The organism is Duganella sp. Leaf126 (assembly GCF_001423125.1).
Taxonomy (GTDB): Bacteria; Pseudomonadota; Gammaproteobacteria; order Burkholderiales; family Burkholderiaceae_D; genus Rugamonas.
In genome coordinates this window covers 1-93,774 of the sequence record NZ_LMNW01000006.1, presented here as the reverse complement: position 1 = coordinate 93,774, position 93,774 = coordinate 1, and the positions used below count along the sequence as shown (strand labels likewise).

Here is a 93,774-nt window from a genome sequence, read left to right as displayed (position 1 = left end):
CCTGCCAGCAGCCCTCTGAGATTACGCCGCTTCCCAGCGGTGTGACGCCATCATCGATCAAAACGCCCCTGCGCTCAATACGGCGCTGAGCGGGCGCTTACTTCGCAACTGAGTCATAGCAAGCGTTGAACGATGCACCAAATATCCTGCGCCACCGCGTTCAGCGTTTGATTCGCGTTGATAACATGGCAGCGCTTTGTATCCTCGCGTGCCACCGTGAGTAGCCCTTCGCGAATTGCGGCAAAATCTCGCATTGCCTCCGCTGGGTCGAGAACGCCATCGCGGCGCAGTTCCCTCCGGCCGAATGCAACATCGAGCGGAAGGTCGAGGATAATCGTCAAATCAGGAAGCGTCGTACCCACGACGATCTCGCGAGTCGACCGGAATAGCTGGTAGAGATCGTCGTCGGAAACCGCGACCTGAAACGCGTAAGTTGAGTCGATGAAGCGATCAGAGATAACCCATTTTCCATTCGTTAATGCCGGCCTGATAACACTTCGCACATGATCAAATCGAGCCGCGCTTACCAACAAGAGCTGCTCCGCAGGAGCGAGTTGTCGATCTGGACAAGTCAATATCGCTCGCACCTCCGCACCCAAATGGCCTCCATCAGGTTCCTTTGTCTGCAATACATCCTCTCCTAAACTTTTTAGGCGTTCGACAAGCATTCTCACCTGATTTGTCTTCCCACTACCGTCAATACCCTCGATACTTATAAATGGCACGTTTATCCTTCTTTCTAAAATTCAAAAAAACGATGGTATCTTAATTAATGAAGCGTTCAAATATAGTTGCATTCATATCCGCTGGCATGTTATCACCTAAGAAGCGCGACCATATACTTGCTCGAAGGCAACTTTATCTTAATTACGGCGCATTGTCGCTTGCAACAATCCTAGATTCAATGGGGACCGAAACCTTACTGATCCATGGGGAGCATAGGGAACCCTCAGATGTACTTGCCATACTGCTCGAGAAAGGCGTATTCCCATCTCGGCTGCCGGTGATGCTGTCGATCCCTAGCTTCTATGCCCTCCCGTGGGCACAGACCTTTTGCCGTCTAGCGCGAAGTGTGGATCCAAATGCCAAGATCATTGTCGGCGGACGGTGGGTAGTTGGCCCAGATCCTGACTGGTTGCGTGCCAAACTGCCCGAGGCGAACTTGCTTGTACCAGGGTTGGCGGAACCCGTGATAGCAAGTCTGCTCACGAGCACGCCGGTCTTGCGTCGCCTGCCTGCGCCGACGCCAGATGATGTCCTGAATCATCCCTTGGTATCTGGCTTCAAACGTTACCAGCCAAGCATTGAGGCATCAAGAGGGTGTGGCATGGGATGCGCCTTTTGCGAGGAGCGGGATATTCGGCTAGAGAAGCTGCGTACACCAGAGCAGATTGCCAGTACGCTTGCGGCAGTTGTTAGTCAGTATGGTGATAGCGAGATCCGCCCCTATTTCCAGTCATCAATGTTCGCCCCTAATGAGAAATGGGGCACCGGCTTGGCAAATGCGGTTCGAGATGCCGGCCTGAATGTTTCATGGCGAACAGAAAGCCGAGTTGATGCGCTCACGCCTCAAACGATTGCTTGTCTCGCTGAGGCAGGCATGAAAGTGCTCGATCTTGGCCTCGAAACGGCATCGCCGACGCAGATTCTAAGTATGCGCAAATCGAACGATCCGGAGCGCTATCTAAAACGCGCCTCTAGTCTGCTTCAAGCATGCAACGTTCATGGTATCGCCGCTAAGGTCAATGTCTTGCTGTATGCAGGGGAAACGACCAAGACGCTTGACGAAACGCGTTCGTTTCTCGACGAGCATATGGATTCGATCTCAGGAGTTTCGGTGGGCCCAGTCGTTGCCTACGGTCCACCGAAAACTGCGGACATTCTTTTGGATGAATGGTCGAGGAGCGGTGCTGTGCCTGTTGACCCAAGTAGTTCGAACGACAGTGGCATATCTATGATCCACCTTAGCCACGACTTCGACGCAAAGTCGGCTGAAGCGGCAAGCTTAGAGCTGTCTCGGCGTTATATGGACGCAGATGCTTATTTCAACCTGAAGAGCTTCTCCTATTATCCGCGCGATTACACGCGCGCGGACTTTGATCGCGACGTTGCGGCAAGCGATACATCTCAGCTGCCGTTTCGCGATTCCTCGCAGATTCCGTCGTAGCGGGAGGATGATTGCCGCGCACTTCGTTCACCACGGAACCCTCGAAGGTTGCTGGGCATGTGAAACAGTCGGGGCGAGCGCAATGAACAGGATGGCCAGAATGGCGATCCTGTTCATTGAAATCAGGTGAGAGTCGGTCCGCCAACATCATGCCAGAACCTCGATCTTGAGTAAGTGTGACAGGGGGACTTTTGGAAGGGCGTCACGGACGTCCATGCCCCTCTCAGTTCTCGTCGTGGCCAAAAGGCTCAGGCCGCGGGCTGGTGCTCAGCCGGGACATCGAGACGACTGGCTTCGCAGGGTTGATTGGCGGTGGCGTAGTGCTGGCGCTTGTTGTGCAGGTTCCATAACTGCGTGAGCGTCACGGTTTCCCGCTGTGAACGCACTGGATTGATTTCGCCGGCGTAGACGGTGCACACATTCCACATATTCGGCGGCGCCACCACCAGCAGATCATAAGGCTCGTAGTCGGAGCTGAAAAGCTCTGCCATGCCGATGCTGTTCGCAATGGCAGCATCGATGGCGGCACGCAGGCGGGTCAGCGCGACGACATCACCGGCGATCATCGCGGGGCTGCCGTCCCGGCATGGCCCGATCAGGTGCAGGATGGGCGTGTCCATGGTCATTCTCCTTGAGGTGGTGCAGGGCTGGCCTGCGTGGACGGCGGCTTGCCGTTCGGCTTTCTCGAAGTCTTTTTTTGTGGCTTGGGCAGGGGAGGCGTTGACTGGGCCACTCGGGCACGCAGTTCGCCAGCTTCCTGTCGTAGTTGCCCAAGCTGTTCGGCCGTTCTTTTCTGTTCGGCCAGATGGCCTTCAGCGGCAGCAACTTGCGCGCGCAACTGTTCCTGCAATTGTTGGCCGATGCGCTCCTGCGCTGCTTGTGTGGCGACCAGCAGCTTGCGCAGCTCGAGGATTTCTTCCTGGGCTTGGCGCAGTACCCGCTCGCTGCCGATATGGGCCGTTTCGGCTTCGATGGTCCGCTGCTCTAGTGCAGAGCATGCGGTGGTCCGTTCGTCGCTTTCCTTGCGGAGCGTCGCCAGGGCAGCTTGCGCCTCCTTCAGTTCCCGTGACTGGGCATCGAACGCCGTTGAGAGCTGGCGGCGGAACTCTTCCAGTTCGCCGCGTTCTTCCTCCCACGCCGCTTTGGTGCTGGCCAGGTGCGTGTTGGCTGTCTTCTTCGCTTCGCGCCAGATGTTGAGTATCAGTTGGTTGCCGACATGGCGCAGGCTTTCCGGCATCAGTTCTTCGGCAGGGCCAGGCTGGGCTTGCAGCTGTTGGCGCCAGGTTCGCATCACCAGCGATGCATGGTTCATGTTGGCGCGGGCGCGGCGCCGCACGGCGTCGACGCTGGGCACTGCATTGTGTCCGCCTTCGTTGAAAAGCTGGTCGGCCGCGTCACTGATGCGCCGAATGATCTCGGGGTCGATGTCGTCGTGGGGAAGCATGATGTGCTCCGGCTGGTGCTGTTGATTGAGCATAGGCGTTCGGGAGGCGGACGGTTTGATCTGGGGCAGAAGAATAAGCCTTAGCCGGTATTGCTTCTTCTTATCAACCGATTTTCATCTTCTTATTCTTACCCTTCTTACTTATGTTGGCGGACTGTGGTGGTCTCGGGGTATTTGCGGTTGCGATTCTCTATCTGACTGGCGCTGGTTCAGCGTTACGGGCGCGCTGCACCGAGCGATCAAGGGCGGGATGGTGACGGGGGCATAGGAGCGCAGCGTGCTGGCCATTGCAATCGCGGCGACTGACGTCGTCACTTTGGAGCGTTGCAGGTTTGGGCTGAATGACGCAGGGCGGACCGTGTCGGCATGAACCTTGGCGGATGACGGTTTGCGATGTGGTGCAGGGAGATGATTTCAGCAGGTGAGCGATGACGGCACCTAACTGGGGATCATCGTCGATGCTGCTGCGCTTGCTGGCGGTATGAGGGAAAGTCTAAGAAGGTAGGACCATGGGTCAGCTGTTGTGGTGCCGCTTTATGGCCAGTGGCTGCCATGTAGAGCATGACAGCCTCTGTTTCGCATCACTCCCGCGCCAAGTCCTTAAATTCCGGAATGACGATGCGGGACTCGCCGAAGACTTCAACTTCTTTGCCTCGCGGTACCGGTTTCCCGGTCAGCACAACATGCAGTTTCCCGTTAACGGGTTCAAATTCGCCAGGCTTTGGCTGGCGTTTGGCCAGTACCTTCGCACGGTGGAGCGCGGTGGCAATGGCATAGCTGGCTTTTTCGTTCAGTGGTATTTTCTTCGCGGCAGTCATGGTGCATTCTCCTGCAAGGCGTTGTACAAATAGTTTAGCAGAATCGTCCAACTGCGGCTGCCCGCTTTTAGATCGAAAGACATGGCGCGTGCGCTGCCGTGCGCCTCCCACCATCCCGGCGCAGCCTGGCGTACATCCTGGATCGTGGCAGCGTGGTGCAGCGCCGGTTCAGGGAAGCGGTCCAGCTCGACCGGTAACACTTCTGCGTCGAAGCCAAACTTGGGCCACACGGCATAGCCGACCAGCGTCTCTTCGTCATCGTGCGTGAGCGGCCCTCGCCCGGCGCCGAACAGGCTGATGACCTGGAAGCCCAGGCGATACGCGGCGATCGCCATGAGGCCGAAAGCGACGGTGATCAGCCGGCGTGGCGCGTGCGCGCCCAGCATAATGAATTGCACGTACAGCGCATCGAGCCAGATGGCGGGGCCATCCTCGCTGGAATACACGATGACGCTGTTCTCTTCATCCTCGACAAGAAAAACGCTGCTGTAGCGGATGTCGATCCCGCCTGGTGCGCCGTGGCGCTCGCTTACCCGGTTGGCAGAGACGAGCGAACCGTCCGGAATCATGAACAGATGGCCGATGGACTTCGTATCGAGTCGGAGGGAGCGCCCGGCTCCGCTCTCGATCACCAGCTCCGTCAGAGGTTGACCGTGGTCATCATACAGAATGCCCTGGAAATAATTGCGGGCAATGGGATGCGCAAGCAAAAGCGCTTCAAGCCTGGCGAGATTCTGCTTATCGAATGTGGAGTGGAATAACATAACCCATCGTACGCGCGCGCGCACGCGAGGCCTTGAGGCAGATCAGAGGATCGTGCAGTAGCGACGGGTTATGCACGAATCCTGGTTCGACAACTGAAACGCATCGTCGCACAGGCCCAACCAGTAAAAATTTGTGCCGTGCCTCTCGTTCGCCTTATTCGGCGAGGGCGCCTGCCAAATCACGTTGGCTGCGCTACCTGGACGGGCATTCATGCGACCTTCATGATCCGCTCACACTCCACTGCGCCATCGGCCAGGACCACGAAATTCAAGTCGGACCGCACGAATTGTTCTGGTGTCACGCCAACGTAAATCGAGTCGTGCAGCCACGCTGACATGGCGACGTTGGTCGCCTGCAGATTCTGGCGCTCGCGCGGCTGGCGTGTTGTATCGTTTTCAATAATTCCTGGGCGAAGAAGGGCACGGCGCCGGCTGCCCAGACGCGCCCCCGGCGCCGGGTGTTCTCCTCGCGATCCTCGGCAACGAGCATCAGCCGCAGCGCGTCCACGTGCAGCTCTGCCAGCAACGTTTTCTGCGAATTCTCGTCCAACCTGTAAATGCGTATCAACATGGTGTCCTCGCCGGTTCTCTTGGCCTCTGTACCTGTAGGAAGGCCGTACCGCCGTGCAGCTGTTTGCGTTGTCGTGACGGAAGCAGGGTGGCCCTGCGGTGCGCCCAAACTTGCTCAGCCAAGTCTGTTTTTACTGTCAGCAAAGGGGGCGTCACCGCTGCGCGCCCTCATGCTCGACTGCGTGGTGATGTCACCGGAACCTGCTTCATTCCGTCATGCGCCTGGGGTAACTCTCCGACCGTCGCCGACCGTTGGCGATATCATCCCATCGCGCTTATTCGTCGTGTTTGAGCGTCAGCAGATCCTGTTGGGCTGCCTGTCGATGGGGTAGCGTACCGACAGTGGAAAGGTGGCAGGACGACTGCGGTGTCTGTTCGCCGATCGCATCGGCAGCATGCCGCAGCGGGGGCTTGATCTCCGCCATTCCGTTCAAGTACTCGACCTGGAACGCAAGGCCCGGGGCAATGGCCGGGGCCGAAACCCCGGTCTCTCGTGAACCGAGCCCCGGCAAGCCGGGTCTCGGCCCTGCGGGCTCGGCCCGGCGGCCGGGTCGCGTTGCCGCACTGCCCAGGCGTTGCTGGCCCGCATGCAAACCACCTGAAGTGAAGGACCGTCGCTTTCAACCGTCGCGCCAGCCGAACGGCACGGCTGTCACGCCGGTTGAGCCGCCGCTGGCGCTATGAAGCCGGCCGCGACAGGTCCAGGGGCCGGGAGCTTTCAAGGGCGGCGCCAGCCCAACACCACGGCTGTCACAGCCCTTGAGCCGCCGCTGGCGCTATGAAGCCGGCCGCTCCCTGGCCAACCCCCACGATGGGCAGCACGGGCCGCAGGCACCCCGTTCCTCAATCCCCAAGCAAGCGCCCCCCAAGGCAAGTGAGGGGGGCTTGCTTGGGGATAAACGACGGAACGGGGCAGATTCAGCGGCCCCTTGCCTCGCTGCCTGAACCCCACCCATCCCCACCCTGCCCGTGAGGGCAGGGCATCCCCCACCCTCCGCCCGCCCCAGGGCGGGAACGAGAGAGTTCGAGCAAGAGGATCAGCTTTACCTCTTAACTCCTAACAACTTTCTGAAAGGGACAATCATGGAAACCATCAACGCCCACCTGAAACAACCGCGCGGCCGCGCCGCAGTCACCGCCACGCTGGTGACGAGTGACCTCGAACGCATGGAATGCCTGCCGCGCATCGCTGGCATGCGCTGCGTGCTGCTCGAGTCCACCATCTTCGACACGCTGGCGCGGATCTGCGACAGCTACGAAGGCGGCTACTGGCACTTCTACAACCTGTCGAACGGCGGCTTTTACATGGCCCCCGATTCCGATGCAGCTTTCCCGCTGTCGTGCGAAAACTATTTTGAGCACACGGTGTGCGCCGATACGGCCGGCATCATCGCCAGCGCCAGTGCTTACAGCCACCTGTCGTTCCTCAGCAATGGCAAGCGCTTCGCCACCGCCTACCACCAGTTGTCCGAGTTCATTTTTCAGCACCGTGATGCCGGCCTGATCCGCGCTGCGCTCGATTAGTACCCGGGCGTCGGGAAGCGGTCCACCCCGACGCCGACGCTGGACCGGACCGGCCCCGGCCGCGATGCGCGGCCGCTTATTCCCTCTGTTCTCAGGAGCTATCATGCACGCACTTATTGACACCCTTGACACCCTTGACACCCTTGACACCCGCGACGCCATCATCATTCCCGGCGGCGCGCACCTGCCGCCCCCAATCGACGCGCTGGCGCAGCTGACCGCGCACGCGACGATCACCAACGCCACCTGTACGCAACTGGTGCGCAGCCGCTACAACGTCCGCACCAAGCAGACCGATGTCACGGAGCTTGCCACCCTGATTCGGACGCACGGACTGCTGCAAAACCTTGTCGGCTATCGCCAGATGGTGGATGGGATCGCCACCAGCATCATCGAAGTCGTGGCAGGCGGCCGCCGTCTGGCCGCTATCGGCCACCTGATCGAGAGGGGCGATCTGCCGCACGATTTTGCCATCCCGCTGTTGATCGTCACCGAGGACGAGGCGATCGAACTGAGTCTTGCGGAGAACCTTGGCCGCGCCGACATGCACCCCGCCGATCTCTACGTGGCGATGCAGGCGATGATCGACCACGGCCGCGCCATCGAGGACGTAGCGCTGCGTTTCGAGCTGGAAGTGACGACCGTCAAGCGCTACCTGAAACTGGCGAACGTTGCGCCGCGCCTGATCGGCCTGTACCGCGATGGCGTGCTCAACTTCGAGCACATGATGGCGCTGGCGCTGGTCGATGACCACGCGGCGCAGCAACAGGCGTGGGACAGTCTGCCAGCACACAGCCGCCATCCGTACGATCTGCGCCGCCTGCTCACCGCCCAGAAGATCAATACCCAGACCGACCGGGTGGCGCGCTTCGTCGGCGTGCGCAGCTTCGAGGCGGCAGGCGGTACCGTGGAGCGTGACCTGTTCAGCCGAGACAATACCGGCTACATCAGCGATGCGGTTCTGCTCGACAAGCTGGCGCTCGACAAACTGGCCAAGCAAGCAAAACAGTTACGCAAGGACGGCGTGGCATGGGTGGAGCTCGTGCCGCGCGCCGATCACGCCGACCTCTCAGCTTTTGGGCGCGTGCGTAGTACCACCGGGGAACTGAGCGAGGCTGACCGGCAAGCAGCAGACGCTTTGCAAGCGCAGATCGCCGCGCTGGACGAGCGCATCGACGACGCCTGCGACGGCGACAACGAGGCGCTGGCCGAGACGCTGGACGCCGAACGCGATGCCTTGTGCGCGAAGCGCGATGCCGTCCTTGCACGCCGCACCAGCGTGCCACACCCGGACGACGCCGCGCTGGCCGGTGCCGTGCTTTATCTCGACCACGACGGCAAGCCGGTGGTGCTGCGCGACGTGATTCGGCCTGCTGATGTCGCCCGCCGTGCCAGCGCCGCCAAGGGCGCAGCGGCGATGCCAGCGGAGAGCAAGCGCGTCAGGCGCGATCACTCCGACCGTCTCACCCTGGAGCTGACGTCGCAGCGTACCTTGGGGCTGCAAGCGGAAATGATGGACCAGCCCGACACCGCGCTAGCATACCTGACCTACACGCTGATGCGCTCGGTGCTGCTGCCGCACCACGGCGTCGGTACCGCCTCGCTGTCCAAGATCAGCCTGGGCATGGCGACCCTCGCCGACAATAGCACGGACAGTGCCGCTGGCGTCGCCTTGGCACAGCGCCGCGAACAACTGCTGGCGCGCCTGTCCGATGCTGCACAGAACGGGCAGAACGGGCAGGGCGGCTGGCTGGCATGGTTGCAGGCGCAGCCCCAGCCGGTGGTGCTGGAACTGCTGGCATTTTGTGTCGCCGCATCGCTCGACGCCACGCTTGAACGCGAGAAAGACTCGCCTGACTTCGTGGCGCTGGGCAAGGCGCTGAAGCTGGACATGACCAAGTGGTGGCGCGCCACTGCTGCCAGCTACTTCGACCACGTGCCGCGTGAATGCACGGTCAAGGTGGTGACCGAAGCGGTGTCCGCCACGGCGGCGGTACCGCTGGAAAAGCTGCCGAAAAAAGCGGCGGCCGAGGCGGCTGAACGGGCGGTTGCCGATGCGGGCTGGCTACCGGCAATGCTGCGCACCGCGTAAGACGTCATACGCAGCAACGGCCCCGGTAGCGAGTCTGCCGGGGCCTTCAACAGGGAAGGCGGGAAGCAACCATGTCGCCATCGATCAACCGGGTGACCTTGCAGGGGACGGTGGCGCTGCCGCCGCGCTGGTCGCGCCTGCCCGGTGGTGCGATGGTGTGCCACGTGGTGCTGTCAACCGAGGAAAGCGCCTACGACTGGAACTCCGGGCGTCTTGAGCCTGTGACCGTCCGGCACCGCGTGGTGATCGGCGGTGCGTCAGCGTTGAGACTGCTGGACACGCTGACGCCGGGCGCGGTGCTGCGCGTGCACGGTTGCCTGGAATATCGCCACTGGACTGGCCGTGACGGCGTCAATCGCACCGCGACGGCGGTCGTTGCCACGGCGGTGCGATTGCGGCAGGCACCGGTGCCCGCGCAGCCCGTTTCAGGCGCAGCGCCACCGACGCTCGATGACCCGGCAATTGCGGCGTGGCTGGCCGACTATGACGCGGCAACGGCACGCGCCGCGATCACGCCACCGCGCAAGGCGTTTGGCAGGAGCGGCGCAGGCCGACGTGTGGCGAACCTGGTGCAACCGCGCTAACGGACTGCCCGCTAAATCCTTCGTAATCGCTCATATCTGCGCATGACTACCTGGCGCGAGGCACATTGCCGATCAGCGCTCAGGTCCGCGCTGCTGGACCGCTTGTTGTGTGCGGGCAGGGGCGGCGTGATCGTAGGCCACGGTCAGCACGGTGGGCATCGCCAGCAGGCCACCGGGGATCGCGGCCAGCATGCCGAGGTCATGGACCACGTGCAGCGCCGCACCGACTTGCTGCAACAGGTGAAATTCTGTCGCGGCGACGACCGCGCCGGTATAAGTGCCGCTGGCGGTGGCCAGCTGCCATAGCGGCTGTACCGGGCTGTGGGTAACAATGGCGTCGTAGGCGCGGCGTATCGACCGCAATGAGGCAATGCGCGCCAGTCGTGGTATGAGCATGTGGCGTACGATCCAGCCGGGGCGGGTGTCCAGCACGCTGATGCGGCCATGCTCGACGCGTGCGGCCATGCGCGCTGTGGCGGTGCTGTTGTCGATGCACAGCACGCGCTGGGCCAGGTCGGCGGCGATCGCCAGCCGGCGTTGCGTTGCTTCAACTTGCGTTTTCGCAAGGCGGCGCGCGCGGCTGCGCCGCGCGGCCAAAGCGTCGCCTTCAACGCCGACCCACACGAGCTCGACACTGTAGCCGCGTTCGCCCGCCTGCTGCATCCAGTGCAGCACGGTGGGGCTGTCGCAGCGAGACTCCACCGCCACGCTGTGGCGCAGCGCCAGCGCGTCGCAGACTGCCAGCGATGCATGCTGCCGTTGCGCTGGCGTGTCCTGCACCAGGTGCGCCGGGAAGCCGGTTTCATCGCGCAGCTGGTCCAGCAGCGTGGACTTGCCCACGCCAGGCAGGCCGGCGATGACTGCAAAGACCGGCATGCTGCGCTTGTCATCGCTCATGTTCGTTCTCCCGGTAGTCGTTTTTCTCGCCTACGCGTTCGCAGTGGCCGTCCGGGTACAGCAGCACCAGCACGCCGTCTTCCCACAGCGCGTAAGGGCCGCCTGCGGCCATTGCGCGGGCAGCGGCTGCCACGGTGGCCGTCGCCACGCGGGCGAACACCTTGGGGCGTTCCAGCAAGTCGATCACGGAATTCATGGCTTGTCGGCAGCAGGTGGTGTGGCGGGGGCTTTCGGTTGCACCCCGAAGGCAGCGCGCGCTGCTTTCGGCAGCTTCGGCCAGGCATCGTCGAGCAGCATGCCGTTGTGGATCAGCCGCGCCTGTTCGTCGCTATAGCGTGGGGTCTCTTGGTGATGCATCAGCACACTCACCAGCAAACCTGCTGCCAGGCCGGCAACGGCGGCTAGCGTCATCTTCCAGCGGTAGTTGCTCGGGACCGCGCGCTGGGCCTCGCGGCGGACCTGGTCGAGCGTTTCGGCAGCCATGCGGGCGAAGCGTCCCTGCATCGTCGCCAGTTCGGCGTCCCCGGCTGCCTTGGCGCCGTTGGCGATCTGCTGGAAAGCAGCGGCCACCGACTTGTCCAGGTTGGCCGCCTGCGCGCGTTCCTCCTTGACGGCATCGGCCAGCATGGCGATGGCCTGGGCCACCGTCTGCTCGAACGCCGTGGTGATGTCGGCGCCAGCCTTGCGCATCAGCTCGGACTGGAACAGCGCCGCCAGCAAGATCGGATCGTTGTCGGTGATGGTCTGGCCAGTGAGGCGATAGACTTCGGCGCAGACGGCGGCAATCGCTTCGTCCTGGGCGCTCAGACGAAGCTTGCCCTGGGTCGGCTCCTGCCTTGCGGACGGCGGGGAGTGCTGCGTCTTCATGTCAGAACCCGATGGCGTCGAGCTGGTTGAACAGTGCTTCGCGTACCATTTTGAGGCGCTGGCGCGACATAATGCCGAACTGCGCCGACTCGAGCGCCTGGTCGAACGTCAGCTTGTTCTTGCACATCATTTCCATGTCGTGCCCAAAGGTGTCCGCGTTCCCCTTTTCGATGGTGACCACGCCGTGGATGCGGTGTTTGAATTCGGTATACAGCGACGACTGCTGGAAGCTTTTGCCGTCACGTTCGATGGCGCCGAAGAATTCGTTGAGCCACACGACCACCGGCGCCGGCTGTTCCTCGAGCATCACCGCCAGGCCTTGCAGCGTATCGGCAAAGGCCTGGCCGCCGGTCACCACCGAATGGATATAAACGCGCTTGCCAGCGTGTTCCAGCAATTCGATCACGCGGTTTTCCACCATGTAGGCCATCAACGGCACGAAGGTGGAGGCGCCATTGTCGATGACGCACACCTGGTCGTTGACCAGCACGGCTTCGATCAGGCTGTCGAAGGCCCTGGCGTTGATGTGGTTGCGTGCGTCGAGGATGTCCACTCGCGTGGTGGCGAACGCTGCATACTGCGACAGCGTGTCGTTGACGGGATCGGTATCGAACGGCCGCACCTGGCCTGCCTTGTGCTGAAAATACTGGGCCAGGATGGCGGCGATCAGCGACTTGCCCACGCCACCCTTACCTTGAAGAATAAGATGCACCTGATGCTGGTTCATGACGTCTCCTTCACCATTTCGGTTTGTCCTTGTTTCGACTCTGCTGCCAGCTGAACTTGGGCAGCGTGCTGCCTTGCGCCTGCGATGCTGCCTCGTCTGTTGTGAAGGCATCGCTGCCCGGCGTTTCCTGCTGCACCGCCGTCGCAGAATCAGGCATGCCGGCGGGTGCGAGGTTTGGCTGCCTTGCGGGCGGCGCGCCTTGCAGCAGGTGGCGCCGTTTGTTGCGGTGGATGTAGCGGTACACCTCGATTTTGCTGACCTGTACCGCATGCATGCGTAGAAACTCCGCAATTTTTTCGTACGATGCCCGCGCCCGGTAGAGTGCGAAAATCTCGGCCTCCCAGCGGTTCAGCTTGCCGTATTTTCCTTCGTGCTGTTCGACAAATTGTTTGACGTCCACGACCAGGCTCCGCGCAAAATCAGGCACGCATTTCAACGTGACAAGCTGCTGCTCGTCGCGTCAAAAAATAGCAGACAGGGCAGCCAGTGTAACGGACCAGTGCGTGTCGGCGGGGGCGTGGATGGGCCATGTTTGATCCCGCTCCAAGCACCGTCGGATGGCGCCGCCCATGCTTTCAAAACAAGCTCAGCACCGTGCTTGTTGACGGAGAAAAATGCGTCGTGGTGTAGCCGGTTTAAAGCGTTGCCGTGGTCCATGTCTGGCTCGGTTTGGGGGCGGTGTAGCTCGTCCGTAGCTCATTCGTAGCTCATTTGTAGCTCATTCGTAGCCTGTTCGTAGCTCATTCGTAGCTCATTCGTAGCTCATTTGCCAGCAGCATCAGCCAGCGGCTGTTTCCCGGGGGCTAAAAATCCCGCTGATGGGCTCGTTCCGGCAAGGGGAAAGCGGCGAACTGAGCCTCACGGGGAGGCCCCGTGGCCCCCGGCGAAGGGTCACACATCACGCAACCTCCGGTTGCTGCTGCAAGCCGCGCTGCGCCTGGCTTGCAGCGTATTCGTGTCGCTGCGCTCTGTATGACGTGCTTCGGTGCGAGCATCCGCAAACCGTTGATTCGAAAGGAGAATCACATGAAAAAAGACCCGAAAATGCTCACCCTTAGACTGGACCCGGATCTGCGGCACTGGATCACCGCCCAAAAGGGCTTGCGCAACAAGACCGAAACCTATATCGCGACCGAACTGATGATCCAGGGACTGCGAGCGCAGACAGTAGATGAGCTGGTCGACAGCATCCGTGCTGCGGCCGGTGCCGGCATGCAGCGCGAGATATTGCGCCAGACGCTGGCGATGCGCTACATCGTGGAGGCGCAGGCGCGCGGCGTGATCCGTCATCCGGAAACGTTGGGCACCGACGCGCAAGCCTGGGCCAGCCGCGAACTCGAAGCGATGTTTCCGACAGGAGAACATCATGACCATTAGCCGCAACGACAAGCGCCACCAGTTCACTCGCGGTGCGGAGGTCATGCGTCACGAATACGGGCTGTATTTCAGCGCGCTGTTTTTCAGCTTCATGATCGCCTTGCTGACGGCAGTGGGTACCGGCTTGCTGGTCGCGAACGCGGCGCTAAGCGAGGACGAGGGGAAAATCATCATTGCGCGCACGGTGGCGCAATTCAGCGTGCGGGCCAACAAGCCGCGCGACGAAGTCAAGCTGGTGCTGAGCCGCGCAGGCACTCCCAAGACCTACGTCTTGCCCGCGCAAACGCTGCTCGAACTCACCAGCCCCGAGTGGACAAAAATTCAGTGGAAACTCAAGCTCAGTGCCTGGGGCGCGCTGGCGACCGGCATCGCGTTGTTCTTTCTGACCAACTGGGCGTGGCGGCAGTTCGGCAAAAAGGTTTCCAGGGACGAGGTCGTGCGCGGGGCGGTGTTCGCAGATGCCGACGACATCAGGAAAGAGCTCGAAGCATCTGGCAGGGCCAGCCGGATTCATATCGCCGGCGTGCCGCTGGAAGCCGGCACCGAGGTGCTGAACATCGGTGTATCTGGCGCCGTCGGTTCGGGCAAGACGGTCAGCATCTCGGCGGTACTGGCCGACATCCGGCGCACCGGCAAGCGGGCCATCGTGTTCGACTCGACCGGCGAATTCATCCGCCATTTCTATCGCCCGGGCCTGGACACGATCCTCAATCCTTTCGACCAGCGCAGCCCGCCCTGGACTGCATGGAACGAGGCGCGCAAGCCCTACGACTACGCCAACATCGCCGAGTCCTTCATCCCGGTCATGAACCGGCGCGAGCCGTTCTGGGAAGAGGGCGGCCAGGCGGTGCTGGAAGATCTGCTGTCACGCCTGGCCAAGACCAACCAGGCCACCAACCGGCGGCTGGTCGAAGTGATCAACGTCTTGAGCCTCAAGGAGATCCAGGTGATCGTCAAGCGGCTGCCGGCGGCCGTGTACATGGACCCGGAAGCGGCAAAGACCGCGCTTGGCATCCGCATGAACGTGGTGCGGGCGGCCAAGGCCATGCGCTACCTGGCCGATGGCGACGCTGCTGCCCAGTTCTCGATCCGCCACTGGATCAGCCAGGAGCAGGGTGACTGTTGGCTGTTCCTCTCGACCAAGGAAGAGATGCTGTCGACGATGCGCCCACTGCTCACCGCCTGGTTCGATATCGCGATGCGCTCGATCATGTCGCTGCCGGCAAGCCGTTCCCGGCTGATCTTTTCAGTGCTCGACGAACTGGCCTCGCTCAACCGCATCAGCACTTTGAAGGAGGTGGCAACGCGCGGGCGCAAGTACGGTATCTCCCTGTTGCTCGGTTACCAGAACATCGCGCAGGTGCGCGACATCTACGGCGAGAACGATGCGCAGACCATCATCTCGATGCTGCAGTCGCGCCTCACGCTCACCGTGCCCGACTTCCAGACCGCCAAGTACGTGAGCGAGAACCTGGCCAACCAGGAGTTGATGGAAAAGGACGAGAACATCAGCTTTGGCATCGACTCCACCCGCGATGGCGTCACCATCGCCACCCGGCGCGAACTGCGCGACCTGGTGCTGGCGTCCGAGATCCAGGGCTTGCCGACCATGGAAGGCTACCTGCGGCTGGCCGGCCGCAACGAGGTCATGAAAGTGAAGATCGACTATGTTGAACGCCCGGCGATCGCCGAGGCGTTCATCGAAAGGGAAGTGGATAGCTATGCTCTCGATGAGTAATATCACCAGCGTGGCCAGTGCCGCGGCGTACTACGCGGAAGACAATTATTATAGCCAGGAGGAGAACCGCGAAATGTCGGCGTGGGCCGGCAAGGGCGCCGAGGCGCTGGGCCTTGCCGGTCCCGTCGATCCCGAAGACTTCGCCAGGATACTGGCCGGCGAGATCGGCGAGTTTGGCCTGGGGCGTGTTGTCGGCAAGGACGCCGACGGCGAAGTGCTGCGCGACCACCGGCCTGGATTCGATGTGACGCTGTCGGCGCCCAAGTCGGTGTCGCTGCTGGCGGAGGTGGCCGGCAACCAGGAGGTCAGGGACGCGCACGAAGCGGCCGTCACCAAGGTGCTGGAATACATGGAAAGCAGGCTGGCGCAGGCGCGCACGACCGAGGCCGGCGAGACCACGACCGTGCCGACCAATAATCTGATTGTTGGCAAGTTTTACCACACCACCAGCCGCGACCTCGATCCCCAGACGCACACCCACCTGGTCGTCGCCAATGCCACCCAGCTGGACGATGGCCGGTGGCGCTCGATCGCCAACGAGCTCATTTACAAGCACCAGAAGCTGCTGGGCGCGATCTACGACAGCGAGCTGGCCGCCAACCTGCGCGGACTGGGCTACCGGCTCGAATCGACCCAGGAAGGCCGCTGGGAGATCGCTGGCATCACGCGAGACCAGATCGATCACTTCAGCCAGCGCAGCCAGGCCATCGCGGAGCGGCTGGAGAAGTTCGGCTTGACGCGTGACACCGCGACCGCTGCCCAGCGCGAGGATGCGGCGCTGCGCACACGCGACCCCAAGCGCGAAGTCGATCACCAAGCGCTAGCGGAGGACTGGAAGGAGCGGGCGCAGGCCACCGGTGTTGATTTTAAACGCATTGAAACCGAGCGCGAGCAAGGCGGCGCCCCGCCCATCAGCGACGCCCAACGCAGCGACAAGGCGCACGATGCCATGAGATTCGCGATTGCCCATTTGACGGAACGCGAGAGCGTAGTGCCCTGGGAGGACGTGATCAAGACTGCCCTCGAACATGCGGTCAAGGATGCACCCTGGGCCGGGGTGCGCCTCGATGATGTCGAAAAGTCCCTGGCGGGCAGATTGGCCAGCAAGCAAGCGCTATCGACGATTGAAGGCCATATCAGCACACCTGAAGCGCTGGAGCGGGAGCGGGGCATGCTGGCGATGCTGGAGGCCGGGCGAGGCGCCGTCAAACCGATTGCGCAAGCCGAACGGGTGGCGGCAGGCATCGAGCATTTCGAGCAGGCCCGTTCGCAGGCGCTCGGAAACACATTCCAGCTGACGTTTGGGCAGGTCGAGGCGGCCCAAGTGGCGCTGACGTCGGACGATCGCTTCCTCGGCTTGCAGGGGTATGCGGGCGTCGGCAAGACGACCATGCTGGAACTGGTGCGGGTCGTGGCAGAAGATGCTGGTTACAAGGTACGTGGCATGGCGCCAAGCGCAATGGCGGCACTGACGTTGCAGAACGAGTCCGGCATCGAAAGCGTCACGACCGCGCGCTTCTTGATCGACGAAGGGGCACGGGCGGTCGAGCAAGCCAAGCCTGTCAAGCTTAACGTCTTCGGCGCCATGGACCTGGAGGGCACGCAGTGGCGCAAACTTTCCCTCATGTTGCAGGCCAAGGCGCGCACCGGTTACGGCAGCGGAGAGCTGTGGATCATGGATGAAGCATCGCTGTCGGGCCAGCGCGAGATGACTCAACTGATGGAAATGGCAAACAAAGCAGGCGCGCGCCTGATCCTGGTGGGAGACCGGTTGCAGCTTAACGCAGTGGAAGCGGGCAAACCCTTCGAGTTGTTGCAGAAAGCTGGCATCGCCGGCGCGGTCATGTCGGACATCAATCGCCAGCAGGTTGATGATCTTAAACATGCGGTAACGGCTGCGGTGAACCGCGACAACCTCAAGGCGTTCGAACTTTTGAGCGAACGCATTGTCGAAATCGATAACAAGGGCGAACTGCTGCGGCGCGTGGCCCATGACATCCTCGAGAAGCACCCCGAGGACCGCGAGAAGGCGCTGATCATCGTGCCGCTCAATATCGATCGCCACAAGATCAACGCGATGGTACGCGAGGGGCTGCAGGACCGTGGAGAGATCGCTGCGGACGCGGCCGAGCGGACGGTGCTGGTGCCGGCCGGCTACACGGATGCCCAGAAAGGCTCCACGCCGTATTACGAACCGGCGATGCAGGTGCGCTTCGGGCGTGCCTACCGCAGCCTTGGGGTCGCTGGTGGCGAATACGGAACGGTGACGCGGATCGACGTGCCGGGTCATGTGGTGCACCTCAACATGGAAGACGGACGGCAGGTGGCGTGGAGTCCTGAAAAGCACGCGAAGGTCGAGGCGTACAAGGTAGAGAGCCGGCAACTGGCGGTCGGCGACGAATTGCGGTTCACCCGCAACCACAAGGAGCTTGGCCTGAACAACGGCACGCCCATGAAGGTTGCTGCGATATCGGAAGGCGGGATGGTCGTGGAGACGGCGAAGGGGGCGATGACGCTGAGCGCCACGCAAATGTCGCATGGACACTGGGATTACGCGTACGCGATGACGGTGTACGCATCGCAGGGCAGGACGACCAACGACGCGAATTTTATGATCACTGCGGATAGTGGTGCTGCGATGGGCGAACGTTCGTTCTACGTGGGAATCACCCGGCCGAAACTGGACATGACGATTTACACGAACGACCGGGGCAAGGCTGAAGAACTCATTTTGCAGGCGCAGAACAAAACCAGTGCGGTTGAAGCCTTCAGCGTAAAAGATCTTCTTGGCGGAGCCAGGCCGGATGAAGATGGTAAAGGAACGGGCGGAAGGGGGCAGGCCGGTGGCGATCGCAGCGCGGGTGCGGAACTGTGAGCCCAAGGTTCCTGCGTAGCTCTGAGGAAAAAGGTATATCGCGAATTGGGTCCTCGGTCGAGGCCGGCTGGCTGAAACCGGATCGGTTAGAGATGGATCAAATATTGCCTCCGCCCGACGTGCTACTTTTTTTTGTGGCCCGGGAGTGTGCATTGTGTACTTTGCGCCCCCACATTTGGTCGCCGGTGGCAACGGTAATTCGTTGCCACTCTTTGCTGTGAACAGTCCGTTGGACAGCTTGTCCAGGGCCACTCAACGTAGGAAGGCGAGGTGAGTATGAGGTGCTTAGTCCGGTGGGTTGCGCTAGTCTTGTTGGCCTGCCTGGGTAGTACGGCGGTCCGTGCTGAGACGGCTGATAGTCCGGTTGCTGATGGACGCGAGCGCGTCTGCGCCATGGGAATGGCTGTTCAAAATGAACAGGGTTTCGCGGCGGCGCTTGCCCAGTGCAAGCGCGGCGATATTCTCGACATAGGCTGGGCGAAGAGCGCAGTCGCGATGCAGGTTTGTGATTTCGGAAAATCCATTGTTTATCATCCCGCGACTGGTGCGGTCATCGCTTGCGTGTACACAGGTTACAGGCGCTCTGTGATAAAAAAGCCTGAGGGGGCGCCATGAACAACAAAATGACAAGGGGACAGGCTGAGGCTGCTGCCGCTGCTTTACTTGCTGCCGAGCCGCGTTTTCAGGACGCTTGGCTCGGCCGGACGGCAGCGTTGATAAAACATCGTCGACTCTACGTTTTGATTGCGAATTCTGTGGCAATCCCCAGGGTGGTCGAGCCTGTTGATTTTCTTAATCCAGGGCATGCGTATTGGGATGGTCCCCGGAATACATCTTTCGACTGATTAATTTCTGAAAAAATTTTACTTTGCTATGGTCGGTAGTTGATCGCCGATGTGGCCTTGACCATGGTTAGCATAAAGGAAACTGGATATTTTCCCAATGCCGGGCGTGGCAGTCATGACTTGAGCCTCCGCTCACTGGCCTCTGCCTGCTGCTGATCGACGAGGCTCAGAAAATGGACCCGAAGTTAGTAATTTTTACGGTCCGCTGCTAACATCTCGTTCATGACAACCTACAAATGGCAATTCGCCCCTCGCTTCCGCCGCAACGCCTTCGGTTGGAAATCAGACACTCCTATCCAGCGCATCAAGGAGGCTCTCGCTGAAATCAAGGCAATCACAAAAAAAGATCCCGTGCTGGCAGCCGATGGGGCCGTACTGTTCCTGGAAAAGCTGGCGCCAGCCATTGAGCAGGTCGACAGTTCTTCCGGCGGTATCGGTAGCGCCGTCAACCGCGCCATCGAGACGCTCGTGCCCATCATATCCAAGGCAGACGTGGCGCGCGCAGTTCGAGAGAAGTGGCTGGACCGGTTGTTCGAGGCGCTCCAAGAAGATGACATGCCGTACCTCGAGTACCTCGGCGACTTCTGGGGCGAATTGTGCGCGACACCGGAGATTGCAGCAAAATGGGCTGACTATCTGTCGCCGACATTGACGACAATGTGGGACCATTGCGCGCGGACTGGTGAATACGGCTATTCCAAAGGGACGATTCCGTGCCTGAGCGCGCTATATGCTGCTGGCCGTCACGACGAGCTGCTTTCATTAGTAGCGAAGTCGGAATATCGACACAAGTCCTGGCACTACAGGGTGTGGGGCGCGAAGGCCCTGGCGGCCCAAGGTAAGCGCGCCGAAGCTATTCGGTACGCTGAAGAATCAAAGGGATTGAACGTTCCCCTGGCCTCGATTGCGCAGTTCTGTGAGGGCGTTCTTCTGGCTTCGGGATTCGCCGACGAGGCATATACACGCTACGCCCTTGAAGCTACGTACGCGACGACTAATGTGGCGACATTCAAGGCCATCGTCAAGAAATACCCAGACAAGCCCAAGGAGACTATTTTGCGCGATCTGGTTGCGCGTCAGCCAGGCCAAGAAGGAAAGTGGTTTGCTGCAGCTAAGGATGCGGGCCTCTTCGACTTGGCCATAGAGCTGGCGAACCGCAGCCCAGCGGACCCCAAAACACTTATACGCGCGGCGAGGGATTTTGCCGACGAACGCCCGACTTTCGCTGTCGCGGCCGGAATGACCGGACTGCACTATCTGGCCGCCGGATATGGTTATGACATTACGAGTGTTGATGTGCAGGACGGATACGCCGCGGTCATGAAAGCGGCAATGGCGGCGGACATTCCGGAGGCCAAGATGAAGACGGCCCTGCGCTCATTGATTGAAATGAACAAGGTCAACGGGGATTTTGTTGGCCGCGTGCTGGCGCACAACTTGATGGAATAGGTGCCGCTAGAAACGGCCCATTCGCCATGCCCCTCCGATGATGCTCAAGATGCCTGAGCACCAATGTGCAACGACTCCAAACTCCATATATGAATTGATGAAGAGGAACTAATGCAGGAAATTGCGATAAACGGCATTCCATTGCACATGTAATGTTCCCAGTTGTAGTGCACTCGGGGGGGGCAGTTTTCGGTCGGCGCCGACACAGACGGAACTGGACACCTAGATACAGCAAAATTTGATGAGAATTCGTTTAAATTTCCCATGAGCAATGCTCTATCCTACTGGGCATCCGCCGAGTTCGAGTTGTCGTATCTTGAGACACGTTTTGATGTCGAAGTTTTGCAATTGCAAATTTGATACTTTAATGCGCTAAATTGAGGTACCGGACTCCCGCAGGCGGCCTGAAGTAGGCGATAACCACAGGTGGTATTGTGTGAGTTTTCCTAGCGGAAAAATTTGCTATAGTTATCAGCTATTGGTTACAAATGCTACACCGCGCATGCGCACACCCGTCGTTGGTGGGCCAGGAACTCTAAAAGTCGATTGAGACGGCATGAATTATTCTGAAAAAATAGCAGCGGACAAAACCTCTCTTGGGTTTGAGTTTCAAGACTTAGTCTACATCGAAAGACTGATCGAGCTTAGGCCGGGACAAACATTAGGGCTGGAGCTGCACGACGACATCCACGTGGAAACTGCCGCAGACGATGGGTCAATAGAAGATCTTCTACTCATTCAGGTCAAGCACTCAGTTCACCCGGGCAACATCACAGATCGGGACATTGATTTGTGGAAGACCATCCATAATTGGCTTAAGCTCGTACCGGGGCTACCGTCTTCCAGTAAGCTGACCTTCCAGCTTTACACCAACAAGAGTCTCAACAATCAAGCCTTAGTTAGCCTACTAAAAGCCCCACGTCAGAACGTCCAACCTATCGTCGATCACATAAGAAAAACGGATCAGGAAATCTCCGCAGCTGAGGCTATAAAGAAACCTAATGAGTCCCCGAATCCGATTGCAAAATATGTGAAATCAGTTTCTCAGGCAAGTGATGAGCAGCTCAAATACCTATTTGACCGATTTGAGTTTCACTCTGATAGCTCTTCCATTATCTCTAGAATATCTTCATCCCTGCGACAACTTGCGATCCCGCAATCGCAGTTGGATGATACGAGAAAGCACGTGATCGGCGCATTCAAAGAGTCGAAGTTCTCAAAAATAATCAAAGGAGAAAAAGTCGTCATCACTTTTGACGATTTTCGTACAAAAATGGGTTTTGAAAGAATCGTCATATCGGCACGGTCCGAACCCGCCGACTTTGATCGATTCGTGGACATCTATTATAGCTATCAGCGCCCCGATTCAATATCTTTTAGCAACAGCAAATTCCACGATCAGCTCAAAGATATTGGTGTAAGTGATGATGAAATTGTTGACCGCGGAGTTGAAATGATGCTAGCAGAAGAATTTATGGAATCACTCCGGGAGCTTGGTTCGTTCAGTGCGAGCGATAATTTGAGATTAGAAAATAAGGCGGTTTCCGATTGGCAACGAGTGCACAGCAAATCGCATAGAAGTACAAAAGTAGAGGATACGACAGCACATAAGAAAGCATCTATTGACTGTTACGACGAAACAATGGGATCTTCCTTAAAAGCTGGCGATGTAGAACTTCCGAGAATTTTGAGTTGTGGTAAATACACTAAACTCTCTAATCTTCCTCGCATCGGCTGGCGTAAGAACTGGCAAAATACATTTAAAAAATGAATCGTTTATATCAAAATGAATTGATCGGCACGATTGCTATCCAAAGCGCACTTGATAACTCAATAGGAAATAGCCTTTCATTGGCCAAAGTTATGCTGGTACTGCCCTTACTTTTCGATAAGGCAGTACGATCTGTTTTAAAGAGGAAAAACAGCGTCGTGCTAGGGAGTAAAGATCTCTTGATTTCCAATCCAGTAGCATTTGTCACGATACGTGCACGTTACGAGGATCTGACAATCACTTCGTTAAACGCAATAATTCTTGCGCAAGAGATGGGCCTCGTGACGCTTGTGGGAAACTGCTTGGTTCTCAAAAAGAAGATATTCTTCCCTAATAACCTAGAAATTGGAAAAAATGCATTAGATATCTTGGCGTCAGGTCCCAAGGTGGGTCTGATACTTAGCGAAGATGCTGCAGATCTCTATCAAACATTCAGGATTGAGTTGTGAGTAAAATTCAAATTTCAAATATTATCCTTTGGCAAAAAAATGGAGTAACACGGACTCTTGATTTTTTGCACAATCGCGTGAATGTCGTTACAGGAGATTCTGGAAAGGGAAAGTCATCAATTCTTTATATTATCGACTATTGCTTATTGGCAAGTGAGACTACCGGAATTTCTAAGACGAATATAGATTCCAAGGTGGACTGGTATGGGATTAAAATTTCAGTCGATGGGAAAGAGCTTGTGATAGCACGCCCTTCAGAGATTAATGGCGCGACGGACCGCGCTTACTTCAACGAGAACGGTATTATCCCGTCTTCTCCGGAGTTAAACGTTCGAATCGATAATCTCAAAAAGGTTCTTAGCGCCGCGTTTGGAATCGATACCGAATTGAAGGTTCCATATGGCGGAAAATATATACAGACGGGATCAAAAGTTTCCTTTAGGAATTTCCTAGCTTACTGCTACCAAGATCAAAATACCATCGTTGCGCCTGATTATCTCTATATCCGCCCAACTGATGGGCGATATCAGGAAGCCATCGAACGAACGTTCCGTATGGCCGTGGGAGCAGAGAATGTAGACACTGCGCTTTCACGGAATCGCCTCACCGAACTAGAACGAAAAAAAGCTCTCGAGGCAAGAAAAATTGAATCATACGTAAAATCTACGAATGCTTTCGCGGAGGAGGTAGAAGCGCTGTCAAACGAGGCGTATTCCCTTGGGGTCATCGAACGTATTCCTGAAACGTATCAAGATAAGATTGCAGTGCTTCGCGAACTAGTTAACGCACCGGCAATTCCGAACGCTTACCAACGGGAGGTTGAGCGTATCGAGAAACAAATCTTCAGTCTTGCAGCTAAAAATCGTCAACTGATGGCGTTTATAGACAACAAGGCGATTTATACTGGTGCACTAAAAGAAACCGAAGACTCGCTCAAACCTGTTAACGCATTTAACTCTCAGGCCGAAGATTTATTTCCTTCGCCGTTAGCCAACACGGTGATTGCGCGCTTGCACCGCGAGCTCTCTGATATAAAAGCTGCGCTTCGTAATCGCAATAGTTTCCCTTTCCTAGATGAAGTCAAAGATGTCCATGCGCAAAATGAAAAGAAAATTCAAGAATTACGAGAGGAACTGTCTATAGTTAACATAAAGCAGCCTATTCGAGATAATCCCAATGATTATCACCGTTATCTGGGGCGCGTAGAGGCGAAGCTCGAAATTTACCGTCACGATGATGGGGCGCAAGCTCAACCAGTTCAAGATGACCTGGACGAATCAATTGCTGATCTGCAACGTATCGTCGGTCAAAATGAAGAAAAAAGCGATTTAGCAAAACAAGAGTTGAATCGTTTGATCAATAAGCGTCTCGTCAAACTCCCTCTCAAAGGCTACAATAATTTTTCAGCATTCTTAAGCGAAAGAGAGAAACTGATACATCTACATTCCCCTGATTTTGCAACGGTAGAAAAGATGCGAGATGTTGGAAGCGCGTCAAATTATCTATACCTCCACGTTTCCTATTTTCTGGCAATACACGAGATAGCCAAGACAAGGCTAATTCCGTGGGTTCCGTCCTTTTTGGTGCTCGATCAAGTCAGCACTCCATACTTCTCGACCGATGGCAAGCCCAACGACGATATTAGAAGCTTGGATAAGGTTTTGACAGAATTAAACCAGTTCGTTATCGACATGGAAAAACATGGCGGGTTCCAGATCATCTTGCTGGAGCACATCGGCCAGGAGCACTGGACATCATTGAAGCTAGACCGGTTCCACCTCGTCGACCAGGAGCTCCGCGAAGGCTATGGCCTCATCCTTGATTGAGACTTCGGCGATTTATCGTACCTGCGAAAGCACGACATTAGGCTATAGATCAACAAATATCATGAGGGGTGCCGATTCTCACGTAGCTATTGTGCCAACTGAATGGCTGCTCTTGGGAAGAAGTGCTTGCCTCCTCTGGAAAGTGTTACCGCAGTCCAGGCTAACCGCTGCTATGGAATTTTATTCAGTCCAGACCTAGACTAAAAATAAATTCAAATTTTGGTATGGAAATTATTGATGGCTTGTCCAAGTCCGGAGTCTGTGTTGAAGCATGGAGTAAGGCCGCCACAAGATATTAACCACAGTGCTATAGATATCTTTATCTGTAAATAAAAGTCGGAACAAAGTAAAGGCTATTATTTTTCTGGCGCTATGAACGCTGACCTAAAAGATTGGGAAGGCGCTAAGAGACTTTGTCGAATTCTGATGTCGAAGATGGTTTCACCCTGTGTCTTGAAGCTCGTAAATTGCCATGCATCTGTGAAGCATTAGAAACCAGAATGACAATCAGCGAATTAGCTCGGAGTTAAGTTATAAACTGAAATGACTGTTATTGCTTGATGCTTTGGATAACGAGAAATATAAATTTAGGACTTTGATGAGTAATTTAGAAGATGTTTTTGGGGTAAGTGGTAAGCAGGTTGGAAGTTATGTCGAGCGTGAGGAGGTAGATGATCACTTCATCGATGCACTTCGTACGGATAAGCAAATTATTGTGTATGGTGCATCTAAGCAAGGTAAGACAGCTCTAGTGAAGAAGTATATTAATTACGAAGAAAATATCGTAATCAGTTTGTCGCCGCGTAGCACTCTGAAAGATATTTATCAATCTATCTTAAGGAAGTCTGGTGTTTCCCTTAAGATATCGTATACAGAAGGCACAGGGGACGTCTCCAAAGTAAAGAGCAAGGCGTCGATCCAAGGTGCAGTTGCTTTGATCATGAAAGCTAAGGTTGAAATCGGGCTTGATAAAGAATCGAACTCGAAGACTGATGAGAAGTACGACGAGATCCAGTTCAATCTAGAATTGCCCGATGATGTTGCCGACATAGTCAATCGATTGGGGCAAAAAAAGGTTATAATTCTTGAAAATTTTCACTACCTGCCTGAAGACCTGCAGCGCGCTTTCTCTTTTGATCTTCGTACATTCCAAGATCTAAAGGTTAGATTTGTAATTCTTGGAATTTGGAAGGAAGCAAACCGGCTGGCACAATTTAACGGTGAACTACAGGATCGAATTGTTGAAGTTCCGGTTGAGCCATGGCTTGATTCTGACTTTAGGCGTATTATCAACAATGGATCTTCATTGTTAAACATTATGTTCACAGAGCAAGTTATTAATGAATGTATCGTAAATTCCTTTGAAAGCGTTGGCGTATTCCAAGAGCTATTGAAATCGACCTGCCAAGAGTGTGACGTTCTTAAGAAATCATCTCATCAGGTAATTATTGATAATATGGGCGCTGTCAAGACTGCAATCTTGAAGAAAACTGCAGAGTATTCGGGGCGGCACCTCAGGAGTCTGGAGGCAATTGCTTCTGGTAATGGAGCTGTTATTCAAAAAGACTGCCCCCTGCCATACTTCCTTCAATATTACATTGTGATGTACATCCTTGATATTGGACTGGAAGGCTTCAACGGCGGAGTCAGTCGTGAGTCGCTCCTTCATGCAATTAAAGAAAAGCATCACCGCAAAGACGATCTTAAAGGCGCGCAGCTTACGGCTGTCCTCAAGGGGCTTACAGAACTCCAGTCAGGCAAAGGCATTAGCCCTCCGGTCATCGCTTACGATTCGAATTCGCGCCAACTAAAGGTAGTAGATTCGACGTTTTACTTCTTCTTAAAGAACGCTCACCTGCAAGAAATCAAAGACGAAATCGTATGCCCTATGGACGTAGCTGAAAAATAATCCATCGTATTGTTATAGTGCACATGGCGCATTGTGCGCAGCGTGGAAGAAGTTCTTTCTTCCTGTATGACGTATTGTCGTACTCGGGGCTGCGTGCTGCCGGTGAGTGTCAAGGTAATTGTCGCATACGTCCTGTTTTAGATGTGTCGATTCTGTCCTTTCCTCAACAGGTTATGCGGCGCGGCGTTGGTCAAGCCTGGACGGCGGATTAAGCCAAACCTCATCAGCCACCTGCCGTCCGCGTGGTAGTCGTTTCCAACGCAACGGATGGCGCTCGCGCGCCTGCGCATAGCCCTCCCGCCGCTGCCGCAGAACGGCGTCCGCAACGCCGCTGTGGCGCTGTTCTGGCGTCACGAACGCTTCGGCAGCGAACCATTCTGACTTCTCTCGATGGCAGTGCGAACACTCCAACGTCGCGCTGCCAAAACTGAGCAAAATGGCGCGATCACCGACCATCGATCTACGTGAAAATCGGACCATCAAGTCGCGTGATCACACTCATCACGTCGGCCGTACCCTCCAAGGCTGCGCCGGTCTGGCCAACCCAGGCCAGCAGCATTGCCGGCGACACCGGCAAACGACAGGTAGGCTTTTCGCGATACCTTATTTCATGTACGAAAATAATTTGCCAACCAAGTTTCAGGGTTCTGTCTTTTTTTTATCCGACTTGGGGAAAAGATTTCGATGGATTTTATCTTGATGTTCCGCAGCACTTCCGATCGAAGGGGCGCTGCTCGGCCCCTTCAGTCCCGGTATCTGAGCATCACGCCGAAGCTCCGCAGCAGCCCTGTTTCTCCCTTCGGTCACCGCCGGCTCGATATCTTTTTGCTGATGGTTGAACTCCTCAAGGCTTCGATCAACGGCAGCATTCACCTTTTCCTCAACCTCATTTTCTATCGTCTCTTGTTTGTATCCTTGTGCGCCTGCCGCCCCTTGGTTCCTGCGATGCGCGCCAGCCGTGCCATCAGTGACCTTGCCCTGGTGGCGCTGATGTTCAGCCTCCAGCGACTTCCCGGACAGGGTAGGGGAGCGTTGCTGCACGTCCTCAAGTTTGGTTGATACCTGCGATGGCGTTGGCATCGCATCAAAGCTGGTTTCCGCCAGATAAGTCGCGGCCAGACGCGCCGCACGGTCTGGATCGGTCTGGTAGAGCATGTTGAAGGCGTCGAGTTTTCCGTCCTGGTGCAACCGGTCTGCCAGGTAGCCGGTGTAGTCCATTGACGAATGCAGCCATTGTTCCTGTACCGTGCTTGCTTGATGAGAAAGACTGAACGCTTGCGAATGCGCCGCCTCGGCATTGCGAGTGTGTTGGGTGGCCTTGGTCAGCGCTGCTTCCTCACCCTGTACCGATTCCGTGCGGTTCTGCTTACCCCATTGGTACGCTTCGGACGTGCGGAACTCCGACGAGAGTGCCTGGTCGGTGGAGATATTTTTGCTGTGGAGCTGATCTTTTGCGTAGCTGACAGCAGCTTCGAAGTTCTTGTTTTTTACTGCGTCGTCCATCTTCTGAGAACTGACACTCGTCTCGGCACTGGTCGATCCCTTAACCGAGAACGGTAAAATTGTTGGAGAACCTATTGATGCCTCCACCGAAACCTTGCCGCCAGTGGCGAGCGTGCCAATGAGGCGCTGTCCGACTGAACTGTTCGCCGAAAGGCCAAGCCTTTCATTAACGTTTTCAGCGATCTGCTGGAGCTCAGATATTGCCTGACCGCTGCGGGTGCCGTGGGAGGCGTCGTTGGTGTTACTCGCGCCATGCTGGTCCGTGTATGCCTTGACGATGCCCATGCGCTCCACCAGGGCGGCGGTGCGCATCTGCGAAGCTGCTGTGGTTTCGCGCAGTGCCGTCTCTTCGCGCTGGCTTGCTTCGCTGTTCAAGGCGTTGCCGATTTTCTGGCCAAAGTTCGCACTCAACCCGAGCGTGCTCTGGTTCCCCTGGAAGCGGAAGGTACCATCGCTGCCGAAAATAGATGTACCGGCAGCCGAGCTCACGCGGCTGAAGCCTGACGCCATCGTCGGCGCCGTGTCGTAATGGTTGGCGTTGACGTTGTTGCGAGCGACCGTATCGAGAGAGACGTTGCCCTGGCTGATATTGCCGGCGGCAACGCTAGCTGCGGCACCGTCGACCGCCGCCTTCGACGGGCTCATGATGGCGCTGAACAAGGCGGACCCGCCAACATCGCCGCTCTTGACCAGGGCGTACGCGATCGCCGGGAGGCAGAGCGTCAGATAGCCGGCGATCGCGGAATCGGACAGGCCGCGTTGGCTCATCTGGCCTATGTTGACCAGGTTGACCGCAGCACTGGCTGTCGTCGATTCAGCGATGCCGACAAGCGTGACGCGGGATGCGCTGGTCATGGCGAAATTCAGGATGGCATACAGCGGTGGAATCAGCTGGACCCAAACCAAGGACATCACGTAGGCCTTGAATAATTTTCCCGCGTGCTCGCCAGCGACGATCAGCAGCAGTATTACGATGGGAAAGACCGCGTAGCAAATCAGTTCGATGACATTGCGGATCGCCGGCGCCGCGCGCTCGGCAACCCTGGCCATCGTCAGGTAGTTGGTGTTGGCGGTTACTTCGGCTTGTGCCTGGGCAGCGCCGATTATGGCGGCGCTTGGCGCGTCCAGATTCTGTGCTGAAATCAGCTGCGAATCGCGCACGGCGTTCAGTGTCATGTTCTGGCGCAGCATGTCGGTCGATGACTTGGCGATGTTCGTCAGGCGCGTGTAGGCGCTGGTAATTTGCGAACTCAGTGCGGCGCCGGCCGCAACATTGTCGATAATGTCCGAATTGAGCGCGCGGCCGCGCGCCTGCATGGTCTGCGTGATTTCGTTGCCCCAGCGGGTGTTCAGGTCATTGTAGGCGGCGGCGCAAACCATGCTTCCGGTCGGCGACGTCGATATCCTCGTGCTATGGGTGTTGGAGGTTTCGGACATCGCGGCCCAGGCATCGTCCGCCCGCGTGAAGAGGTCTTGCGGTATGCGGCCGTTGATGATGTCGTAATAGGTACAGCTGTTGATGAAGGTGACCAGGTCATCGCGGAACGACGCATTGATCGGCACCGTCTGCAAGGAATCGACCAATATCGTGTTGCCAAACATGATGCCGTGTTTCTGAAATTGCAGGTCGTCGGGCAGTGCGAAGACAGCCTCGAACGTGCGCGTGAGCGTATCGCCGACGTGCGAGGTGACGGATGCGAAGAACGCCAGCCCGATCGGCACGTTCGAGCGCACAGTGGGCGGTGCGCTGCCGGTGCGGTCGATCAGCACCACGTCGGCTTTGGGTACAAGCAGCAGCGAGTGTATCAGCACCACCAGCATGAGCCAGCGGAAGAATTCGACCGGGTCTTGCGTCTTGCCGGTTGCCAGGCCCGCAACAAAGACCAGGAAGGCGAGCATGGATACCGACCGGAAGACGTCGAGGTAATCACCGCTGGCAGTGATGGCGGCAACGCCATCCATCAGCGTGGCCAACTGGTCGACGTTAAAATAGGCGTAGACTTCAAAACTTGCCATGGCATGCCTCGCTATCTTGCACCGGTTGCAAAGCGCAGATTGCCTGCCAGGCTGGCCGGCAGATTTGCCATCAGGTTGCGTTCCATGTAGATCACTTCTTCCGCGATCTTGTTGACCGATTCAACTTTTGAATAGGCCAGGCGCACCTCTTCGCGCGCGTCTCCGCGCAGCCGGTCCACGTTGGCGGACATGGTTTTCATGTCATCGATGGCGAGGGCAGGCGCACCGGCCGAGGCTTGCGAATAGGCTTGCTTGATCTGGTGGGTAGCCTGCACGATGTACTGGTACGCATATTCCGCAGCAATCAGGTCGGCGTACTTGCCTATCCAGATTACATCGAGGCCGACATTGGGTAGCGACGTCGATACGGCCAGCGCCTTGTACACCGGCAGGCCGGTGATGTTGATGAAGGAAATCTCGTCCGGGGTCAGGGCGACGTTGGCTTTGAACTTCTCGGCAATCGCGATCAGCTTGCTTTCAACCTTTTGCGCAAACGGCGAGACCACAAGCTCGTCATCCGACAATACCAGGCATCCTTCCGGCGTCGTGCTGTCGACGCAGCCGTAGATGGGCAGCTTTCCATTTTCATTGCCGCGTATGAATTGATGAATCGTGATTGCTTTCGGTTCCTTGTAGAGTGGGGCTACGTCTGCCGACTCTGTGGGCGAGATGATGGTTGTACCAGACAGCGCCATCAGGATCTTACGGTCATCATTGTCCAGGCCCGAAAGGCGGGATAGTGCTCGCCAGGCTATGTTGCCGGGTTGAACCTGGACTCTGGTGGCTGGATCGGAAACTGCCGAGATTGCTTCGTTGACCTTGCCATTATCGCCTTGCACCTCCGCACGTGCTTCGCTGTGGTCGGAGAAAAGCCCCGTAATTGGCGCCGTCACCTTGGCGAAGTACTGAGCCGAACGCTGCCAGTCGCCGCTCGCGCCACGCGCCAGTGCTTCGCCGGCTTCGCAGGAATTGATGTTGGTACCGTTGAGATCCTGCGCGGTTTGCTGGAGCTCGGTGAGGGTCTTGTTGATTTGTGGGCTGATCGAATCGAGCGCCAGCTTGAAGGCGTAGGAGACTGCGCTCGAGCCGATATTCTTCATCATGCTGACCAGTTGCGCTTTTGAGATGAACGAGAATGAACCCGCATACAGGTCGATACCGCCGCATCCCATTTTCAGGCTGGGTAGTTGGGCTGCCACGGGGTTGTAGTTGCGCTGCGGTACACGCATGAAGAGATTCCCGCCGGTGACCATGTTCATGCCCTGGGCGCGATAGGCACCAGGGCCGGTGACATTTCCAAAGGCTCCCATGTCGTCGAACAGTTGCTGCATGCCGTTGTCGCCAGCGCTTGCTGCCTGGGTGAGCAGTGCTGCCGCCACGGCGCAGGCGGCAATTTTTTTCCTAATCATGATCAGTACTCCTGGCCTGGTTGAGTTGAGGTGAGCACATAGATACGTTCGGCCAGCTCCTGCAGCGACAGCACGCCATATCCGATCGGCTGGATGCTGCCAGTGCGCTTGTCAGCCAAGAACACGGCCGGCACGGTGGTCACACGCAGGTTTTCGGCAGAGCCGTTGTCGAGTCTGGCGTTGGGAAACTCGGGCAGCGTGCCGCCGTCGAGCGATACCGGGAAGATCTCCATGCCGGAGCTGCGCTGGTACATGCGCAGGATGGGGGCCAACTGGTGGCAGTAAGGGCAGTTGCTTCTGAAGTAGAAGAACAGGCCGTGGGTTTGCGCCAGTTGTGCGGAGACGGCAGCGCGTTTGCTATCGCGCTCCACGTCATACGTGTTGATCGCCATGGCGTTGGTGGGCCGGCTGCGCAGGCTGTAATCGAGTTCTGGCGTGGTCCAGACCGTACGGCGGAACACGTCGGAAAAGCGGCTGGCCCGGTCCATCGCATACTGTTGCAGGAACAGGTATTCCTTTACCGCTGCCGGGCTTTGCTGTTCCACGGCGATGTCCAGCAGGCGCTCGATCTCCTTGCCAAGCTGCTTGTTGGTCATGTGCTCGTAACGCTTGGTGGGTGCCGCTTTCGGATCGTCCTGCGGTTCCTCTTTCGCTGGTTTCGGCGGCGCATACCAGAGGAAGCCGCGGTCAGGATCAGTCCAGGTCGAGCCGCGCCAGTAGGCCGCGGGTTCATGGTCCGCGCTGGCGACGCCGGCGGCGATCAGCAGCATTGTCATCATGAGTAGCTTCATTTGCGTCTCCGTGCGGTGTTGGCAGGCGGATGGCCGTCGGCGCAGACGCTCATCTGCGTCGACCAGGTGTAGGGCGCTGGCTGCGTGGTACCGGGTGGCAGCGCATCGTACTGGGTAAAGTCCAGTTGCAGCCGGGCGCAATTGGCTTGGTCGAACAGGTAGATTCGCTGCACGGACAGGTGCAGCGTGCCGGTGGCGTTGAGACGGCGCCGCGATTCTTCGGCAAGCGGTCCGCCGATGGTGGCCTTTGCGTGGCCATCGGCGATCGCTTGCCGCACCACGTGGGGCGCTTCCTGCTGCGGCTCATCCCCGGCGCCGGCAGCAGCCGACACGGCCGCCAGCAGTGCTATCAATCGGCGCTTCATCGCATCCTCCTTTTTACTTTTGCTGTTACTTTTTCTTCTTTATTTGCCGAAGTAGGAATCAACCTTCTCAGCAGCACGGGCGCTGATATCGTCTTCGTTAGGCGCCGTGGGAACGACGTCGGCATAAAATTCGCTGAAATCGACGGTGGACAGGTCCATGGCCTGGAACTGTGCGATGGTGATCCCCTGGCACGACGGCGCTTCCGGCGTGCCCCAACCGAGGCCTGGCTGCTGTGTCCTTGCCCCCTCGTTGATCAGCCTGGATATTTTGCTGTTGAAGCAGCAGTAGGTCTCTTTGCGCTGCACGCAGATGCGGGCCAGGCCCAGGCTGATTTTTCTGGAGCAGTAATCGCCCACGTGGTGGCACAGGCGGTTGTTGCGCTTCAGGGCCACCATCACGTCTTCGCGGTCGCAGGCCAGCATCTGCTGCACCACCATGACCGAGATGGTGAGCGCCAGTGCCACGGGGTCAAAGCCCAGTACCAGCGTGGACTTCATTGTTCCCCCAGCGAGGATGTCGAACGCATAGGCGCTGCCGCCGGCAATGGCCAGGTTGGTCAGGCCGCTGGCGGGCTTTGTGGCGCCTTTGCAGCAGTTTTTCAGCGCGCTTTTCGCGCAGCGGCTGTCGTGGCCCTTGAATACCTGGAACGTTGCTTCATGGACGTACACGCCGGCCTCGCGCGCCACCTCCATCCCGGCGACAGCTTTGGCGAAGTCAGGATCGGGCACGGCGCCGGTGTCGAAGCAGTGGCCCTCGATGCAAAACTGCTGGGAACCGCAATCAACGCCGGTGCTGCTGCTTGCTGGCTGCGTCTTGCACGCATATTCGCGCTGCTCGCTAATGCATTGGAATGCGCCGCCCACTGTCACGCCTTCCGCGCAGACCGAGCGCGTCAAGTCGCAGCCTTTGGCGGCGATGGCGCCGCACGTGTTGGACACGCCTTCTTCGATGCAGGCGTACTGGATCGTGTTGCGCCAGCATGGTCGGGTCACTTCCATGCCATCGATGTCCACCGTGGCCGGCCCCGACGAGCAGGTCTGGCTCACGATGCCGCATTGCCTGGCTGCGGCGGCGTCGAACGACAGCAACAGGGCGGCGAGGATCAGTAAGCGTCGCATCGTGGTTCCTCATTGGGTAACGGCCTGGCCGTTGCTCAGGGCCGTACACGCGCTGTCATCCCAGCGGTCCTCGAAGACCGGGACGCTGGCCTTGGCGATAAAGCGCCCGGCTGGCGTAAAGCAGTTGTCGGCTGCGTGCGGCGCATCCGCGCACGCCTGCACCGGCGGGCGCGGTGGATCTGATCTCGCTGGCGTCGGCGGCGCCGTGCAGGCGGAGGCATCAAACCCATGCCGCACCTCGTTGCCTGCGCAATCGCGGTGCCAGATGGTGACTTCGACCCCGACGCCATGGCCGAAGTCGGCGCATGAGCCGTTCTCGGTACGGTAGGTGCTCGTGATGGGCAGCGCCATGCGGTCTCCGCGCACCTGGCCTGGCGCGCAGCGGCCGTAGCGAAGTTCGGCGCCGGCCTGATTGGTGTAGGGCTGCCAGCTGTACGTGACCGACAACGTCGCGCTGCATTGCGTTTCGGTCACGACGCGGTCGATGTCGCAGCGTTCCGTTTCGATGCGCTCTGGCGTAATGTTTGTTTTTTCAGTGCAGGCAGTGTAGTTCCCGCTCAGCCCCGACATACCTGCGGTATGGGCTTGCGGCGCGTTGCGCACCTGGTTGCCATGAACGATCAGCGGGTCGTTCTGCTTGTCGATGGTGTAGGACGGGCGTTCGCCGGGATTACGTACGACGTAGTTGACGGTATCGCACTCGGCGTTCTTGTAGCCGTCGCTCCCCGGCACGTAGGCGGCGCACGCGGTCACCTTGTCGCGGCCAGGTGCAGCAAGGTCGGTGCCGTACAGGCCCGTCAGGTCGCTGGTCGTGGCGCTATCCTGGCCGGGCACCTGCGTCAGCGCGTTCGGCTCGATGCTGTTCTTGATGCCGGCATTGGCGGGTTTATAGGCCTTGCCCTCGGCGAAGGCCTGCTCCTGCGTGCTCTGTGCCTGTGCAGGGTGTAACCCGGCGCACAGGGCCAACGCCAGTAGTGGGCTTGCGCGATTCATGGCGTGCCTCGCACCTGTTTGAGCCTTTGCTCCGCCAGCCTGGCGAAGCGCGGATTGGCTTGCCTGGCAAGATGCTCGAGCGCGTAGTCGAGCGTCACATCGCCGGACACGCGCACAAAAGTCCCTTGGGCGTCGCAGTCTTTGCCGCAGGTCTGGCCTCGCGCTGTCGGCGTGGCCAGCACGAAGGTCGGTACCTGGTCGACGTTAAAGCGGCGAAACAGCGTCGGATCGATCTGGAACTGGGCGCCCGGGTGTTGACGGATCACCGCGGCCGTCATCTCTGCCGTTTTTGTCAGCGATCCGTCCACCACGCCGCGCAGCACCAGCGTCGCGCCCGCTTTGCCTGCCTGCGCCGCCAGCCTGTCGAGGGAGGCTGGCGGCATCGACAGCGAGACCAGCACAAACAGCGCAGCTTGCGGTTGCTGTGCGGCACCGTAGCGCTTGGCGATGTCGCTGGGGTCTGGCGCCGGCAGCGGGGCAGGGAGTGGGCCCACAGCGCCCACGTCGGGTACGGCCTGGCGAAGCTGGCGCGATTGCCGGTCAGCCTTCTCGATGGTGCTTGCCGAGCGCGCGGCCTGCTTGATTGCCTCACGCGCGATGACGTCGTCGTTTGGCAGCTGCTGCGCCATGACCGTCGTCGCGGCGGCAGTTATCAGCACCATCCCGAGGGCGCAGCCGGTTCGTTTTATGGATCGCATGGTGCTCACTCCTTCCAATACAGGCCGCAGTCCAGACTGCTATTTGACCCAACCGTAGATGCGCTCGCAGCAGTTGCGCTTGCGGTACATCATGTAGGCAAAATCCTCGCCCTTGATCGGGTACTCCTTGCCGGCGCTCCACAGGTGCGTGGTGCGACCCAGTGGCTGGCAGCAGCGGCCATCGATGCCCTTGCCTTGGGAGCCCGGGTACAGCATCGAATACTTGTAGATGCGCTTGTCCAGCACCGGCGCCGGGTACATGCCGCACCAGCCCGGGATGCCGTTGCCGGCAAAGGCGAGAAATTCCCGGTGCAGCTTCATCGCGTAGCGTTGCAGGATCAGGGAAGACGCCTGCACGCCGCCGACGTGCGACTGCACGTGGCCATTGAGCGGATACATTGAGCCCTGGCAACCGCCGCACCATTGCAGCGCCGCGAGTGGAAAGCCCACCGTGGCGGCGATACAGTCGGCGGCGCACGCCGCTTGCGCCGCCGGGTTGGCGAACAGGAACACGTCGGGATTGAGTATCACCGCCAGCTCGTCGTCGTTCCAGGCGGGATCGAGTTCGGTCACATAGGCCAGATCGAAGCCGCCCTGTTCCAGGCAACTGGTCTCGGACAACACCTCGAGCCAGTACAGGACCGGGTTGACGTACCAGTGCGCCTGGTAAATCGAGGTGTTCGACGCGCGCCGGCTATAGTTACCTTGAGAGACGGCCGGCATGGGCGCGGAAAAGCTGTCGCCCATCGTGGCGCCGCCCAGCGACGTGAAGCACCAAGGCGTGCGCGTGACATCGACCTGGCGCGCGGGTTCCCAGAAGCCGATGCTGATGCCGATCTTGCCGAACGGCGGCGGACCACACGCACATATCGGGGAACCGACGTTTTCAATATCTTCCTGTCCCATTTGCAGGATGGGCGCGCTGCCGATGGTGATCGGGAAAACACACGACCAGCAGATATCGGTGATCGGGTTCATGAATTTGCCGCTGCAGGCGGCGCTGGCTGGTTGCCACGCCATGCACCACCACAGTACGATGGCCGTGAGCACAAATTTAGAGAGCGATTTCATCGATTCTCAACCTTTTTCCATCCTGTACCACGATGGCCGGCACATGCCGTATGCCCAGCTTGCGGATCAGGGCGCTTTGTTGATCGAAATAGACTGGCGTCTGCCATTGCTTCATCAGCTCGAAGTAGCTGCCGCCAACCAGGATCGGCTTGGCCAGGCCAGCGCGCCCGTCCAGGTAGCGCTTGGCGAACGCCACCTGGTTTTTGTCGCGCGCGTCAAAAAACACCAGCGGGCGGCTCAATCCCACGCGCTCGAGCGGGTTGATGGTGGTGCCGGCCAAAACGAGTATCCGGCCGCTGTCATCGGTGACGTTTTCCTCGACCACGAAGGTCGGGTCGTAATACACGGTGCGCGACTTGCTTGCCCTTGTGACGGAGCGCAGCGGTTCCGGGTTGTGCAGCTTGTGGCTGATTTTTTCGGCTTGCTGCTGCTGGTGGCGCAGCGCTTCGCCGCTGGCCACCTTGGCGGCCACGCGCTGCTCGATCCACGCCAGCATGTCCGGCTCGCGCACCGGATAGGTCGGGCCGATCTTGCCGTAGTCCGTGGCTCTTGCAGGCGCCAGGGCGGCGACGGCCACGATCAGCATCAGCGCTGAGCGGAAAGAATTAAAAGATTGCATATGCAGTCCCCACGATGCGTGACGTTGCAATGAGCCCGGTGACCCGGTAGCGGCTATCGAGGCTGTCCGGATGGCTGGCGGCGGCGTAGACATACCCCGCCGGAATCACGCCCGGCGCGATCGGCGCCAAAGGCACGCCGCGCCGGCTGACAGGCTTGGCGTAGCCGGCGAGTTTGCCGTCGATGTACACCGAGCGCTGCGTGACCGTCACGCACTGGCCGGGCAGGCCGGCCACCCGCTTGACGAACAGCCAGTCGCGCCGGTAGAACTGGTCGCGCTGCCACTCGAACGCCACGTACTGGCCCACGCGCGTTGGCTGCGTGCCCAGCACCACCAGGTACATCGATTCGGGCAGGCTGTTCGACATGTTCAGCGCCAGGCGGTAATGGCAGAAGGCCCAGCCAAACATTGCGGATGCCAGGCCGTATAGCCACCAGCGGCGCCGCGCATGGCGCGCCAGCACCAGCAAGGTAAAACGGATTCGGGGATACGCCGGGATCGTCATGTTCCTCTCCTCAGTCGCTGTTGGCTGGCATGTCGAAAAACGATGGACCGTTCACGGCCTCGCGCAGCTCGAACCAGTAACCGAAATCGTCGTCGTGGGCAGTACCGGTGGCGTCGCCTTGCTGGAGCCGTGCCAGCACGATCTCCAGCAACTCGATCAAGTCCGTTTTGCTGCTATGCCGGGTACCCTGAACCTTGACGGTGATCTGCTGCAGCGGGTAGGCATGGCCCACCCCGTCGTCGTGTGCCATGGCATCCTCACTTCCTGCCCAGCCGGACCATGAGCGCCGGCGTCAGGTCTTCCAGTTCGCCAGCGACGACCGCTTCGCGCATCAGCAGCACGCAATCGCATTCGGCGCTCAGGGCGCGTACCTCGCGGTCCAGCTGTTGGCCAAAGTCGCGGGTCCGTGCCAGCGCACTGGTTCTCGCAGCCGGGTCGGCGCCCTTGTCGGCCAGCAGAGCCACCGTGTGCTGCTGGTTGGCGCGCACCACAGCAGCCAGGTCGACCACGGCGAACTTGCCGGGGCCCGAGCGTTCGTGCAAGGGCGGCGACAGGGCCAGCGCCAATGCGACCAGCGCTGCTGCTGTGGCGCACACGCTGGCGGCGATCCACGGATTGATTGGCACCACCTCACGTGACGCATTCATGACGCGCTCCCGCCGCGCTGCGCGCGTTCCTGCAGCACCGCGTTGATGGCCTCTGTCACGCCCAGGCCCGCGTCGCGATGTCGCTGGATATCTTTCCAGTCGGTGGGGTCGGTGCTGTAGGCCAGCAAGGTGAAAGGATCGACGATCAGGCGGCCGATGCCGGTGCCCATCGGGCAGCTGATGTAGATTTCCGAGTACAGGCCCTGTTCGGTCTTCAGCGACATCACGACGCGCTTGGTGGCCTCGTCGAGTTTGAGCTTGCCGCCGCGGTCGAGCTGCTCGATCGATTCCTTTTTTTGCTTGAGCAGGAACAGCCAGTCCGAGTTTTCCAGCGCGGCCTGCGATGCCGGATTCTTGTAGTAGTCCATCACCGACTGGGTCAGGGTGCCGAAGGCGCCGCCGTACTTGCGGGCGCGCCGGTAGCCCACTTCGATGAACTTGCCGGAGTTGGCGCCGTCCATCAGGTCCCAGGCTTCGTCGATGATGCAGATTTTTTTGCGGTCGCGCCGTTCGTGGTACATCGCCTGCGTGATCCGAAACATCATGATGAACAGGATCACGCTTTGCAGGTCCTTCTTGGAGTTGAGCTCTTCGAGTTCCAGCACCACCAGCTGCTTGCTGAAGTCGACATTGCTCTTGCCGGTAAAGTAGCGGCCATACATGCCTTCGCGCGTGTACGGGAACAGCTGGTCGCCGAGCCTGCGCGCATCGCGGTCCTTGCTGCTTTTGAGTGCCTGGGCGATGTCGCTCACCTCCATCGCATTGCCCTTGAGGCCCCACTGGTCGATGATGGCGATTTCGATCAGCGAGCGGTCGTGGTCTGTGAGCGTGCCGGAAGGCGACGCCATTTGCGCCACCAGCGGCTTGATCATCTCCATGTCTTCGATGATGTCGACGATGTTATCGAACGGGTTGACGCAGATGGTCAATTCGGCCTGCTTGGCGAATTCGATAAATTCGCCGTTGTAGCGGCGGCAGATTTTTTCGTAGCTGCGGCCCACGTCGATGATGAATACCTTGGCGCCCACACCGAGGTACGACGTCGCCATCTCGTTGCCGAACATCGACTTGCCTGAGCCGGAGGACGCGGCGCAGGCAAGATTGGAGTTCCCGCCCCGGTTGTCGAACAGGTCGATCGACATCAACTGGCCGCGGCGCCCGATCAGGTTGAACACCGGTGTGCTGGTGCCTTTCCACTCGGCGATCAAAGGCGCCAGGTTGATCGCGTTCATGCTGGTCTTGCGGCAGCTCAGTCCCTTGCGCTTGTAGAATTTCTGCATGGTGGGCGTGTACCCGAGCGGCAGCGAGGTCAGGATGCCTGGCACCTGCATGTACTGCATCGCCACCAGGTTGAAGCCGCGTGCGCGCCAGATCGAACGCGCGGCCGTTTCCGCCGCCTCGATCTCGCCCGGCGGCGCCATCAGCAGTACCTGGTGGTACATGTCCACTTCGCCCATGCCGGCCGCATAGGAACGGTTCACGGTGTCCCAGTCGCGCTTCTTGTCCTGGAACTCCGGCAGAAAGCGCGCCATGGGTGAACTGGCATTGGTGGTGGCGCGCGCACCCTTGATCTGGGCGACATTCTTGTGGTCGGCCTGTTCCAGTACCTGGATGCCCATCGTGATAACGAACGGGCAAGGGTAGCCGAGCTGGCCCAGGTAATAGTCGCCGATCAGGTTGCCCATGGCCCAGAGCGGAAAGTCCTTCGGGTAGCCGGTCACGCTGTACAGGCGGCTGTGCACTTCGCTGGCCTCGCCCGGCAGGCCGTAGCGCAGCGATTTGCCGTCGTCGGTCGGCACGCAGACCGTGTCCTGGTCGACGATCTGGTGGCGTATCAGGCGCCCCGGATCGTAGGACTTCTTGTAGTGGGCCGAGCGGGTCAGCAGCTTGTTCGGGTTGGTCAGCTCATAGCACCAGTTGATCAGGTCATTCGGCGTCCAGTTCCAGCAATCGAAGCTGGCCGCCTTCAGGGTGGCATGGACGCCGTCGCGCATGCGCACCAGTTCTTCGATCACCGTGACGTCGCGCGGGTCGCAGTGGCGCGCGATCGACAGCACCAGCCGGAAATCGCGTACCAGCATCGGGATGTGCGGAATCAGGCGCCGGGCGGTGCCGCGCATGTAGTAGTCGATGCGGTGGCGCGCCATGGCACGGAAGATGTCCGCGCTGCGCCGTTCCCCTTCATCGGGCGGTGCCGATTCGCCATTGTCGCGCAGCAGCGCGTACAGCTTCATGCGGTCAATGATGCGCGATCCGCCGTACAGGCTGACCTGCATGAAGGTGCCGCCTGGCGCCGAGGCGATGATGGGCGCGAGCACGTTGATCATCTCTTCGGTGGCGCCGGTCTGCGGTGTCAGTTCGATCACCATGCCAAGCGCTTCGCTGCGTCCTTTCGGATCGCGCTCTCCGGTGTCGAGCACGAACAGGCCGTCCACCTCGTCGTAGGCGCAGTGCGGTAGGAGGGCGCGAAAGCTCTCCGTATTGGTAATCTCGCGCATGGCGCGTAGCGGTGACGGCTGATACGGCTCTTGCTCTCCCCTGGACAGTACGTCCACCATGGGCGCGAGCAGGCTTTTTATTCCTGTGTGCAGCTTCATGTCAGTCTCCCGGATCGCCTGGAACAACGGCTGCGTCGCGCGCTGATTGCTGCGCACTGGCGTCGTCGCGCACGTTGGCCAGCTGGCCGGCTGCCGTTCCCCTTGCTGTGCCGCTTACTGGAGAGCCTGCACCGATTGCTGGCGTGCGCGCAGCGCCCAGCGGCTGCAGGCGCCGCATGGTTCTCTGCACGGTGGCGGCGCGGCTATGCTCCACCTGCCACTGCCCGGGGTCGATCATCACGTAGAGGTAGGACTGGTCGTGCAGGGTATCGTCCTCGTCGCGCCACGGCGCGATCCAGACACGCAGCATGCGCGGCTGGCTGCGGATCGGCATGCCGGCGGCGAGGACGGGCAATGCCGAGGTGCCCGGGCGCACGGGTGCACCATCCGTCGCAGCGGCCGGCTCCGGCGCCTTCGCAGCAGCGCGCGCCGAAGACTGCAGGGCCGGCAGATTGTTCTGCTGGGCGTTGGCATAAACGCCGCTGACCGATGTGCACGAAACACCGTCGGGCGCCTTACACGCGAACTTCTCGTTTCCGGTCAGGCCTGTCATGGACAGGCATCCCGGTAGCAGCGCGATTGCCAGCAATGGCCAGATGAGGTTTGAATTCATGGCAGTCTCCGTTTCATGGGCGCGCCAGGCGCGCTTCAAGTTCGGCAGCGGACATGGCACCGGCGGCGCTGCCGCCGTTGGCAAACAGGATGTACGGCGTGCCGCTGATGCCTGACCGCTCTGCCAGGGCCACGTTGCGGGCGATGGGCGTGCTGCACGCTATCGAACTGAGCGACTTGGCCGGTTTGGCCGACTTGGGCGGCTTGCCCGTCTGGTTGAAATCGCGCCATGCGACAGCACGGTCTGCTTGACACCAGATTGCTTGCGCCACTGCGGTCGCCTGCGGGTGCAGCGAGGCGAGCGGAAACAGGAAGGTGTAGATCGTCACGTTGTCCAGTTTTGCGAGCTCCTGTTCCAGCTGCCGGCAATACGGGCAGTGCGGATCGGAGAACACGGCCAGCTGGCGCGCGCCGCTGCCGCGCACGGTCTTGATGGCGTCTGCCAGCGGCAGTTCCTGGAAGGCGAGCCGGGGGCGGTCAGGTTGATCCTGCCGCAGTGTGGCGTTCTTGCTCGCTGCGGTCAGGTCGGTCTGGGTCTGCATGTCGTACAAGTGGCCGAAGATGAAGTGCCTGCCTTCGTCGGTCATGTAGGCGACGTTGGAACCCATCCATACTTCCCATAGCCCTGGCACTGGTGTGCGGGCGATGGCGCCGAAGGTGGTGGACGGGTAGCGCTGCGCCAGCAACTGGCGCATTGCCGCCTCCGCCGTTTCTGCGGTATCGACCTTCTCGGCCGCCTTGGCCGGGTCGGCATGGGCAGCGTGCAGCGCGGCAGCAGCGGCGCCGGTAGCGTCATCCTGCGCGGCACTGGCAGCGTAATCGGGCGCGGCGGCGACAGCGTAATCTTGGGCGGCGCCTGCAGCGCAATCTGGAGCGTCGCCTGCGGCGCCGCAGCTGGCCAGCAATGCAGCCATGGTTAGCAGCACGCGCGCGCGGGTGCTATTCGTGTTCAGGGTCGACATCGACTTTAACTCCTTGAGTGAGGACGATATCGACCACGCGACCGGCGTCGATCTCGATGACTGGAAACATTTTTTCTGCGAGCTGGATGTAATACGTGGCGAGGCGATCGAGCGCCCGGCCAACGCCGCTGCCTATCCCCGACTGAAACTCCTGGCCCGGCTTGATCGAGTTGGTCGATCCCAGCGGGGACACCGACTGCACCGACGACGATCGCTCCAGCCCTGTACCGATCCCCGCCACCACGCCGGCCAACAGCGCATTGCCCAGCACCTGTCCCTGCTTGCTGACCAGGCGCCCGCGCATGCCGGCCTTGCCGTCCTCGCCGACGATGTAGCCCTTGATCGGTACATCGAGCACGTTGCCGTCTTTCGACACGCATGACAGCGACTCGGTGCGGATGTAACCGCGTTCGCTGCTCAGGTCCCCGTAGCCGGCGCCCGTGATCAGGCACTGCGCCCAGTCATAGCGGTAGCGGTTCGGCAGCACCGCCAGGTCGTGCAATTGCAGCAGCACCGGGTGGGGGTTGGACTGCGACTGGCCTCCGGTCGGTGCGTCAAGACCGGAGAGCAGAACGGCCTGGCCGAACATGCCGGCGGGCAGATAGTTCTGCGCGGTCTTGCGCGCTGCTTTGGAGTCTGGCGAATTGGCCGCAGCCGCCAAAGCGGGACCTGCACCGTGCACCGACTCCGGGCCTCGACCGAGTTTTACGGTCAGGATGCCGCCAATGGGTGGCGACGCCGCGTTCCTGCCACCTTGGCCGGGTGGCTTTTGACCTGGCGCTTTCGCTGCTTGCGGTGCTGGCTTTGTTGGTGTCTGCCCGGGTACCGGTGCCGAGGGCGTGCCGGCCGGGTAGCCGCTGTTCGTCTTGTCGATCTTCTTCTCGTATTCGGCCAAGCGCCGGTCAAGGTCGGCGTCGCTCATTTTCTCCGGCGTCTGTTCGGGTGTTTTGCCTGCCGCGTTGTCTCGCGAGCTGCTGCCGGCACCGCGCGCGGTCAGGATGCGGTTCTCGTTTTCCAGTATCGCCAGCTTGGCCTCCATTGAGGCCAGGCGGGAATCCGAGACGCCGCGCCAGGCATCTTGCGGATCGACCTTGTCGCCGGGCGCGATGTAGCTCTTGGTCTTGATGTCGGCCTTGGATGTGACGCCTGCCTTCGGCGCCGTATCGGAGGTGAAGTAGACACCGACGGACGCGATGGCGAGGATGCCGAGCAGTACGCCGCCCAGCAGAACGTACTGCCTGCGCCGCGCACGCGTGGTGGGAGAGGGCTTATTCATGTTGGGCCTTCCTGCGGATGATGTACAGGCGGGTTGAGGCCTCCGGCGCCAGGTTGAGCTGGTCGAGCGCGATCACGTGTACGCCCGGGCGGTAGAATTCCCGTTCATCGAGCACCATCGGCGCTTGCGAGACATTGGCGAGAACGTAGCGCTCGCCGACCATGTCGCCGCTGCTGTACCTTGTTTCGAGCAGCATCGACGCCTCCTGCCAGAGGTCGAGCTTGCGGCCTACCTGCGTCACCTCGATGTCCTCGGGCAGTTCGTCGCCGGCCATCACGCCGATGAGCCGCTTGATCGCCTTGTCGTAGGCACCGGACTTGAAGTCGTTGCGGGCCAGGGCGCTACGCTGCCTCGGTTGCTTGATGATGATCGAGTCGGCTGGCGCATCGACGATCTGCAGGACCAGGGTGTAGGTATTGCCAGCATCCGTGGTCAGGAAGCCGTTAATCGGTTTGCTGGCGCCGTCCGGCACCGTGAGGAAGACCTGCCCGGTTTCCTCGTCGGCGTCGATACCCAGTTCTCCTTCGCGCACGCGCAGCGAGGCGACACGGCCGTGATCGACCGCCAGCCGCGTCATTTCCTTTTTGGAGAGCTTGGCATAGAGGGTGCTGCCGTCGCCGCCTTCGACGATTTGGACGGCCTTGGCCTGGGCGCAGGACAACGCCAGCGCAGTCGCCAGTGCTATCACCACGGCCACCGACGCGCGGGCAGTGCGACTATTTTTTTTCAGCGAAGGGATCATCGTTGTCTGCCTCGTGGTGGTTGGTGATGTAGAACCGGCCGCCGGCGTGAACGAAGTCGATCACGTAGGACTGGCGGCGCGGCGGAAAGGGTTTGCCTGAAACGATGGTGACCAGGTCGCCTGTTATTGCGACGCGGCGGTTGCGCATGTCCGTGTTGATTTCCCTGACCGAGAACATCGAGCTCGATCCATCGCGCTTGACGCGCATCTCCTGCAGGTCGCAGCGCTTCTTGTACGTGTCGCGGTCGCGCGGCAGCACGTAGGTCAGGTACTGCCTGCACGCGGTTTTGACGGTTTCGGGCGTGACGTTCAGGGACAGGCCGTTGATGAACTGGCCGAGGTCTTCGTAGTACGACTGCGAGGCGTCTTCGCTGCTGATCCAGAAAGGGCGCGTGATTTCCGGCGGCACGAACGCGGTCTTGGTTTCGCCGGTCTGCGCGAGCACCGTGCTTGCCAGGATGATGATGGCGACGATGCAGCCCGCCAGCATCCAGCGCAGCGTGCGGTTCTTGTTTTGCTCATCCGAGAGCTGGCCGAGGTAGGAGTGCTTGTCCATGGTCAGCCTATGAATTCACGGGCGGACGATGGCGGCAGCGAGGGAAACGGAAACACAATCTCGCTGGGCAGGTACCAGTACATGATGTGGACCACGTACATGCGGTGCTTGCCGGCTTTCTTCTTGCTGTACCAGCGTGCGCACCACACGCCGATCACCACCCCCAGCAGCAGAAAGCCAGACAGAATGCCGAACACCACGCCGATCATGAAAATAATGGTCTGGTCGAAGTCCCACCACAACATCTTGGGCGGCTCGTCGTGCTTGGTGGGGATGGCGAAATCCATGGCGTCACCTCAAACAACTGCGGTCAGGATGGATTCGATCAGGGACGGACCGAAACCGATGATCAGCGCCAGGACCAGGCCGAAGATGGCCGGCATCGGGTTCTGGCGGGCGGCGGAAAAGCCGGCGCCGATCAGGAAGGCCGCGATGGCAAAGATCTTGCCGAGGTAGCCCTTGGCCCAGCCGACGATCAGGTCGTAGGTTTCCTGGAATTCGGTACCGGTCACGCCCGCGTGGGCGCTGCTCATCAGTATCGTGATTGCCGCCAGTGTCAGCGCCACGCTCAGATGACGTTTGCTCACCAGGGGCGAGCGGTGTTGGACGATTGTGTTCACTTTGCATTTCCTTTCATGTGGACATCAGCAGGGGGAGGAAAACGTACCGTTCCCCGCCGCTGCATGGCCTGTTCGGCGCGTGCAACCGGGCGTGGAGCGGCGACCTCTTGGCGCTCGATGATCTGGGCGCCGGGAGCCTGGTGCGCGACGATGCTGCGCATCGCCTTGGCGCGGGCCGCGATGACGGCATGCTGTCCGGCAGGCGGTCCAACGAAATCCGAGCGGGCGGTAATCTCGACGCGGGACTGTGGACGTGCTTGCGCAGCATCGATCAACGCATCCCGGTCTGCATCGCTTACCCGCGAAGAATTGAAGGGAAAGCTGATATCGACGGTCAGCTTCACGTCCTTCTTGTCCCCAATGCCGGCGGCCACGGGGTTGACGGGCGTCGCTGTCGGCGCTGGCAGAACAGCTGTCTTCACGCTCGGCACGGGGCAGGAAGGCATGGCGCAGTACACGTACCGCGTGCTCTGGCCAGCTCCAACCTGGGTGATGTCGAAACGTGGCGCGGGCAGTGCTGCCGCGCGCGGCGCCGTAGCAGTCACTGGCGGCCATGCGGATGTAGCGCACGCGCACAGCGAGGCCGCCAGGCACGCAATCAGCGCGCTGCGTTCAAGTGTCTGTAGATTTTCCATGCGTACTCCATCCGTTTGGATTCGCTCGCTGCGTTGTAGGCGCCTACGGCTTGCCAGGTGTCGCCGAAGCGGCGCAGGTTCTTGGCGAAGATCCATGCGCCCACGTGGACGTTGGTGCAGGGTTCAAGCAGGTCTTGCTCGGTGATGCCGAACTGGCGATGCAGCGTCGGGAGCCAGCTGCTGTTGATGCCCATGCAGCCGATGTCGTAGGTGCCGTTGCTGTTGACGGGATGACGTGCGATACATGCGCCAGATGACTCTTGCTGGGCAAGTGCGCGCAGGATGTCGGGGCGGGGCAAAACGAACCGCTTGCCGGCGTCGTCGAAGCACTGGCGAGGAATTTCCTTCGCGTTTGTACAAGCGGCACTGGTGAGAAGGAGGGCGGCCACAAGGAAGCGGCCGGGCAGAAATCCCTGCCCATCCTTTGCGTTTTGGAAATTCGGGCGCATCTTGTGTCTCCCGCTTATTGTTTTGCGTCGAGCAATAAGTTTCGTATAAAAGCTCGCATTGACAGCCAGTTTTGATCACTTAAATTTGCGCGTCAAGATAATTTGGAGGGTTGAAATTTGTGTTTGATGGAAGTCATGGCAGGCGACTTCAGCCTTTACAGCGAAGGGTTCGACTGCTAGCGGTCAGGTCCTATTTTTGAGGAAATTTTTCAGTGGGATTGCGGTGTGGGGGGGGCTTGCAGGACCAAATCAGGCACCGCTTGAGGCGGACGAGTCAGCACTTCCAGCAGTGATGAGGCTTCAGAATTACGGACAGGCGAACGTCGCTAGAGGTGATGGAGCGGCGCGGGCTATGGGACGATTAGCAAGGGATCGCCCCATCGACAGGCTTCACGCCGATCGTGCTATGGGCGGCATCTCGCCGGACTCCGGGTGCCATACCCAGGCAGCCATCTTGCTGCCATCGATGAGCTCTGCCAGCGCCGCCGTATAGTCGTCGCTACTGCCCGGTGGTGGAATGTACATCGCGATCGGCGGCTTCGTATCTGCCAGCACGGCAGTGGCGAGCGGCCGGTTCTGCGGCAGGTTGTAACGCAGTCCTTTCAGGAACCGCCTGCCATCGGCGGCCAGCATGTCGATCAGGATTTTTTCCGCGCGGTTCTCGAACGGCAGCCAGTTATCGGTGGTGACCATCAAGGCCATTTCTTCGACGGTCGCCACGCCGGCCTGGTTGACGCCGAACGTCGCGATGGTGACCAGGTGGGTGCCGTCGATGCTCTGCCACAGGCTCAATTCCTGGTCAAAGCGTTTGAGCAGGCGCTCGTGCATGCCCGGCCCCAGCATGAAGGGGAAGTCCGCCGAATGCCGGGCGACGAGTTTGTGCCCGTTACGGGACGGCGCAAAATCCTTGACCTCTGCGATCAGCACCATCAGCCTGCGCTGGCCCTGATGGCCGCCTATTTCAGCGACTTGCGCCAGTTGGGCCGTACGCCGATGCGCGATGGCCTGTTTGCGTTCGAGCGTGAACGGCTCCGGGATAAACAACAGATCCGAGAGGTCGTGACCTTTCACCTGCTTATGCCGGGCCGCTTGCAGCAGGTACTTGCGCAGCACGGCCCAATTGCGCTTGCCGTGCATGGCGGGCGACCACTTGTGAAAGCCCGCTTGCTCCCACAGGAAGTGCAGCAGGGCGCGCAGCGACAGTTTCTTGCCGTCTGTCTTGACGCTGTCAGCGTCACCCTCGCCAGGCTTGGGTGCTGCACGGCCGCCCGACTTGGTGAGCGCAAACTGCAGCCTCAAGGTCGTGGCGTCGAGGTCGGGCACTTCGATGATGGCCGAACCGAGTACCTCGCCAAGCCCTGACAACTCCGGGGGCGGCTCGTACGAGGGGCAAGCGGCATCGTGGTCGTCGGCGGAGTAGGGCATGCGCTTGATGACGTAGCGCTCGTCGATGCGGGCGACGTACATGTCGATCCCGTCTGGGAGGCACAGGCATTTCGGACGTTGCCTGGCGCCATAAGCAGCGGCGAGCAGCGTCTCAAAATTGTCGGCGCCTTTTTCGACGGTATCGCCGCCGATTTTGTAGAGCGTCATGAAATCCCCGCAAACGATATTGCTCGGGAGAGCAGTAGGCCCACGATTCGAGTGGACATGAGTTGATGATCGTGCGCCAACTGTGCTACGGCGATTTGCGCTATATGCTATTTTTGATTAATCGCTTCCATCTTGCGGAAACATTGCGGTCCCGCTAGATTGGCTTGCTACAATTGATTTCACCAGTTCATTGCTGTCCAGCATAGACGCCGATCCGCCCAGCTGCCTTCTCCCAGCGAGGAAAAATATGCACGTGACCGATACCGAACGTAATTCCGGTTCCATCGTTGACGCAGTGGGCGAAATGCTGCTGCGCCACGGTGTCCCGGCGCGTCAGCGAAGCAAGAAGCTGGCGGAAATTCTGGGCCTCAGTTATTCGCAGGCACACCGCAAGCTTAATGGCGGGGTGGACTGGACCATCGGCCAGGTGCAGACGGTGGCAGATTTTTTCAACGAGCGTCTCGACACTATCGGTTGGGGRGGGGGGGGGGGCGGTGGTCATGCGACCGACGCCTCACGGGCGACGCTGACGATGGGTGCCGATGGTGCGCGGTATCCCTGCCTGGTGTGGATCGGCGAGCAACTGAGCACCAGTGCTAAGGTCGACTTCGTCGTGATCGGGGAGGGCGACGGGTGGGCAGTGATCGAAAGTTCCAGGTGTCCCGACGATGTGCCGCGCTACCGGGCCAACAAGCTGGAAATCGTTGTCGAGCACCCATTCGCGCCGACGGTGGCGATCGTTGACGATGAACACGGCTTTGCCGATAGCCTGTGCGATTACCTGAACGATAGCGGCTTGCGTGCCGTTCCTTTCTATGACCTGGCATCGCTTGAGCGGTCAATGGAGGAACGCGAGTACGATGGCTATGTCATGGATTGGATACTCGGCGAGCGGACGTCGGAATCACTAATCAAAAAAATCCGATTGGCTGAGACTAACGGCGTGCCGATCTACGTCCTCAGCGGGAAAGTCACCAGCGGACATATTGATGAAGCCGAAGCGGCGCGCGCGATCAGACAGCTCGACGTGCACTGGCGCGATAAGCCGATCAGGATGGCGACGTTTGCTGCGGAGTTGCAAAAAAGCTTGGGCGCGTAGCTGGTTTGATATAACGGCGTGCAGCCGTCGGCATGACAGGTTACGGCTCCTTTGTGCGTACGTTTGTACGGCGCGCGAATGCCCCACCCTGATGCAGTCGGCGGCATTCCATAAACCCTGTCAGGAGCAAGACATGAAGCTAGTTCGCCTTTCGGCCAGTGACTTTGCGCGTATCGCGTCGCGAACCCGGTTGGGGCCGGCCGCAACTGCCATGGCTTCCGGCATTCTGGTTGAGCGGAGAGGCTTGGCTGAGGTCGCTGTCGAGCATGGCGTTACCAGGCAACGTGTATTTCTGGCGGTGGAGTCTGTTCGAAAGGAGTATTCGAATTCGCTTGAACAGTGTGGGAACTTGGCTGTAGAGCTCGAATTGCCCCACACGCTGGCCGTGCCGCTTGAGCAATTCGTCCTGACACTTCATGCTCAGGGCAGCATAGATAACAAGCTCGCCATGGTCAGTATATTGACCGTGGCGCTCGAACGAGCAGTCCAGTCGCACGGGGACAACTGGGGCAAATGAATTTGCCATCACAACCTCTGATCGCTCGGAGTATAAAGAGCTCGAACTGGCATCCCGAACTTGTTCTGTCCTGATTGACACCTGATCCCACGGTGCCGTGTTGACGCGCGGGCAGGGATATCCTGCGCGTCGGGCATTGCAGGCGCTCGCGGTTGACGACGTAACCCCGCACGCTCAGGGACATGGCCGTAAGCCCGCACCGGGTCGTGAGCGTCGAGATTGCCTCGTCGAAGCGCACGACATTCGCAAACTTGACGTGCAATTCCGGTTACTCTTTTGAATGTCTACGCGCAGTCAACCAGTTAAAGCCAAATCCACCGAAGGCTGCCATCGCCACAACGACCTGCGCCGCTACCGTCTCCAATGTCGGATAGAGCCCGAGCCAGTCAACGCGCGGTCCGTTAACCAGGTTGGCGCTTATCCATCCGGCCTCCTGCAATGCCGACACACCCTTGCCGATCAGGACAATCGCCAGAACAGCTACCAGGATCGACGTGAACGAGAAGAACTTACCAATCGGCATGCGTGCACTGGTGCGCAACAATCCAAATGCGATCAACGCCAGAAGTATTAGTGCAGTAAGGAAGCCGGCAGCGAGTGCATTGCCATTTCCTTCGGCCGCCAGCGCAGAGTAGAACAGCACCGTTTCAAAGACCTCGCGATACACCGCGATAAATGACAGTGCAAAAAGTGCGCCGGCTGATTTACGCGTCATGGCAGCGGACAGCTTGCCGCTCAGGTAGTCCTGCCAGCGGCCGGCACTGCTTTTTTGGTGCATCCACAGGCCAACGCTCAGCAGGACTACCGCCGCCAGCACCGAGCCCAAGCCCTCCGTGACTTCGCGGCTGGCGCCGCTGATTTCAATGAAAAACGTGGCGACGACCCAGGTGAGTCCTCCTGCAAACAGGGCACTGATCCAGCCCACATGCACGGGCCGCAATGCATCGGGACGGCCTGCTTTTTTCAGCAAGGCAATCATGCCGATCACGATCAACAGCGCCTCCACGCCTTCGCGCAGCAGGATCGCCAGCGCGCCAAGGAAGGTCGTCGTGGGATCCGCCTTGGCATCGTTCATCAGGACTTCTACCCTGGAAAACAGGCGGGTCAGCTCGTCTGCTGCGGCTTGCGCCTGCTCGGCCGATCCGCTCACGATCATGGACCGGTAATTGAGCATTGCGCCCTCGACGGCAACAAGCAGTGATTTATCGCGCGCACCAACGATTGGTTCAATCGGTTCGAAGCCATCGAGGTAGGCAGATAAAGCCAGCCGGGTTGCCGTGGGCTTGTCGCCCTCGCGCAATGCAGCGAGGCTTTCCTGCAGTCGCTGGCGCGCCAGGGGCACGCCGGAGTGCTTGCCCGCGTCCACGACACCAGGATGGCTTCGAAGATAAGCGGTGATGTCACGGGCGGTATCCTTCGGCAAGGTTTGAGCAGCGAGTGCTTCCGTGATCGTCGTCACCGCAGCCAGGTCCGGGAAGTGGCCCTTCACTGCGCCGCCGGACGCCTTCCATAACTGATCGCCGCGCTGACGCATGTCGGTATCGTAGGCAATGGAGCCGACGTAAAAGGCCAGCGCCCAGCGGTCATCCTCCGGCAGCGTCTCAAAGCTCGCCATCGAGGTTCCTGCGACCCCCTGTGAAATGATCTGGAATAAGGCCATTACGCTGCGGGAGCGGGCACGCTCTGCGTCCGTGAATGCTATGGGAGGTGGTTCCAGGCTGGCGGCCATTGGGCCGTCTCCGCCGCCGGACGCGCCGTGGCAGGAGGCGCATTGCGCGAGGTACAGGGTACGTCCACGCCCAAGATCAGGAATCGACTTAGGGGCGACCGGAATCGGGTAGGAAAGCAGCAGGAGGCCATTGGCGTGATGCGCCAGCTGTGCGACCTCGGCTGCATCTGCCTTGCGGACGACTGCCGCGCGTAGCTCGTCGATGGCCGCCGAGATGCCGGTTCGGCCGGCGTGAGCAGGCAGCAGTTGCACTTGCTTGCCGGCGTTCTCGGTGAAATCAAGCATTTCCGCATATTCAGCATCGCTAACGACGGCACCGTTGGCAACCGCACCGCCGTAGTCTACCGCTACATAATCGATCAGCTGCCACAGCTGCTTGGCGTCCGCTGGCGTTGCCGGCTGGGTGGCGACAGAACCTGCTACGAGTAGTGTGGCGGCGAAAATTACTCTTAAAATCTTGTAAAACCGTACTTTACTGAACATTCTGGTTGCCTCCGAGCTTTGGAATCATACGAATGTAGATCAGCGAACTGACCAACTCGACAATCGTTTGCGTGATAATGATGGCCGGCAGCACCGGGACGGCAGCTGGCACCGCAAGGGCAAGTGGCAATATCACGAGCGAATTGCGGGTTCCGGCACTGAATGCCACGGCCCTACCTGCGGGAGCGTCAAGACCGAACGCGCGCGCCACCGCCCAGCCAAGGAGCGGCGCGGCGACTGCGAAGGCAATGTAGACAGGGGCAACGCGGAGCGCGGCGTCGGTAGCCATCCCCAGTTGCGGGAACATCGCAGCAACCACGATAAACAGCACCAGTGCAGTGGCGGGAACTGGCAGAACCCCCAGCATCGCCGCGCTGCGGCTCCCCGCCGGACTGCGGGCCGCCCACAGTTGGACGGCGGCAGCGGTCACCAGCGGGACTGCGATCAGCCAGACAAAGGCGTCGAAGAACGGACCCAGATGCACCAGACTGGCGGCTTCGTCGCCGAGAAAGCTACGCAAGTAAAGTGGCAGCAGTATCATTTGCGCGACGAGCAGCGCTGGCGTTGCTGCGAGCAGCAACTTGGCATCCGCGCGGCCGAGGTGGGCGAACGTCACCACGTAATCGATACAGGGTGTCAGCAGGACCATTAGCAGGCCGAGCCTGATCATGGGATCCTGCGGCAGCAACTGAACCAGGACACCTACCAGCAATGGCACGACCATAAAATTGGTGACCAATAACGCGCCAAGGAAGCGAACGCGGGTGAGGGCGCGGCGCAGGTCAGCAAGTGGCACCTGCAGAAAGGTGACAAACAGCATCAGTGCCAGCGCTGGATTAATCACGGCCTCGAGTGCGCCCGTACCAGGTACCAGGGTAGCAATCACTGCTGCAAGCACAATGGAACAAAAATAAATAATGACTTGGCGTTGTTCTAGTGTTTCGCGTATCCGGCTCATGATCGGAGTCTGTGAGGGGCTATCCGCCCGGCACGCGCATGTACAAGGAACCAGTGACAGTCGAACGGCTAGCGCAAGTTGAGGATGGTGCTGCCGGTGCGGCAAACACTGTCGCTGCTATCGTTGGAGCAGTTGGCTTATAATAACACTTCAATAGTTATTGATCAATTGAGATGAGAATGATTTGTATCTGTGCTGATGTATACCACTGATAGCACCAAAGGATTTTGAACAATGAAAGAAAAGCAAGCGCTGGACAGTTTTGCCGCGATCTCCCAGGAGACCCGTTTGCGCATCATTCGCTTACTCGTCGTCGCTGGCGCGGAGGGTTTGGCTGCCGGTGCCATCGCAGAACAGCTGGGCGGCGCCGCGTCGCCACGGATCTCTTTTCACCTCAGTCAGCTTGAAAACGCAGGACTGATCGAGAGTCGCCGCAACGGCAGGTCGATCATCTACAGTGTCATATTTTCGACGCTATCCGACCTGGTAGCATTTCTGATGCACGACTGCTGCCAGGGACATTGCAAGTACTGTGACCGAGCGATTGCCCTATTTGCTAAATGTGAAGGCCGACCGAGCGATTAACTTCGGTGGTGGTCCAAGTACAGATGGGCGACTGCGGCTGGGCTATGCTTGTGCGGCTATTTGCACTGAAGAATTGAGATGGACGTTGTTTTAGCCTGCCTTAGGAGAAAGCGTCTTCTGCCAATACCCGACGTCGATCCAGCGATCGAACTTGAAGCCCACTTCAGCGAACTCGCCCACCTTTTCGAACCCCAGTTTTTCGTGCAGCGCCACGCTGCCGGAATTGGGCAGTGCAATGCCACCGATGACCAGGTGGCAGCCACTGTCGGTGAGCCGTTGTAACAGCGCCGAATACAACGCCTTTCCCACGCCTCGGCCTGCAAATGCTGGGTCCAGGTAAACGGTGCTTTCTACAGAAAAGCGGTATGCGGGGCGCACGCGCCATTTGGTGGCGTAGGCATAGCCGAGCACTACGCCGTCCTGTTCAGCCACCAGCCACGGCAGGCCGGCAGCTTGTACATCGGCGATGCGGCCTGCCATGTCGGCTTGCGTGACCGCCAGTTCTTCAAAGGTGATGGTCGTGTCGAGGATGTAGTGGTTGTAGATGTCGGCTACTTTCTGGGCATCGACCGCTACGGCATCGCGCATTTGCATGTCGGTTCCTTTATAAAGTCAGATTCTTTTGATAGCGTGGTCGATGGCCTTCATCGACCGCTCGTTGCGCTCGCTGTAGCGGTCGGTTAGATAATCGGTGCGGCCACGCAGCAGCAAGGTCATCTTGAACAGTTCTTCCATGACGTCGACCACCCGCTCGTAATAGCCGGAGGACCGCATGCGGCCATCCGCGTCGAACTCCTTGTAAGCCATCGGTACCGAAGACTGGTTCGGGATGGTGAACATGCGCATCCAGCGGCCCAGTAGGCGCAGCGTGTTGACCACGTTGAACGACTGCGAACCGCCGCATACCTGCATCACCGCCAAGGTGCGGCCCTGGCTGGGGCGGATGGCGCCCATTTCCAACGGGATCCAGTCGATCTGGTTTTTCATCACGGCCGTCACGGTACCATGCCGCTCCGGGCTGCACCACACTTGGCCTTCGGACCACAGGCATAGCTCACGCAGCTCGACCACCTTCGGATGGTCCTCCGGCACGCTGCCTGCCATGGGCAATTCCATCGGATTGAAAATTCTGACCTCGGCGCCGAAGTGCTCGAGGATGCGGGCCGCTTCTTCTGTGAGGAGACGGCTGAATGAGCGCTCCCGCAACGAGCCGTAGAGCATCAGGATGCGCGGCGGGTGGTTCAGGTCGCCGACCTGAGCCAGCTTGTCCAGGGTCGGCAGGTCCAGCAGCGACGGATCGATATTGGGCAGGGCTGCGATCTTATCCATGCTTGATGCGCTCCCCATCGGCGTCAATCACCTGTTCGCCGTCTTCCTTGGCAAACGCCCCTTGTTGTGGCTGCGCCAGAAGGTCGAGCACCAGTTCCGATGGCCGGCACAGGCGCACGCCCAGCGGCGTCTCCACGAACGGGCGGTTGATCAGGATCGGGTGGGCAACCATCGCGTCGAGCAAGTCCTGATCGGAGACAGCGGGGGAGTCGAGACCGAGCTCCGCATACGGGGTGCCTTTTTGGCGAACGGCCGTGTGAACGGTGAGTCCCGCTTTCTGAATCAGGTCGGCCAGCTTTTCGGTGCTCGGCGGGTGCTTCAAGTATTCGATAACGACCGGCTCGATGCCGGCATTGCGGATCAGCGCGAGTGTATTGCGCGACGTGCCGCAGTCGGGGTTGTGGTAGATGGTGACAGTCATGAATGATTCTCCATTAAGCCAGGCGCACAGCCAGTGCGGCCAGGGTGATGAGTAGTACCGGCAGCGTCAACACGATGCCGACCCGGAAGTAATAGCCCCAAGAAATCTGTATGCCCTTGCTCGACAGCACGTGCAGCCACAGCAGCGTGGCCAGGCTGCCGATTGGCGTGATCTTCGGTCCCAGGTCGCTGCCGATGATGTTGGCGTAAATCATCGCTTCGCGCACCGCGCCGGTGGCCGTGGTCGCATCGATCGAGAGTGCGCCGATCAGCACGGTCGGCATATTGTTCATGCCCGAGGACAGCAAGGCGGTGATCACGCCGGTACCGAACGCGGCGCCCCACACGCCGTAGCTGGCGCATTCGTTGAGCACGGCGGTCAGGTAATCGGTCAGGCCGGCGTTGCGCAGTCCGTACACCACCAGGTACATGCCGAGCGAGAACACCACCACCTGCCACGGCGCGCTGACCAGTACTTCGCGGGTGGAAATCCGGTGTCCGCGGCCAGCCACCAGCAACAGCAACACTGCACCGGCTGCCGCCACCGCGCTGATCGGCACCCCGAGCGACTCGAGCCAGAAGAACCCCGCCAGCAACAAGGCCAGCACCCACCAGCCGGCGACGAAGGTGGCGCGGTCGTGGATGGCCTCGGCAGGCGCCTTCAGTTGAGCCAGGTCGTAGTTGGCCGGAATATCCTTGCGGAAGAACCACAGCAGGGCGCCCAGGGTGGCGGCCACGGCCACCAGGTTGACTGGCGCCATTACGGCAGCGTAGCGCGCAAAGCCGATATCGAAGTAGTCGGCCGAGACGATGTTGACCAGGTTCGATACCACCAGCGGCAGGCTGGCGGTATCGGCAATGAAGCCTGCCGCCATCACGAACGCCAGAGTGGCCCTGGCGGAAAATTTCAGGGCGCGCAGCATGGCGATAACGATGGGCGTGAGGATCAGCGCCGCGCCGTCGTTGGCGAACACCGACGCCACGGCCGCGCCCAGCAACACCAGCAGCACGAACAGGCGCTGGCCGCTGCCCCGGCCCCAGCGCGCCACGTGCAAGGCCGCCCATTCGAACAAGCCGGCCTTGTCCAGCAGCAGGCTGATGATGATCACGGCCACGAAAGTGCCGGTGGCGTTCCAGACGATGTGCCACACCACTGGGATGTCGCTGCTGTGGATCACGCCGGCGAGCAGGGCGACAGCGGCGCCAGCGGCAGCACTCCAGCCGATGCCGAGGCCGCGCGGCTGCCAGATCACCAGGACCAGGGTGGCAAGGAAAATCAGAAAGGCGAGAAGCACGTGAGCTCCTGGTAAATTATGTCAGACGAGGGGGCGCCGGTCGGCCTTGGGGCCGACCGTGAATCCGCAGTTGTGGCTCAGGCCAGGATGGTGCCAATCTTGTCGAGTTCGGCCTTTAACTGCGCCCTGTCGTTGGCCAACTGGTCCAGCGGCAATGCCAGGAACGCCTCGATGCGGGCGCGGATGATGCGGTAGGTTTGCTCGAAGGCAGTGTTGATCTCTTCTTCGGTGCCGACCACGTGGCCGGGATCGTCAACGCCCCAGTGCGTGCGCAGCACCGGACCGAGGTAGGCCGGGCAGGTTTCACCGGCGGCGCTGCCGCACACGGTAACCACGATGTCCGGCGTTAGCGGCAGGTCGTCCCACGATTTGCTGTAGTAGCCCTCGGTCGAAATACCCTTGCTGTGCAACAGCGCAACGGCGCGCGGATGCAGCTTGCCGGCCGGCTGGCTGCCGGCGCTGATCGCCTTCAGGCCGCTTGGGGCGAGATGGTTGAAGGTGGCCTCGGACAGGACCGAGCGGCACGAGTTGCCGGTACAGAGAAACAAAATATTCATTGATGTATGCGGAATGGACATTAAACGGCGGTTCCGCCGATGGCGTGGATTTCGCGCTGGATGGCATTCTTTTCCAGCAAGTGCAGCGGCAGGCTGATAAAAATGTTCATGCGGGCCGTGATCTGGCGGAAGATGCGGTTGAATACCGCTCGCTTTTCCTCGACGCTGTTGACCAGGGCCGCAGCTGGGTCTTCAAAACCCCAGTGGGCCGACATCGGATGGCCTGGCCAATGCGGGCAGACCTCACCGGCAGCGTTGTCGCAGACGGTGATGATGAAGTCCATGTGCGGCGCCTCTGCGGCGCCGAACTCGTCCCAGCTCTTGCTGCGTAGCTCTTGCATTGGTAACCCGTATGCGCCACTTGCTCGATGGCGTAGGGATTGACGGTGCCGCCAGGATGGCTGCCAGCCGAATAACCCTTGAAACGACCCTTACCCATGGTCGTCAACAAGGCTTCGGCCATGATGCTGCGTGCCGAGTTGCCAGTACAAAGGAACAGCACGTTGTAGACTTTCTCTTGCATGGTGAGTCTCCAGGTCAGGTGGGCGAGTTAGTGATATCGCTGGCCGACTGTCCACAAGGAACGCCGCCGCAGCAGTTTTCGGTGAGATAGCCGATCAAGCCGTTCATCACGGTGATATTGGCCGAGTAGATGATGAAACGTCCCTCACTACGCGAGGTGATCAATCCGGCGTGCGTCAATTCCTTCAGGTGGAAGGACAGCGATGACGGCGCGATGTCGAGTTGCTCGGCAATTTTAGTGGCTGCCATGCCTTCGGGGCCGACTTGTACCAACAGCCTGAAAATGGCAAGCCGGCTTTCTTGCGCAATGGCCGCCAGGGCGGCTAATACCTGTTTGGTATCCATGATGCGTACTTTCATGATTCGAGAAACATGGAAGTATAGTATCTTAGGTTATACGATACTTCAAGTAATATCGAATTATTTTGCTACTCTTTGACTAGAGCTTCTACGCCGAGCGCTGGTGAACGCAGCGGCAGTGTTGCCGGTGTACAGCACTGCCCTTTGCGATCCTTCCCACCAATCCAGGACACCGCTCCGTGTCCTGACAAATTCATCAACTGGCGGAGCTATGCACTTGGGCCTCTAAGTTACTTTTAGGACGTCCGATTTTTGCATACAGCGCAGGCAAAACAAACAGTGTAAGCAGTGTTGCCGTCAGTAGCCCTCCGATTACCACGGTCGCTAACGGCCGTTGTACCTCAGCGCCCGCGCCGGTAGCCAATGCCATCGGCACAAAGCCCAGCGACGCCACCAGCGCCGTCATCAACACCGGGCGTAACCGGCGTTGAGCGCCCAACCGCACTGCGTCGCGCCATGGGTGGCTCTTGGCCAGTTCATGGATGGCTTCCATCATCACCAGGCCGTTAAGAACCGCTACGCCGGACAAGGCGATAAAGCCGACCGCTGCCGAAATCGAGAACGGCAACCCGCGCAGCCACAGAGCCAGGATGCCGCCGATCAGTGCCAGGGGCACACCAGTAAACACTATTGCCGCTGCGCGCCACGATCCGACTGCGGAGTAGAGCAGCACGATAATCAGTACGAAGCAGGCCGGAACGACCACCATCAGACGCGAGCGGGCGCGTTCGAGGTTTTCAAACTGCCCGCCCCACGTCAGCCAGACACCAGGGGCGCGTTGCACCTTGGCATTGATCACTTCCTGCGCCTCCTGGACGACTCCGGCAATATCGCGGCCGCGCACATTGGCCTGGACCACCACACGCCGCTTGCCATTTTCCCGGCTGATCTGGTTCGGGCCCTTCGCCAGTTCCAGCGCTGCAACCGAGCCGAGCGGCACAAAACTGCCCGATGGTGTCAGTACCGGTAACTGGCGCAGGGTTTCGATGTCGTTGCGCTCGGCATTGTTCAGCCGGACCACGACGTCGAAGCGGCGGTCGCCCTCGAACACGGTTCCCGCCTCCCGCCCGGCAACTGCCGCAGCGAGGGTGTCGAACACGTCACGCGCGCTCAAGCCTACCCGCGCCATGGCATCGCGATCGGGGCGGGCGGCGAGTAACGGCAGGCCGTCCACCTGTTCCACTCGCACGTCGACAGCGCCGTCAACCCGGCGTAGCTGTTCCGCTACCTGTTCTGCAGTACGCAACATGGTTGGGTAATCGTCCCCGTAGACCTTGACCGCGATATCACCCCTTACGCCGGCCAGCAGTTCGTTAAAGCGCATCTGGATTGGTTGCGTCAGCTCGTAGCTCTGGCCCGGAATATCGGCCACCGCATGTTCGATTTTCTCCACCAACTCTGCCTTGCTCAGGGACGGATCTGGCCACAGCTTGCGCTCCTTGACGATGATAAACGTATCGGTGGCATTGGGTGGCATGGGGTCGGACGCCAGCTCCGCCGTGCCGGTGCGGGAAAAGACCAGCTTCACTTCAGGCAGCCGCGCTACCGCCTTCTCGACGGCGAACTGCATTGCCTGACTTTGCTCGACAGATGTTCCTGGAATCCGCGCGACCTGCAGCAGCACATCCTGCTCATCGAGCGTGGGAAGAAACTCCTCTCCCAGCGTCTGGAACAGTAGCAAGGCGCCCAAGAATACGCCGGCGGCGGTGCCAGCTGTCAGCAGCGGACGAGCCAGTGCACGGTCCAGCGACGGCTGATACCAGCGAGCGACCGCCGCCGTGAGGCGGTTTTCCTGGTGGCTGACAGGGCGCGACAACCACAGGCCGATCAGCGCCGGTACCAGTGTCAACGACAGTACGAAAGCACATGCGAGCGCCAGGATGACGGTCACTGCCATCGGCGTGAACATGCGGCCCTCGACACCTTCGAACGTCAGCAGCGGCACATACACCAGCATGATGATGGCCTGGCCGTAAACGCTGGGCCGTATCATTTCGCGCGCCGCCGCTGCGAAGACTTCGCGGCGCTCGGCTCTCTCCAGCGGTCGGCCGGTGGCCTGTTGCCGCTCACCGAGTCGGCGCAAGGCATTTTCGACGATGATCACGGCACCATCGACGATGAGGCCGAAGTCCAGCGCTCCCAGGCTCATCAGATTGGCCGACACCCCCGCGCGCAGCATCCCGGCAGACGTGAGCAACATGGTGATCGGGATCACGGCCGCAGCGATCAATGCCGCCCGCAAATTACCGAGCAGCGCAAACAGCACCGCGATCACGAGCAGGGCGCCTTCGGCCAGATTGGCCGATACGGTCCCAATGGTCGCATCGACCAGGCGGGTGCGGTCCAGCACCGGCTTGATGATGATGCCGGGAGGGAGTGATCGGGCGATTTCCTTGAGTCGAACGCCGACCGCAGCGGCAACCGTGCGACTGTTTTCCCCGATGCGCATGACCGCTGTCCCGACTACGACTTCCACGCCGCCTTCCGATGCCGAACCGAAACGCGTTTCCTGGCCAATGCCAACCGTCGCCACCTGCGACAGCAGCACCGGGGTACCGTTGCGCGTGGTGATGACTGCCTTTTCCAGCTCTTCAACGCTGGTGACCAGCGCATCGGCCTGCACCGTCAACGCCTCGCCGTTTTGCACAACGATACCCGCCCCAGCACTGGTGTTGTTGCGCTCCAGCGCCTCTGCCAGTGCGGTGAGGCTGATGCCGAAGGCTGCGAGGCGCTGCGGGTTTGGCGTCACCACGTATTGTTTGACATAGCCGCCGATCACGTCCACCCCGGCTAACCCGGGGGTGTTCTTCAGTTGCGGCGCGACGATCCAGTCCTGTACCGTGCGTAAGTACGTAGCTTTATCGACGGCTGTCCGTAGTACTTGGCCCTCTGGCGTGACATAGCTGCCGTCGGCAGCCATTCCGTTGGTGATACGGCTGTCATGCGTGCTGGAAAATTCGACGGTCCACATGAAGACGTCGCCCAAGCCGGTGGCGATTGGCCCCACCGATGCGGTCACTCCAGCGGGCAGAACCCGCTCGACCGTGCGCAGCCGCTCCGCAATCTGCTGGCGGGCAAAATAGATATCGGTGCCGTCCTTGAAGACGGTGGTAATCTGGGCGAAGCCATGACGGGTGAGCGAACGCGTCGACTCCAGGCCCGGGATACCGGCGAACGCCGTTTCAATGGGGTAGGTGACCTGGCGCTCCAGGTCACTTGGCGCCAGCGCCGGCGCATTCACATTGATCTGGACCTGGGTATTGGTGATGTCCGGCACGGCATCGATAGGCAGTCGCGCCATTGCCAATGCGCCCAAAATAGCCAGGAAAAGGGTGGCGAGCAGCACTTGCCATGGGCGCTGGACCGACACATTTACGATCCGCGCGATCATGGGGCGCCCCTTCCACAAGTCGGCATACGACGGCCATTAATCATCGTGGTCACCTGCCTCGCCTTTACCGTGTTCGGCCTTCAGGATGAACGTGTTGGCGACCGCAATCTGTTCAGTTCCTTCCAATCCCGACTGCACCGTGACATAGTTGCCCGCTGCCTTGCCCAGCACCACCGGCCGGATCGCGAAGCCTCCTTTCTCGCGTACGAAGACACTCGGCTTTTCTTCCACCGTTTGCACCGCACTACGGGGAATCGCCATGCTCCCCGCGCCTGAAGCGCCGGCCAGCGCAATGCTGACACGGATCGTCTCGCCCACGCGCCAACTCGCCTTGGCGTCGTCGAGCGCAGCAAGGGCGCGAACCTGTCGCGTGGCAGGATCGAGGATGCGCGAAAGGTGGGTCAATCGGGCCCGTGCGGTGCGGTTCTCTGACATGAGATCGACCTGCGCGCCCACAGCGAGGCGCGCGGCATCGGCTGCTGTCAACGACAGTTCGATCGACAAATGGCTTAAATCAGCTACCTCGAACAATTTCTCATCGCCATCGATGACGTCCCCGACATTGATCTGACGGAAGGTGACGACGCCGCCCAACGGGGCCACGAGACGTAACTGCCCGGACGTGCTGCCGCCGCCAGTCCCGGCGCTGCGTAGCTGCTGCTGCGCCAGGCGCAGGCGGGTGCGAGTTTCTTCCAGCGCGGTTTTGGCAACCTCATATTCCTGGCGCGACGACACTTTTTCAGCAAACAGTCTTTCCTCGCGCAGGAACGTTGCTTCAGCAAGCGCGCGTTGACGTTCGGCGATGGCGGCATCGGCGCTCAATTGTGCAACTTCCCGGCTGTCGATCACGGCGAGCACCTCCCCGCGCGCAACTTGTTCGCCAAGCGTCTTGCGAATCTCTACAACGCGGCCCCCGACCGAACTGCTGACAATGGCCGAACGTTGGGGATCGACGATGATCACGCCTGGCGCTTCGATGGCACCGGCAAAGTCGGTGCGCACGGCGCCAAGTTGTATACCTGCGGCCTTGATCTGCTGGTCGCTGAGTTTGACGAAGTCCGCATGTTCGTCCTCGTGTTCGCCGCTATGTTTCTCAGCCGGTGGCTTTGCCGGCGCTGCTGCCTTGGCACCCGTTGTTGATTCCCGCCCCGGCTCCTGTTCCGGCAAGGGCTTGCGCGTGCACCCGGTGATGACAAGAAGGGCGATGAGCGCGCCGATACGCATATGGTGTTGCATGGGTCAATCCTTGTAGAGGGGGGCGATAGTGCCGTGCAGGTAAGCCAATTGTGCTTGTGCGGTATGGAACGCCGCCAGCGCATCGACGGCCGCCTCACGGGTTTCCGCCAGGGCGCGTTCGGCCTCGATCAATTCAAGTTGCGGGAATTTCCCCTCGGTATAGCCAAGCCGGGCGATTCGTGCTGCCTCTTCTGCGGCAGCCAGTGCCGGTCCCCGTGCCGCCTCTGCCGCCGCGAGGGCGTCGGCGACATCGACCTGGGCGTGAGCCAGTGCCTGGTCGGCATCCTGGATTGCCGCGTCCCGTTCCGCCTGGGTACGTTCATATTCAGCCTGAGTCCGGGCAAGCGCTTGCGTTCCCTGATTAAACAGAGGGAAGGGTATCGAGATACCCAATACGGCAGCGCGATCCGGATTGTCGCCGAACCTGCGGCTGCCGGCGACGAGCGTCAGGTCGGGGATGCGGTCGCGGCGGGCGGCGTCCACGCGCGCACTGGCCGCCCCCAGGCGCGCCTCGGCTGCGGCAGTGGCGGGAAGTAAGACGTGCACGGGTTGTTTCGCTTCAACGAGCGCACCGAACCAGGGTGCCCTGATGGCGCCGGGTGACAGGTCGCCTGTGTACCTGCCCAGATCGGCCAACGCCAGTTTCAATGCGCGCTCGGTTTTACCCAGTTTGACCTCGGCATTGATGAGCATGACACGCGCCCGTTCCTCCTCGATCGGCGATGCTTTGCCTGCCGCAACCCGCTCGTGCGCGGCATGCGCTGCCTGCCTGGCCAGCTCATGGCCGCTGCGCGTCACGTCCAGCCGCTGCTCTGCCGCAGCGGCCACGATGAACGCGATGGTGACGCGCTGAGTGATGTCGGCACGGGTCGTGGCCACGCCGAGGTTGGTGGCGCCGCGCTCGGCCTCAGCGACGCGGCGGCGCGCTTCGCGTTTGCCTCCCAGCTCGATCGGGACCGACACCGTTATCGTGCGCTCGCTGCTGCCAAAATCGGCGTACCGTCCGGTACCCATGACGTTTTCGGCCTCGTATGACAGGGTGGGATTGGGACGTAATCTCGCCACCTCGATATTGGCATCGGCTGCACGCAGCGCAGCTTCGGCCGCCACAATGGCGGGAGCGCGCTGCTGGGCCCTGGATATCGCATCTCCCAAGGAGAAGGTCATGGTTTCGGCATGCAGCGGAGACAGGAGCGTAGTGCACAGCAGCACCCCGCTGGTAATCAGGCGTACACGTTTATGCATGCTGTTTCTCTGCGATTTTCAGCTCCTGGCGGGCGCGGCCGATTACCTCGCGCGCTGCGGTGAGGCCGAGAAAGGCCATGATCACGGCCACGACGATGTCAGGCCATGCGGCGCCGGTGCCGAACACGCCCAGGGCGGCCAACATCACGGCGATATTGCCGATCATATCGTTGCGGGTGCAGAGCCAGACCGAGCGCATGTTGGCGTCACCATCGCGGAAAGCGTATAGGCACCAGGCGACTACTCCGTTCGCGACGAAGGCCAGGATACCGACCGCCCCCATGGTTTCCGCCACCGGCGTGTGTCCGCCCAGGCCCGTCCAGAGCACACGGGCCAGTACCAGCAAACCGAATATTCCCATCACCAGGCCCTTGGCGTAGGCCGCGCGGCTGCGCCATACCACGGCCATGCCGAGCACAAACAGTGAAACACCGTAATTGGCGGCGTCACCCAGGAAATCCATGGAGTCAGCCAGCAGCGATGCCGAGTGTGCCTGCATGCTGGCAACCACTTCTACCAAGAACATTGCGGCGTTGATCAGTAGCGCAATCCAAAGGACTTTGCGATAGCGCGGGTCTGGCGCACGCGCGGATCCGCAGGAACCTGAACAGCAATCAGCCATGACACTCTCCTAATACAAAAGTGCATTAGAATCCCTCTAGTTACTACAGGGTCAAGGGGAATGTGATGAATTTGAAAATAGGTGAGTTGGCGGCGCGAACTGGTTGTTTGCCAGAGACGATTCGCTACTACGAGCAGCGCGGCTTGCTCAGCGCCCCGGCTCGCTCAAGCGGCAACTATCGGCTGTACGGCGCGGTGCACGTGGATCGACTCACGTTTATCCGACGCTGCCGCAGCCTCGATATGTCGCTCGATGAAGTGCAGGCGCTTCTGGCGCTTCAGGATGAACCTGAGCAGCCCTGCGGCGGTGTGAACGACCTGGTTGACCATCATATCGAGCTGCTACGGGCTAAAATCGATGAATTAAAGGCCTTGCAAGACGAGCTGTTGAAGTTGCGCGCTAGTTGTCAAAGCACGGTGCGTGTGCGCGAATGTAAAATATTGCGTGACTTGATTTCCTGATTCGATGCGCGGACAACGTGGAGAGAAGTTGCCAGCAACCCATTTGGAGTGTAATTGCATTGCCCTCGCGCCAATCTTTGGCCGCAGCCAGCGTCATCATTTGCGGAGTAATTTAATTCTCACGCGCATGGCATGCCGAGTGATTCCGAAATTCTGCCCGGTAACGTGCAGTAGATTGTGAGGGTGACGCTGCTACACTGTCCATGTCGAATCGCAGCCACACCAAGCGTCCTCGACTTTTTTTTGGGTATGGGTGAGGGTAGGGGCGCCGTAGATTTTCATGAAATTGAGCGTACATGCGGGCTGTGACGGATTTTAGGGATTCCACCGTCTCCGCCAGAACCCCAAAAACCCGCTTCGGCGGGTTTTTTCATTTCTGCCTTTCTCATAGGGGAAACGGCCTTTTTTGCGTCCTGTAGCGTCCGCTACGATCCATGCCAAGCCAGCGCGCACTGGGGGGTAGGCTGGGGGGTAGGCCTCCATGTCTCCCAGCCCGTCCACGCTGCTTTTCCAGCTGAGCTGACAGGATAAGGGAAGCCGGCAGCGCGTTCATGGTCAAGATGATGACGGCGGCAAAGATCACGTGATCGCTGGAACCGCAAACAGATGATCAGGTCGAGATTCCCAGAGACGACAGTCAAACTCATCTCGATGTTGGTTACCGGATGGTCGATACGAACTATTGGCAAATGGCTCAGCGCACAATAAAATGGCTGTTGCCAATCCGGCAATCCATGGATCGTGATCGAATGTTAAAAGCGACAATTATGAAAAAACTCATCCTCGCACTCAGCCTGTTATTTGGCGCAGCCGAAATTCATGCACAAAATTTAGAGAAATTGCAGTGGTTTAACCAACCTGAGCGTTGGGAAGTCAAAAATAATGCGCTGATCATGCAGGTGACACCGAAAACAGATTACTGGCGGATATCGCATTATGGATTTACGGTCGATGATGGTCCTTTCTACTATGCGACGTACGGTGGAGAATTCGAAGCCAAAGTTAAACTGATCGGCGCCTATAAGGCACGTTTTGATCAAATGGGATTGATGATCAGAACTGATCACAAGAACTACATCAAGACCGGTGTCGAGTTCGTGGATGGAAAATTTAATATCAGCACCGTCGTAACGCATGAAAAGAGTGACTGGAGCGTACTGGAACTCGAAAAAGTACCTCCTTTTGTCTGGATCAAGGTCGTCCGCAGACTGGATGCCGTGGAAATTTTTTACTCGTTGGATGACAAAAACTACGTCATGGTCAGAAATGCGCCCCTTGAGGACAATGCTCCGGTGATGGTCGGACTGATGGCTGCCAGTCCCGATGGTGACGGTTTTGAAGCCAGATTCGAGAATTTCTCGGTCAAGCATTTAGCTGATCAGCGTCGTCTGGAGTGGTTGAAAAGCCATCCCTGATTTTTTTAAAAATTCCAAATTGCTGTAAGGTGAATGCAGGCGGCTGGCTTCGGCCCGTAGCAGCGGGAGGCAGCCGCTTGAAAATGGGAGCGTGATGGCATGTTGAAGAGTAGCCATCGAAAACTCAGGGATAAAATTACCTGGATGGGCGCCCGGTTCCCCCGCGACACAAAGAGATACTGCTCCGGTCGAATGCAGCGGCTGGCATGGCCAGGTCAACGATCAGCAATCGCTCCACACCTCATTGCAATCCACTCAAGCCAAAGCACGCCAGCATCTGGCGCTGTCCTTGTAGCGGCACGCTTAGGGCGCGGCTGTCGAGATCCTGCTCGACCCAGCCCTTCTTCAATGCCAGCTGCAGCAGGGCCGCGCCAAGCGCACCGCCGAGATGGGGGCGGCGCTCGCTCCAGTCCAGACAAGGACAGGCGAAGCGGCGGCGCAGCTTGCGCATGGCCGGCAGGTCCAACCCGAGCTGGTAGCACTGCTGTTCGCCGGTCGGCGTGAGATCGTACTGGTTGTCGCCGATCGGCGCCAACCAGCCCTGTTCGGCGAAGTGGTCGTGAAGCCGGACGGCAACCGTGCCCGCCATGTGGTCATAGCAGGTGCGCGCGTGACGCAGTCGTTCCGGCGTGTTGGGCGTGAACTGGGTGCGCTGCAGTCCCGCCCCTCCCGCCACCACCAGTAGCGCTTCCAGGGCAGTGGCAACGTCCGGGTTGGCGATCTGATAGTAGCGGTGCTTGCCTTGCGCCTGAAAGACGACTAGGTGATCGTCCTTCAGGCGCGCGAGGTGGGCGCTGGCGGTCGAGGCGCTGATCTCCGCCACGACGGAAAGTTCGGTAGCGGTGCGGGCGTGACCGTCGAGCAGGCAGCACAGCATGCGGGCGCGTGCCGGCTCAGCAATTGCGCCCGCGACGCGGGCGAGGTAGTGGTCGGCATGTACATCCATAGTTTGGCGTGGGACGAAATGTCGCTGTCGAATTTTCAGCATACTGCAATTTCCTCAACTTTGGTGGAATTATGAAATGCTGAATCCCGTTGCGGCCGTAACGTGCGCCGACCCCTATGACTACTACGCATCGCTGGCTAGCGCACCGCGCCTTGGCTGGCATGGCACCATGTGGGTGGCCGCCAGCCCGGCGCTGGTGATGGAAGTGATGGCACATCCGGCTTGCCGTGTGCGTCCAGAGTGCGAGCCGGTGCCGTCGGCGATTGCCTGTGGCAGCGCGGGCGAGGTGTTCGGCGCGCTGGTACGCATGAACGATGGCGAGCGCCACGCTGCGCCCAAGGCCGCCCTGCAGCGCTCGCTGGGCCGCGTGGCGCTGGACCAAGCTGGCGCGACCGCCACCTGTATCGCGCGGGAACTGGCAGGCACGGTACCGATGACGGCAGTGCACCTGTCGCAGTGGATGATGGAAGTTCCGGTGCGTACCGTCGCCAGCCTGCTGGGCTTTAACGAGGCGCAGCTGCCATCGCTGACGATGTGGATGAACAGCTTCGTGGCCTGCTTGTCGCCGCTCAGTAGCGCCGAACAGATCGAATCGGCGCACAGCGCAAGCCTAAAACTGCTGGCCGCTTTCCGCGCCTTGCTGGAATCGCCGCGTTCGGGCTCCCTGCTGGAGAAAGTGGCGCAGGAAGCGCAGGCCGTCGGCTGGGACAGCGATCATGCGCTACTCGCGAATTTGGTGGGCCTGCTATCGCAAACCTACGAGGCGACTGCGGGCCTGATCGGCAATAGCATAGTGGCATTGCAGCGCGGAACGTCCCGGCCCGACGATGCAGCGACCCTGGTACGCGAAGTGGCGCGGTTGGATCCGCCCGTGCAGAACACGCGCCGCTTCGTGGTGGAAGATGCGTACGTCGGCGGCGTGCGCGTGGAGAAAGGTCAGGTGATCCTTCTGTTGCTCGCTGCCGCCAGCCGTGACCCGCGCGCCGCAGGGCGAGTATTCGGTTTCGGCCACGGTGTGCATGCCTGTCCGGGCCAGGCACTCGCCGAGACGATTGCGGCCGCTGCATTGCAAACCCTGCCCGGGATACCGCACATGCCGTGGCGTTATCGTCCTTCCGTGAACGCGCGTGTTCCCGAATTTTTTGAGGAGATAAAATGATTGCAGTAATTTTTGAAGTCTTGCCGCACGCCGAGGGCAAGCACAAATACCTCGAAATCGCTGCGTCGCTACTTCCTCTGCTGGGGCAGGTGGATGGATTCATCTCGATCGAGCGCTTCCAAAGCCTGAGCAATCCGGGCAAGCTGCTGTCCCTGTCTTTCTTCCGCGACGACGCGGCGGTGGCCCAGTGGCGGCAGTTGGAGGCGCACCGCGCGGCGCAGTCGCAGGGACGCGGTGCCTTGTTCGAGGACTACCGCCTGCGTATCGCAAGTGTGGTGCGCGACTACGGCATGAGCGAGCGCGCACAGGCGCCGGCAGACAGCCGTGTATTAAACGGGTAAAACCTGGCGCCAAGCCGGTGCCCCCGGGCAGGGAAGGTAGGGATGCAACACTCCGCACGTTTTACGTGACATTTTCCACAGTGCAATATAACATTACATTCCTTCAACGCTAAAGTGAGCGCCGCGCCCGAACGGGCTCTTCCCCCATGGGCAATGTCTATAACATCGCGAGATGGCGCGAGCACACCTTCTCGTCGCTGATGTCGGTGGTCATTATCGTGGGCGCCATCTCGACCGTGGCCATCATCCCGTTCCTGCTTCAGAATCGCATGTGGCACGTGGTGATCGCCGATCTGCTGGCCCTGGCCTGGATGCTGGGCATCTGGCGTCTCAGGCGTCTGTCTTATGTGGCGCGCGTCTATAACTTTCTGGCGGTCGTCTATGCGCTGGCGATCGTCCTGATGTTGTCGGTCGGCTCGGCCAGCCTCAGCTATCTTCTGGGGCCGCCATTGATTGCGGCCATCCTGCTCAACCTGCGCTCGGCATTGGTCGCCACCGGGCTGGGCGTGCTGGCGCTGGTCGTCATCGGCGCCACCGGGCATATCGAGCTGAGCGTGCCTGGCTGGGGCCATGCTCCGCTCAAGTCCTCACTGGTGGCAGCGATCAACTACAGCACCGTGGCCTTGATGTTGTCGCTGATGAGCAGCACGCTGCTGCAAGGCCTGGCCCGTTCGCTGTCGGAACTGGAGCTGACGTCGGCCGCCGTGTCGCGACTGAGCGACATGGTGTTGATTTTCTCGGCGGGAAGCGCGGGTGATGCCGAGCGCGTCATTATCTTCGTCAACGATGCATTCCTCAAGCGCACCGGTCACACGCGCGAGCACGTGCTGGGGCGGAACCTGCGCATTCTGCAGGGACCCGACACCGATGCCGGCGTCATGGCCGGCCTGCAGCAGGCGATGGAGAAGGGCCGCTCGTTGAAGACGGAGATGCTCGCTTACAGCGGCGCCGGCGACAGCTTCTGGCTCGAACTTGAAGCCATGCCGTTTACCCGCAGTGGTGAATATCTGAGTCACTGGGTCGTGGTCAGCCGCGACATCAGCGAGCGCAGGGCGGCAGCCCAGGCGATCCACCGCTCGGCCTTCTACGATGTCCTCACCGGGCTGCCGAACCGGCGCCTGCTGATCGAGCGCCTGAGCGCCATCCTGGCCGAGACCCGGCCAGGCGCTGCGTGCGGCGCGGTGCTCTATCTCGACATCGACAACTTCAAGAACATCAACGATGAACGCGGCCATGCGATCGGCGATGTCGTCCTCGACAACGCAGGCAGACGCCTGGAGCAGGCGCTGCGCGGGCGCGGCATGGTGGCGCGCATTGGCGGCGACGAATTCGTGATCCTGCTCGAACCGCGCGACGCGCAGCAAGATGCGACGGTACCTCTCGCGCTGACAGTGGCGGCGGACGTGCGCGCAGCCCTGGCACACCCGCTGCAGCTCGACGGCCAGCACTACCGGATTTCGGCCAGCATCGGGGTGGCGCTGGTGGTACCCGGCGCCAAACCGCACGACCTCCTGCGCGAGGCGGACACCGCCATGTACCACGCCAAGGCAGGCGGGCGCGACGGCGTGATGCTGTTCGATGGCGAGATGCTGGCCGATGCGCAGCGCAAGCTGACACTGGCGCGCGACCTCGGTGCGGCGCTGGCCAACGGCGAATTGTCCACGTACCTGCAGTTGCAGGTCGATCGCGCGGGCGCGGCGGTGGGCGCGGAACTGCTGATGCGCTGGCGCCGTGCCGACGGCAGCGCGATACCACCGGATGTGTTCATTCCGATTGCGGAGTCCAGCGGTCTGATTGTGGCGCTCGGTCACTGGGTGCTGCGCCAGGCGTGCGAAGCGTGGCTGGCGCTCGACCGTGCCGGTAAGCCGATGACGCTGTCCATCAATGTCAGCCCGTTGCAGTTCCGTCAGCCCGATTTCGTCGATCAGGTCCGTGCCGTGCTGACAGCCACCGGCACGCCCGGGCAGCAACTGGTTTTCGAGGTCACGGAAGGCCTGCTGATCGACGAAATCGACCAGACCATCGCCCGGATGCACGAGCTGGCTGCCCTGGGCATTCGGTTCTCGGTGGATGACTTCGGCACCGGGTACTCGAACCTGGCGTATCTGCGCAAGATGCCGCTGTTTGAACTCAAGATCGACAAGAGCTTCATGCGCGATACGCCAAACGACCACAACAGCACTGCCATCGTCCATGCCATCCTGGCAATGGCCGGACACCTGGGGTTGCGGGTGGTGGCGGAAGGCGTGGAAGTTGCCGCGCAGGCGGATTTCCTGGGGCAGCAGGGCAACGTCGTGATGCAGGGGTTCCACTTCCACCGGCCGGCGCCGCTCGGCGACGTGCTCAAGCAACTGGCCGGTTCAACGGCTGCAGCGCCGGACAATGCGCCTCGGCCCGGGCTCCTCGAACTGAATTGACTGGCAGCTTCGGGGCCTAGCGTGGCGGAGCCGTTTCGGACGTTGCGTTAAGTTTTCGCAAGCCAGGGCCGGCGCCAGTGGTGGCGGTGCGGATGGCTGGCATTCGAGCCCGCTGCACGGTCGCACTTCGGCATCCGTCTCAGTGCTTCCGCAAGCGCAAGACCCGAGTCACCGCGCTGTCGATAAGCCTGTATGCCGTGCGCTTCGATGGCGAGGGCACGGGCCGCCATTTCCCCTATAATCCGAGCGACAGCTCCTGCCACCACTACACCCTGCACCAATGAATACACTCCCAAGCGGCAAACGCATCCTGATCGTGGAAGACGACGCCGACAGCGCCAGTATTCTCGAAGCCTACCTGCGGCGCGATGATTTTCAGGTGGAGATCGCCCGCGACGGCGTGCAGGCCGTGGATTTATACGCGCGCTGGCAGCCCGACCTGGTGCTGCTGGACCTGATGTTGCCGCGCCTGTCGGGTACCGACGTGCTGTCCCATATCCGCCGCTGCGGCGATACGCCCGTGATCATGGTGTCGGCCATCGGCGACGAGCCGGAAAAGCTCGGCGCGCTGCGCTACGGCGCCGACGATTATGTAGTAAAACCCTACAGCCCGAAGGAGGTGGTGGCGCGCACCCACGCCGTGCTGCGGCGCTGGCAGCCGCGCGTCGATGCCGGCAGCGTGCTGCGCCACGGTCCGCTGACGGTCGATACGGCGTCGGTCAGGGCGGTGATCGTGGACCCGGCAGCGCGCGAACATGCGCTCGATCTCACGCCCACCGAATTCCAGCTGCTGGCGCTGATGCTGCGCGCACCGTTCAAGGCGTTTACCCGCAGCGAACTGCTGGCCGCCTGCCTGCCCGACAGCGACGCCCTCGAACGGGTGGTCGATACCCATATCTCCAACCTGCGCCGCAAACTGGGCGCCCATGGCCTCGACAACGTGCTGCTGACCGTGCGTTCGATCGGCTACCGGTTCCAGTGACCGGGCCAACCATGCCCACCATGCGCGCCATGTTCGCGCGGTGGCGGCGCCAGGGTGTGCCGCTGTGGGTCTGGATGGGCCTGCGCATGAGCATGCTGGCGATCGTCGCGGTGATCGCCATCGCGCTCACCATGTGGTGGTACCTGAACGCCAAGGAGCAACGGTATCTGCGCCAGGTGCCGGCGGACGTGAGCGCGCAGCTGGAAGTGCTGATCCGCGAGCCGCAGAAAAACGCCGACCAGATCTGGAGCCTGCTGCGCGAGCATTACAATATCGCGCTGTATCTGCCCACGCTGCCGAACGACGACTGGTGGATGCTGGTGGCGATGGTGGTGATCGTCACGCCGTTCCTCGTCATCAGCGGGTTGCTGGTGTCGCGCTCGATCTCGCGCCAGTTCACGGTGCTGGGCGCTGGTGTGCGCAAGGTGCGCGACGGCGACTTTTCGATCCGGCTGGCGCCGGCGCCGCGCGCGCCGCAGGAGCTGGTGGAACTGATCGATAATTTCAACGACATGGGCCGTCGCCTGGCCCAGTACGAGCGCGAACTGAAAGAGTCGAGCGCCATGCTGGCGCACGAGCTGCGCACGCCGCTCAATGCGGCCATGGGCCGGCTGCAGGCGATCCTCGACGATGTGTTCCCGCTCGACCCCGAACAGCTGCGCAAGGTGCACGCCCAGCTCGAGCAGATCAACCGCCTGGTCGGCGACCTGCACCTGATGTCGCTGGCGCGCGCCGGCCAGCTGGGCCTCGAGATCGACCGCTTCGGCGTGCGCGAGCTGCTGCTCGAGCGGCTCGAATGGGCCACGCTGTCCATCGCGGCGGCAGCAATGGAGGTCACCACCCGCTGCGATCCGGCGCTGTTACTGCGGGCGGACCGCGACCGCGTCGGCCAGACCGTGTCCATCCTGATCGACAACGTGCTGCGCTACGCCGGTGACGGCAAGGCGCTCGACGTGGCAGCCTACGCCGATGGCGCCATGGTGTGCATCGTGGTGGCCGACCGTGGTCCCGGCATGGACCAGGAGCATCTGGCGCGCGCAGTGGACCGGTTCTGGCGCGCCGAGGACTCGCGTTCGCGCCACCTCGGCGGCAGCGGGCTCGGACTGGCCATCGCCGCTGCCATCTGCGAAACCCACGGCGGCACGCTAACTTGCGCCAACCGCCGCGGTGGCGGGCTCGAAGTCGTCCTCAGGCTGCCGCGCTAGCGCTGTCGCCGTCGCCCGTGCTGCACCACGCCGGCAGCGCAGCGGGTGCGCTTGCAAATCAATTCCAGCTGCACTAGTATCGCTGCTGTCGGAAAAGGCAGACTTGGTCTGGTTAGCCCAAGTCCTTTCGGTAACGAAAGCTCTGGTCTTTGGTCTCGCACCGGATCCCCACGACGAACATCGGCGCGCCCCGTGGCGTGTCGCGTGATTCGTCCGTGGTATGCCCGCTGCGAGAAACGCTCCGGTCGACCATCGACCTTACAGGAGCCCTCATGCATATCCGTCATCCTTCCCATCCTCTGTACGACGTCATCATTGCCGGCGCCGGCCCGGTCGGCCTGTTTCTCGCCTGCGAACTCGGTCTTGCCGGCCTGTCGGTGCTGCTGCTCGAGCAGGCCGAACACCCGGCGTCTTTTCTGAAGCAGTTGCCGTTCGGGCTGCGCGGCCTGTCGGTTCCGAGCCTGGAAGCGCTGCAGCGGCGCGCACTGCTGGACGCCGTCGCCCCCGATATGTGCGCCCAAGTCGGCGGTGCATCGTCACGCCGACCCGGCGGACACTTCGCCGGCATCCAGTTCTTTCTCGACGATGTCGATACCGCGCGCTGGAGTTACCGGCTGCCCGGCGCATTCACCAGCCCTGCCAGCGTGACGATGGCGCGCCTCGAAGCCGCCCTGACCGCGCGGGCGCTGGCGCTCGGGGTTACCATCGAACGGGGCTGCGGCGTCCACACCGTGGCGCCGGGAGACGACACCGTGCGCGTATACGCCGGCGGGCAGGTTTTCAGCGGCCGCTGGCTGGTCGGGTGCGACGGCGGGCGCAGCACCGTGCGCAAGCTGTGCGATTTCGCGTTTGCCGGGACCGAACCCGCATTGACCGGCTACTCGGCCGACGTGACGCTGGGCGACCCGGCCGAGCGCCAGCTTGCAGCCGGGCGCCATGCCACGCCCACCGGCATGTACAGCTTCCAGCCGCCCGGCTTCGTGTCGATCGCCGATTTCGACGGCGGTGCTTTTCATCGTAGCGCCGCCATCACGCGCGAGCACGTCGAGGCGACCTTGCGCCGCGTGTCCGGTACCGACGTCACCCTCACCGCGCTGCACCGCAGCGCCACCTGGACCGATCGCGCCTGCCAGGCGAGCACTTACCGGCAGGGCCGCGTGCTGCTGGCCGGCGACGCGGCGCACATCCATTCGCCGCTGGGCGGTCAGGGCCTGAACCTGGGACTCGGCGACGCCATGAACCTGGGCTGGAAACTTGCCGCCACCGTGCGCGGCACCGCGCCTGCCGCGCTGCTCGACAGTTACACCGCCGAGCGCCACCCGGTGGGCGCGCAGGTCCTGGCATGGTCGCGCGCCCAGGTGGCGCTGATGCGGCCCACGCCGGGCGCTACGGCGATGGCGGCAATCACGCGCGACCTGATGGCCACGCGCGACGGCGCCACTTTCTTCGCCGAGCGCGCGTGGGGCGCCATGCTGCGCTACGACCTGGGCGACGGTCACCCGCTGGTCGGGCGCAGCGCGCCCGATTTCGTGCTCGACGGCGGCAGCGCCCTCAGCGCCTGCCTGCAACCCGGCAACGCCGTGCTGCTCGATTTTTCCGCCAGCGCGGCGTTACGTGGCCTGGCGCAAAGCTGGTCCGGTCGCCTGGTGTATGTGGCCACCGGCGCCCAGGACTGCCTGGGATTGACAGCACTGCTGGTGCGTCCCGACGGGGTGGTCGCGTGCGCCAGCGATGGCGTACCCGATCCGGCGCAGTTTGCCCGGGCGGCGTCGCGCTGGCTCGGCGCACCGGTTCAGCGCTGATTCAGCGCCGGTATAGCGCTGATTCAGCGGTAAGTCACTGACGCAGCCTGCGTGCGGCCGCACCTCACGCCGTGTTGCGCCCCGTGCGCAGCGAGAACAGCAGCTCGTACGCCACCGGTATCAGTCCCAGCGTGACCAGCGTGCCCAGCGCCAGCCCGCCGATCATGGTGAGCGCCATGCCGGTCCACAGGGGACCGGCGAACAGCATCAGCGGCACCAGGCCCACGATGCAGGTCAGCTTGGTCATCAGGATCGGGCGCAGGCGCGTGATGGCGGCGGCCACCACCGCCTCGCGCCGGGCGCTGCCGGTCGCCAGTTCGGCATCGATCCGTTCGAGCAGCAGCACCGCGTTGTTGACGATGATGCCGGCCAGCGCCAGCAGGCCGAAGGTCGCCATGAAGCCGAACGGATAGCCGGTGACCAGCAGCGCGGCGGCCGCGCCGATCAGCACGAACGGCACGCTCGAGGCCACGATCACCACCTTGCGCAGCGAATTGAACTGCCATACGAACAGCAGCAGGATCGCGCACAGCGCGTGCGGCATGAGGCCCAGCAATGCCTGATTGACTTCGGCCGAATCCTCGAGCTCCCCGCCCAGCCTGATCTTGTAGCCGGGGGGCAGCCGGATGCCGGCGATGTCGTCGGCCAGCGTGGCGGCGATCTCGCTGGCCGTCATGCCGGGATTGCGGCCGGTGACGGTGACGGCCGGCGTCAGGTCGCGCCGCACGATGACCGAGGGTTCGCTGGCAGTAGCGACGCGCGCTACCGCACCGAGCGTCACCGGTGCACCGTCGGCGGGGTAGATCATGGTTTCTTCGGGCGCGCCTTGTTCGCCGGCGTCACCGCGCAGCACCACCGGCACCGTCACGCCATCGTCGTGGATGCCGGTGACGGTGGCGCCGCCGTAGCGCAGCTGCAGCGCCCTGGCGATGTCGGTGCTGGAGACGCCGGCGCGGCCCGCCTTGACCTGGTCCACCTCGACCACGTAGCGCGGTGCGCGCGCCTCCCAGTCGTCGTGCACGTCCACCGTGCCCGGCAAGTTGCGCAGGCGCTGCGCGATGCCCGCGGCGACCTGCTGCAGCACGGCCTGGTCCGGTCCCGACACGCGGTACGCCACCAGGCCCGACTCGGTCGATCCGAGCGAAAAGCGCTTCGGTTCGGCGCGGACGTCGGGCATGCTGGCCAGCGTGTGACGGCGCACGCGGTCGATCACGGCATCGACGTCCGTGCCGGGCTTCACGCTGACCGTGAAGTAGCCGATGTTGGGCGCCGGCAGCGCCGGTGCGAGACCGAGCACGATGCGCGGGCCGCCGTCGGCGACGTAGCCGATGCTGTCGACGATTTCCGGGTTGGCTGACCGGTCGCCGAGCCAGGTGCTCAGGGTGCGCACCCGCTGCAGGGTCACGCGCGTATCCACGCCCGGCTGCAGGGTCACCGGTATCTGGAACTGCAGCCGGTCCGAGCGCGGTAGAAAGTCATAAGGGATCGACAGCAGCACCGTCACCGCGCCGGCCAGCGCCAGCGACATGGCGGCGATGAACAGCAGCTTGTGGTCGAGCAGCGTGGTGATCGCGCGGCGGTAGGCGCGGTAGAAGCGGCTATCGTGGTGCGCCGCGCCCGCGTGCTGCGGCGTCACCCTGGCAAAGTGCAGGCACAGCAGCGGCGTGACCGTGATGCTGAGCAGCCAGGAGCCGAGCAGGGTGACGGCCAGCACGATGGCCAGCGATTGCAGGTACTCGTTGGTGGCGGTCTGGCCGAAGAAGAACGGCGAGAACGCCAGGATGATGGCCAGCGACGAGGTCAGGAGCGGGATCGCCAGCGTGCGGCCGGCCTCCTGGCAGGCGTGAGCGCGCTCTTCGCCTGCTGCCAGGCGCCGCTCGATGTCTTCCGCGATCACGATGCCATTATCGACCAGCAGCCCGAGCGCCAGGATGATGGCGGCGATCGACACGGTCTGCAGTTCCACATGCAGGGCGCGCATGGCGATCAGCGCCGCCAGTATCGTCAGCGGCACGATGGCACCCACGATCAGGCCCGTGCGCCAGCCCAGGAACAGCATCACCACCGCCATCACGATCACGATGGTCTCGCCCATGACGTGGTGCATCTTGCCCATTTCGCGCGCCACCACGTCAGGCTGGAACGTCACGATGTGCAGCTGGAAGCCCACCGGCAGCTGTTCCCTGGCCCGGTCCAGTCCCACGCGCAGGGCCTTGCCGAAAGCTTCCATATTGCGTCCGGCGGCCATCGACACCGCCATCACGACGGCCGGCTGGCCCTGGTAAATGGCGGCGCTGTCGGGCGGATCGGCGGGCATCAGCCGCACGTCCGCCAGATCGCCCAGGTGCACGGTACGCGCGCCCGTGCCGCCCTTGACGCGGATCGGCGCCTGGCGCAGCGAGTCCACGCTGGTCAGCATGCCGGTCGTGTCCAGCGACATGGACATGCCGGCTACCGCCGTCAAGCCGCCCGGCGCCACGATGTTTTGCGTTTGCAGCTGCGCGATGACGGCCGCCGGCGCCACGCCCGCTTCAGCCAAGCGGGCGCGGTTGAAGGAGAGGTACACGCGGTCCTCCTGCAGGCCATGCATGCTCACGCGCTCCACGCCATCGACCGTGTAGAGCTGGGCGCGCATGGCGCGCAGCGGGCCGCGCATCTCGCTCATGCCGAAGCCCGGCGCCGTGATGGCGATCGACGCGGCAGCCACCCGGCCAAAGTCGTCATCGACGACGGGGCCGACCGTGCCTTGCGGCAGGGCGCCGCCGGCATCGGCCGCCTTGGCGCGCACGCGCAGCCACAGCGCGGGCAGGTCGCGCACGTTGTCGTAGGCGGTGAGCTGGATGATGGCGTTACCGGTGCGGGCGCTGGAGACGATGCGCTTGATGCCGGCGATCTCGCGCAACTGCTCCTCGAGCGGTTTGACCAGCAGCTCGGCCACCTGGGTGGCCGGCATGCCCGGAAACGACACGGCCACGGTTGCCTCGCGCACCGTGACCGAAGGTTCCTCCTGTGACGGGAAATCGAGAAAGGTCACGATACCGACGATGAGCAGCAGCAGGGCCACAACGATCGTCAGCCGGCTATGGGAGAGGGCAGCGCGGGTGATGTTCATGGCTGCTCCCCGGCGTTGAGCGTGGACGCGGACTGGTACGGCGCCACGCGCTGGTGGTCGGTCAGGAACGCGGTGCCGGCGCCGGCCACTTCCTCACCCGGCCGCAGGCCCTGGCGGATCTCGATGCGCTCGCCGTACTGGCGGCCCAGCACCACCGGCCGGCGTTCGAGCACGTTGCCGTTGCGGTGGAAGACGAACACGTGGCCCGCGCCGGCCTTGGCGCCCAGCGCTACTGCCGTCAACGGCACGCTTGTCATGGGCGGCGCACCGGCGTCGATGGCAAGCGACAGCGCAGCGCCGCTGCGCAGCGGCGCCTGGCCGGCTTGCGGTCCCGGTTGCAGGTCGAAGATGGCTTGCACCGTGCCGCCGGCGTCGAGATGGCTGGCCAGGCTGCGCAAGGCCAGCCTGACCGGCGGGCTGGCGTCGGGCTGGTCCGCGCTGCGCGCGGTGAGCACAGCGCCCGGTTTGAGCGAGGCAGGCAGCAGCGCGGCAGGCAGGTCGGCCACCACCTGCGGCGGGCCGTCGCCTTCGATCTGCAGCACGGTCTGGCCGGCAGCGGCCAGCGCGCCCGGTTCGGCCAGGCGCGTCCTGATGCGCCCGGCGTACGGCGCGCGCAGCACGCCCTGGCGCTGCGCCCGTTCCGCCAGCTGCAGCGCGGCGCAGGCCGCGCCGTGGGCGGCGTCGGCCATCGTCACGGCCAGCTGCGCTGCATCGAGCGTGAGTTTGGCGGCGGCGCCGTCGGCATACATGGCCTGCTGCTGGCGCAGCTGGTCGCGCCGCTCCTGCAGCTGGCCGGCGGCCGACCTGACCTGGGCCTGCGCCTGCAGCACCTGCAGGTGGGCCGGCTCCGGGTCGAGTGCGGCCAGCACCTGGCCGCGGCGGACGGTGTCGCCCACATCGACCATCACGCCGGCCAGCCGGCCGCCGCTCTCGAAAGACAGGTCGGCGCGCTGCGCCTGCCGTACCAGCGCCACGAAGCGGTAGTCGCCGCCAGCGGCGGCGGAGGCTGTCACCAGCTTGACCATGCGCAGTGGCGCTTCGGGCCGAGCCGGGCGGCGGTTGCAGGCCGCGAGCTGTGTGCTGAGCGCCGCCAGCAGCGCCACCTTGAGCAGCAGGGGAAGGGAAGTTCGGGTCATCGCATGTGCCTCCTCAGCTGTCAGTACGCATAGCGGATGGTCGTCATCAGATCGACGGGGTTTTTGCGCGCCACGAGCGGGCTGTCGCCGGCGCGCGCGGCGAACGGCATGGCAGTCAGTTGCACCGAGCTGTACCAGTGCTCGGCCAGCCTGTGTTCCCACTGGGCGCTGACCGATACCGCATACAGGCCGCCCGCAGCGCGGTAGGTGGCGAAACGGCTGTTGGCCGCCTGCGCATCGGTCACACCGAAATAGGCCTGGTTGTAGCGGCCGTTGCCGGCGTGGATATTGGCGCCCAGCGCCACGCGCTCGGCGCCGGCGTCGATCACGTTCCACTCCGCGCCCACGCGCAGGTTGTGCCGGTCCACGCGCGACTTGAGCGTGACGTCGGCTTCGGCGCTGATCGACAGCGCGGGGGTGAGCTGCTGGGCGATCAGCGTGTGCCAGGTGGCCGATCCCGGCACCTCGCCCATGCCGGCCAGGTCGCGCCCGCCGGGGCGCAGCAGGCTCGATTTGACGCCGCGCCCCTGGTCGTAATGGACCGACTGCGACACGTAAAAGCCGCCGTCCGTCAGCAGTTGCAGGCCGGCGCCGCGGCTGCTGTCGATGAAGAACACGCCGCGCTGGGCGTACACCACGGGCACCAGCGTCACGCTAGTGTCGCGCGATCCCAGGTAGCGCGGCGCGACCCGCATGCCGGCGCCGATGGCGGCTTCGAGCTTGTCGCCCAGCAGGTAGTTGACGGTCAGTTCGGCGCCGTGCGCGGCGGGTGCCGTCGCGAACAGGGCGGCGGGCAAAAACAATGGGCGGAGGTGGTTGAGCATGGTGTGGTCATTCCTGGTGGAGGGAGGGATGGAGAGAAAACGCCGTGCCATAGAAGGCATGCAGCAAACGAACCCGGTTCAGCGCCAGGTCGCGCGCCGCGTCGATGTGGGCCAGCGCAGCGTCTTCGGTGCGCAGCCGTTCGGCCAGCAGCTCGGTGGCATCCTGCAGGCCTTGCGCCACCCGCTGCGCGGTGGCGTCGGCGCGGCGCGTCAGCAAGGTGCGGCGCTCGCTCCGCGCTGCTGCCTCGGCTTCCAGTGCGCGCTGCTGGTCGAGCGCACCGGCCACTTCCTGGAACGCCGCCTCGATGGCCTGGGCGTAGCTGGCCACGCCGGCATCCTTGCGCAGTTCGGCGGCGTCGAGCTGCGCCTGGTTTCTGCCGCCATCGAAGATCGGCAGGCTGATCGCCGGATTGAAGGTCCAGGCGCGGCTGCCCGGTTTGAACAGGCCCCCGAGCGCGTCGCTCACCGATCCCACGCCGGTGGTGAGGTGGATCGACGGGAAGAACGCGGCCCGCGCCGCGCCGATGTCGGCATGGCGTGCCCTGAGCTCGGCCTCGGCCTGGCGGATGTCGGGACGATCGAGCAGGATGCGTGCATCGAGGTCGCGCAGCGCGGCCAGCGGCAGCGGGCTGGCCGCCAGCGCCGCCACGCCGTCGCTGCCATCGACCATGGAAGCGGGCGCGTAGCCGGTAAGGATGGCGAGTGCGCGCTGCGCGGTCGCGTACCGGCTTGCCGCCGCGACGGTGGCGGCATGATGGCCGAGCGTGGCGGCGCGCACGGCATCGCGCTGGTCGCGCGAGATCAGGCCCACGTCGAACTGGCGCGCCGTGTAGGCGTCGAGCCGGCGCTGGTCCGTGTCATGCGCCTCCAGCACACGCAGGGCTTCGCGGCTGGACACGACCAGGCTGTAGGCGCGCAGCGTTTCGGCGATCAGCCCGGCGCGCACGGCGGCCAGGCCCTGTTCCGAGCCGGCGTAGCGCTCCCGGGCCGCTTGCGCCATCGCGCGCAGCCTGCCGAAGATGTCGAGATCGCCGTCGAGCGCCAGGCCGGCGGCGACGTAGTGTTCGCGTTCGGTGGCCTCCAGGTCGGGATTGTCGAAACTGGTGCGCCTGGCTTGCGCCTGCAGCGCCACGACGGGCAGGCGGGCCGCGCCGGCCATGCGCGCCAGCGCGCGTGCTTCGGCCACCCCGCGCATGGCCACCTGGTACTGGGCGTTGTGGGCCAGCGCCTGGCCGACCAGCATGGTCAGCGTGGCAAGGCGAGCGGGACTGTCTTGCGGCGCAAAGTCGGCCAGCAGCCGCGCTTCGGCCGGCTGCAACGCGACGGCCGGCACCGAGCTGGCCGCTGCTGCCGGCACGCCGGCGCCACCGAGCGTGGCTGGCAGCACGGGCATGGCCGGGCGGTGATAGGGGGGAGTGAACGAACAGCCGGCAAGGAGCAGGGTGCACAGAACAACAGGAAGTCGAGCGGACATGGCAGCGGCCCAGTGGTCGGAATGCCGCCAGTTTCCCATTCAAGGGTTCAGAAACTTTGTGGGAATGATGAAGAATTGATGGAGATGACGGTGAAATTGGCGCTGTTTTACCCCGCCCGCCAACAGAATGCGCGCAGTTGCTTTAAATCCACAAATTTAACATTCTCCGCATTAAGATTGCCGTATAGAAATTTTTGTCTTAAACTGTTCCAAATTATGTAACTTTTCAGGCAGTGTATGCGTCCGTATTCAGTCCCGCGTCGCGGGTTGCTTCTGATGTTCAGCTTGGTCAGCGCGGGCGTATCAGCCCAGACCTATCCCGGTAATTCCCCGACACCCCCCGTCAATTCCGGCAGCCTGCGCGACGACGCCGGCCTGGAACTGATCCGCCAGCAGGAACGCGAGCGGGTGCTGCGCCAGCAGCAGGAAGCGGCGTCCGACGTGCGGCTGCAGGCCGATGCTGCGCCCACGGCGGCAAACCGCTTGCCGCAGCACGAGTCGCCGTGCTTCACCATCGATCAGCTGCTGCTCGGCGGCCCGGGTGCCGAAGCGTTCGCGTGGGCGCGGCCGGCGGCCGATCGGGACGACCTGGGGCAGGCCGATGCACCGCTCGGTCGCTGCCTGGGCACGACCGGCATCAATATCGTGATGGGCCGGCTGCAAAACGCCATCATCGCGCGCGGCTACGCCACCACCCGCGTGCTGGCCGAACCGCAGGACCTGAGCCGCGGCACGCTCGCGCTGTCGATCCTGCCGGGTCGCATCCGGCAGATCGGTTTTGCGCCGGGGACGTCCGCGCGCGCCACCTGGCGCAACGCGGTGCGTCGCGGCCCGGTGAGCTGCTCAATATCCGCGACACGGAACAGGCGCTTGAAAACTTCAAGCGGGTGCCGACGGCGGAGGCGGACATCCAGATCGTGCCGGCCGCCGGCAGCAATGCCCAACCGGGCGAGAGCGACCTGCAGATCCAGTGGAAACAGGGCCGGCCCTTGCGCGTGGCGCTCGGTATCGATTACAGCGGCTCGCGCGCCACCGGCCGCATCCAGGGCAACCTGACGCTGTCTTACGATCACGCGTTCACGCTCAACGACCTGCTGTACGTCAGCGTCAACCGCAACCTCGATGGCAACCGCGAGCTGCCCGGCGCCGGTGCGGACAGCGCGGCTGACAACTCGGCGGACAGCGCGGCTACCAACGCAGCTAACAACGCCGCAGGCCATCGTGGCCACCGTGGCCACCGTGGCAACCGTGGCACGGTGGCCCATTACTCGGTCCCTTACGGCTACTGGCTGCTGGCCGTCACCGCCAGCGACACCGATTATCACCAGACCGTTGCCGGCATCAACCAGGACTACCGCTACAGCGGCGCCAGCCAGAATCGCGAAATCAAGCTCTCGCGCCTGGTGTACCGCGATGCGTCGCGCAAGACGACGCTGGGGTTGCGGCTGTGGCAGCGCGCTTCGCAAAACTATATCGACGACACCGAGGTGCAAGTCCAGCGCCGCCGCATGGCAGGCTGGGAGCTGGGCGTGGGACACCGCGAGTTTCTCGGCGACGCCACGCTCGACGTCAATGCCCAGTACCGGCGCGGCACCGGCGCGCGCGGCGCCATGGCGGCGCCCGAAGAGGCGTTCGGTGACGGCACGTCGCGCGCGGCGCTGGTGCTGGCCGACGCCACGCTGTCGGCGCCGTTCAAGCTGGCCGACCAGGCGTGGCGCTACACCGGCGCCTGGCGCCTGCAGCGCGACCGCACGCCGCTGATTCCGCAGGACCGCTTTGCCATCGGCGGACGCTACACCGTGCGCGGTTTCGACGGCGAGAGCAGCCTGTCGGCAGAACGCGGCTGGCTGCTGCGCAATGATGTCGGCATGGCGCTGGGCGCCAGCGGCCAGGAACTGTATGTGGCGTACGACCACGGTGAAGTGGGCGGTCCTTCGACTGCCTTCCTGGTCGGCACGCGCCTGGCCGGCGCCGCTGTCGGTCTGCGCGGCCAGTGGTTCGGTGTCCAGTACGACGGTTTCGTCGGCTGGCCGGCGGGCAAGCCGCAACAGTTTCGCACCGCCAGCCAGACCGCAGGCTTCAGCCTGAATGCCAGCTATTAAACCTACCCTCTGCGGTTGTTTCTACCGCCATCGTCGTCTCCAGGATCCCCGATGAACAAGCATTTGTATCGCGTCATTTTCAATCAACGCCGTGGCCAGCTGATGGTCGTGGGCGAGCACGCTGCAGCGCAGGGCAAGCAGGCTGCGGGAACGGGCGGCACGGCAGGCGCAGTGGGTGCGGCGGGGGCGGCGATAACAGCGATAACAGCCGTGGTGCAGCCGCTGGCGCTGGCGGTGTTCAGCCTGCTGGGTATGGTGTTGTTCGTCAATGGCCCGGCGTTTGGGCAGATCGTTGCCGATCCCGGCGCGCCGGGCGGCCAGCGTCCGACCATCGTCCAGAGCGGCAACGGCACGACCCAGGTCAACATCCAGACGCCAAGCGCTGCCGGCGTGTCGCGCAATACCTACAGCCAGTTCGACGTGCAGGCCGGCGGCGCCATCCTCAACAACAGCCGCGGTGCGGTGCAGACCCAGACCGGGGGCTGGGTGCAGGGCAACCCATGGCTGGCCAATGGCAGCGCGCGGGTGATCCTGAATGAAGTCAATTCGTCCAATCCGAGCCAGTTGCGCGGTTACGTGGAGGTGGCCGGCCAGCGCGCCGAAGTGGTGATCGCCAACCCGGCCGGGATGGCGGTCGACGGTGGCGGCTTCATCAACGCCAGCCGGGTCGTGCTGACCACCGGCACGCCGGTCATCAACGGCGGCAGCCTCGATGGCTACAAGGTGCAGCGCGGTGTGGTGTCCATCAACGGCCGCGGGCTCGATACCGCACTGACCGACTACACGGCAATTCTGGCACGCGCGGTGCAGGTCAATGGCGGCGTCTGGGCCAAGGAGTTGCAGGTCGTTACCGGCAGCCGCATCACGTCGGCTGCCATGCTGGACATGAGCACCACCGGCGCGCTCGACAATACGAACGGGCTGCTGTACGCGGGCAGCGACACCCGGATCGCGGCCGCTGGTCTGCTGACCAACACCGGCTCCATCGTGGCCGGCCGCCACACCACCATCACCGCCGCTGCACTGACCGGTAACGGCTTGCTTGGCGCCGGCATCGGCGCCGACGGCAGCGTGGGCGCCGGTGCCGGCCGTAGCGGCGACCTCGTCGTCACCACGGCCGGCACGCTGCAAGCGGGCGGCCAGACCCTTGCTGCCGGCGCCGTGGCGCTGAGCGGCGCTGGCGTCGATGTGGCCGGGGGCCAGGTGGGCGCCGGTCAGGTGACGATGCTCGCCCGCAGCGGCGACGTCGATACCAGCAAGGCGCAGGTCTCGGCTGCCGGGCTGCTCAGCATCACTGCCAATGCCCTCACTGCCCAGCGGCTGGTCAACACGGGCGGCCAGTTGGCGGCCGGCCAGTTGCAACTGCAAGTGGCCAACCTGGTCAATACCGGAGGCGCGATCACGCAGGCGGGCGTCGGCGACACCCGCATCGACACGGGCACGCTCGACAACACGGCCGGCAAGATCACCGTCAACAGCGCCAACTTCGGCCTGCAGGCGGCCACGCTGACCAATGCCCAGGGCACCATCGCCCACGCGGGCGACGGCATCCTGACCCTGTCCGTCAGCGGCGCGCTCGACAATACCGGCGGTACGCTGGCGGGCAACGGCGACGCCGTTGTCCAGGCCGACATGCTGCGCAACGTGGACGGCCATCTCGACGCCGCCCGCAGCGCCAGCCTGGCCTTTAATCGGCTCGATAACCGTGGCGGCAAGCTGGTCGCCGGCACCGGCCTGGCGCTGACCGGCGGCAACGTCTATAACACGGGCGGGCAGTTGCAGGCAACCGGCGGCGATGCGGTCCTGACCATCGGCAACCTCGACAACACCGCCGGCGGCATCTACGCAGGACGGCACCTGACCACCACGGCTGCCAATGTCACCAGCAGCGGCAGCCTGTATGCGCTGGGCAACCAGGTCCTGGCAGCGCGCGGCACGGTGACCAACACCGGCGTGCTGGCCGCGCTCGGTAACACCACGCTCACGGCCGACGCGCTCGACAGCAGCGCGGCCAGCCTGATCGGTGCCGGGGTCAGGGCCGATGGCAGCCTGGCGGGCAGCGGCGCGCTGGCGATCACCACCGGCGGCCTGCTGGCCGCCCACGGCCAGAACCTGGCCGCCGGCCAGGCCGTGCTGACCGGCGCCAGCATCGATCTCGGCGCCAGCCAGACCAGCGCCGCCGGCGTGGCGCTCACTGCCACCGCAGGCGATGTGCTGACCACGCGCGCCACGGTCGTCACGCCGGGAGCGCTGACCATCACCAGCCAGGGCGATCTGCGCAACAGCGCAGGCGTGCTGCAGGGCGGCCAGCTGGCAGTCACGGCAGCCAACCTGGACAACACGGCTGGCGCCATCGTGCAAACGGGCGCCGCCGACACGATTTTTACCACGGGCCTGCTGGACAACACGTCCGGCAAGATCGCGCTCAACAGCAGCAATGCGCGGTTCGACGCGAGCCACCTGATCAACCGCAGCGGCAAGATCGAGCACGCGGGCAGCGGCAGCCTGACCATTGCGACCGCGGTCCTCGACGGCGCTGCCGGCGCGATCACCGGCAACGGTTTGGTCGATATCACGGCCGGCGCCCTCGACCACAACGGCGCCACGACGTCGGCGCGCCAGTTGCGCGTCAATGCGGACACCTTGTCCAACCGGGCCGGCACGCTGCAGTCCGCCACCGATGCGGTGCTGGCGGTCACCCACGGCCTCGACAACCAGCAGGGCCTGATCGCAGCTGCCGACAGCTTGCAGGTGGGCGCCGGCAGCCTGGCCAATCTGAACGGCGAGCTCACGGCCGGCACCGATCTGACCACCACTGTGCAGGCCGACATGCACAACAGCGGCCTGCTGTACGCGGGTCGCCACCAGTTGCTGACCGTGGGCGGCGCCCTGAGCAACGAGGGCTCGATTGCCGCGCTCGGCGACACCACCGTCACCGCCCATGATCTGACCGGTGCCGGCCTGCTGGCCGCAGGGCTGCGGGCCGATGGCGCGCTGGCCCCCGCTGGCAACCTGACGGTGACCACGGCCGGCACGCTGCAGGCGAACGGACAAAACCTGGCGGCCGGACGGATCGACCTGGCCGGCGCGGCGCTGGACCTGGCGCGCAGCCGCACCAGCGCGGCGGCGATCGGCTTGACCGCGACCAGCGGCAATGTCGACACGGGCGCCGCCATCGTCGGCGCCAGCGGCATGCTGGCCATCACGGCCAACGGCAGCGCCGGTCAGGTGCTGACCAACCTGGGCGGCCAGCTCAGCGCGGGCCAGCTCGACCTGCGCTTGTCCAATCTGACCAATGCGGGCGGCGTCATTGTCCAGACCGGCGCAGGCGACGCGGCCATCGTGCTGGCCGCAAGCGGTGTGCTCGACAATACAAGCGGTCGCATCGCGGTCAATGCCCGCAATCTGCAGCTCACGGCCGGCACGCTGGTCAACGCCGACGGCAAGATCGAGCATGCCGGTGCCGGTACCATGACCATCGTGGCCGGCAACGTCTACGGCCAGCGCGGCCAGCTCACCGGCAACGGCGCGCTGGACCTGCGTACTGCGTACTTCGACCACCGCAACGCCAGCACCGAGGCGCGCCAGCTGACGCTGACCACCGGCACGCTCGACAACCGCGGCGGCGAACTGCTGCAACTGGGGACCGGCACGGCGGTGCTCTCGGCCAGCGGCACGTTGGACAATGGCGGCGGCCGCATCGAAGGCAATGGCGACGTCGCCTTGCAAGCGGGCGAGCTCGGCAACTCGGGCGGCACCATCGCTGCCGGTGGGACGCTCAGCACGGTCGCGACCAATGTCGGCAACGGCGGCACCATGTACGGCGCCATCCAGAACATGACGGTAGCGGGCATGCTGCGCAACAGCGGCGTGATCGCCGCGCTCGGCGACACCACGCTGGCGGCGGGCAGCATCGACAGCACGGCCGGCAGCCTGCTGGCGGCAGGCATGCGCGCCGACGGCAGGCTGGCCACGGGCGGCGACCTGCGGGTGACTGCCGGCCAGGTCTTGCACGCCGCCGGCCAGAACCTGGCGGCCGGCGGCGCGACCTTCACGGCGGGCAGCGTGGACCTGTCGAACAGCGTCACCAGCGCATCCAGCGTGGCGCTGACGGCCACCGCCGGCAACGTGATCACCGGGGGCGCCAGCGTGATCACGCCCGGTGCACTGACGGTGCGCGCCGAGAACAACGCCGGCCAGGCCTGGGATAATCGCCTCGGTAACGTGGCTGCGGGCCAGTTGCAGGTGCAGGTTGGCAATCTCGACAACCGCAAGGGCAGCATCGCCCAGAGCGGCAGCGGCGACACGGCGCTCGTCATGGGGGCGCAGAACGGCGTCTTGGACAACACCGAAGGCAGGATCATCGTCAACAGCAGCAACCTGACCCTGGGCGCCGCCACCGTCAACAATACGGCAGGTGTGATCACCCACGCGGGTGCCGGTCAGCTGGCGCTCGATGCCGGCGTGTTGAACGACCAGTCCGGCCAGATCACGGCCAACGGCAGCCTGCACATCACGGCCGGCAGCATCGACCACCGCAACGCCAGCACCCAGGCCGGACGCGTCACCATCGACGCTGCCAGTCTCGACAACCGCCAGGGCGAACTGGTGCAGCTGGGCGCAGGGCAGGGCGCGATCCGTATCGCGCAGGAGCTCGACAACCGTAGCGGACTGTTGGCCAGCAATGGCAACACCACGGTCGGCGCCGCCAACATCCGCAACCAGGGCGGCGTGGTGCAGGTAGCCGGTGGCGCTGCACTGGATCTCAGCGCAGGCGCCGTGCTCGACAACAGCGACGGCGGTACCGTAGCGGCCGGCGGCAGTGCCACGGTCCGTGCGGGCACCATCGTCAACCGTGGCGGCAACCTCACGGCCGGCGGCAGCCTGGGCATCCAGGCCGACCAGTCGCTCGACAACACCGGCGGCCTGATCGCCGCCAACGGCCAGCTCGATGTGGGCGCTGCGCTGGTCGAGAATGCCGGCGGACGGCTGGCCAGCGTCAACGGCCAGCTCGGCGTGATTGCCGGGCAGTTGCGCAACGCCAGCGGCCAGCTCCAGGCCGGCGGCGACGTGGTGCTGCAGACGGGCAGCCTCGGCAACGGCGTGGCCAGCGGCTACGCTGCCGCCGGCGCCATCGTCGGTCGCAACATCACGGTCGACACCGGCGGACAAACGCTGGACAACCAGCTCGGCACCATTGCCGCCGCCCAGGCGCTGGCGCTGCATACGGGCGCCCTGGCCAACCAGGGCGGTCTGATGCAGGGCGGTAGTACAGTGTCGATCGACACCCGTGGCAACACGCTCGACAACGGCAATGCATCGGCCTACGGCAACAGCCACGGCGGCGCCAGCGGCGGCATCAGCAGCGGCGGCACGCTGACGCTGGCCGTCGGCAGCTGGAACAATGCGGGTGGCCGCCTGGGCGCGGCAGGTGCCATCGATGGCGTCAGCGGCTATATCAATAACCTGGGCGGCAGCATCGTTTCCGGCAGCGGCATCGCGCTGGCCATCGGTGGCCTGGCCAACCAGGGCGGGCAGATCCAGGCCGTGGACAATCTCGGCCTGCAAGCGGGCGGCGCCACCATCGACAACAGCGCGGGACTGATCCGCAGCGGCGCCACCGCCACGCTGGGCGCGGCAACCATCGTCAACAGCGGCACCAATGTTGCCGGCCTCGGCATCGAAGGGCGCGACCTGAACCTGTCGGCCGGCGTCATCGACAACCGCGAGGGCGGCCTGCGCGCCGACAACAACCTGGCGATCAACAGCGGTGGCCGGCTCGACAACAGCGCCGGCCTGATCAGCGGCAACAACGCGCTGGCGATACGGGACGACAGCGTCGCGCGTGCGCTGACGATCGCCAACGCGGGCGGCACCATCATTGGCGGCGTCTCGACGACGCTGAAGGCGGCCGGACTGTCCGGCGTCGGCAGCGTGATGTCGAAGGGCGACCTCGGCCTGGACCTGAGCGGCAATTACGCACTGGAAGCGGGCAGCCAGGTGATCGCCAACCGCAACGCCAGCCTGCTCTTCGGCGGTGCGTTCGTCAACGACGGCAAGCTGCAGGCTGGTGGGGTACTGACCGTGGGCGCAGCCAGCCTCGACAATAACGCCAGCAGCGACATCAATGCCGGCGCCACCCGCATCAACGTGACCGGCACCTTGAACAATCGCGGCGTGATCGACGGCATCTTCACCCAGGTCACGGCGGGCACGCTCAACAACGTCGGTACCGGCCGCCTCTATGGCGACACGCTGGCCATCGGCGCCGGCACCCTCAACAATGCGGTGGAGGGCGGCGTTGCCGCCACCATCGCCTCGCGCGGCGCGCTCGACATCGGCGCCACCACGCTCAACAACAGCGACCACGCCCTGATCTTCAGCGCCGGCGACATGGTCATCGGCGGCGCCCTCGACAGCACCGGCCACGCCACCGGCGCCGCCACCAGCGTCACTAACGCCAGCGCGACGATTCAGGCGCTGGGCAACCTGGCGCTCAGGGCGGGGGAGGTGTCGTTGGTCAATAAGAATTTCAAAGCTGAATACTCGGCGGGGACAAGGCAGTACATCGGCTACTACGAAATAGGCGGAAAAAAATATGATCCTAGCGAAGTAGAGATGAACCCCGCGCCGAAAGTCGGGCTGCTCAGCGTCACGGTCGGCGGTCAAAAATTCTACGATTTCGATTTCTACTCCTTCGTCCGGACGACGAGCGGCAGCGTCGTGACGTCATCTGACCCCGCGATCATCAGCGCCGGGGGCGATTTGACCATTGATGCCTACCGCGTCGCCAACCATAACAGCCAGATCACCGCTGGAAAGACGCTGAATATTCGTAGCCAGGAACTGGTCAACGACTCTGCTGCTGCCGGTGTCCAGATCACGGAAGTAGGTAAATGGGATTCCTACCGAAGCGTCTATACCGACTATCTGAATGGGACCATCGGCAGTCCAGAGACTGAGGAGATCAACCGAACGGAAATTGTCGGTGGCAGCAGTACCGTTGGGGGAGGATTCGTTCCCGTCTATCAGACCAGTGTGCGCAGCGGCGTGGGTGCTGCCGGCTCCACCACCGCCGCCACCGCCACCAACGTCAACGTCTGGCTCAATACAGTGGGCAATAACGCCGGTCCGGTCGCAGGTGTCAGTGCGAGCCAGGGGCAGGCGGCCGGCAGCGTCGGTGCTGCCAGCGGCCCTGGCGCCATCAATGGTTCCGTCGCCAGCGGCACCGCCGTTACTGGTGCGGGCGCAGCCGCCGCGCAGGGCGCTGGCGTTGCCAGCAATGCGGGAGCGCTCGGCGCGACAGCAGCATCGAGCATCAACGTCAAGGCTGTCAGCACCGCAGCGGCTGTCAGCGGCACCGACCGCGCCGGACAGATTGCGCAGACCGGCAGCAGCAGCGCCGTCGCCNTCGAGCATCAACGTCAAGGCTGTCAGCACCGCAGCGGCTGTCAGCGGCACCGACCGCGCCGGACAGATTGCGCAGACCGGCAGCAGCAGCGCCGTCGCCGGCGTCACGGCCGGCGTCGCAGCAGGTGTCGTTGTCGGCATGCCGGCAGCCGGCGCACAGGTACCGCCGAACGCCGGTACGGGCGGTATCAGCATGAACGATCCGGGCCGTCTGGTGGCGGGAGCCGGTCCGGCGGCAGGCGGCGCGGTCAGCGTTGGTGCAGGTGCCGGCGCGGCAAGCGGCGGGCCGGTGCGAGCGGGTGTTGATACGGCGGGCAATCCCTTGCCGGCCGGGCTGGCCACCGGCAGCAAGGTCGCCCTCAACCAGCGCGGCAACGCGCCGGCGCTCGACGATGCGGCCCAGCTSGCGGCAGGCGCGGCTGGCAGCGACCGGCTCCCGGCCGGCACCAAGCATGGCCTTGGCGACGTACTGGGCGCCGTTGCAAGCGTGCTCAAGAATGGCGGGACCAAGGCCGAGGCAGGCACTGCGGCCCAGGCCGACGCTGGCGCGCATCCCGGCGCGGTGGCCGGCGGCGCGCCAGTGTCGCCGGACGGTGTCACCATTGCGACCGTGCGCGGTAACGCGGCCCAGGCAGGCGCCAGCGCGCTTGCCAGCCCGCCGCGCGCACCGGGCATCGTGCAGGTGGCGCTGTCGAGTCCCAGCGGCAAGGCCGAGGTGGTGCGTACCGCCACCAGGCAGCTGGCGCTGCCCAATGCCAGCCTGTTCCAGGTCCGGCCGACCGTGGAAGCGAGCTATCTCGTGGAGACGGATCCCCGCTATGCCAACTACCGCGAGTGGACCGGCTCCKATTACATGACCTCGAAAGTCCAGCTCGATCCCAATGTCACGCAAAAGCGGCTCGGTGACGGCTTCTACGAGCAGCAACTGGTGCGCGAACAGGTGGCCGAACTCACCGGCCACCGCTACACGGGCGACTATACGAGCGACGAGGAACAATACCGCGGCCTGATGGACGCCGGCGTCAGCTATGCCCAGCAGTGGGGCTTGCGCCCCGGCGTGGCGCTCAGCGCCGAACAGATGGCCGCGCTGACCAGCGACATCGTGTGGCTGGTCGAGCGCGATGTCACGATGGCCGACGGCAGCATCCAGAAAGCGCTGGTGCCGCAGCTGTACGTGCGTCTGCGCGCCGACGACATCGATGGCAGCGGCGCGCTGCTCGCCGGCAAGGATGTCAAYATCAACGTCACGGGCGACCTGACCAACAGCGGCACCATTGCCGGCCGCGACGTGGTCCTGCTCACCGCCGACAATGTCAACAACCTGGCCGGCCGCATCGATGGCAACGCCGTGGCGATTGCCGCGCGCAACGACCTCAACAACATCAGCGGCGCCATTTCAGCCAACAGCGCCCTGCAGGCCAGCGCCGGCCGCGACATCAATGTCACCACCGCCACCCTGGCCACCGGCGCCGAGACGCCGTGGCGTCCRGAGGCAACCGTCGGCCGCGTCGCCGGCYTGTACMTCAGCGGYGGCGCCGACGGCGCYGGCGCTATGACGMTCTCGGCCGGRCGCGACATCAACATCGCCGGCGCGGTGGTCAGCAACACCGCGRCCGGCGGCACGACCGCGCTCTCGTCCGGCCGCGACATCAGCCTGACCGGCGCCACGGTCAGCGGCGCGACCGGAAACGGCGCGACCGTCCTGTCCGCCGGCCGCGACCTGAACCTGGCGACCGGCCTGGCCGGCGTCGGCACCAATGCCGCCGGCCTGCCTGTCCGCGCCGAGGACACGGCAAGCYTGTTGCAAGGTGGAAAGGTCGCACTGATGGCCGGCAACGACATCAACAACCACGCCAGCAGTGTGAWCGCGGAACAGCAGCTGACCGCCAGCGCCGGGCGCGACCTCAACCTGGTCACGTCCACCGTCAGCAGCGCCAGCACCACCCGCAAGGACGGCAACATGGTGACCGACACCAGCACCGTGGTGAACAAGGTGGCGGGCATGTATGTGACCGGCACCGGCGAAGGCAATGTCCTGCTGGCCCAGGCCGGCCGCGACATCAACCTGACTGCCGCCGTGATCGCCAACGCCGGCGTCAACGGCACCACCGGCCTGGCCGCCGGCCACGACCTGAATCTCAAGACGGTCGACATTGCATCGAGCCATGA

General features: G+C 62.1%; 75 protein-coding genes and 4 pseudogenes. 27 read left to right on the top strand and 52 right to left on the bottom strand.

All coding sequences use genetic code 11. The features are described 5' to 3' along the window. Positions 1-113: 113 nt before the first annotated feature. Positions 114-725, bottom strand: a complete 612-nt coding sequence (gene tmk, locus ASF61_RS07100) for a dTMP kinase (RefSeq protein WP_056153161.1) — start codon at positions 723-725, stop codon at positions 114-116. 47 nt (positions 726-772) lie between these two features. On the opposite strand from tmk, the gene ASF61_RS07095 reads away from it, so the two are divergent. After that, positions 773-2,167, top strand: a complete 1,395-nt coding sequence (locus tag ASF61_RS07095; protein WP_056153157.1) for a radical SAM protein — start codon at positions 773-775, stop codon at positions 2,165-2,167. A gap of 248 nt (positions 2,168-2,415) precedes the next feature. On the opposite strand, the gene ASF61_RS07090 is transcribed toward ASF61_RS07095, so the two are convergent. From ASF61_RS07090 to ASF61_RS07070, 5 genes are all read right to left on the bottom strand, one after another. Next, positions 2,416-2,787 (bottom strand): hypothetical protein, encoded by a 372-nt coding sequence (locus ASF61_RS07090; RefSeq protein ID WP_056153154.1) that lies wholly within the window; start codon positions 2,785-2,787, stop codon positions 2,416-2,418. Positions 2,788-2,789: 2 nt separating this feature from the next. Further along, a complete protein-coding gene (locus ASF61_RS07085) occupies positions 2,790-3,644 on the bottom strand; it encodes a DNA-binding protein (RefSeq protein ID WP_056153152.1) in 855 nt (284 codons plus the stop codon). 548 nt (positions 3,645-4,192) lie between these two features. Beyond that, positions 4,193-4,429 (bottom strand): hypothetical protein, encoded by a 237-nt coding sequence (locus ASF61_RS07080; RefSeq protein ID WP_056153148.1) that lies wholly within the window; start codon positions 4,427-4,429, stop codon positions 4,193-4,195. Continuing rightward, positions 4,426-5,193, bottom strand: a complete 768-nt coding sequence (locus ASF61_RS07075; RefSeq protein ID WP_056153145.1) for a hypothetical protein — start codon at positions 5,191-5,193, stop codon at positions 4,426-4,428. Before ASF61_RS07075 ends, ASF61_RS07080 begins: the two co-directional genes overlap by 4 nt. Before the next feature lie 298 nt (positions 5,194-5,491). Beyond that, the gene (locus tag ASF61_RS07070; protein ID WP_056153142.1) at positions 5,492-5,764 is read right to left on the bottom strand and encodes a hypothetical protein; all 273 of its coding nucleotides are present in this window, start codon (positions 5,762-5,764) and stop codon (positions 5,492-5,494) included. A gap of 1,082 nt (positions 5,765-6,846) precedes the next feature. Here ASF61_RS07070 and ASF61_RS07060 point away from each other — a divergent pair. The 3 genes from ASF61_RS07060 (at position 6,847) to ASF61_RS07050 (ending at position 9,963) form a co-directional block, all read left to right on the top strand. After that, positions 6,847-7,287 (top strand): antirestriction protein, encoded by a 441-nt coding sequence (locus ASF61_RS07060; RefSeq protein WP_056153136.1) that lies wholly within the window; start codon positions 6,847-6,849, stop codon positions 7,285-7,287. Between the two features lie 64 nt (positions 7,288-7,351). Continuing rightward, complete coding sequence (locus tag ASF61_RS07055) at positions 7,352-9,379, top strand: ParB/RepB/Spo0J family partition protein (protein ID WP_156369487.1); 2,028 nt, start codon at positions 7,352-7,354, stop codon at positions 9,377-9,379. A 71-nt stretch (positions 9,380-9,450) separates the two neighbouring features. Further along, complete coding sequence (locus ASF61_RS07050) at positions 9,451-9,963, top strand: single-stranded DNA-binding protein (protein WP_056153130.1); 513 nt, start codon at positions 9,451-9,453, stop codon at positions 9,961-9,963. Positions 9,964-10,035: 72 nt separating this feature from the next. Here ASF61_RS07050 and ASF61_RS07045 read toward each other — a convergent pair whose 3' ends face one another. From ASF61_RS07045 to ASF61_RS07025, 5 genes are read right to left on the bottom strand one after another with little or no spacing between them, the layout of a single operon-like run. After that, positions 10,036-10,860 carry a hypothetical protein gene (locus ASF61_RS07045; protein ID WP_056153126.1) on the bottom strand — a complete coding sequence of 275 codons (825 nt, stop codon included), beginning with the start codon at positions 10,858-10,860 and terminating at the stop codon, positions 10,036-10,038. Then, positions 10,850-11,056 (bottom strand): hypothetical protein, encoded by a 207-nt coding sequence (locus tag ASF61_RS07040; protein WP_056153124.1) that lies wholly within the window; start codon positions 11,054-11,056, stop codon positions 10,850-10,852. Before ASF61_RS07040 ends, ASF61_RS07045 begins: the two co-directional genes overlap by 11 nt. Further along, on the bottom strand, positions 11,053-11,727 hold the full coding sequence (locus tag ASF61_RS07035; RefSeq protein WP_056153121.1) for a hypothetical protein: 675 nt from the start codon (positions 11,725-11,727) through the stop codon (positions 11,053-11,055). Before ASF61_RS07035 ends, ASF61_RS07040 begins: the two co-directional genes overlap by 4 nt. Before the next feature lies 1 nt (position 11,728). Next, positions 11,729-12,454: a hypothetical protein gene (locus ASF61_RS07030; RefSeq protein WP_056153118.1), complete on the bottom strand. Its 726-nt coding sequence runs from the start codon at positions 12,452-12,454 to the stop codon at positions 11,729-11,731. A gap of 10 nt (positions 12,455-12,464) precedes the next feature. After that, positions 12,465-12,854 (bottom strand): hypothetical protein, encoded by a 390-nt coding sequence (locus ASF61_RS07025; RefSeq protein WP_156369486.1) that lies wholly within the window; start codon positions 12,852-12,854, stop codon positions 12,465-12,467. 626 nt (positions 12,855-13,480) lie between these two features. Here ASF61_RS07025 and ASF61_RS07020 point away from each other — a divergent pair. The 9 genes from ASF61_RS07020 to ASF61_RS06995 all read left to right on the top strand — a co-directional run bounded on the left by ASF61_RS07020 (position 13,481) and on the right by ASF61_RS06995 (position 26,693). Further along, positions 13,481-13,831, top strand: a complete 351-nt coding sequence (locus ASF61_RS07020; protein WP_056153110.1) for a hypothetical protein — start codon at positions 13,481-13,483, stop codon at positions 13,829-13,831. After that, positions 13,821-15,569, top strand: a complete 1,749-nt coding sequence (locus ASF61_RS07015; RefSeq protein ID WP_056153107.1) for a type IV secretion system DNA-binding domain-containing protein — start codon at positions 13,821-13,823, stop codon at positions 15,567-15,569. The genes ASF61_RS07020 and ASF61_RS07015 overlap by 11 nt, the downstream gene beginning before the upstream one ends. Beyond that, positions 15,562-18,444, top strand: a complete 2,883-nt coding sequence (gene mobF / locus ASF61_RS07010; protein WP_056153103.1) for a MobF family relaxase — start codon at positions 15,562-15,564, stop codon at positions 18,442-18,444. The genes ASF61_RS07015 and mobF overlap by 8 nt, the downstream gene beginning before the upstream one ends. Before the next feature lie 611 nt (positions 18,445-19,055). Then, a complete protein-coding gene (locus tag ASF61_RS23175) occupies positions 19,056-19,289 on the top strand; it encodes a hypothetical protein (protein WP_156369485.1) in 234 nt (77 codons plus the stop codon). Positions 19,290-19,511: 222 nt separating this feature from the next. After that, positions 19,512-20,738 carry a hypothetical protein gene (locus ASF61_RS07005; RefSeq protein ID WP_056153100.1) on the top strand — a complete coding sequence of 409 codons (1,227 nt, stop codon included), beginning with the start codon at positions 19,512-19,514 and terminating at the stop codon, positions 20,736-20,738. 556 nt (positions 20,739-21,294) lie between these two features. Beyond that, positions 21,295-22,509: a hypothetical protein gene (locus ASF61_RS22635; protein WP_082491275.1), complete on the top strand. Its 1,215-nt coding sequence runs from the start codon at positions 21,295-21,297 to the stop codon at positions 22,507-22,509. Further along, entirely contained in the window at positions 22,506-22,958 is a 453-nt protein-coding gene (locus tag ASF61_RS22630) for a three component ABC system middle component (RefSeq protein ID WP_082491273.1), read from the top strand. The genes ASF61_RS22635 and ASF61_RS22630 overlap by 4 nt, the downstream gene beginning before the upstream one ends. Beyond that, the gene (locus ASF61_RS07000; RefSeq protein ID WP_056153097.1) at positions 22,955-24,784 is read left to right on the top strand and encodes a DUF3732 domain-containing protein; all 1,830 of its coding nucleotides are present in this window, start codon (positions 22,955-22,957) and stop codon (positions 24,782-24,784) included. Before ASF61_RS22630 ends, ASF61_RS07000 begins: the two co-directional genes overlap by 4 nt. A 598-nt stretch (positions 24,785-25,382) precedes the next feature. Next, a complete protein-coding gene (locus ASF61_RS06995; RefSeq protein ID WP_156369484.1) occupies positions 25,383-26,693 on the top strand; it encodes a hypothetical protein in 1,311 nt (436 codons plus the stop codon). A gap of 639 nt (positions 26,694-27,332) precedes the next feature. Here ASF61_RS06995 and ASF61_RS06990 read toward each other — a convergent pair. The 23 genes from ASF61_RS06990 to ASF61_RS06880 all read right to left on the bottom strand — a co-directional run bounded on the left by ASF61_RS06990 (position 27,333) and on the right by ASF61_RS06880 (position 48,471). Then, positions 27,333-30,212: a conjugal transfer protein TraG N-terminal domain-containing protein gene (locus ASF61_RS06990; protein ID WP_056153091.1), complete on the bottom strand. Its 2,880-nt coding sequence runs from the start codon at positions 30,210-30,212 to the stop codon at positions 27,333-27,335. Positions 30,213-30,223: 11 nt separating this feature from the next. Further along, positions 30,224-31,621 carry a conjugal transfer protein TraH gene (locus tag ASF61_RS06985; RefSeq protein WP_056153088.1) on the bottom strand — a complete coding sequence of 466 codons (1,398 nt, stop codon included), beginning with the start codon at positions 31,619-31,621 and terminating at the stop codon, positions 30,224-30,226. 2 nt (positions 31,622-31,623) lie between these two features. Further along, entirely contained in the window at positions 31,624-32,400 is a 777-nt protein-coding gene (gene traF, locus ASF61_RS06980) for a conjugal transfer protein TraF (protein ID WP_162241977.1), read from the bottom strand. Between the two features lie 8 nt (positions 32,401-32,408). After that, complete coding sequence (locus tag ASF61_RS06975) at positions 32,409-32,777, bottom strand: hypothetical protein (RefSeq protein ID WP_056153082.1); 369 nt, start codon at positions 32,775-32,777, stop codon at positions 32,409-32,411. A gap of 39 nt (positions 32,778-32,816) precedes the next feature. Beyond that, positions 32,817-33,896, bottom strand: a complete 1,080-nt coding sequence (traN, locus tag ASF61_RS06970; RefSeq protein ID WP_056153079.1) for a conjugal transfer protein TraN — start codon at positions 33,894-33,896, stop codon at positions 32,817-32,819. Between the two features lie 9 nt (positions 33,897-33,905). Continuing rightward, the gene (locus ASF61_RS06965) at positions 33,906-34,889 is read right to left on the bottom strand and encodes a hypothetical protein (protein WP_156369483.1); all 984 of its coding nucleotides are present in this window, start codon (positions 34,887-34,889) and stop codon (positions 33,906-33,908) included. Further along, positions 34,886-35,587 (bottom strand): type-F conjugative transfer system pilin assembly protein TrbC, encoded by a 702-nt coding sequence (gene trbC, locus ASF61_RS06960; protein ID WP_082491271.1) that lies wholly within the window; start codon positions 35,585-35,587, stop codon positions 34,886-34,888. The genes ASF61_RS06965 and trbC overlap by 4 nt, the downstream gene beginning before the upstream one ends. 39 nt (positions 35,588-35,626) lie before the next feature. Then, a complete protein-coding gene (gene traU, locus ASF61_RS06955) occupies positions 35,627-36,658 on the bottom strand; it encodes a conjugal transfer pilus assembly protein TraU (RefSeq protein ID WP_056153069.1) in 1,032 nt (343 codons plus the stop codon). After that, positions 36,642-37,277 carry a type-F conjugative transfer system protein TraW gene (gene traW, locus ASF61_RS06950; RefSeq protein WP_229205745.1) on the bottom strand — a complete coding sequence of 212 codons (636 nt, stop codon included), beginning with the start codon at positions 37,275-37,277 and terminating at the stop codon, positions 36,642-36,644. Before traW ends, traU begins: the two co-directional genes overlap by 17 nt. Next, positions 37,264-37,782, bottom strand: a complete 519-nt coding sequence (locus tag ASF61_RS06945) for a S26 family signal peptidase (RefSeq protein ID WP_082491269.1) — start codon at positions 37,780-37,782, stop codon at positions 37,264-37,266. The genes traW and ASF61_RS06945 overlap by 14 nt, the downstream gene beginning before the upstream one ends. Before the next feature lie 10 nt (positions 37,783-37,792). Further along, on the bottom strand, positions 37,793-38,032 hold the full coding sequence (locus ASF61_RS06940; RefSeq protein ID WP_056153060.1) for a hypothetical protein: 240 nt from the start codon (positions 38,030-38,032) through the stop codon (positions 37,793-37,795). Positions 38,033-38,039: 7 nt separating this feature from the next. Further along, positions 38,040-38,429: a TrbI F-type domain-containing protein gene (locus ASF61_RS06935; protein ID WP_056153057.1), complete on the bottom strand. Its 390-nt coding sequence runs from the start codon at positions 38,427-38,429 to the stop codon at positions 38,040-38,042. Then, positions 38,426-41,026, bottom strand: coding sequence for a type IV secretion system protein TraC (traC, locus tag ASF61_RS06930; protein WP_082491267.1), 2,601 nt, complete (start codon positions 41,024-41,026; stop codon positions 38,426-38,428). Before traC ends, ASF61_RS06935 begins: the two co-directional genes overlap by 4 nt. A gap of 1 nt (position 41,027) precedes the next feature. Continuing rightward, positions 41,028-41,639 (bottom strand): type IV conjugative transfer system lipoprotein TraV, encoded by a 612-nt coding sequence (gene traV, locus ASF61_RS06925; RefSeq protein ID WP_056153050.1) that lies wholly within the window; start codon positions 41,637-41,639, stop codon positions 41,028-41,030. 13 nt (positions 41,640-41,652) lie between these two features. After that, complete coding sequence (locus tag ASF61_RS06920; RefSeq protein WP_056153047.1) at positions 41,653-42,600, bottom strand: DsbC family protein; 948 nt, start codon at positions 42,598-42,600, stop codon at positions 41,653-41,655. Continuing rightward, complete coding sequence (locus ASF61_RS06915) at positions 42,578-43,876, bottom strand: TrbI/VirB10 family protein (RefSeq protein ID WP_056153043.1); 1,299 nt, start codon at positions 43,874-43,876, stop codon at positions 42,578-42,580. The genes ASF61_RS06920 and ASF61_RS06915 overlap by 23 nt, the downstream gene beginning before the upstream one ends. Next, entirely contained in the window at positions 43,869-44,618 is a 750-nt protein-coding gene (locus ASF61_RS06910) for a type-F conjugative transfer system secretin TraK (protein ID WP_082491265.1), read from the bottom strand. Before ASF61_RS06910 ends, ASF61_RS06915 begins: the two co-directional genes overlap by 8 nt. Continuing rightward, a complete protein-coding gene (locus tag ASF61_RS06905) occupies positions 44,593-45,174 on the bottom strand; it encodes a TraE/TraK family type IV conjugative transfer system protein (RefSeq protein ID WP_056153037.1) in 582 nt (193 codons plus the stop codon). The genes ASF61_RS06910 and ASF61_RS06905 overlap by 26 nt, the downstream gene beginning before the upstream one ends. 2 nt (positions 45,175-45,176) lie before the next feature. Next, complete coding sequence (gene traL / locus ASF61_RS06900) at positions 45,177-45,461, bottom strand: type IV conjugative transfer system protein TraL (protein WP_056153034.1); 285 nt, start codon at positions 45,459-45,461, stop codon at positions 45,177-45,179. Positions 45,462-45,470: 9 nt separating this feature from the next. After that, complete coding sequence (gene traA / locus ASF61_RS06895) at positions 45,471-45,794, bottom strand: TraA family conjugative transfer protein (protein WP_056153031.1); 324 nt, start codon at positions 45,792-45,794, stop codon at positions 45,471-45,473. Beyond that, positions 45,791-46,429 (bottom strand): hypothetical protein, encoded by a 639-nt coding sequence (locus tag ASF61_RS23170; protein WP_156369482.1) that lies wholly within the window; start codon positions 46,427-46,429, stop codon positions 45,791-45,793. The genes traA and ASF61_RS23170 overlap by 4 nt, the downstream gene beginning before the upstream one ends. Then, positions 46,393-46,878, bottom strand: coding sequence for a lytic transglycosylase domain-containing protein (locus ASF61_RS06885; protein ID WP_082491264.1), 486 nt, complete (start codon positions 46,876-46,878; stop codon positions 46,393-46,395). The genes ASF61_RS23170 and ASF61_RS06885 overlap by 37 nt, the downstream gene beginning before the upstream one ends. Positions 46,879-47,268: 390 nt before the next feature. Continuing rightward, positions 47,269-48,471, bottom strand: coding sequence for a DUF1173 domain-containing protein (locus tag ASF61_RS06880; protein ID WP_056153025.1), 1,203 nt, complete (start codon positions 48,469-48,471; stop codon positions 47,269-47,271). 247 nt (positions 48,472-48,718) lie between these two features. On the opposite strand from ASF61_RS06880, the gene ASF61_RS06875 reads away from it, so the two are divergent. Then, positions 48,719-49,570 carry a helix-turn-helix domain-containing protein gene (locus tag ASF61_RS06875; RefSeq protein WP_056153024.1) on the top strand — a complete coding sequence of 284 codons (852 nt, stop codon included), beginning with the start codon at positions 48,719-48,721 and terminating at the stop codon, positions 49,568-49,570. A gap of 133 nt (positions 49,571-49,703) precedes the next feature. Then, the gene (locus tag ASF61_RS23585; RefSeq protein WP_162241976.1) at positions 49,704-50,087 is read left to right on the top strand and encodes a TrfB-related DNA-binding protein; all 384 of its coding nucleotides are present in this window, start codon (positions 49,704-49,706) and stop codon (positions 50,085-50,087) included. 268 nt (positions 50,088-50,355) lie between these two features. On the opposite strand, the gene ASF61_RS06865 is transcribed toward ASF61_RS23585, so the two are convergent. Continuing rightward, complete coding sequence (locus tag ASF61_RS06865; RefSeq protein WP_056153018.1) at positions 50,356-52,299, bottom strand: cytochrome c/FTR1 family iron permease; 1,944 nt, start codon at positions 52,297-52,299, stop codon at positions 50,356-50,358. Beyond that, complete coding sequence (locus tag ASF61_RS06860; protein ID WP_056153015.1) at positions 52,289-53,257, bottom strand: arsenic resistance protein; 969 nt, start codon at positions 53,255-53,257, stop codon at positions 52,289-52,291. Before ASF61_RS06860 ends, ASF61_RS06865 begins: the two co-directional genes overlap by 11 nt. Before the next feature lie 234 nt (positions 53,258-53,491). Here ASF61_RS06860 and ASF61_RS06855 point away from each other — a divergent pair, with 234 nt between their 5' ends. Beyond that, entirely contained in the window at positions 53,492-53,842 is a 351-nt protein-coding gene (locus ASF61_RS06855; protein WP_056153012.1) for a helix-turn-helix transcriptional regulator, read from the top strand. A 90-nt stretch (positions 53,843-53,932) separates the two neighbouring features. On the opposite strand, the gene ASF61_RS06850 is transcribed toward ASF61_RS06855, so the two are convergent. From ASF61_RS06850 to ASF61_RS06800, 11 genes and pseudogenes are all read right to left on the bottom strand, one after another. Beyond that, the gene (locus tag ASF61_RS06850) at positions 53,933-54,436 is read right to left on the bottom strand and encodes an arsinothricin resistance N-acetyltransferase ArsN1 family B (protein WP_056153009.1); all 504 of its coding nucleotides are present in this window, start codon (positions 54,434-54,436) and stop codon (positions 53,933-53,935) included. An 18-nt stretch (positions 54,437-54,454) separates the two neighbouring features. Continuing rightward, positions 54,455-55,171, bottom strand: coding sequence for an arsenical resistance protein ArsH (gene arsH / locus ASF61_RS06845; protein WP_056153005.1), 717 nt, complete (start codon positions 55,169-55,171; stop codon positions 54,455-54,457). Next, entirely contained in the window at positions 55,164-55,592 is a 429-nt protein-coding gene (arsC, locus tag ASF61_RS06840) for an arsenate reductase (glutaredoxin) (RefSeq protein ID WP_056153001.1), read from the bottom strand. The genes arsH and arsC overlap by 8 nt, the downstream gene beginning before the upstream one ends. 13 nt (positions 55,593-55,605) lie before the next feature. After that, entirely contained in the window at positions 55,606-56,886 is a 1,281-nt protein-coding gene (locus ASF61_RS06835) for an arsenic transporter (protein WP_056152996.1), read from the bottom strand. Between the two features lie 77 nt (positions 56,887-56,963). Continuing rightward, on the bottom strand, positions 56,964-57,443 hold the full coding sequence (locus ASF61_RS06830; protein WP_056152992.1) for an arsenate reductase ArsC: 480 nt from the start codon (positions 57,441-57,443) through the stop codon (positions 56,964-56,966). Positions 57,444-57,463: 20 nt separating this feature from the next. After that, positions 57,464-57,966 (bottom strand): annotated as a pseudogene (locus ASF61_RS06825) (arsenate reductase ArsC). Between the two features lie 14 nt (positions 57,967-57,980). Further along, the gene (locus ASF61_RS06820) at positions 57,981-58,310 is read right to left on the bottom strand and encodes a helix-turn-helix transcriptional regulator (RefSeq protein WP_056152988.1); all 330 of its coding nucleotides are present in this window, start codon (positions 58,308-58,310) and stop codon (positions 57,981-57,983) included. A 211-nt stretch (positions 58,311-58,521) separates the two neighbouring features. Next, entirely contained in the window at positions 58,522-61,716 is a 3,195-nt protein-coding gene (locus ASF61_RS06815; RefSeq protein ID WP_056152985.1) for an efflux RND transporter permease subunit, read from the bottom strand. Positions 61,717-61,752: 36 nt separating this feature from the next. Continuing rightward, entirely contained in the window at positions 61,753-62,952 is a 1,200-nt protein-coding gene (locus tag ASF61_RS06810) for an efflux RND transporter periplasmic adaptor subunit (protein ID WP_082491262.1), read from the bottom strand. Positions 62,953-62,955: 3 nt separating this feature from the next. After that, positions 62,956-64,197, bottom strand: coding sequence for a TolC family protein (locus ASF61_RS06805; protein ID WP_056152978.1), 1,242 nt, complete (start codon positions 64,195-64,197; stop codon positions 62,956-62,958). Then, the gene (locus tag ASF61_RS06800) at positions 64,190-64,819 is read right to left on the bottom strand and encodes a cation transporter (protein ID WP_056152975.1); all 630 of its coding nucleotides are present in this window, start codon (positions 64,817-64,819) and stop codon (positions 64,190-64,192) included. Before ASF61_RS06800 ends, ASF61_RS06805 begins: the two co-directional genes overlap by 8 nt. Positions 64,820-64,884: 65 nt before the next feature. On the opposite strand from ASF61_RS06800, the gene cadR reads away from it, so the two are divergent. Beyond that, on the top strand, positions 64,885-65,280 hold the full coding sequence (gene cadR, locus ASF61_RS06795) for a Cd(II)/Pb(II)-responsive transcriptional regulator (RefSeq protein WP_056152974.1): 396 nt from the start codon (positions 64,885-64,887) through the stop codon (positions 65,278-65,280). Between the two features lie 767 nt (positions 65,281-66,047). Next, a complete protein-coding gene (locus tag ASF61_RS06790; protein ID WP_056153168.1) occupies positions 66,048-66,695 on the top strand; it encodes a DUF1349 domain-containing protein in 648 nt (215 codons plus the stop codon). A 241-nt stretch (positions 66,696-66,936) separates the two neighbouring features. On the opposite strand, the gene ASF61_RS06785 is transcribed toward ASF61_RS06790, so the two are convergent. Continuing rightward, on the bottom strand, positions 66,937-67,683 hold the full coding sequence (locus ASF61_RS06785) for a helix-turn-helix transcriptional regulator (protein WP_229205744.1): 747 nt from the start codon (positions 67,681-67,683) through the stop codon (positions 66,937-66,939). Between the two features lie 34 nt (positions 67,684-67,717). On the opposite strand from ASF61_RS06785, the gene ASF61_RS06780 reads away from it, so the two are divergent. From ASF61_RS06780 to ASF61_RS06755, 6 genes are all read left to right on the top strand, one after another. Further along, on the top strand, positions 67,718-68,800 hold the full coding sequence (locus tag ASF61_RS06780; RefSeq protein ID WP_056152968.1) for a cytochrome P450: 1,083 nt from the start codon (positions 67,718-67,720) through the stop codon (positions 68,798-68,800). Next, positions 68,797-69,141, top strand: a complete 345-nt coding sequence (locus ASF61_RS06775) for an antibiotic biosynthesis monooxygenase (RefSeq protein ID WP_056152965.1) — start codon at positions 68,797-68,799, stop codon at positions 69,139-69,141. Before ASF61_RS06780 ends, ASF61_RS06775 begins: the two co-directional genes overlap by 4 nt. 146 nt (positions 69,142-69,287) lie before the next feature. Beyond that, the gene (locus tag ASF61_RS06770) at positions 69,288-71,558 is read left to right on the top strand and encodes a bifunctional diguanylate cyclase/phosphodiesterase (RefSeq protein WP_056152962.1); all 2,271 of its coding nucleotides are present in this window, start codon (positions 69,288-69,290) and stop codon (positions 71,556-71,558) included. Positions 71,559-71,838: 280 nt separating this feature from the next. After that, complete coding sequence (locus ASF61_RS06765) at positions 71,839-72,540, top strand: response regulator (protein ID WP_056152960.1); 702 nt, start codon at positions 71,839-71,841, stop codon at positions 72,538-72,540. Between the two features lie 11 nt (positions 72,541-72,551). Then, positions 72,552-73,745 (top strand): cell wall metabolism sensor histidine kinase WalK, encoded by a 1,194-nt coding sequence (locus tag ASF61_RS06760; RefSeq protein ID WP_200919817.1) that lies wholly within the window; start codon positions 72,552-72,554, stop codon positions 73,743-73,745. A 272-nt stretch (positions 73,746-74,017) separates the two neighbouring features. Next, complete coding sequence (locus tag ASF61_RS06755; RefSeq protein WP_056152957.1) at positions 74,018-75,547, top strand: FAD-dependent monooxygenase; 1,530 nt, start codon at positions 74,018-74,020, stop codon at positions 75,545-75,547. A 64-nt stretch (positions 75,548-75,611) separates the two neighbouring features. On the opposite strand, the gene ASF61_RS06750 is transcribed toward ASF61_RS06755, so the two are convergent. From ASF61_RS06750 to ASF61_RS06735, 4 genes are read right to left on the bottom strand one after another with little or no spacing between them, the layout of a single operon-like run. Next, complete coding sequence (locus ASF61_RS06750; protein WP_056152954.1) at positions 75,612-78,659, bottom strand: efflux RND transporter permease subunit; 3,048 nt, start codon at positions 78,657-78,659, stop codon at positions 75,612-75,614. Further along, a complete protein-coding gene (locus tag ASF61_RS06745; RefSeq protein WP_056152950.1) occupies positions 78,656-79,795 on the bottom strand; it encodes an efflux RND transporter periplasmic adaptor subunit in 1,140 nt (379 codons plus the stop codon). Before ASF61_RS06745 ends, ASF61_RS06750 begins: the two co-directional genes overlap by 4 nt. Before the next feature lie 20 nt (positions 79,796-79,815). Further along, positions 79,816-80,619: a MipA/OmpV family protein gene (locus tag ASF61_RS06740; protein WP_162241975.1), complete on the bottom strand. Its 804-nt coding sequence runs from the start codon at positions 80,617-80,619 to the stop codon at positions 79,816-79,818. Between the two features lie 7 nt (positions 80,620-80,626). Then, the gene (locus tag ASF61_RS06735) at positions 80,627-82,012 is read right to left on the bottom strand and encodes a TolC family protein (protein WP_056152944.1); all 1,386 of its coding nucleotides are present in this window, start codon (positions 82,010-82,012) and stop codon (positions 80,627-80,629) included. 318 nt (positions 82,013-82,330) lie between these two features. Between ASF61_RS06735 and ASF61_RS24550 the strand changes: the two are divergent. The 3 pseudogenes from ASF61_RS24550 to ASF61_RS23580 form a co-directional block, all read left to right on the top strand. Further along, positions 82,331-84,195 (top strand): annotated as a pseudogene (locus ASF61_RS24550) (ShlB/FhaC/HecB family hemolysin secretion/activation protein). A gap of 51 nt (positions 84,196-84,246) precedes the next feature. Then, positions 84,247-91,605: pseudogene (locus tag ASF61_RS24545) on the top strand (filamentous hemagglutinin N-terminal domain-containing protein); the annotation flags it as partial. Position 91,606: 1 nt separating this feature from the next. After that, a pseudogene (locus tag ASF61_RS23580) lies at positions 91,607-93,774 on the top strand (S-layer family protein); the annotation flags it as partial.

Excerpts from the sequence above, each read along its gene's own strand:
- ASF61_RS07020 (WP_056153110.1), top strand. The coding sequence starts at position 13,481 with ATGAAAAAAGACCCGAAAATGCTCACCCTTAGACTGGACCCGGATCTG.
- cadR (WP_056152974.1), top strand. The coding sequence starts at position 64,885 with ATGAATTTGAAAATAGGTGAGTTGGCGGCGCGAACTGGTTGTTTGCCA.
- ASF61_RS06940 (WP_056153060.1), bottom strand. The coding sequence starts at position 38,032 with ATGGCACACGACGACGGGGTGGGCCATGCCTACCCGCTGCAGCAGATC.
- ASF61_RS06765 (WP_056152960.1), top strand. The coding sequence starts at position 71,839 with ATGAATACACTCCCAAGCGGCAAACGCATCCTGATCGTGGAAGACGAC.
- traU (WP_056153069.1), bottom strand. The coding sequence starts at position 36,658 with ATGAAATCGCTCTCTAAATTTGTGCTCACGGCCATCGTACTGTGGTGG.
- ASF61_RS06755 (WP_056152957.1), top strand. The coding sequence starts at position 74,018 with ATGCATATCCGTCATCCTTCCCATCCTCTGTACGACGTCATCATTGCC.
- trbC (WP_082491271.1), bottom strand. The coding sequence starts at position 35,587 with ATGCGATCCATAAAACGAACCGGCTGCGCCCTCGGGATGGTGCTGATA.
- ASF61_RS06985 (WP_056153088.1), bottom strand. The coding sequence starts at position 31,621 with ATGATTAGGAAAAAAATTGCCGCCTGCGCCGTGGCGGCAGCACTGCTC.
- ASF61_RS22635 (WP_082491275.1), top strand. The coding sequence starts at position 21,295 with ATGAATTATTCTGAAAAAATAGCAGCGGACAAAACCTCTCTTGGGTTT.
- ASF61_RS06945 (WP_082491269.1), bottom strand. The coding sequence starts at position 37,782 with ATGACGATCCCGGCGTATCCCCGAATCCGTTTTACCTTGCTGGTGCTG.
- traF (WP_162241977.1), bottom strand. The coding sequence starts at position 32,400 with ATGATGACAATGCTGCTGATCGCCGCCGGCGTCGCCAGCGCGGACCAT.
- ASF61_RS06775 (WP_056152965.1), top strand. The coding sequence starts at position 68,797 with ATGATTGCAGTAATTTTTGAAGTCTTGCCGCACGCCGAGGGCAAGCAC.
- ASF61_RS07075 (WP_056153145.1), bottom strand. The coding sequence starts at position 5,193 with ATGTTATTCCACTCCACATTCGATAAGCAGAATCTCGCCAGGCTTGAA.
- ASF61_RS07030 (WP_056153118.1), bottom strand. The coding sequence starts at position 12,454 with ATGAACCAGCATCAGGTGCATCTTATTCTTCAAGGTAAGGGTGGCGTG.
- ASF61_RS06905 (WP_056153037.1), bottom strand. The coding sequence starts at position 45,174 with ATGGACAAGCACTCCTACCTCGGCCAGCTCTCGGATGAGCAAAACAAG.
- mobF (WP_056153103.1), top strand. The coding sequence starts at position 15,562 with ATGAGTAATATCACCAGCGTGGCCAGTGCCGCGGCGTACTACGCGGAA.
- arsC (WP_056153001.1), bottom strand. The coding sequence starts at position 55,592 with ATGACTGTCACCATCTACCACAACCCCGACTGCGGCACGTCGCGCAAT.
- ASF61_RS06850 (WP_056153009.1), bottom strand. The coding sequence starts at position 54,436 with ATGCAAATGCGCGATGCCGTAGCGGTCGATGCCCAGAAAGTAGCCGAC.
- arsH (WP_056153005.1), bottom strand. The coding sequence starts at position 55,171 with ATGGATAAGATCGCAGCCCTGCCCAATATCGATCCGTCGCTGCTGGAC.
- ASF61_RS06915 (WP_056153043.1), bottom strand. The coding sequence starts at position 43,876 with ATGAATAAGCCCTCTCCCACCACGCGTGCGCGGCGCAGGCAGTACGTT.
- ASF61_RS06910 (WP_082491265.1), bottom strand. The coding sequence starts at position 44,618 with ATGATCCCTTCGCTGAAAAAAAATAGTCGCACTGCCCGCGCGTCGGTG.
- ASF61_RS07035 (WP_056153121.1), bottom strand. The coding sequence starts at position 11,727 with ATGAAGACGCAGCACTCCCCGCCGTCCGCAAGGCAGGAGCCGACCCAG.
- ASF61_RS06780 (WP_056152968.1), top strand. The coding sequence starts at position 67,718 with ATGCTGAATCCCGTTGCGGCCGTAACGTGCGCCGACCCCTATGACTAC.
- ASF61_RS06740 (WP_162241975.1), bottom strand. The coding sequence starts at position 80,619 with ATGCTCAACCACCTCCGCCCATTGTTTTTGCCCGCCGCCCTGTTCGCG.
- ASF61_RS07015 (WP_056153107.1), top strand. The coding sequence starts at position 13,821 with ATGACCATTAGCCGCAACGACAAGCGCCACCAGTTCACTCGCGGTGCG.
- traN (WP_056153079.1), bottom strand. The coding sequence starts at position 33,896 with ATGCGACGCTTACTGATCCTCGCCGCCCTGTTGCTGTCGTTCGACGCC.
- ASF61_RS06990 (WP_056153091.1), bottom strand. The coding sequence starts at position 30,212 with ATGGCAAGTTTTGAAGTCTACGCCTATTTTAACGTCGACCAGTTGGCC.
- ASF61_RS07005 (WP_056153100.1), top strand. The coding sequence starts at position 19,512 with ATGACAACCTACAAATGGCAATTCGCCCCTCGCTTCCGCCGCAACGCC.
- ASF61_RS06770 (WP_056152962.1), top strand. The coding sequence starts at position 69,288 with ATGGGCAATGTCTATAACATCGCGAGATGGCGCGAGCACACCTTCTCG.
- ASF61_RS07090 (WP_056153154.1), bottom strand. The coding sequence starts at position 2,787 with ATGGACACGCCCATCCTGCACCTGATCGGGCCATGCCGGGACGGCAGC.
- ASF61_RS07095 (WP_056153157.1), top strand. The coding sequence starts at position 773 with ATGAAGCGTTCAAATATAGTTGCATTCATATCCGCTGGCATGTTATCA.
- ASF61_RS07070 (WP_056153142.1), bottom strand. The coding sequence starts at position 5,764 with ATGTTGATACGCATTTACAGGTTGGACGAGAATTCGCAGAAAACGTTG.
- ASF61_RS06790 (WP_056153168.1), top strand. The coding sequence starts at position 66,048 with ATGAAAAAACTCATCCTCGCACTCAGCCTGTTATTTGGCGCAGCCGAA.
- traV (WP_056153050.1), bottom strand. The coding sequence starts at position 41,639 with ATGAATTCAAACCTCATCTGGCCATTGCTGGCAATCGCGCTGCTACCG.
- ASF61_RS06805 (WP_056152978.1), bottom strand. The coding sequence starts at position 64,197 with ATGCATAAACGTGTACGCCTGATTACCAGCGGGGTGCTGCTGTGCACT.
- ASF61_RS06860 (WP_056153015.1), bottom strand. The coding sequence starts at position 53,257 with ATGAGCCGGATACGCGAAACACTAGAACAACGCCAAGTCATTATTTAT.
- ASF61_RS06830 (WP_056152992.1), bottom strand. The coding sequence starts at position 57,443 with ATGAATATTTTGTTTCTCTGTACCGGCAACTCGTGCCGCTCGGTCCTG.
- ASF61_RS06800 (WP_056152975.1), bottom strand. The coding sequence starts at position 64,819 with ATGGCTGATTGCTGTTCAGGTTCCTGCGGATCCGCGCGTGCGCCAGAC.
- ASF61_RS07085 (WP_056153152.1), bottom strand. The coding sequence starts at position 3,644 with ATGCTCAATCAACAGCACCAGCCGGAGCACATCATGCTTCCCCACGAC.
- ASF61_RS22630 (WP_082491273.1), top strand. The coding sequence starts at position 22,506 with ATGAATCGTTTATATCAAAATGAATTGATCGGCACGATTGCTATCCAA.
- ASF61_RS23170 (WP_156369482.1), bottom strand. The coding sequence starts at position 46,429 with ATGGAAAATCTACAGACACTTGAACGCAGCGCGCTGATTGCGTGCCTG.
- traC (WP_082491267.1), bottom strand. The coding sequence starts at position 41,026 with ATGAAGCTGCACACAGGAATAAAAAGCCTGCTCGCGCCCATGGTGGAC.
- ASF61_RS06785 (WP_229205744.1), bottom strand. The coding sequence starts at position 67,683 with ATGCTGAAAATTCGACAGCGACATTTCGTCCCACGCCAAACTATGGAT.
- ASF61_RS07050 (WP_056153130.1), top strand. The coding sequence starts at position 9,451 with ATGTCGCCATCGATCAACCGGGTGACCTTGCAGGGGACGGTGGCGCTG.
- ASF61_RS06820 (WP_056152988.1), bottom strand. The coding sequence starts at position 58,310 with ATGGATACCAAACAGGTATTAGCCGCCCTGGCGGCCATTGCGCAAGAA.
- ASF61_RS07055 (WP_156369487.1), top strand. The coding sequence starts at position 7,352 with ATGCGCGGCCGCTTATTCCCTCTGTTCTCAGGAGCTATCATGCACGCA.
- ASF61_RS06810 (WP_082491262.1), bottom strand. The coding sequence starts at position 62,952 with ATGCAACACCATATGCGTATCGGCGCGCTCATCGCCCTTCTTGTCATC.
- ASF61_RS07040 (WP_056153124.1), bottom strand. The coding sequence starts at position 11,056 with ATGAATTCCGTGATCGACTTGCTGGAACGCCCCAAGGTGTTCGCCCGC.
- ASF61_RS06745 (WP_056152950.1), bottom strand. The coding sequence starts at position 79,795 with ATGACCCGAACTTCCCTTCCCCTGCTGCTCAAGGTGGCGCTGCTGGCG.
- ASF61_RS07045 (WP_056153126.1), bottom strand. The coding sequence starts at position 10,860 with ATGAGCGATGACAAGCGCAGCATGCCGGTCTTTGCAGTCATCGCCGGC.
- ASF61_RS06855 (WP_056153012.1), top strand. The coding sequence starts at position 53,492 with ATGAAAGAAAAGCAAGCGCTGGACAGTTTTGCCGCGATCTCCCAGGAG.
- ASF61_RS07060 (WP_056153136.1), top strand. The coding sequence starts at position 6,847 with ATGGAAACCATCAACGCCCACCTGAAACAACCGCGCGGCCGCGCCGCA.
- ASF61_RS06965 (WP_156369483.1), bottom strand. The coding sequence starts at position 34,889 with ATGAATCGCGCAAGCCCACTACTGGCGTTGGCCCTGTGCGCCGGGTTA.
- ASF61_RS06750 (WP_056152954.1), bottom strand. The coding sequence starts at position 78,659 with ATGAACATCACCCGCGCTGCCCTCTCCCATAGCCGGCTGACGATCGTT.
- ASF61_RS06885 (WP_082491264.1), bottom strand. The coding sequence starts at position 46,878 with ATGCGCCCGAATTTCCAAAACGCAAAGGATGGGCAGGGATTTCTGCCC.
- ASF61_RS06920 (WP_056153047.1), bottom strand. The coding sequence starts at position 42,600 with ATGTCGACCCTGAACACGAATAGCACCCGCGCGCGCGTGCTGCTAACC.
- ASF61_RS06815 (WP_056152985.1), bottom strand. The coding sequence starts at position 61,716 with ATGATCGCGCGGATCGTAAATGTGTCGGTCCAGCGCCCATGGCAAGTG.
- ASF61_RS06880 (WP_056153025.1), bottom strand. The coding sequence starts at position 48,471 with ATGACGCTCTACAAAATCGGCGGCGATACCGTCGAAAAAGGCGCCGAC.
- ASF61_RS06760 (WP_200919817.1), top strand. The coding sequence starts at position 72,552 with ATGCCCACCATGCGCGCCATGTTCGCGCGGTGGCGGCGCCAGGGTGTG.
- ASF61_RS06735 (WP_056152944.1), bottom strand. The coding sequence starts at position 82,012 with ATGCCCGTGCTGCCAGCCACGCTCGGTGGCGCCGGCGTGCCGGCAGCA.
- traL (WP_056153034.1), bottom strand. The coding sequence starts at position 45,461 with ATGGATTTCGCCATCCCCACCAAGCACGACGAGCCGCCCAAGATGTTG.
- ASF61_RS06975 (WP_056153082.1), bottom strand. The coding sequence starts at position 32,777 with ATGAAGCGCCGATTGATAGCACTGCTGGCGGCCGTGTCGGCTGCTGCC.
- ASF61_RS07080 (WP_056153148.1), bottom strand. The coding sequence starts at position 4,429 with ATGACTGCCGCGAAGAAAATACCACTGAACGAAAAAGCCAGCTATGCC.
- ASF61_RS06935 (WP_056153057.1), bottom strand. The coding sequence starts at position 38,429 with ATGAATGCGTCACGTGAGGTGGTGCCAATCAATCCGTGGATCGCCGCC.
- traW (WP_229205745.1), bottom strand. The coding sequence starts at position 37,277 with ATGCAATCTTTTAATTCTTTCCGCTCAGCGCTGATGCTGATCGTGGCC.
- ASF61_RS23585 (WP_162241976.1), top strand. The coding sequence starts at position 49,704 with ATGAAGCTAGTTCGCCTTTCGGCCAGTGACTTTGCGCGTATCGCGTCG.
- ASF61_RS06995 (WP_156369484.1), top strand. The coding sequence starts at position 25,383 with ATGAGTAATTTAGAAGATGTTTTTGGGGTAAGTGGTAAGCAGGTTGGA.
- ASF61_RS06865 (WP_056153018.1), bottom strand. The coding sequence starts at position 52,299 with ATGTTCAGTAAAGTACGGTTTTACAAGATTTTAAGAGTAATTTTCGCC.
- ASF61_RS23175 (WP_156369485.1), top strand. The coding sequence starts at position 19,056 with ATGAACAACAAAATGACAAGGGGACAGGCTGAGGCTGCTGCCGCTGCT.